The organism is Stenotrophomonas sp. 93052_Sma (assembly GCF_056481145.1).
The window spans coordinates 3,930,989-4,046,331 of the sequence record NZ_CM151134.1 but is presented as its reverse complement, the minus strand read 5'-3'; the positions used below and the strand labels follow the sequence as shown (position 1 = coordinate 4,046,331).

Sequence of the window (115,343 nt, the reverse complement as noted above, 5' to 3'; positions counted from 1 at the left end):
GCACGGCGGGGTCGGCACGCAGGGTGTCGTCCAATTGCACGGCATCCACATCGATGCGCTTGCCGCTGGCGTCGACCAGGCGGGTGCCTTCGTTGGTGTTGGCGCGGAACGGATACTCGACCGTGGCAATGCCCAGTCCTTCGTTCTCGTGCCAGGCGGTTACATAGGCCAGCTCACCGCCGCTGGACAACTGCTCGGCGGCGGTAACGGCATCGGTACTGGCGCCACCGGCGCGCATCGCATCACGCAGGCAATCGCGGGTCGCAGCATTCTCGCCCTGGCGGCAGGCATTGAGATCGCCATCCCAGACCACCGCCTCGCTCCAGCGCAGCTTGCCGTCGGCGGCGGCCTTCTCCGCGCTGGGCGCGTCACCGGCGGGCGGCTCCTTTCCGGGTTCCGGCGAACGGCCCTGGCAGGCGGTCAGCAGGGCAAGCCCCAGGGCAGGCAGCAACAGGCGGGAACGGCGCATGGCGTGGACCTCGTGCGTTGTCTGGAGGCCCGAGTATCGTCAAGGACAGGTGAACTCCGCGTCGGCGCGGCATACTAGCGGCTCATTGCATACGCTGGAGTGTGGAACGTGGGCAGTCTGCAGGGCAAAACGCTTTTCATCACCGGTGCCTCGCGCGGCATCGGCCTGGCCATCGCACTGCGCGCTGCGCGCGACGGCGCCAATGTGGCCATTGCGGCCAAGTCGTCGGTGCCGAACCCGAAGCTGCCGGGCACCATCCATACCGCGGCCGAAGCGGTAACGGCGGCTGGCGGCCAGGGCCTGGCCCTGAAGTGCGACATCCGCGAGGAAGAGCAGGTGCAGGCGGCGGTGGCGGCCACGGTCGATACCTTCGGTGGCATCGACATCCTGATCAACAACGCCAGCGCGATCTGGTTGCGCGGCACGCTGGATACGCCGATGAAGCGCTTCGACCTGATGCAGCAGGTCAATTCGCGTGGCAGCTTCCTGTGTGCGCAGGCCTGCCTGCCGTACCTGCTGCAGGCGCCGAACCCGCACATCCTCACCCTGGCGCCGCCGCCGAGCCTGGAGCCGAAGTGGTGGGCACCGCACACCGGCTACACGCTGGCGAAGATGGGCATGAGCTTCGTCACCCTGGGCCTGGCCGCCGAATTCGGTCCGCAGGGCGTGGCGGTGAATGCGCTGTGGCCGCGCACGGTGATCGCCACCGATGCGATCAACATGATTCCGGGCGTGGATGCGGCTGGCTGCCGCACGCCGCAGATCATGGCCGATGCCGCACATGCGGTGCTGGTGCGTGAAGCGGCCGGCTTCCACGGCCAGTTCCTGATCGACGATGAAGTGCTGGCACAGGCCGGTATCACCGATCTTTCCGGATACGCGGTGGATCCGTCGCGGCCGTTGTTGCCGGATCTGTTCCTGGATTGACCGCGCGTCGCTGGAAGAGGCCGAGGGCTGCGACCCTCGGCCTGCTGCGCTAGAATGCGTGGCTGTAATCGTTTTCAACAAGGATGTGAGCACATGTCACGCACTCTTTCCGTCGCGGCGCTGGCCGCTTCGCTGTCGTTGATCCTGACCGCCTGCGGTGGCAAGGCACCCGTAGCTGCGTGCGGCGCCGCTGCCTCCGGCACGCCGGACGCCAGCACGGCCCCGTCCGATACACAGCAGCAGCTGACCGCCAAGCTCAACGCCTACATCGGCTGCTTCAACGCGCTGGATTCGAAAACCCACGGCAGCATCCAGTCCTACACGCGCTGGATCAAGGATGTCGACGCTGGCCCGACCGGACGCGAGACGCACGTGTACGGCCCGTTCGAGATCAGCGACTACGACATGAAGCAGTGCGACGCCCCGGTGACCGAGGCGATTGCTGCCAAGCCGGCGCTGGCCGAACTCGATGCGGCTGCAGGTCACTACCAGCAGGCGCTGAAGGCGCTGGTGCCGGTCAGCAAGGACGCGCATGACTACTACGATCGCCAGGACTACGAAGACGACCAGTTCGCCAAGGGCAAGCAGCTGCACGCGCCCTTGATGGCTGCCTTCAAGGATTTCGTGGCTGCCAGCGAAACGTTCAATGCCGAGCTGGAGCGCCAGAACGACGCCGCCCAGCGCGAGCAGCTCAAGGCGCTGGAACAGGCCGAGGGGCGCACGCGCGAGTACTACCGTCTGGCGATGATGCTGGAAGCGAAGGCCATCATGGATCTGATGAGCGAGGATGATTTCGATCAGGCCAAGGCCCGCGAACGCCTGGATGCCTTCAACCGCATTTCCGATGAAGCGCACGCCAAGGTTGCCGACCAGGAACCGGGCAAGTCGGACTGGGAAGGCTTCGAGCGTGGGGCCGAGAATTTCCGGCGCGAAGGCAAGGAGCGGCTGCAGCGCGTCAGCGAGAAGAAGCCTTACACCGATTTCGAACGACGCATGCTTGATTCGCCGTCGATGGCGCCGCGTGGCTCTGCCAACAAGCTGATGCAGGAATACAACACGCTCGTTTTCCAGAGCAACCGCCAGTGACCGGCGCGCCAGCACCCATGCGAGAGACCATGATGACTTCCTGTCTGCGTATCGTGCCGCTGCTGCTGATCGGCGCTGTGGCTGGCCTGAGCGGCTGCAACAAGTCGGCAGGGTTGTCGCTGGCCGACCCCAGCCTGGAGAAGGTGAACGCCTACATCGAGTGCTACAACGGCGTTGAACAACCCATTCACGAGGGTTTCCAGACCTACACCAGCTGGATGAAGGACCCTGAAGCCGGCCCGACCGGCAAGGAAGCGCAACCGCGTTCGCCCGGGAAGGTGCTGTCGCACCGCGTCGAGTACTGCGGCCAGCCACTGACCGACGCGCTGGCGAAGACCCCGGCCTTGCAGATGGATGGCCCCGCGCGTGACTATCAGCAGGCCTTCCAGGCATTGAACACCCTGGTCGAGCGCGCCGATGGATACTTCACCCGCGAGGATTATCGTCGTGATGGCGGTGAAGGGATGCGCAGCCAGCATGCCCCGCTGATGCAGGCCTATGCTGATTTCTTCAAGGCCAGCGAAGCGATGGATGTGGCGCTGGAAAAGAACGAGAACGATCGCCGTGCCGCGCAGCTGAAGCAGATCGAGGAGAGCGAAGGGCGCTCGCTGGCCTACTATCACCTTCGCCTGCTGGGCGACGGCAAGCTACTGGCCACGGCGTTCCAGGACGACGCACCGGATGTTGCGGCGCTGCGCGTGCAGCTGGCTGACTATCAGGCACTGGTGACGGAAATCCAGAACGGCGGCGTCGGCAAGGACGACCCGATGTGGGGCCACGTGCAGCGTTCGGCGGACAAGCTGGTGCGTACTGCGGGACGTGGCGTCGAGCGCCTGGAGCAGCACAAACCGATCACCGCCGAAGCGCTGGCGGCAGAGCGGAAGGCGTCGGGCAGTTGGCTCACCACCGACCCGGAAGGAGCGCAGTCAACGATCCTCGCCGCATACAATGATCTGGTGACCACCAGCAACCGCATGCGGTGAGCAACGGCACACGCATCCATGCGTAACCGCCGAGAGGTAGTGCCGGCCGCTGGCCGGCATGTGTCTCAATGGTTGAACGCATCCGGCAGCTTGCCGCCGCACTTGCGGCAGTGCAGTGCATCCGGTTCATGGCCTTCCAGTCCGCAGTCCGGGCAGCCACGCGCATCGCGGCGCGCGGCCTGCTCGGCTTCACGCATGGTGCTGGCCAGCTCGGCGGTATAGATGCCGGTGGGCACGGCGATGATGCTGTAGCCGATCAGGATCAGCACCGAGGTGACGAAGCGGCCGAGCACGGTCTGCGGCACGATGTCGCCGAAGCCGACCGTGGCCATGGTCACCACTGCCCAGTACATGCTGGCCGGGATGTTGGTGAAGCCGTGTTCGGGGCCCTCGATCACGTACATCAGCGCACCGGCGATGATGGTGATGGTGATCACCGTGAACAGGAACACCAGCACCTTGCGCCGGCTGCGCCACAGTGACGTCATCAATACGCCGCTTTCCTCGATGTAGCGGGTCAGCTTGAGGATGCGGAACACGCGCAGGATGCGCAGCGCACGCACCACCAGCAGGCTCTGCGCGCCGGGGATGAACATCGACAGGTAGGCGGGCAGGATCGACAGCAGGTCGATGATGCCCCAGATGCTCACCGCGTAGCGCAGCGGGCGCTTGACCACCGCCAGCCGCAGCAGGTACTCGGCGGTGAAGATGATCGTGAAGCCCCATTCCAGGATGTACAGGCCGGTGGACCATTCGGCATGCAGGTGCTGCACGCTGTCGATCATCACCACCAGGATGCTGGCGATGATCGCCACCACCAGGATCAGGTCGAAATTGCGCGAAGGCCGGGTGTCGTGGCGGTAGATGATGTCGAACCACCGACGGCGCCAGCCGGTCTCGGTGGCGGGGTTCAGCTGGGGGGCGGAAAACGGTCGCATGGGCGCATTGTGCCGCAGGGGTTCCGGCGCGAGAATGGGGATTCCTGAACCCTGCCGACTGCCATGACCGCCGCTACCGATCCGCTGATCTCCCTTTCGCACTATTACCTGCCGGTCTACAAGCCCCGCCAGGTGGTACTGGAACGAGGCCAGGGCGCCCGCGTGTGGGACAGCCAGGGCCGTGAGTTCATCGACCTGGCCGCCGGCATCGCCGTGTGTGGCCTGGGCCACAACGACCCGGACCTGGTCGCCGCGCTGGTCGAGCAGGCCGGCAAGCTCTGGCACACCAGCAACGTGTTCTACAGCGCGCCGCCGTTGCACCTGGCCGAGGAGCTGGTGAAGGCCAGTCGCTTCGCCGAGCGCGTGTTCCTGTGCAACTCCGGCGCCGAAGCCAACGAAGTGGCGATCAAGATGGTCCGCAAGTGGGCCTCCAGCCAGGGCCGCCCGGCCGACAAGCGCGTCATCATCACCTTCCGCGGCAGCTTCCACGGCCGCACCATGGGCGCGGTGACCGCCACCGCTCAGCCGAAGTACCAGGAAGGCTACGAGCCGCTGCCCGGTGGCTTCCGCTACATCGATTTCAACGATGAGGTGCAGCTGGAAACCGCGATGGCCGCCGGCGACGTGGCCGCAGTGATGCTGGAGCCGATCCAGGGCGAGGGCGGGGTGATGCCGGCCAAGTCCGGTTTCCTCAAGCGCGTGCGCGAACTGTGCGACCAGCACAACGCACTGCTGGTGCTGGACGAGATCCAGGCCGGCATGGGCCGCACCGGTACTCTGTTCGCGCACTGGCAGGACGATGTGGTGCCGGACATGGTCACCCTGGCCAAGGCGCTCGGCGGCGGCTTCCCGATCGGCGCGATGCTGGCCGGCCCGAAGGTGGCCGAAACCATGCAGTTCGGCGCACACGGCACTACCTTCGGCGGCAACCCGCTGGCTGCTGCGGTGGCCCGCGTGGCACTGCGCAAGCTGGCCTCGGCGGAGATCGCCGCCAACGTCAGCCGCCAGTCGAAGGCGCTGCGCGATGGCTTCGCCCGCATCAACGACGAGTTCGGTGTGTTCAGCGACGTGCGTGGCCGTGGCCTGATGCTGGGCGCGGTGCTGAGCAAGGACTTCGCCGGCCAGGCCGGTGCGATCCTCGACCATGCCGCCGAGCAGGGCCTGCTGACCCTGCAGGCCGGTCCGGACGTGCTGCGCTTCGTGCCGTCGCTGAACATCACCGACGAAGAAGTGGCCGAAGGCCTCAAGCGCCTGCGCGCAGCGATTGCTGCTTTCATCGCCGCGCGCTGACGCCGCGGCGCTGGGGTCGGATCCCTCTCCTGCGGAGAGGGCTCTGACCCCGATCAGCTCACCGCGTAACGCTTCAACACCTTGCCCAATCCCCGGCCATCGCGCACGGTTTCCGCGTGCAGGCCGGCGGCGCGTGCGCCGCGCACGTTGGCGAACAGGTCATCGACGAACAGCGTGCGCGCAGGCGCCACGCCGAGTACCTCAAGCGTGCGCAGGAAGACTTCCGGCGCCGGTTTGCGCAGGCCGAAATCGGCGCTGCAGAACACGCGGTCCTGCAGGGCAGGGAACAGTTCCGGTAGCAGGGTGGGCAAGGCCTGTTGCATCAGCGCGCCGTTGTTGGTCAGCACTGCCATCGGCAACTGCAGGGCCTGCAGCCGCTGCAACACGGCAGCCTGCGGATGGCTGGCGGCCCGCCGCGCCGCGGTCCAAGCAGTCACATCGACCGTCGTGCCTAGAAGCTCTCCCAGCTGCGCCAGATAGGCCGGGCCATCCAGCGTGCCATTGTCATGTGCCGCTTCCAGCCCGCTGTCGTACAGCGCGGCCTGCACGGTTTCCGGCACGACATCCAGCGCCTGCGCAAGGTACAGCACGCGCTGCGCGCGCTGGTAGTGCACCAGCACGCCATCCACATCCAGCAGCAACAGGTCGATCCGCATTGGTCGAGCATGCCATTGCAGTGAACACGCGGGAAACCCTGGAGCAGCCATGCGACAGACGGTCGCAGACGCGGCCGCAGGGGCCTGCCTAGAATGGCGCTTGAATCCGCAGGAGATGCAACGATGAAGGCTTGGATGGTGGCAGTGGGACTGGGCGCGCTGATGCTGGCGCCGTCGGCGATGGCGCGGGTGTGTGCGGTGAGCATCGACAGCACCGACCAGATGAGCTTCAGCAGCCGCGAGATCAAGGTGGCCGCTGATTGCACCGCCGTGGATCTGACCCTGCGCCACACCGGCAAGCTGGCCGCTACCGCGATGGGCCACAACTGGGTGCTGACCCGCAGCGCGGATTACCAGCCGGTGGCGATGGCTGGCATGCGTATGACCCTGGCCGACAGCTACCTGCCGAAGGCCGACAAGCGCGTGCTGGCGCAAACCAAGGTGATCGGCGGTGGTGAAACCGCGCGCGTGCGCTTCTCTACCCAGGGCCTGCAGAAGGGCGGTGACTACACCTTCTTCTGCTCGTTCCCCGGCCACTTCGCGATGATGAAGGGCAAGTTCGTCTTCGGTTGAGCAGCCACGCATGGCGTGGCTCTACCAGGAGAAAAAGGGGACGGAGGGGATTAAGTCGTTTGTGCACAAACGACTTAATCCCCTCCGTCCCCTTTTTTCGTGCAGAGCGGGCTCAGCCCTTGGCGGCCTTGAACGCCACGCGTGCAGCGGCGAGGGTGGCCTCGATCACCGCGTCATCGTGAGCGCTGGACAGGAAGCCGGCCTCGTACGCCGACGGTGCCAGGAACACGCCCTGGTCCAGCATCGCGTGGAAGAAGCGGTTGAACGCCGGGATGTCACAGGCGGTGGCCTGCGCATAGGTCTCCACTTTTTCACTGGTGAAGAACAGCCCGAACATCGCGCCCACGCAGGTGGTGGTCACGACCACGCCGGCGTCGGCGGCGGCCGCTTCCAGGCCGGCACACAGGCGCGCGGTGCGCTCGGCCAGGTCGGCGTGGAAACCCGGCTGCTGGATCAGTTCCAGCATCGCCAGGCCGGCGGCCATCGCCACCGGATTGCCGCTCAGCGTGCCGGCCTGGTAGATCGGGCCGGCCGGGGCGATCTGCTGCATCAGTTCGCGGCGGCCGCCGTAGGCACCCACCGGCATGCCGCCGCCGATGATCTTGCCGAAGGTGGTCAGGTCCGGGGTGATGCCGTAGTGCGCCTGCGCTCCGCCGAGGGCGACGCGGAAGCCCGTCATCACCTCGTCGAAGATCAGCAGCGCGCCATGCTTCGTGCACAGGTCGCGCAGGTGCTGCAGGTAGCCTTCGCGTGGCGGAATGCAGTTGGCGTTGCCGACCACCGGTTCGATGATCAGGCCGGCGATGTCGTCACCCTGCTGTTCGAACAGGGCAGTAGCCGCTTCGAAGTCGTTGTAGGGCAGGGTCAGGGTCAGTTCGCTCAGGCCGGCCGGCACGCCCGGCGAGGTCGGCACGCCCAGCGTCAGCATGCCGCTGCCGGCCTTGACCAGGAACGAGTCGCCATGGCCGTGGTAGCAGCCTTCGAACTTGACGATGCGGTTGCGGCCGGTGGCGCCACGCGCGAGGCGGATCGCCGACAGCGTGGCTTCAGTGCCGGAGTTGACCATGCGCACCATCTCGCACGACGGCACCAGTCGGGTGATGGTCTCGGCCATGGTCACTTCGGCCGCGCAAGGCGCGCCGAAGGACAGGCCATTGTCGATCGCCTTCTTCACCGCCTGGCGGACGGCCGGATGGTTGTGGCCGACGATCATCGGGCCCCAGGAACCGACATAGTCGATGTAGCGGTTGCCGTCGACGTCGTACAGGTAGGCGCCGTCGGCACGCTCGACGAAGAACGGTTCGCCGCCGACCGATTTGAACGCGCGCACCGGCGAATTGACGCCGCCCGGCAGCAGCTGCTGGGCGCGGGAGAACAGGGCGTGGGACTGGTCGTGGTTCATGCGGATTTCCTGGGCATTACGCGAACTGGGCGAGGTAGGCGCGCTGGATCGCAACCGGGTCTTCGGCGGCGAACACGCTGCTGACCACGGCGACCAGATCGGCGCCGGCGTCGATGATGGGACCGACATTGTCCGGCGTCAGGCCGCCGATCGCCACCCGCGGCACGCCCAGTGCGGCGCTTTGCCGCAGCAGGTCGGTATGGGCGCGGCTGCTGGTGATCTTGGTGGTGGTCGGGAAGAACGCGCCGAAGGCCACGTAGCTGGCGCCGGCGGCCACGGCCTGCTCGGCATTGGCCAGCTGGTCGTAGCAGGAGGCGCCGATGATGGCCTCGGCACCAAGCAGCGGCGCGCGCTGGGGATGTCACCGTCGGTGCCGCCCAGATGCACGCCGGCGGCGCCGACCGCCTTGGCCAGCGCCGGGTCGTCGTTGACGATCAGCGGCACGCCGTGTTCCGCGCACAGCGCCTGCAGGGCGGTGGCCTGCTCCCGCCGCAGCGCGTCACTGGCGGTCTTGTTGCGGTACTGCAGCCAGGTGACGCCCGCGGCCAGCAGTGGCGCGGTGCGGGCCAGCAGGCGCGCGGTATCGGGCTCGTCCGGGGTGATCAGGTAGACGCCGCGGGGCGCCGGGGAAGCAGAAGTCATCGATGGCTACCGGTGAGTGGACCGCGATGGGACAATGGCGGCCCGTGAATCCAGCCCTGATTATCCGATGAGCGATGCCACCCCCACCACCTTGCGCACCTGGATGTGCGTGGTCTGCGGCTTCCTTTACAGCGAAGCGGAAGGCTTGCCGGAGGAGGGCATCGCGCCGGGGACGCGCTGGGAGGACATTCCCGAGACCTGGACCTGCCCGGACTGCGGCGTGACCAAGGCCGATTTCGAGATGGTCGAGGTCGATTGAGGGAGGGGCCTGCAGGCCCTTCTGTGGGTGCGGACCGTTGGGGTGGGTGCGGACCGTTGGTCCGCACACCTGAAAGAATCAATGCAGCCGCGGCATCGGCCCGCCGAGGTCGATCAGCTTCTCGCGCAGCCACTGCGCATCGCTGGCCTCGGGATTGCGCTTCAGGTACTGCCCCAGGTCATGGCGGGCACCGGCCAGGTACTCCAGTTGCAGGTAGGCCAGGCCGCGGTCACGCAGCGCATCGTCCTGCTCCGGGGCCAGCTTCAGCAGCCGGTCGGCACTGCGCGCAGCGCGGTCCCACTCGCCGGCCTCGGCGTAGACGCCGTGCAGGTTGCGCAGCATGCGCATCAGGATCGCACGTGCCGGCGCCGGGTCGAGGATCTGCGCCAGCACCTGGTCGTCGGGCATCTGCCCGCCCAGGTGTGACTTGGCCCGCTCGCGCAGTTCGTCCACGTCAAGCGGGCGGCCGCCATTGAACGGGTCCATCACCAGCACACCGTCGTCCACCGGCAGGCGCACCAGGAAGTGGCCGGGGAAGGACACGCCGTCGAGCGGGATTCCCAGTCGGCGCGCGACTTCCATCTGCACCAGTGCCAGCGAGATCGGGTTGCCCAGGCGGCGCTCGAATACCTGGTTGAGGTAGCTGTTGCGCGGGTCGTAATACTCGTCGTGGTCGCCGCTGTAGCCCAGCTCGTCGAACAGGTGGCGGTTGATCGCCGCCATCTTCAGCGGGCTGTTGTCGATGCTGTCCACTTCCGAGCGGAGGTGGTCGACGTGGCTCTGGATCAGCGCGTCGTAGGTGGACGGCTGCAGATCGGGGTATTCATCGCGCGATCAGCAGCGCGGTCGGCAACAGTGGCAGCGCCTCGTCTTCGAGGTCGGCCAGTGCATCCCAGTCGGGGAGTGAGATCTGGTCCTGCATGACCACAGACTGGCGGCAATTGCAGGCGGTTTCAAGCGGTGTCGCGTGAAAAATCCGGGGGTCAGATCCCTTTCGCGTGCGAAAGGGATCTGACCCCTGCAGGGTTGCCGGCCAGCGGCCGGCACTACCGCGGGCAGAACCCTGTTACTCGATGCCCGGGCCGAATTTCAGCTCCGTGCCGTCCTTCAGCTTGAGCTTCTCGGCCTGACCGGCGTTGAGCTCCAGCACATAGCGCGCCGGTCCACCGCTGGGGTAGGGCGGGCACATGTCGCCGGCCGAGCACGGCGGCACATCGCGCTGCTGGCTGACCAGCTTGCGCTGGCTGTCGAAGTACAGGATGTCCAGCGCAAGCTTGGTGTTCTTCATCCAGTACGCCTGCATTTCCTCGCGGTCGTGGATGAACAGCATGCCGTGATCGGCGGCCATCTGGTCGCGGAACATCAACCCGCGCGCGCGGGTTTCATCGTTGGTGGCCAGCTCCACCTGGTAGCGGGCGCCATCCAGCTCGACCCAATGGCGGGCCGCGTCGGTAGCACAGCCGGCCAGGGCCAGCAGCGGAAGCATCAGCAGCGAACGCAACAGCGACATCGTCAGGATCCTTCGAAAGGGTCAGAGCACGACCGGCGGCTCACCACCGACGATCACCACATCGGCGCGGCGGCGCGCGAACAGGCCCACGCAGACCACGCCGGGCAGCTGGTTGAGCTCGCGCTCCAGCTTTTCCGGATCGGTGATCTGCAGGTTGTGGATGTCCAGGATCTGGTTGCCGTTGTCGGTGACCACGCCTTCGCGCCAGGTCGGCTGGCCGCCGGTCATGTCGCGGATCTGGCGGGCGACCAGGCTGCGCGCCATCGGGATCACTTCCACCGGCAGCGGGAACTTGCCCAGCACCGGCACCTGCTTGCTCGGGTCGACGATGCAGATGAAGCGCTCGCTGGCCTCGGCGATGATCTTCTCGCGGGTCAGTGCGGCGCCGCCCCCTTGATCAGGCACTTGTTGGCATCGCACTCATCGGCGCCGTCCACGTACAGCGACAGGTTGCCGCTGTGGTTCAGCTCGATCACCTCGATGCCGTGCTGCTTCAGGCGCGCGGTGCTCTGTTCGGAGCTGGACACGGCGCCCTTGATACGGTGCTGGATGCGGGCCAGGGCATCGATGAAATAGGCCACGGTGGAACCGGTGCCGACACCGACGATCATGCCGTCTTCTACGTACTCGATGGCTTTCTCGGCGGCCAGGCGCTTGGCTTCGGACATGGGAGAACTCTCAGGCAGGGAATCAGGATTTCTTTTCCAGCGACAGCAGCAGCTTCCACTGCGCGGCGGTCACCGGGAACACCGACAGGCGGTTGCCCTTGGCAACCAGCGGGAAGCCCTCGCCGAGTTCTTCGGCGTGCAGCTTGATCTCGTCCAGCGCGATCACCTGCTTGAGCTTGCGGTCGAAGGCCACGTCCACCAGCATCCAGCGCGGGTTCTCGCGCGTGCTCCTGGGGTCGTGGTAGTCGGATTTCGGGTCGAACTGGGTGTCGTCCGGATAGGCCGGGCTGGCCACCGTGGCCAGGCCGACGATGCCGGGCACCTTGGTATTGGAGTGGTAGAACAGGATGCCGTCGCCGACCTGCATGCCATCGCGCATGAAATTGCGCGCCTGGTAGTTGCGCACCCCGTTCCAGGGTTCGACCTTGACCTTGGCCAGGTCATCGATGGAGAAGGCGTCCGGTTCGGACTTCATCAGCCAGTAGCGCTTGCGGGCGGTCATGCGTTCACGGGGGCAGCGGAGGGGAACAGGGTGCCGTCTTCGGTGCAGATCGCATCCACCGGCACGTCCCACGACGCCACCGGCAAGGACTCGACCTGCTGCACCGCGAATGCAGCACCGACCAGCCAGGGCGGCGCCGGCCGGTCGTGGCGGAAGGCGAAGCTGCGATCATACCAGCCGCCCCCCATGCCCAGCCGCCGGCACTGCGTGTCGAAACCCACCAGCGGGGCCACCACCAGCGCCATCTGTGCTGGTTCCAGGGTGTCTTCCATCGCCACGTCCGGCTCGGGAATGCCGTAGCGGTTGCTGGTCAGCGGCTGCCCCGGCCGCCACGGCGCGAAGCGCAGCACGTCGCCGGCCAGCACCGGCAGGCAGTAGGTGAGGCCTTCGGGCAACTGCAACTGCCAGCGGTGCAGGGCGATCTCGCCATCCAGCGCCCAGTAGCCGGCCACGGCGCCTTCGCGCGGGGCGAACGGCAGGGTCAGCAGGGCATCGGCAAGCGATTCGGCGGCGGCGATGCGCTCAGCAGCGGAAAGGTCGCGGCGGCGTTGCCGCAGGTCGTGGCGCAGGGCCTGGCGCGGGTCGGTCATGGCAGCGTGCGGCAAGGATCAGCCGTCATTGTGCCGGAAAGAACAAGGGCGACGCCCGAAGACGCCGCCCTTGCTGGAATATTGCATTCTCCGCAATGTCGATGCATGCGAAACGACCTTGAACCCGGGGGCTCAAGTGGGAACGCTGGAGAACCATCGGGCTTCCCGCTACAAGGCGGACCTGCACTCCCGGCGCTGTCGCGCTCCCGGTGTCGTTCTTAAGGGACAAGGCGAATGTTTGCACATGCCGTCGAGTACCGCAGAGAACGCGTGGCCATTATAGCCAGCACGCAGGATCTGGATAGGCCGTTCGTCGGCAACAGTCCGTGCCAATTCAGATATGAGAAAAGGGGACGGAGGGGATTAAGACGTTTCCAGCACGGAAGGGGCGAATGCGCCTTGATTCCCTCCGTCCCCTCTTCTACGGGGTGCCGTCGATCGCGCGGTCCAGGCGCCGGTTCAGGTCGGCCAGCGTCTGCTGCAGCGCCACCGCCTGGCGGGCGTTCTCATCGCGCAGCAACTGCAGTTCGTGGGCCAGGTTCAACGCCGCCAGCACGGCGACGCGGTCGACCGCAGCCATGCGGTTGCTGCCGCGGATTTCGCGCATGCGCGCATCGAGCAGGCGCGCGGCCGCCATCAGGCTGTCGCGTTCATCGCCGCCGACACCCACGGTGTATTCACGATCGAGGATGCGGACACTGACCGGTTCGGCGCTCATGTGTGCTGCTCCAGGGATTTGAGCCGGCTGATCATTGCTTCCACCCGCGAGCGTGCCTGCTCGTTCTTGGCCAGCAGCGTGGAACGCTCGGCCACCAGCTGTTCCTGCTGGTGGCGCAGGCTGCGGTTCTCCTCGGCCAGGCGCTGGTTGCGTTCAAGCAACGCTTCCACGCGGGCAGCGAAGTCCTGCAGCTGGGCAAGGGGATCGGCGGGTTCCATGCGGGCACGATAGGCAAGCCGGGTAAGGGCGGTCAAGCGTTGTCGCAGCAAGGCCTGACGGTCGCAGAGAGGATGCCGTCGGGTTGCTACACTACGGGGTCTCACGGGCGGCGCGTGCGCGCCCCGGGTTTCCTTTCCGAACGAGCCGCACGATGACCGAACTTCCCTCCGTCGACGACGTTACCCGCGCCAGCCAGGAACTGGGCCTGGGCGCCACCGCTGCCGAGCTGCACGGCGCACTGTGCGGCTGGCTGGCCGCCGGTGGTGCCCCCGGCAATGATTGGCCGGCGCGTGTGCTGGCCGACGACAACCTGCCGCCGGTGGCCGCCGACAGCGTGCTGGGGCAGCTGCTGCAGGTCACCATCAAGCAACTGGAAGACCGCGATTTCGCCTTCGAACTGCTGCTGACCGATGGCGACGACGTGTCCGCGCAGGCTGATGCCATGTTCAGCTGGACCCGTTCCTTCCTGGGCGGCTTCGGCCTGGGCAGCGGCGGCCGCCGCCCGACCCTGTCCGAAGAGGGCGAAGAAGCGCTGACCGACATGGCCAGCCTGGCGCGTGCCTCCAGCGAGGATTTCGAGGCCGGTGGCGATGACGATGACGAAGCCCTGTCCGAGATCGAGGAATTCATCCGCGTGGCGGTGTTGCTGCTGCACGGTGACGTGGTGCTGGCCTCGCGCCATCGGCAGCGCCTGAACTGATGGACATCAAGCAGCGCACCGGCATCGCGGCCGGCGAATACAAGCGTCGGCGCCGCCAGCTGATGGACATGGCCGGCGAGGATGCGATCCTGGTGCTTCCCGCCGCGGCCGAGAAGGTGCGCAGCCTCGATACCCATTACCCGTTCCGGCAGGATTCGGACTTCCAGTACCTGAGCGGCTTCCCGGAGCCGGAAGCGGTGCTGGTGTTGATCCCGGGCCGCCGTCACGGCGAGGCCATCCTGTTCTGCCGTGAGCGCGACGCCGAGCGCGAGGCCTGGGACGGCAGCCGCGCCGGCCAGGAAGGCGCGGTGGCGCAGTACGGGATGGACGATGCGTACCCGATCGACGATCTGGACGACATCCTGCCAGGCCTGCTGGAAGGGCGTTCGCGCGTCTATTACCACTTCGGCCGCGACGCCGATTTCGACCTGAAGCTGATCGGCTGGGTCAACCGCGTGCGTTCGCAGGTGCGCCACGGCGCGCAGCCGCCGCATGAGTTCCTGGAGCTGGGCCACCTGCTGCATGAGCAGCGCCTGTTCAAGTCCGGCGCCGAAGTGGCGCTGATGCACCACGCCGCGCAGATCAGTGTACGTGCGCATCTGGCAGCAATGAAGGCGGCCAGGGCAGGCATCCACGAGTACGAACTGCAGGCGGAGCTGGAACGCGTGTTCCGCGCCAACGACGCGGTGCCGGCCTATTGCAGCATCGTCGGTGCAGGTCGCAACGGCTGCATCCTGCACTACCGCGACAACAACGCACGTTCGCGCGATGGTGAGCTGGTGCTGATCGACGCCGGTGCCGAATACCGCGGCTATGCCAGCGACATCACCCGCACGTTCCCGGTGAACGGCCGCTTCAGCGCCGAGCAGCGCGCTGCACGATCTGGTCGGTGACGCGCAGGCCGCGGCACTGGCCCAGGCCAAGCCGGGCGTGGCCTACGAGATGGGTCACCTGGCGGCGGTGCAGACCCTGACCGAAGGCCTGCTGCGGCTGGGCCTGCTGAAGGGCACGCTGGAAAAGAACCTGTCCGAGGGCCTGTACCAGCGTTTCTACCGGCACAAGACCGGGCACTGGATCGGCATGGACGTACACGACGTGGGTGACTATCGCCTGGCCGGCGATTCGCGCCTGCTGGAGCCGGGCATGGCATTCACCATCGAGCCGGGGCTGTACATCGGCGTGGACGATACGACGGTGGAACCGCGCTGGCGCGGTATCGGCATCCGTACTGAGGATGACGTGCTGATCACCGATGACGGGCATCGCGTGCTGACCGAAGGCCTGGCGCGCAGCGCCGACGAGATTGAAGCGGTGATGGCGGGGTAAGGGGTTTCGGCAGGGCTTGCAGCCCTGCACCTGCTGCAATCAACGGCAACGTCAAAAGCCGAAGCGGCATTCCGTGGGAGGGCGGGGTACTGTGGGTTTGCGGGGACGCCGCAAGTACGTCCCTGTAGGCTTGGTCGCCGCATCCATGCGGCTCACACCCCGCAAACCCACAGTGCCCCGCCTTTGACAGGTTCAGGCGGCTGTTGGTGGGTGCCGACCGTTGGTCGGCACATCTGTCAGATATCGAATGAATCATCCACGCATGGCGTGGATCTACTGGCCACTGCGGCCGTTGGAACGCGCGGCTGTTGGTAGGTGTCGACCTTGGTCGACACAGAGCGAGCGCAGCGAGCGACCCGCTTCTGCTTTTCTTTTTCTTTTCCGTGGTTGAACGCGGCAGGAAACTGTCAGAGGTGGGGCGGGTGGGCCATGCAGGGGCGTTGGCGCCATGGATGGCGCCATCGAGCTTACAGGGACGTACTTGCAGCGTCCCCTGCATGGCCCACCCGCCCCGCCAAACCCATGAACCGCTTTCCGCGACCAACCACGAGGGGCTCAGCCGTTCGCCGCCGCAAACTCCGGCCGCGTCAGGTTGTCCGCCTCGCCTTCAGTGCACAGCACTTCGTCTTCGATGCGGATGCCACCATACGGACGGAAGAAGTCCACGCGGTCCCAGTTGATCGCATCGCCATGGCCGGCATCCTTCACTTCATTCAACAGCATGTCGATGAAGTACAGGCCCGGTTCGATGGTCACCACCATGCCCGGTTCCAGCACGCGGGTCAGGCGCAGGTACGGGTGGCCCGCCGGGCGCTCGATGCGGCCGCCTTCATCGCTGGCCGCGAAGCCGGCCACGTCGTGCACCTGCAGACCGATCAGGTGGCCGATGCCGTGCGGGAAGAACGCGGCGCTGACGCCGGTTTCCACTGCGGTCTGCGGCGAGACCTTGATCACGCCGAAGTCCTTCAGCACGCCCATCAGCGAAAGATGTGCGTCCACGTGCAGCTGCTTGTAGTCGAAGCCCGGGCGCACCGCTGCGCACATCTGCTGCTGGGCAGCGTCGACGGCGGCGATCATCGCGGCGAACTCGTCGTGGCCCTGCGCGGCGTAGGTGCGGGTGATGTCGCTGGCGTAGCCGTGCGCGCTGGCACCAGCATCGATCAGGAAGCTGCGCAGCGGCTGCGGCGCCTTGCGGCCCAGCTCGGTGTAATGCAGCACGGCGGCATGTTCGTTCAACGCCACGATGTTGCCGTAGGGCAGCTCGTTGGCGTCCTGGCCGACGGCCTGGCAGTACGCCATGTGGATGCTGAACTCGTCGGCGCCGTTGCGGAACGCGGCTTCGGCGGCACGGTGGCCGCGCACGCCCAGCACCTGCGCCTGGCGCATCAGCGCGATTTCATACGGCGTCTTGCTGCCGCGGTGCCATTCCAGGTAGTTCACCACCGGCGCCGGGTTGTTCGGCACGTAGTTGCCCAGCGTGCTCTGCGGCTCGCCGAGGATCGCGCAGCGCGACGGGTCGGCCGGCAGCAGGGCCAGTGCCTCTTCGGGCTTGCGGATGATGTGGATGTCGAAGTGCTCCACCCACCAGCCGCTGGGGGCGTCCGGTACCACGTGCCAGTAATCGAACGGCTGGTGGAAGATCACCGCCGGACGCTTGCCGGGGGTGTACACGATCCAGCTGTTGGGCACGCGGGTCAGCGGCAGCCAGGCCTTGAACTGCGGATTCACCGCATACGGGTAGTCGCGGTCGTCGAACACCTGGTAGTGCAGGGTGCCGCTGGGCACCACCAGGTAATCGAAGCCGCCGCGGGCCAGCGCCTGTTCGGCGCGTCGGCACAGCACGGCCAGGTGGTCGGAATACAGGGCGCCGGGGTCTTGCTGGATCATTGCGGTGGCTCGACACGGAAAACGGCCCTAGATTCTGCCGCATACCGCGAAAAACCGCTGTGCCGGAACCGGCACTCAGACCGTCGAAACCGGTCCCTCGTCGCTGTCCTCGCCCACCCACTGGCGCAGCAGCTGCCGATGTTCGCGTGACAGGGTGAGGAATCGGAAGCCGGTCCAGCTCTGGCCGGGTGCATGTGCGGGCTCGCTCCACAGCAGGTGCACGCCCACGTCGATGTCCTGCTGACGGCCATCACCCAGTGGCAACGGGAAGCGCAGCTGGTACAACGCATCCTCGCGCAGCGGCACGCTGGCCAGCATCAGCATGCCGGTTTCGGAGACATTGCCGAGGCGTCCGACCACGCACTCGCGCATCTGGTCGGTGACCGGCACCAGGTCCGAGACCTGGCGGCGCGGCGCGCGGCGGGTGTCCTGCGGCGGTACGGCTTTCATGCGGGGGTCTCCTGTGCGCGGCCCGTGGCCAGTGCGCGCAGCGCACCAAGGCTGGCTTCCCAGGCACGGTCGACCAGCCGGCCCTTGTCTTCGGTGACCAGTTGCGCGTGCCCGGCACTGATCTGCCGTGCCAGCGTATCCAGGTCGGTATCGGTGATCTTCTGCCCGCGTGGATTGACGAACAGGGCGTGGCCGGTCAGCAGGCTGTACCAGGACAGGCGCTGGCGGCGCAGCGTGCCATCACCGGTATCGATGTCGAACCAGCTGCCGAACGGCAGCGTGGACAGTTGCTGGTATGCAGCTTCTTCGGCACTGCTGCGGGGCGTTGCAGGCGCCGTGCCGGTGGGCGCGCCGGCGTGTTCGCCCAGGCGCGCACGTGCCTTCAGGCGGGCACTGAGTTCGGTACGCGAGGTGCTTTCATCCTCGCCGCCGGGCGTGGCCAGCCTGCGCGCGACGGCGGCGGCTTCCTCGGCGTGGTAGCCGACCTGCAGCAGTGCGGCCTCCACGTCCGCTGCCAACGCGGTATCGGTGCCGCCGGGGGCGTCGATGGCCTGTGCGGTGATGGCAGCGATGCGCTCGGTCTGTTGCAGGCGTTCCTGCCACTGTGGCGAATCATCGCCATGGCGCAGGCGGGTGAGGGTCAGTGCATCGGCCCAGGCCTGGCGCAACAGGGTCTGCACGAAGCGCGGTGGCGACTGCGTGTCGCAGCACTGGTCGATCTGTGCGGTGGCCTGGCGACGGGCCAGTTCCAATCGTTCCTTGCCGCGCGCGGCTTCCACGTGGCGGCGCTCGGCCAGTTCGGCACGATGGGCCGCCGCGCGCTGGTGCTGCTGCACGTCTTCGTTGGCGGCGGCAAAGGCCTCCGGTGCGCGCGCATCCTGCCCCAGCAGGCCCTGCACGCTCTGCGCCATGCGCTGCAGCAGCTGTGGGTCGACGTCATCGTCGCCCAGCCAGTTGGCGCCGACTTCGGCAATCTGGTTGAGCAGCTCGCGCGCCGGGTGCTCGTCACGTACGAAGAAGCCCGGATCGGCCATTGCCGCACGTGCCAGGGGCACCTGCAGGCGGGCCAGCAGGGCGGCCGGCACCGGATCGGGACGCTGCTGCTGTTGCACCTGCTGCATCAGCATGCGCAGCAGGTCCAGGTTGTCCCGGTCGTGACTGCCCAGCTGGGCCTGCGCACCATGCTCGCTGCGCAGCTGCGCGACCACGGCGGCCTGCAGGTCGGCCACGCCGGTTGCCGCACTGGACTGAGCCTGCAGGCGCGCGAGTACCGCGTCGACTGCCGCACTGGGCACTGCGCCACTGTTCGCCGGGGAAGGGTTGGCGTGCCGGGCCTGCTGCAGCAGCTCATGCAAAGCACTGCCGGTGGATGTGGTCACGCCCGGCGTGGCGGGGCCGGCTGCGCCACCCTCGTGGAAGGCGTCCTGTACCAGGCTGGACCAGGAGCCGGCCGGTGCCGAACCGTTCCAGCCGGTCAGTGGGGCCGCGCTGCGCTTGGCCGGCTGCGTGGTGCGGCCGCCACCCACCGACTGGGTGATGATCCGCCGCGTGCTCGACGAGCGTGCCAGGTAGGGGGTGTAGACCAGCCCCGGCAGTACGCCGGACTGGGCCAGCAGCGCATTGGCACGGTCAAGGATATCGCCCAACCGTTCCAGCACCTGTCGTTCGAAACTGCGATACAGCGCCAGCTGTACCTCGACGCTCAGCGCGTCCTGTTCGGCAATCCGGCGCACCATCGCGCACAGTGCCTGCGGTGCCAGCGGCAGGGTGTCGGCCTCGAAGGCCGGCGCCGCCGCCAGTACCCCCAGGCGTTGGCCCAGCAGGTTCAGTGTGTTGGTTGAACGCAGGGTCTCGCGCCGCACCATCTCGGTCAGCAGCAGGTCGCGATCCACTTCGTGCTCATCAACCAGCGACAGCCCGAGCATGCCCGGCAGCGCTGGCGGCCCAGCACTGGTACTGACACCGCTGACCGGTTCGCGCAACCGCGCGAGGGCGTCGGCCACGGCATCGAGCATGCGATCGGCGAAATGGCCGGCGAAGGCGTGCAGCTGTCCACGCTGGGCCATCAGCTCGGCCTGCTGCTGCGGATTGCGTGCGCGGTCGGCGTCGTGCAGCAGGGTCTGCTCCAGCGCTTCGACAGTCAGGATCAGGGGCGCGGCCAGCGTCTGCCGGCACAGGCCGATCAGCGCGCCCAGCAGCTCACGTACCCGCGGTGGCAGGTCGCTGGCGGCCAGGCGGTTCTTGTCGGCAGGAGTGATGGAAAAGACAGCTGACATCGGCAGGCGGTATCCGGATTCCCGCGGATCGATCTGGTGAATCTACCGTGTCGGCCGCTGTCGGCGCTACTTTAGGGCGAATGTGCATCCCGTTCGCCAGGCATGGCCCGACCGATGAACGGTAGTGCCGGCCGCTGGCCGGCGATCCGCGCCGATCGAGCTGCCGACCAGCGGCCGGCACTACCCCCTGTCAGGCGAGGATCACTCCTCCAGGAACAGGCTCACCACATCATTGGTGAAGCGGCGGCCCAGTTCGGTCGGCTGCACATGGCCATCGGTCACGTCCAGCCAGCCGTGCCGCACGGCCTCGGCCAGCGGTGCATCCAGCACGCTGCGCGACAGCCCGGTACGCGACTCGAAATCGCGCAGGCCGAAGCCTTCGTGCAGGCGCAGCAGATTCAGCATGTACTCGAAGGGCAGGCGCTCAGGCGCGATCACATCGTCACCCCCGAACGAGGCCGGGGTGCCCGCGCTGTCCAGATAAGCCTGCGGATGCTTCAGCTTCCAGCGTCGCAGCACGTGTTCCTCGGCGCCCGAGCTGATCTTGCCGTGCGCGCCGGCACCGATGCCCAGGTAATCGCCGAAGCGCCAGTAGTTCAGGTTGTGCGCGCTTTGCCGGCCAGGGCGTGCGTAGGCGCTCACCTCGTACTGGCCGAAGCCGGCCTGCGCCAGCAGCGCCTGGCAGTGTTCCTGCATGTCCCAGGCGTTGTCTTCATCGGGAATGCCCTGCGGCGGCCGCGCGAAGAACATCGTGTTCGGTTCCAGGGTCAGCTGGTAGTGCGAGATGTGTGCCGGCTGCAGCGCGAACGCGCGTTCCAGATCGGCCTCGGCACCGGCCAGGGTCTGTTCCGGCAGCGCGTACATCAGGTCGATGTTGAAGTTGTCGTAACCCGCGTCCTGCGCCATCTTCACCGCGCGCTCGGCTTCGCCACTGTCGTGGATGCGGCCCAGGCGCTTGAGCATCGCATCGTCGAAACTCTGGATACCGAAGCTGAGGCGATTGACGCCGGCCGCGCGATAGCGGTCGAAGCGGCCATGCTCGGCGGTGCCCGGGTTGGTTTCCAGGGTGATTTCGGCATTGGGCGCGAAACGCAGGCGTGCGCTGGCCTGTTGCAGGAAACGGTCGATTGCTTCCGGCGGGAACAGGCTGGGCGTGCCGCCACCGAAGAACACGCTGTGCACCACCCGGCCCCAGACCAGCGGCAGGTCCTGGTCGAGGTCGCGCAGCAGCGCATCGATGTAGGCATCGAACGGCAGCTCGCCCTTGGCCTGGTGCGAATTGAAATCGCAGTACGGGCATTTGCGCACGCACCACGGCAGGTGCACGTACAGCGACAGCGGGGGCGGCACCAGTCGCGGCGCGGCGTTGTGATCCGCCGAGCAGGCTTCGCCGGGCAGGTGGTTGCAGTGGTCGTGGGCGTGCGGCATGGGCTTCTTCGGTAGTGCCGGCCGCTGGCCGGCTTCCCTGGTTCGATCGGGTGGCGTCAGTACAGCGTCGCCAGCTGCTGCTTGAGCTGCTGCAGGGCAATGGCGCGGTGGCTGATGGCGTTCTTCAGTGCCGGCTCCATCTCCGCGGCGGTCAGGCCGTGGGTGGTGTCCAGGAACACCGGGTTGTAGCCGAACCCATTCGTGCCGCGCAGTTCACGGATGATCTGGCCCTCCCAGCGACCTTCGCAGATCAGCGGCTGCGGATCGGTGGCGTGGCGCAGCAGCACGATCACCGCATAGAAGCGGGCACCGCGCTGGCCATCGGGGATGTCGGCCATCGCCTCCAGCAGCTTGGCGTTGTTGGCCGCGGCATTGGTCGGGTGGCCGGCATAGGCGCGCTGTACAGGCCCGGTGCACCGCCGAGGGCATCGACGATCAGGCCCGAATCATCGGCCAGCGCCGGCAGGCCGGTCGCTTCGCAGGCCGCGGCGCCTTCAGCAGCGCGTTCTCTACGAAGGTCAGGCCGGTTTCTTCCACGTCGCCCAGGCCAAGCTCGGCGGCCGAGGTGATCTGCAGCGGCAGGTCGGCGAGGATCTCCTGCATCTCCACCAGCTTGCCGGCGTTGTGGCTGGCCAGTACCAGTTTCTTCATTGACGCGGCTCCAGCAGGTCCCAGGTGTTGCCATACAGATCGCGGAACACCGCGACCGTTGCATAGGGTTCTTCGCGCGGCGCTTCCAGGAATTCGACCCCGGCGGCCAGCATCGCCGTGTGGTCGCGGTGGAAGTCGTCGGTGTTGAGGAAGAAGGCGACGCGGCCACCGGTCTGGTTGCCGATGCGGCTGCGCTGTTCCTCGTCGCTGGCGCGGGCCAGCAGCAGGGCGGCAGCGCTGCCGTCGGTCGGCCCCACCACCACCCAGCGCTTGTGGCCCTGGTCGATGTCCTCCAGCAGTGCGAAGCCGAGCTTGCCGGTGTACCAGGCAATGGCTTCGTCATAGTCGGCCACCACCAGGGTGGTCAGGGCGATGCGCCGGTTCATGCCGACAGCGCCGCCTGCTGTGCGGCCAGCAGTTCGGCCACGCCCTTCTCGGCCAGGCCCAGCAGCGCATCCAGTTCGTCGCGACGGAAGGCATGGCCTTCGGCGGTGCCCTGCAGTTCGATGAAGCCACCGCCGTCGTTCATCACCACGTTCATGTCGGTGTCGCAGTCGCTGTCTTCGGCGTAGTCCAGGTCCAGCACCGGGGTGCCGCGGTAGACGCCCACCGACACCGCTGCCACGGCGCCCAGGATCGGGTTGCGCTTGATGTCGCCGCGCTTCATCAGCACGTTCACCGCATCGACCAGGGCCACGTAGGCACCGGTGATGGCGGCGGTGCGGGTGCCACCGTCGGCCTGCAGCACGTCGCAGTCCAGGGTGATGGTGCGTTCGCCCAGCGCGTTGCGGTCCACGCAGGCGCGCAGGCTGCGGCCGATCAGGCGCTGGATCTCCAGGGTGCGGCCGCCCTGCTTGCCACGGGCGGCTTCACGGTCGCTGCGGGTGTGGGTGGCGCGCGGCAGCATGCCGTACTCGGCGGTCACCCAGCCTTCGCCCTTGCCGCGCAGGAAGCCCGGCACGCGGTTCTCGACGCTGGCGGTGCACAGCACACGGGTTTCACCGAAGCACACCAGCACCGAACCTTCGGCGTGGCGGGTGAAGCCGCGTTGGATGACGACCGGGCGGAGCTGGTCGGGCTGGCGGCCGCTGGGGCGGGAATCGGACATGGTGCGGGTTCCGTAATGGCGAGGGAGTACGCCGCCACGCCCGCGGCCTTCACGGGGCGGGCAAGGGGGCTCTGGTGAGGGCGCTAGGGTACCATTCCCCCTTTGCACGCACCGGACACAATCCATGATTCGAAGCATGACCGCCTATGCCGGCGGCGAGCGGGTCACCCCGTGGGGCACGCTGGGCTGCGAGCTGCGCTCGGTCAACCACCGCTTCCTGGAGGTCGGCACCCGCCTGCCCGAGGAACTGCGGGCGCTGGAGCCGCAGCTGCGCGAGCGTATCGCCGCGCGCCTGAGCCGCGGCAAGCTGGATCTGGTGATGCGCCTGCGCGCCGGAAGCGGCCGCCAACCTGCAGGTGGACGAGGCCCTGCTGGGCCAGCTGGGCCGCCTGGCGCACCGCCTGACCTCCGATTTCCCCAATCTGCAGGTCAGCTTCACCGATCTGCTGCAGCTGCCGGGCGTCACCCGTGGCGAGGCCACCGATGCCGCCGCCCTGCAGGTCGAGGCACTGGCCCTGCTGGACCAGGTGCTGGATGGCTTCGTCGAGGCCCGTGAGCGCGAAGGCGGCAAGTTGTCCGCGGCCATCAGCGAGCGCGTGGACGGCATCGAACGCATCGCTACCGAAGTGCGCACCTTGATTCCGGCCATTCGCGACGGCCAGCGCGCCAAGCTGGCCGCCCGCCTGGCTGACCTGCCGCACCCGGTCGACCCCGGCCGCGCCGAGCAGGAGCTGGTGCTGTGGCTGCAGAAGCTGGACGTGGATGAAGAGCTGGACCGCCTCGGCAGCCACATCGTCGAGATCCGCCGCGTGCTCAAGCAGCGCGAGCCGGTCGGTCGCCGCCTGGACTTCCTGCTGCAGGAGTTCAACCGCGAAGCCAACACGCTGGGCTCGAAGTCGGTGGACAGCCGTACGTCCAATGCTGCGGTGGAGCTGAAGGTGCTGATCGACCAGATCCGCGAACAGGTGCAGAACATCGAGTGATGTTGCATCCAGCCGTACAGCAGGGGCGCCTTCGGGTGCCCTTGTTGTTTCAGCGCATCAGTGCATCAGTGCACCCTGACGGCCGGCGCTCCCCCGCTCAAGCGCCCCACCACGGCCGCCTGGCCGAATCCGGCGTCGTGGAAGCAGGCCAGCACCGCATCCAACGCTTCCGGCGCACAGGACACCAGCAGGCCGCCGCTGGTCTGCGGGTCGGTCAGCAGTGGCTGCCAGTGGGCGGCCAAGCCCTCGGCGAAGCGCACCTCGGCGCCATACGAGGCCCAGTTGCGGTTGGAGGCGCCGGTTACGCAGCCACGCTGCAGCAGGTCCAGGGTCTGCGGCAGCAGCGGCACCTGTGCACTGTCCACCTCGGCGGCCACGCCACTGGCGCGGCACACTTCCAGCAGGTGGCCGAGCAGGCCGAAGCCGGTGACGTCGGTCATGGCATGCACGCCGTCCAGCGCGGCAAGGGGCAGGCCCACGCTGTTCAGGCGGGTGGTCGACTCGATCATCTGACGGTAGCCCTCGGCATCCAGCACTTCTTTCTTCAGCGCCGACGAATACACACCCACGCCCAACGGCTTGCCCAGCACCAGCACATCGCCGGCGCGGGCATCGGCATTGCGCTTGAGCCGCTGCGGATCGAGCACGCCGATCGCGGCCAGGCCGTAGATGGGTTCCACCGAATCGATGCTGTGGCCACCAGCCACCACGATGCCGGCATCAGCACAGGCGCGTTCGCCACCCTGCAGGATGCCGCGGATGGTGTCCTGCGGCAGGCTGTTGATCGGCATGCCGACGATGGCCAGTGCGAACAGCGGGCGCGCCCATCGCGTACAGGTCCGACAGCGCATTGGTGGCGGCGATGCGGCCGAAGTCGAACGGGTCGTCGACAATCGGCATGAAGAAGTCGGTGGTGGCGACGATTGCCTGCCGGTCATCGAGGCGATACACCGCGGCGTCGTCGCTGGTCTCGCGGCCGACCAGCAGCTCGGCCGGTGCCGGAAGCGCTGGAACCCCGCGCAGCAGTTCGGTCAGCACGCCGGGCGCGATCTTGCAGCCGCAGCCACCGCCATGCGCGAGAGACGTCAGTCGTTGCGGGGCATCGGCCGTTGAAGGAGCGGGGGACTGCGCGTGCGTGGCCATGCCGACATCTCCTGCGGGAACGCGAATGGCGGAAGGCAGCAGGAGTCGAACCTACCAGGGAACGATCGACGCCCCCTACTGGGTTTGAAGCCCAGCCGCATGCCCGGATGCGCATGCCTTCCGAAAGTACGGCGGTACCGGTGGGCTCAGTCGCGGGCTGCGTTCCACTGCAGGTCGCCGCGCGGCCGATGCTGGTCACCGACGCGTCGAGTGTAGCCAACGCGATTGAAGAACTCCAAGATCTGGATGCTGCGTTTGCGGCCCAGGCCGATGGCATCGCGGAACGCCGCCGCATCCACCGTGCCGCTGGCCTGTGACAGCTGCGCGACGATCGTGGCCAACTCGGCGATGCGGGCCGGCGCATAGAACAGGTCGGGCACCACCTGGAACAGATCGCCACGCGCGGCGGCGCGACGCAGGACGGCGCGGACCTCGTCTTCGGCCAGTCCGATGTCGGCGGCCAGGGTGCGCACCCACGGTGGATCGAAGCCACCGGCGTGCAGTTGCGGCAGCACGCGTTCCAGCAGAAGGCGTTCGCGTTCCGGTGGCGCATGGTGATGGCCGGGCAGGCGCCACCACGCGCCCACGCGCTGCAGCGTGCCATCAGCCAGCAGGTCCTGCAGCAGCGCATTCCAGAGGCTCGCTGCAAGCGAGGGCAGGGTACTGCGCTGCAGGCGCCCGCTGTCGACGCCGGGTTCGTCGGGGCGTCGCTCGTGCCAGCCGCGCAGCGAGGTGATCACCTGCTCGCGCAGTGCTTGCCAGTGCGGTGCGAGGATGATCACCGCGTCATCGCGGGTCGCGATGCGTCGCGCGTCCTCGGGCAGGTCGATGCGGTCGGCGGCGCGTCGGCAATAGCGTTGCAGCGCGGTGAGGGGAATGCCGGCAGGTGCCTGCTGCAGCAGCGGGACAACACCGGCACCGGCCGCCAGCTGCTCCAGTGCCCCCAGCCAGGCCAGCCGCGCAGGACTGCGCCGACGCCGCTGCGGAGGATCCGGATCGAGCACGACGCCACCGCCCAGTGTGTGGGTGGCTGCTGAATCACGGGCGATGAAACGATCGCCACACATCGCGCAGACTGGTGCATCGAACACCAGCTGCACCAACTGACCATCGCCGTGATCGTGGTCTTCCAGCAGCACCACATGGGCCTGCCGGTGCATCGTGCCCCAGTGGATGTGCAGCGGTGACCAGTCGCGCAGTGGCGGCGCCAGTGCGGAAAGTCGCAGGCGCACGTCGACGCGGGTAGTGGCCAGCAGCGCGCGTGGATCGGCAATCCAGTCGCCACGGCGGATGTCGTCGCGGGCGATGGCGGCCAGGTTCAGCGCGCAGCGTTGCCCAGCCATCGCGTGCTCGCTGGCCTGGTTCTGCGCATGGATGCTGCGCACGCGCACGTCGGTGGCGGCTGGCATCAGCTGCAGATGCTCACCCACCGCGGCGATGCCGCCATGTACCGCGCCGGTCACCAGCGTGCCGTGGCCGGCCAGCGAGAACACGCGGTCCACCGGCATGCGGAACAGTTCGCTGCGCAGTTCGGCCTGGCGTGTACTGGCATCGTCCGCCGCCCATGCGTGCAGCTGGGTACGCAGTGCGCTGATGCCGGCATCGTCGGGTGCGGTGCTGTTGCAGGCGAACAGAGGAGATTCCTGCAGCGGTGTCGCGGCCAGCAGCGCAGCAATCTCGATCTCGACCCGGGCGAGGCGCGCCGCATCCACACGGTCGATCTTGGTCAGCGCCACCGCGCCGCGATCCACGCCCAGCAGCTGCAGGATGGCCAGATGCTCGCGGGTCTGTGGCATCACGCCGTCGTCGGCAGCGATCACCAGCAGGGCGACATCGATACCCGTGGCGCCGGCCACCATCGTGTGCACGAAGCGCTCATGGCCTGGCACGTCGACGAAACCCAGCGTCGCAGCCGGGCCTTCGGCGTCCCTGCTTTCCACCGGGACATAGGCGTAGCCCAGTTCGATCGATATACCGCGCGTTCGCTCTTCCTGCAGGCGATCGGTTTCGATGCCGGTCAGTGCGCGTACCAGGCTGGTTTTGCCATGGTCGATATGCCCGGCGGTGCCGACGATCATGCCTGCAGCGTGCTCCACTGGGCGAGGAAGTCGGCTTCGTCGGCCGGTTCCAGGCAGCGCAGGTCCAGCCACAGCGCGTCATCGGCAATGCGGCCCAGCACGGGTCGCGGCAGCTGACGCAAGCGCTTGGCCAGGCGATCCAGTCCGCCACGGCGCGCTGGTAATGCGCAGTCCGGCGCTGGCCAGCTGCGCCTGTGGCTGGGCGCCGCTGCCGATCTGGCTCTGCATTGGTGACCGTTCAAGATCGTAGTCGGCCGCGAGCACGGAACGCATCGGCTGCAGCAGGCGCTGGGCCTGCACATCGATGTCCTCCTGCGTGCGTGACAGGGTGCGCAGGGTCGGCAGTCGCTGTGCCAGCAGCTCCGGCTCGCGGTACAGGGCCAGCACTGCTTCCAGTGCGGCCAGGCCCATCTTGTCCATGCGCAGTGCCCGCTTCAGCGGGTTGCGGTTGATCCGCGCGATCAGGTCGGCGCGGCCGGCGATGATGCCGGCCTGCGGCCCGCCCAGCAGCTTGTCGCCACTGAACGACACCAGGTCGGCGCCGGCCGCCAGCGTTTCCTGCACGGTGGGCTCGTGCGGCAGGCCGAAGGCCGCCAGAACGCACAGGCTGCCACTGCCCAGATCCACCACAAGCGGCAGGCCGTGCTCGTGCGCGATGGCTGCCATCGCCGCGGTGTCGACCTTGGCGGTGAAGCCGGTGATCGCATAGTTGCTGGCGTGCACCTCCATCAGCAGCGCGGTGCGCGTGCCGATGACATTGGCGAAGTCGGCCGGGTGAGTGCGGTTGGTGGTGCCGACTTCCAGCAGCCGCGCGCCGGCACTGCGCATCACATCGGGAATGCGGAAGGCGCCACCGATCTCCACCAGCTCGCCGCGTGACACCACCACGTCGCGGCGGTTGGCCAGGCTGTTGAGCAGCAGCAGGACCGCCGCCGCATTGTTGTTGACCACGGTGGCGGCTTCTGCGCCGGTCAGTTCGCAGATCAATGCCTGCACCCGTGCATCGCGGTCGCCGCGACGGCCGCGGCTGATGTCGAACTCCAGATCCACCGGTGCGGTCATCGCGCGGGTGACCGCGTGCACGGCGGCATCCGGCAGCAAGGCGCGGCCGAGATTGGTGTGCAGCACGGTGCCGGTCAGATTGAACATCGGCTGCAGATCCTGCCGTGCGTCAGCAGCCAGTGCGGCCTCGACTGCTGCCACCAGCGCCGGGCCGTTAACCGCTTCCTGCAGCTGCGTGGCCGAGAGCTGGCCGGCGCTGATACGGTCGCGCAGCACCTGCAGGTGCGAACGCAGCAGCTGGGTGATACGGCTGCGGCCGTGGCCCTCGATCAGTGCTGCCAGGGCAGGCAGACGCAGCAACCGGTCCAGCGAGGGCAGGGCGGAAACCGATGCCGGGGTGGGGGGCGTGGCTGTCATCGCCTCACTCGCCGTCGGATTGCCACAGCAGCGGATTCTGGCTGGCGCGCATACCCTTCCTCGCCCAGCAGCAGGTCCAGCGCCAGCGTGCCGAGGTCGTCGGCCACCGGCTCCAGCGACGGGTCTTTTTCCAGATACAGGATCTTGCGGTAGCTGTGGCAGTGGTCGCAGGTCTCGGCACGGACCGCGCTCTCGCGCACCGCCTCGCCGCTGTCGCCGTCCACATCGGCCAGGGCGCGATAGGCGATGTCCTTGCCGGCGGCACCACACTGGCTGCACTGCACGCGTACGTAGTGCCACTGGCAGGCACACAGCGAGCACGACAGGTAGCGGTAGGAGGCATAGGGCGGCCGCGCCTGTACCACGCTGACCACCGGCAGGGTGCCGCACAGCGGGCACAGCCCCGGTGCATCGGCCAGTGGCTTCAGCTCGGTGGGGCGGAAGCTGTCCGCCAGCACCGCCCAGTAGACCTGCAGCGCGTTCATCACCAGCAGCGCAGCCACCGCATCCACCGACGGCGCGTCATCACGCTCCAGCACCGCATGCGCCTGCGCATCCAGCCACCCGTCATCGGCAGCAGCAACGCGCTGCAGTTCCTGGCGGGTTTCCGCCGGCAGCCCGGCTTCTTCAGCGCAGTGCTGGCATAGCGTGCGCAGCCAGCCGCGCCAGCGTCCATCCAGCTGAAGTGTGTTGGCGGGCCGCAACGGCATCCCAGCGCCGGCTGCCGCACTCGACTGCTGTGCACGCGCCTGTGCCTGAAGTTCCTCGCGTTGCTGCGGTGTCAGATCCTCCAGCAGCGCCTGCTGCGCATCGGCCAACGCCGCCAGCAGCTGCAGGTAACCACCGATGGCACTGTGTGCAGCCAGACTGCGCAGGCGGTCCGCACGTCCGGCAAACAGCGACGCGGTATCGGGCAGGATGATGCGCGGAACATCGCGCGAGGCCAGCGTCTCGATCTCACCGGGTTCAAGGATGCGTTGCGCCATGCAGGGCTAGCCAGAAGAACCAGGCTCCATCCTCGCCGTTGTCGACGCCGGCGTCCAGCGTGTTCCAGGCAAAGCAGTCGAGCATGGCTCGACTCTACAAAAGCCGGTTTCGATCATTGCCATGTTCATCGTGTCGACCAAGGTCGACACCCACCAAAAGCACCGCGGACCTGTCGAGGGCGACCGGACCCACCCCGCCATCCCTCAGGAAACCCGCTCTTGACGTTGATGTTGACGTTGATCCAGCGGGTGCAGGGCCGCAGGCCCTGCCGCTACCCCTCTTCCCGCCGTCCGCGCAGGATGTCCCGGAACCACTGCCGGTGGTGCTTGTACGCCCACCCGTAGGTCACCTTGCCCTGGGTCATCGCCCGCACCGAGCCCTTGATCCAGATCGCTGCATAGATGTGCACCACGATCGCGCACACCAGCACCCAGCCGAACAGCGCATGGGCGAGCACCGAGAAGCGGATCACCCCGATCGGGAAGAAGTGGCTGAAGTACTGCCGCCAGATCACGAAGCCGGTCAGCAGCAGCGCCGACAGGCAACCGATGATGGCCCAGAACAGCAGCTTCTGGCCGGCATTGAAGCGGCCCACCGGCGGCAGCCTCTCGTCCTCGTTGCGCAGCACATCGCGCATGCCGCGCATCCACTTGCCATCATCGGCGGTCGGCAGGTTGTCGCGCCACATGCGGAACGCCAGCAACGTAAAGCCGATCACCATGGCCAGGCCAATGAACGGGTGCAGGATGCGCGTCCACGGTCCGCCACCGAACAGCTGGGTCAACGGGAACAGGGCAGGGTGGAACAACGCCAGCCCGGACAGCGCGGTCAACACGAAGCAGATCGCCACAATCCAGTGATTGATGCGGGTCGGCGCGCGGTAGCGGATGATCTGCCGCGGGTGCGGGGCGTACTTCATGGCCGCTGCTCCTCTTCGATCTTCTTCGCCTCGTGCTCGGCTTCCTCTTCTTCCTCGTCATTGACCGTGTTGCGGCCGATGCCGATGTAATGCAGGAAGCCGGCGAAGGCGGTAGCGGCAATCGCCAGCACGCCCAGCGGCTTGGCCACGCCCTTCCACACCTCCACCATCGGGCTGATGCGCGGGTCCTTCGGCAGGTCGGCATACAGTTCCGGCTTGTCCACGTGCTGCAGCACGTACATCACGTGGGTGCCGCCCACACCCTGCGGGTCGTACAGGCCGGCGTTCTCGTAGCCGCGCGATTTCAGGTCTTCCACGCGGCCGGCGGCATGCTCGGTCATCGCCTCCTTGCTGCCGAAGGTGATCGCACCGGTCGGGCAGGTCTTCACGCAGGCCGGTTCCTGGCCTACCGCCACCCGGTCCGAACATAGCGTGCACTTGTAGGCCTTGTGGTCCTTCTTGGAGATGCGCGGCACGTCGAACGGGCAACCGGTCACGCAGTAGCCGCAGCCGATGCAGTTCTCTTCCTGGAAGTCGACGATGCCGTTGGCGTACTGGATGATCGCGCCCGGCGACGGGCAGGCCTTCAGGCAGCCCGGGTCGCTGCAGTGCATGCAGCCTTCCTTGCGGATCAGCCATTCCAGCTTGCCCTTCTCGTCCTCGTACTCGCGGAACTTCATCACCGTCCACGACTGTTCGCTCAGGTCGGGAGGGTTGTCATAGCTGCCGACGCAGCTGCCGACCTCGTCGCGCAGGTCGTTCCATTCCATGCAGGCGACCTGGCAGGCCTTGCAGCCGATGCACTTGCTCACATCGATCAGCTTGGCGACCTGGCCCGTGTGCGCACCGCGCGCCTCCGGCGAGGGCGTGGTGGTGGCCGAGCGGCGGATGATGTCCAGCGATTGCAGTGACATGGCGTGTCTCCTACACCTTCTCGACCTTGACCAGGATGCACTTCGATTCGGGCGTCTGCGAGTTGCCGTCACCGATGGCGTTGGTCAGCGTATTGGCGATGTATCCGGGCTTGGCCGCACCGAGGAAGCCCCAGTGGATCGGCACGCCCACCTGGTGCACGGTTTTGCCATCAATCTGCAGGGCCTTGATGCGCTTGGTCACCATCGCCACCGCTTCGATATGTCCGCGCTTGGAACTGACCCGCACGCGGCTGCCATTGTTGATGCCCAGTTCGTCGGCCAGGGCCGCGCCGATCTCGACGAACTGCTCGGGCTGGATGATGGCGTTCAACTTGCCGTGCTTGGTCCAGAAGTGGAAATGCTCGGTCAGGCGGTAGGTGGTGGCTACATGCGGGAACTCGTCCGGCGAACCGATCTGTGCGCGATCGCTGGCGAACACGCGCGCCGCCGGGTTGTTCAACGTCAGTGCCTGACCGGGGCTGAGCGGGTTGCTGCGCAGCGGTGTATCGAACGGTTCGTAGTGCTCCGGGAACGGCCCTTCGGCCATGCCGGCCTTGGCGAAGAAGCGGGCGATGCCTTCCGGATTCATGATGAACGGGCCCATGCCCCCGGCGGGATCTTCATCGGCCTTGAAGTCCGGCACGTCCACGCTGCCCCAGTTCTTGCCGTTCCAGGCCAGCAGCGTGCGCCGCGGATCGAACGGCTGGCCGGCCACGTCACACGAGGCGCGGTTGTACATCACCCGGCGATTGGCCGGCCACGCCCAGGCCCAGCCCAGCGTGTTGCCGATGCCGGTGGGGTCGCTGTTGTCACGTCGCGCCATCATGTTGCCGGTCGGGCCCCAGGCGCCGATGTAGATCCAGCAGCCGGAGGACGTGCTGCCGTCGTCGCGCAGGTCGCCGAATGCCGCCAGCTGCTCGCCGGCCTTGCGCACCAGCTTGGTCGGGTCCTTCGGATCGAACACGTCGGCCAGTGCCTTGCCGTTGTATTCCATCGCCAGTTCTTCCGGCGTCGGCAGTTCCGGGTTGGAGTACTTCCAGGCCAGGTCGCGCACCGGCTCCCACCACGCACCGCCGTCCTTCTCGTACATCGCTTTGATGCGATGGAACAGCTCGGACATGATCTCGATGTCGCTGCGCGCTTCGCCCGGCGGATTGGCCCCCTTCCAGTGCCATTGCAGCCAGCGCGAGGAGTTCACCACCGCGCCGTTTTCCTCGGCGAAGGAAGTGGTCGGCAGGCGGAATACTTCGGTCTGGATCGTGCTCGGGTCAACGTCGTTCAGCGCGCCATGGTTCTGCCAGAACGCGATGGTCTCGGTTTCCAGCGGGTCCATGCTGACCATGAACTTCAGCTTGGAGAACGCGCTGATCAGCTTGCCCTTGTTCGGCGCCGAGGCCAGCGGGTTGAAGCCCTGGCAGATGTAGCCGTGGATCTTGCCCTCGTTCATCAGCTCGTACGCCTGCAGCATGTCGTACGGCTTGTCGAGCTTGGGCAGATGGTCGAAGCACCAGTTGTTGTCGGCGGTAGCGGCGTCGCCCCACCACGACTTCATCAGGCTGACATGGAACTTCGGGTAGTTCTGCCAGAACGACATCTGGTTGGCGCGCAGCGGCTTCTGCGTGCGCTTGGCGATGTAGGCGTCGTAGTCCTGCTCGTCCTGTTTCGGCAGCGTCAGGTAGCCGGGCAGCAGGTCGGACATCAGGCCGATGTCGGTCAGGCCCTGGATGTTGGAATGCCCGCGCAAGGCGTTCATGCCACCACCGGCCACGCCGATGTTGCCCAGCAGCAGCTGCACCATGGTGCCGGCGCGCACGTTCTGCGCACCGATTGAATGCTGCGTCCAGCCCAGCGCGTACAGGATGGTCATCGCCTTGTCCTTGCCGGCGGTGGACGCGATCATGTCCCAGACCTGGCGGATGCTGTCGGCGGGCGTGCCGCAGATGCGTTCGACCATCTCCACGGTGTAGCGCGCGTAGTGCTGCTTGAGCAGGTTGTAGACGCAGCGCGGGTCCTTCAGCGTCGGGTCGCTGCGCACGAAGCCATCGTCACCGTAGGCGTAGTCCCAGCTGGAGCGGTCGTAGCTGCGCTTCTCTTCGTTGTAGCCCGAATACAGGCCGTCCTTGAAGGCGAATTCATCCTTCACCAGGAACGACATGTCGGTGTAATTCAGCACGTACTCGTGCTGGATGCGGTCCTCGGTCAACAGGTAGTTGATCAGACCGCCCAGGAACACGATGTCGGTGCCGGTACGGATCGGCGCATACACGTCGGCCACCGCGGCCGAGCGGTTGAAGCGCGGATCGACCACGATCAGCCGGGCCTTGTTGTGTGCCTTGGCCTCGGTCACCCATTTGAACCCACACGGATGCGCCTCGGCGGCATTGCCACCCATGATCAGGATCAGGTCGGCATTCTTGATGTCGACCCAGTGATTCGTCATCGCACCACGGCCTAGCGTCGGGGCAAGACCTGCCACCGTCGGGCCGTGTCAGACACGTGCCTGGTTGTCGAATGCAAGCATGCCAAGGGAGCGCACGACCTTGTGGGTCAGCACCGCGGTTTCATTGCTGGTCGCCGAGGCGGCGAGCATGCCGGTGGTCAGCCAGCGGTTGACCGTCTGCCCGGCCTCGTTCTTCTGCACGAAGTTGGCATCGCGGTCTTCCTTCATCAGCCGCGCGATGCGGTCCAGCGCATCGTCCCAGCTCAGCCGCTTCCACTCGTTCGAGCCCGGCGCGCGGTACTCGGGGTAGAGCAGGCGCGACTTGCTGTGGATGATGTCGGCCAGGCCGGCACCCTTCGGGCACAGCGTGCCGCGGTTGACCGGATGGTCCGGGTCACCCTCGATATGGAAGATGCTCGGCTCGGCGTTCTTGGCGCCATCGCCGAGGCTGTACATCAGGATGCCGCAGGCCACCGAACAATACGTACAGGTGTTGCGGGTCTCGGTCGCGCGGGTCAGCTTGTACTGCCTGACCTCCGCGAGCGCGATGCCGGGCGCGAAGCCCATCAATGCCAGGCTGGAGCCGACCAGGGTTGTCCCGGTCACTTTCAGGAACTGGCGGCGGCTCATCGATGGCATGCCGTTCTCCTGGGATGGCGGGGAGGCGCAGGCCTCCGGGCTGTCGTTGGGTACGGCCCGGTTATAGCACAGGCCCCCGCACGCCCATGTGGCACAAGGCCCGGCGCCTGCCGGACGGGCGCGCAACGCGGCCGCTCTGGTAAAGTTGCGTGCCCGCCCCCCGGGGAAGCGTCTGCCGGGCCTGGTTCCAGGATGTTCCGCGCAGCCCCCGCCGTCCTGGCGCGATCCTCCGCGCCGGATCTGGAACACCGAGGAAAAATTTTGCGAAATCAACCCGTTGGACTCCGCGCATGAGCGCCCCGTCGAAGCCGTCGGACGCCGTTGCGCGCGGCACGCTGTACATCGTTGCCGCCCCTTCCGGCGCCGGCAAGAGCAGCATCGTCAATGCCACCCTGGCGCGTGACCCGCAGATCGCCCTGTCGATCTCCTTCACCTCCGCGCGATGCGCCCGGGTGAAGTGAATGGCCAGCACTACCATTTCGTCTCTGCGGAGAAGTTCGAGGAAATGATCGCCGCCGGCGACTTCTTCGAGCATGCCTGGGTGCACGGCGACTGGAAGGGCACCGCCCGCCAGTCGGTGGAGCCGCAGCTGGCCGCCGGCCAGGACGTGCTGCTGGAAATCGACTGGCAGGGCGCGCAGCAGGTACGCCAGCTGGTGCCGGGCACGGTCACCGTGTTCATCCTGCCGCCGTCCAAGCAGGCCCTGCAGGACCGCATGCGCAAGCGCGGCCAGGACAGCGAGGCGGTCATCGCCCAGCGCCTGGGCGCCGCCCGTGACGAGATGCTGCACTTCAACGAGTTCGACTACGTCATCGTCAACGAGGTGTTCGACACCGCCGTGGACGAACTGTGCGCCATCTTCACCGCCAGCCGCCTGCGCCGGGAGGCCCAGAAGGTCCGCCACGCAGGCCTGATCCAAGCCTTGTTGACCCCCGATCCGGGCGCAACTGACTGATTCCAAAAGAATCGGGTAGGGGTTGGCTTGATTTTGTCCAGCCCCTGCCAGTACACTCCGTCCCCTTTCCCTCATTCGACTGAGCGGCCGACCGGTCGCCGGGAGCCCGTATGGCCCGCATCACCGTAGAAGATTGCCTGGAAGTCGTTAACAACCGTTTCGAACTGGTCATGATGGCTTCCAAGCGTGCCCGCCAGCTCGCCAACGGCGTGCAGGCCACGCTGGACAACAGCGAGACCGAGGACAAGCCGACCGTGCTGGCGCTGCGCGAAATCGCTGCCCGCAAGATCGACAACGCGCTGATCGACGAAGTCGAGAAGGCCGAGCGTGAGCGCGCCGAGCGCGAAGCGCTGGAGTGGGCTGCCGCGGAAGTGGTCGCCGACGAAGACATGTCCAAGAACGACGATTGATCGCATCGATCAACGTAATCGTTGGATGTGCCGAACAGCCCGCCCCGTGCGGGCTGTTTCGCATTCAGGATTTGCCGTAAACGTCGCGCTGGAATAGGCTTCGGGCATGAACCCAGGCCCCACTGCCAAGGTCGCCGCAGCCCCCGCTGCCGCCGTACCCGACTACGTCCTCCAGCTTGAACGCGCTGCCCATTACCTGCCGCCGGAACAGCTGCCGCTGTTGCGCCGTGCCTGGGAAGTCGGAGCCGCCGCACACGCCGGGCAGACGCGCAAGTCGGGCGAGCCCTATATCACCCATCCGGTGGCCGTGGCCCAGGTGCTGGCCGAGCTCGGCCTGGACGTGGAAGCGCTGATCGCCGCGATCCTGCACGACACCATCGAAGACACCCCGCTGACCCGTGAGGCGCTGGCCGCCGAGTTCGGCGAAGCCGTGGCCGAACTGGTCGACGGCGTGACCAAGCTGGACAAGCTGAAGTTCCGCGACCGCCAGGAAGCGGCCGCCGAGAGCTTCCGCAAGATGCTGCTGGCGATGTCGCGCGACCTGCGCGTGATCATGATCAAGCTGGCCGACCGTCTGCACAACATGCGCACGCTGGGCGCGCAGAGCCGCGAAGCGCGCGGCCGCATCGCCCGCGAGACGCTGGAGATCTACGCGCCCATCGCCCAGCGCCTGGGCATGAGCCTGGTCAAGAGCGAGCTGCAGAACCTCGGTTTCAAGGCGCTGTATCCGTGGCGCCACGCGATCCTGGAAAAGCACATCCGCAGCCAGCCGGTGGTCCGCCGCGAAGCGCTGGCGCAGGTGGAAGTGCAGCTGTCGCAGCGGTTGGCGAAGGAAGGCATCGAGCACCGCCTGGTCAGCCGCATCAAGACCCCGTGGAGCATCTACAACAAGATGCGCGACGAGAACAAAACCTTCGACCAGGTGATGGACGTGTTCGGCTTCCGCCTGGTGGTGCGCAGCGTGCCCAGCTGCTACCACGCGCTGGGTTCGGTGCATGCCACGTTCAAGCCGCTGGATGGGCGTTTCCGCGATTTCATCGCCATTCCCAAGGCCAACGGTTACCAGTCGCTGCATACGGTGCTGTTCGGCCCGTATGGTTCGCCCATCGAAGTGCAGATCCGCACCGAGGAAATGGACCTGATTGCCGAACGTGGCGTGGCCGCGCACTGGACCTACAAGTTCGGCGGCGATTCACCGAACAGCGCGCAGAGCCGCGCACACGCCTGGATCGTTGAACTGATCGACTCGCAGCGTGCCGCCGGTTCCTCGCTGGAGTTCCTCGACAACGTCAAGGTCGACCTGTTCCCGGACGAGGTCTACCTGTTCACCCCGAAGGGCAAGATCCTGGCCCTGCCGCGCAACTCCACCGCGCTGGACTTCGCCTACGCCGTGCATACCGACGTCGGCAACATGGCCGTGGCTTCGCGCGTGGACAAGAAACTGGTGCCACTGCGCACCAAGCTGGTGTCAGGCCAGTCGGTGGAGATCATCACCGCGCGCTCGGCCACGCCGAAACCGCAGTGGCTGGAATTCGTGGTTACCAGCAAGGCGCGCACCGCCATCCGCCACCAGCTCAAGCAGCTGGAGCACGAAGACGCCGTGCAGCTCGGCCACCGCATGCTCGACCGTGCGCTGGAAGCGATGGATTCGTCGCTGGAGCGGCTGCCGAAGGGGCGCCTGGATGCGTTCCTGGCCGAGCACCGCTTCCCGCGCCTGGAGGCGCTGCTGGCCGAGGTCGCACTGGGCAACTGGATGCCGACGCAGGCTGCACAGGCGCTGATGGCCTACGCCGAACTGCGTGGCGGCCCGCATTCGCGCCACCACTCGCAGGAAAAGATCCTGATCAACGGCAGCGAGCGCGGCGTGGTCACCTTCGCGGGCTGCTGCCAGCCGATTCCCGGCGACGAGATCATGGGCTACCACACCGCTGGCAAGGGCATCGTGGTGCACCGCATGGACTGCCCGAACCTGGCCGAGCTGCGCAAGTCGCCCGAGCGCTGGGTGCCGATCGGCTGGGACACCACTGTTTCCGGCGACTACGACACCTCGCTGGTGGTGGAAGTGGAGAACGGCACCGGCGTGCTGGCGCAGCTGGCCGCCGCCATCGCGCAGAGCCATTCCAACATCGAGCGCGTGGACTACCTGGACCGTGATTTCAACGCCGCCGTGCTGGCGTTCAACATCCAGGTGCGCGACCGCAACCATCTGGCCGAAGTGATGCGCCGCCTGCGCCGGCTGTCGGTCGTGCAGTCGGTACGCCGCCAGTAATGCGAACCCGGTAGTGCCGGCCGCTGGCCGGCAACTTCGCGGTGCTTCCGACATTCATGGGTTTGCCGGCCAGCGGCCGGCACTACCGAAGCGGCGCGGTGGATCCACGCCATGCGTGGATGCGCCCCCACCCGGTACAATCACCGCTCTGTTTTCCCCCAAGCACCGGAGCGACCCATGTCCCGCCAGATCATCAACACCGAAAAGGCTCCCGCCGCCATCGGCCCGTACTCGCAGGCCGTGCGCGCCGGCAACACCGTGTATTTCTCCGGCCAGATCCCGCTCGATCCGGCTACCGGTGACATCGTCGGCGCCGGTGACGTCGAAGCACAGGCCCGCCGCGCCTTCGACAACCTCAAGGCCGTGGCCGAAGCCGCTGGCGGCTCGCTGGACAAGGTCGTGCGCCTGGGCCTGTACCTGACCGACCTGGGCGAGTTCGCCAAGGTCAATGCGGTCATGCAGGACTACTTCCAGGCCCCGTACCCGGCCCGTTCCACCATCGAAGTCTCCGGCCTGCCGAAGGGCGCCAACTTCGAGGTCGACGCGGTGATGGTCATCGACTGACCGCCACGTGGCACGCAAGGCGGCGGTCACCCCGGTCCTGTCACCGTCCGGCGAAGCATCCCTGGCGATGCTCGCTGGCGTCGGTCCGGCCGTGGCCGCCAAACTGCAGGCGCGTGGCCTGGCCACCCTGCAGGATCTCTGGCTTCATCTGCCGCTGCGCTATGAAGACCGGACCCGGCTGACCCGCATCGAAGACCTGCGCAACGGCGTACCGGCGCAGGTGGAAGGGCGGGTGGTCGCGGTCGAGCGCGGCATGCGCTACCGGCCGATGCTGAAGGTCGCCGTGGAGGATGAAGGGCAGGGCACCCTGGTGCTGCGCTTCTTCCATTTCCGCCAGCAGCAGGTCGGCCAGTTCGCGGTCGGCAACCGGCTGCGCTGCTTCGGCACCCCCAAACCCGGCCACCTCGGCCTGGAAATCGTCCACCCCAGCTACCAGGTGCTGGGCCGCAATGACGATCCCGAACTCGGCGACCGCCTCGACCCGGTGTATCCCACCGTGGAAGGCGTTGGCCCGATGACGATGCGCAAGCTGATCGGCCAGGCGCTGGACCGCCTGCCCGAGGAAAGCACGCTGGAACTGCTGCCCAGCGGCTGGCTGGATGGCCTCGGCCTGCCGTCACTGCGCAGCGCGCTGCTCACTGTGCACCGGCCGCCGCCGGATGCCGATCTGGCCGCGCTGGCCGCAGGCACCCATCCAGCGCAGCGTCGTCTGGCAATGGAAGAGCTGCTGGCCCATCACCTCAGCCTGCGCCGCCAGCGTATTGCCTTGCAGGCGCACCATGCGCCGCCGCTGGCCGGTCCCGGCAAGCTGGCCAAGGCGCTGCTGAAGCAGCTGCCGTTCGCGCTGACCGGCGCCCAGGCGCGCGTGTTCAAGCAGATCCGCGAAGACCTCGCGCGGCCCAGCCCGATGCTGCGGCTTGTGCAGGGCGACGTCGGCTCCGGCAAGACCGTGGTCGCCGCGCTGGCGGCGATGCTGGCGGTCGAGCAGGGTAAGCAGGTCGCATTGGCAGCGCCCACTGAGCTGCTGGCCGAGCAGCATCTCAACAACCTGCGCGGCTGGCTGGAACCGCTGGGCGTGCGTATCGCCTGGCTGGCCGGCAAGGTCACCGGCAAGGCGCGCCAAGGTGATGGAGCAGGTCGCCAACGGCGAGGCGCAGGTGGTGGTCGGCACCCACGCGCTGATGCAGGAGGCGGTGGTATTCCAGGATCTGGCTCTGGCCATCGTCGACGAACAGCACCGCTTCGGCGTGCACCAGCGCTTGGCCCTGCGCGACAAGGGCGCGGGTGGCAACAGCGTGCCGCACCAGCTGGTGATGACCGCCACGCCGATTCCACGCACGCTGGCGATGTCCGAATACGCGGATCTGGATGTGTCGGCCATTGACGAACTGCCGCCGGGCCGCACCCCGGTGCAGACCGTGGCACTCAGCAACGACCGCCGTCCCGAACTGATCGAGCGCATCGCGCTGGCCTGCCAGGAAGGGCGGCAGGTGTACTGGGTGTGCACGCTCATCGAGGAAAGCGAAGAGCTCGACGCCACGCCGGCGCAGGCCACTTACGAATCGCTGCAGGCGCTGCTGCCGGGCGTGCGCGTGGGGCTGGTGCATGGCCGCCTGAAGGCCGCCGAGAAGCTGGCGACGATGGTGGCGTTCAAGGCCGGTGAGATCGATCTGCTGGTGGCGACCACGGTCATCGAAGTGGGCGTGGACGTACCGAATGCCTCGCTGATGGTGATCGAGAATGCCGAGCGCCTCGGCCTGGCCCAGCTGCACCAGTTGCGCGGCCGCGTGGGCCGCGGTTCGGCGGTGTCGCGCTGCGTGCTGCTGTACCAGGCGCCGCTTTCGCAGATGGCGCGCGAGCGTTTGCAGACCATGCGCGAAACCAACGATGGCTTCGTCATCGCCGAGAAGGATCTGGAGCTGCGTGGCCCGGGCGAACTGCTCGGTACCCGCCAGACCGGCCTGGCTGGCTTCCGCATCGCCGATCTCGCGCGCGATGCCGGCCTGCTGCCCGGCGTGCATGACCTGGCCGAGCGCCTGCTGGACCAGCAGCCCGCGCTGGCCGATCGCGTGGTGCAACGCTGGATCGGCACCGCCGTGCGTTACGCCTCGGCGTAATGCCGCATTGGTGGGTGTGGACCCTGGTCCACACATCCCCGCATGGCGTGGATCTACTGCGCGCCGCGCGCGTGAGTCGAGCATGGCTCGACTCTACAGACAGCGCTTTCGATCACCTTCCCGTCATCCCCGCATGGCGTAGATCTACAGCGCCAAACGTTCCGACAGACCGGGTAGCACGAGATACTCGGACGCCTTCCCGACGCGCTCTTTGCTGACAAGCCCGGAAGCCACCAATCCGTTCAGATCCTTCAACGCGGTCGGATAGGTAATGGTGTGTGCCGCCTGGTGGCTGGCGACGGTGTAGGTCCGGTCAGGATCCTTCAGCGCGTTGGCCAGCAACGCGCGCTGACGATGATTGAGAGGCACACCGCCAAGCCGGGCGGTTCGCAGCACGCGTCGCGCTGCCTGATCCTCCGCATGCTTCCTGGCGATGTAGGCATGCAAACCCTGGATCGATTGCTCAATCGCCTCCAGTTGTTGCGCCACGAAGTAGCCAAGATCCCGGTTGTCGCTTTCGGTGTAGAGGTAGGCCCGCATGTACTTGCCTGGGGACTTCTTCAAGACGCTGGAAATGGAGAAGTACTCGGTCATCCAATATCCGGCATTCATCATCGCCCAGTAGAACAGTGCGCGTGCCGTACGGCCATTGCCATCCACGAAAGGATGGTCGTAGCCAATCTGGAAATGCAGTGCGATGGCTTTGGCGACAGGATGGATGAACGGTGTGCTTTCCTCATTGATGAACGTGCACAGCCGCTCGATCCGCGCAGGCACTTCCTCGGCCGGAGGAGGGATGTGCAGCAGCGTAGGTGGTGAGCCGCGATCGAAGATCGCAACGTTGTCTTCGGCGGTTCTGAAACGCCCGCTGTCGGTGGGTAGCTCCAGTGTGCCGTCGGTGAGGATGCTGTGCAGCTCCAGAATCTCGCCGGGAGTGATCGGGCGTATGCCGCGCTCGCGGATCACGTTCATTGCCACGTAGTTGTTGTAGATCATGCGCTCGGACTGGTCGCGCGGCGCACGGCCCGTGCTGAGCATTTCCTTCGCCACGGCCCGTGTGGTCGAGGCGCCCTCCAACTGCGATGAGGTCATCGCTTCCTCAATCAGCGAGCGGATCAGGAACCGTCCTTGGCCGCTGGCGGCATCCACACCCTTCACCGAGCCTGCGGCCTCCCGGTCGATGTAATGCAGGTGCCGCTGCATCGAATCGGTGAGTGCGAGCTTGAAGGGTTGCTGCGTCTTGTCCAGCAACAGCGGTAGCGGCTTCAGCAATGCTGCGCGCGTCCACGTGATGCCCAGCCACCACTGCTCCGCGTTCAGGCCCGCCGGTGGCGCTCTGTGGCGGACTTTGTCCCAATGCTCATAGGCGCCGTTCACCTCGGGCCCGATCCGGGCGTCCAGGATGGTACCGAGGGTCTCCATGTACTTCCGGGTGAGGGTTGCCAGATCGGGAGCTGGCGCGGGCAGCTTCATGGTTGTTTTCTATGAAATGTGCATAACTTTTTATAGCAAATGATGTTGGGCGCTCCAAGCGACCCGGAACTAAAATCTGTTCATGTTCGTGAGTGCGCTGGCCAGGGCGTTGGTGGGGGCAACGGATCCAACCCTCTCCCCCACATCTTTGCCGCTGGGGCAGGCCGGTATTGCAACGGTCATCATCCCGGTCCACACTTCGTTGCCGATCTGAAGACGGCAACGATGACCCACAAGATCCCCCTGTTGATCGACACCGACCCCGGTGTGGACGACGCCCTGGCCCTGCTGATGGCCTTTGCCGATGAACGGCACGATGTGGTCGCCCTGACCATCGCCGCCGGCAATGTCGGCCTGCAGTACACCGTCCGCAACGCCCTCAAGCTCTGCGATATCGTTGGCCGCGCCGACGTGCCGGTGTTTGCCGGAAGCCCGGATCCGCTGCTGCATCCCTCCGTCGACGCTGCCCACGTGCATGGCAGTGATGGCTATGGCGACGTGGACCTGCCGCCGCCGAGCCGCCAGGCTGAAGCCGAGCACGCTGCGCTGGCCATCCTGCGCCTGTCGCACGAGCATGCCGGCGAACTGATGCTGGTGATGCTTGGCCCGCTGACCAACCTGGCGCTGGCACTGAAGCTGGACCCGACCCTGCCCCAGCGCATCAAGCGCATCGTGGTGATGGGCGGGGCGGTCACCTGCCACGGCAACATCACCCCGGCGGCCGAATTCAACATCGCCTTCGATCCGGAAGCGGCGCACGTGGTGTTCACCTCGTTCAAGCACCTGCTCGTGTCGGACTGGGAGGCTACCGTCGCCCACGGCCTGCCGCTGGAAGAAGCCGAGAAGTGGCTGCAGGCCGACTCCGATCGCGCCCGCTTCTATGAGCTGATCTCGCGCAAGACCCGTGCCCTGTCCGAAGACAGCAAGGGCGGCCGCTGGTACACCGCCGATGCGGTTGCCATGGCCTGGGCGCTGAACCCGGAAGGGCAGTTGCAGGTCGAATCGCGGCCGCTGAACGTGGAGCTGAACGGCACGTTCAGCCGCGGCGCCACCATCGTCGACTGGAACCGCCAGACCGGCCAGCCGGACAACTGCGATCTGCTGATGGCCTACGACCAGCAGCGTTTCGAGGCCCTGGTACGCCAGGCCCTGGGCGCGGACTGAAGCCGATCGACCGGCACCGGTTGCCCCGGGCGGCAACCGGTGCTTATAATGCCGCTCTTGACCACCAGCCCATTTACGGTGTGAGCCCATGAAGGCCGATATCCATCCGAACTACCGCGACGTCGTCTTCCATGACGTCACCTCCGATTTCAAGTTCCTGACCCGCTCGACCATGGGCACGAAGGAAACCATCCAGTGGGAAGACGGCAACGAATACCCGCTGGTCAAGGTTGAAATTTCCTCTGCTTCGCACCCGTTCTACACGGGCAAGCACAAGGTCATCGACACCTCGGGCCGTATCGACAAGTTCCAGAAGCGCTACGCGCGCTGATCTGTCGATCCCGCTTCGAACCGACGGCCGCGCTCTGCGCGGCCGTTTGTTTTTCCCCAACGCCTACCCAACGGGCGTTTGGATGGGCGGAACACTGCGTTCGTATGACAACGCTTTTGCCGATCCGGGCCGCTTGCTGGCCGGGTTCTGGCCGCCTGCCGTCTACGACTTCTGTCTAGCGCCGGGCAAATGCTGCTGTGCGATAATGGCGTGATCCACGACACAGGTCGTGGACGTCATTCACGTGCCTGACCAATGCGCTTGGGCAGGCGCCTTCCCATGAAGGAGCGCACACAGTGTCCGATCTTGATCAGGTCACGCTCAACGCCGGCGATAAGTCGGTCGTTCTGCCCGTCATCAAACCCACCCTTGGCAACGACTGCGTCGACATCGCGAAGCTGACCAAGGAAACGGGGTTCTTCACCTACGATTCCGGCTTCACCGCGACGGCCAGCTGCAAGTCCGCCATCACCTACATCGACGGCGACAAGGGCGTGCTGCTGTACCGCGGCTACCCGATCGAACAGCTGTCGGAAAAGTCGAGCTACGTCGAAGTGGCCTACCTGCTGATCAACGGCGAGCGCCCGAGCGCCGAGCAGCTGAAGGCCTTCACCGACGAGCTGGCGGCTGAAGCCAACGTCGATGAGTCGATCAACACCCTGATCGGCAGCTTCGCCAAGGATGCACATCCGATGGCCATCCTGACCGCCGCCATCGCGCAGCTGTCGGGCATCTACCACGCCTCGCTGGACCTGTCCGACGCCGAACAGCGCCGCCAGGCCGCTGTGCGCCTGATCGCCAAGGTGCCGACCCTGTCGGCGCTGATCTACCGCCACGGCAAGGGCCTGCCGGCCAACAAGCCGGACACCTCGCTGGACTACGTCAGCCGCTTCCTGAAGCAGACCTTCGAGTCGGCTGATGGCCAGTACGATCTGAACCCGGACGTGGTCAAGGCGCTGGACCTGCTGTTCATCCTGCACGCCGACCACGAGCAGAACGCCTCGACCTCGACCGTGCGCCTGGTCGGCTCGACCGGTGCCAACCCGTACGCGTCGGTTGCCGCTGGCGTCACCGCGCTGTGGGGTCCGGCCCACGGCGGTGCCAACGAAGCCGTGCTGAAGATGCTGGAAGAGATCGGCAGCGCCGACAACGTCGAATCCGCCGTGGTCAAGGCCAAGGACAAGACCTCCGGCTTCCGCCTGATGGGCTTCGGCCACCGCGTCTACAAGAACTTCGACCCGCGCGCCAAGGTCATCGGCGAGATGACCAGCAAGGTGCTCAAGCAGCTGGGCGTGCAGGATCCGCTGCTGGACGTGGCCGTGAAGCTGGAACAGGCCGCGCTGCAGGACGAGTACTTCGTCGCCCGCAAGCTGTACCCGAACGTCGATTTCTACAGCGGCATCATCTACAAGGCGCTGCAGATCCCGACCGAAATGTTCACCGTCATGTTCGCCCTGGGCCGCACCTCCGGCTGGGTCTCGCATTGGCTGGAACAGCAGGTTGACCCGGAAATGAAGATCGGCCGCCCGCGCCAGGTCTACACCGGCAGCGACGTGCGCGACTACCAGGGCTGATCGCCCGCGTAGGTTGTGCCGAGAACGCCCCGCATCCGCGGGGCGTTTTTTTTGCTTCGGCTCTGGTAGCTGCCAACCTTGGTTGGCACGCTTTCGACACTCGTGAAAAATCATCCACGCATGGCGTGGATCTACTTTGTCCTCGCCCTTGGCTGGCACGCTTCCCCATCCACGCATGGCGTGGATCTACCACCGCATCCGCCTTCGGTAGGTGCCAACCTTGGTTGGCACGCTCTTCACCGCGCCAAGACCGCGTGATTCACGGGTCTCGCCAGCTTCACAAGCGCTCGCGCAGCCTCAGGACGCCAGCTGCATCCGCAGCATCTGATCCGGAGCGTCCGTCCCATGAGTACCCGATTCGACCCACCCGAGCGCGGCCCGCTCGGCCCTGACGTCGGCACTGTCGTCGCCGCCCCCATCGTTGCCCCGCCAAGCGAAAGCGCCGTGTCCTGGGGTGCAATCTTCGCCGGTGCCGCCGCCGCCGCCGCGTTGTCCCTCATCCTGCTGATTCTCGGCGTGGGCCTGGGGCTGTCCTCGGTGTCGCCGTGGTCGTTTGAAGGCGTCAGCAAGGAAACCTTCGGTTGGTCCAGCATCATCTGGCTCACCTTCACCGCGCTGGCGGCTTCGGGTCTGGGTGGCTATCTGGCAGGACGCCTGCGTACCAAGTGGACGCAGATCCACGGCGACGAAACCTACTTCCGCGACACCGCGCATGGCTTCGTGTCGTGGGCGGTGGCCACGCTGCTCACCGCCGGTCTGCTCACCTCGGCCATCGGCGGCGTACTCGGCACGGGCGCGAAAGTGGCCGGTGCCACTGCAGGCGCCGCTGCCTCCACGGCAGGCGTTGCCGCCGCGAGTGCCGGTAGCGCCGCCGCGGCTGCGCCGGAAGGCGACCTCAACTACTGGGTGGACTCGCTGTTCCGAAGTGCCACCAGCGCAGGGCCGTCTGATCCTGCAACGCCGCCTCCGCCGGGTGCGCCGATGGATCCGAATGCGGCCCCGCCGCCGCCGGTCGCAAGCGTCGGCCCGCGCGACGCGCGCATGGCCGCACCGCCGCGTCCGATGCCAGGCAATGGCCCGGTGGCTGACCGCCGTGAAGTGCGTGCCGAGGTGAATCGCATCATCGTCAACAGTCTGCAGGGAGATGGCCTGGATCCGGCCGACACCCAGTACCTGTCCCAGCTGATCGCGCGCGAGACCGGCATGAGTCAGGCCGAAGCGCAGGCGCGCGTGACCGATGTGCAGACGCGCATGCGTGCTGCGCTGGAGAAGGCCAAGAACACTGCCAAGCAGGCGGCCGACGATGCCCGCAAGGCAGCAGCGTATGCCGCGCTGTGGCTGTTCATCACGCTGCTGATCGGCGCGTTCTTCGCCAGCCTCAGCGCCACCTGGGGCGGCCGCCGTCGCGACCTGTAACCCCGTTCCATGCAAGGAGACCTGCCATGAAAATGATTCTGCTCTGGTTGTTGGGCGTACCGATTCCGCTGCTGATCCTGTACGCGATCTTCTTCTGATCACGCGCCAGCGCGAGGTCCACGCATGCGTGGATGGGTCTTTGTAGAGTCGAGCCGTGCTCGACTCTACAAAACCTTGCTTCAGGATCTGAACGAATTCTGACACTGAGTGTCGCTTTCACATCTTTTCGGATCTATTGCATAGGCATCACATCCGGGGCGATAGAACCTGAGGACACTTACTCAGCCATGGAGACCACCATGAACCGACTGCTTGCCATTGCCCTCATCGCCACGCCGCTCACCCTGTTGAGCCCGCAGGGGTTCGCGCAGTACACCGGCCCAGGCGCAGGAACCGCTGTCAGCACCGTGGCCGATGCGCGCGCCCAGCGCGATGACCACCCGGTGGTGCTGCGTGGTACCCTGGTCGCCAAGCTTGGCCACGAGCGTTACCAGTTCCGCGACGCCAGTGGCCAGATCGAAGTGGAGATCGATGACGACGACCTGCCGCAGCAGGCCATTGGTGCGGACACCGTGGTGGAACTGCATGGCAAGGTCGACACGCATCGGTTCAAGCCGACCGACATCGATGTTGATCGCGTCAGCGTGGTGCCTGCCGGTTGAAGCGAACGGCAGCCGAGCATGGGCTCGGCTCTACAGTAGAGCCACGCCATGCGTGGATCACGTGGAAATGACCGGAGAAGCTGTGTCTACAAAGGCGAAGCAATGAGATTCGTTGCATTTACCGAATGAGGGAAATTGCATAAGCCTGGAACGTTGAACTAATTCAAAGATTCTTCTTAACGTTCAACGTTTTAGGAATGCTTGAATGGCCTGCAGGACAATGGGTTCCTAACATTCTCTCCGTCGCCCGTAACCACCTCTGCGGGCGGCGCCTCCCTCCCTTTCTCCTTAGGGGAGAGGGGGCTTTCTCATTCCCCCTTGTCCGAGAGAGACAACCCATGAACGCCATTCTCAAGAAGGCCGCGCTCGCTGCAGCGCTGGCCACGGCTTCGCTGTCCGCGCACGCCGTGGAAACCAAGATCTCCGTCTACGCCGACGTCGACCCGACCCTGGCCCTGCTGCGTGATGACGGTACTCCGCTGCCGGATATGGTCACCCTGACCCACGACCCGCTGCGCGGGCTGATCCCGGATACCCAGCGTGTGCGTATCCATTCCAATGATGAGAAGGCCGACATCGAGGCCCGTATCGACGGCCCATTCGTCCTGGCCAACGAGACCGGCACCGTCACCATCCCGATGACCGTCAGCCTGAACAATCGCACGCTGGATGCCACTGCGATTGAGTACAAGGCGGCTGATCTGTTCACGGGTGCTGGCTCTACCCCGGGCGCCTCGATTTCGATGCCGTTGACCATCGCCCAGACTACCCCGGCGCCGATCACCACCAAGGGCCGCTACGGCGGCATCGTCAGCGTCGTGCTGAACCAGAAGGCCACCACGCCTTAATTCCCGCGCCGGCCCGCACGCCGGGCCGGCTGCTTTTCCAGCGGTACCCCCATGACATCACACGCCCCCGCCATCACCCGGCTGGCGGTCGCGCTCGCCCTGGCGTTGTCCACTCCACTGGTGGCCGCACGCGGCGTCCCGCCCGGCTTCGAGGATCTGGTCGAAGGCCAGACCGAACAACTCGACATCCAGCTGTTCGGCCGCTCGGCCGGGCTGTCGCCGGTGCGCGTAACCCTGGAGCACGTACTACTGGAAGATCCAGCAAGCGTGCTGCAGGCGCTCGACCTGCCCGCCGAGGCGCAGGCCGCGCTGTTGCCCGCGTTGTCACAGCCCATGCCGCGCAACAGCCACCTGGCCTGCCGCTTCGGTGGGGCCACCGCCGGCTGCGGCTATCTCGATCCACCGGAAGACCCCGCCGCCGTGCGCGCTGTACGACGAGGGCGAGGGCGCAGTGCGCCTGTTCGTCGCCCGCCAGTGGATTCCCGGCAAGCCGGCTGCCGAGCGCTTCCACCGCGTCAGCGCCAACGCCGAGAACGCCTTCCTGCACCAGCAGGTGATCAATGTGAGTGGCAGCCGCGACTACCAGACGCTGTCCGCGCGAGGCACCGGCGTGCTGGGCCTGTTTGATCGCGGGCATGTCTCCGCCGAATGGAACTTCAACCAGCAGCGCTACCGCAGCCGCGGCAGTGACAGCGCGTTCGAGTTCGACAACGTCTATTACCGCCACGACCTGGGGCAGGCGCACTACCTGCAGGCCGGGCGCATGGATCGCCGCAACCTGTCCAGCCCACAGGGCGGCACCTTCAGTTTCAGCATGCTGCCGCTGGACCGCTTCCAGGGCCTGCGCGTGGGCACCACCCAGGCCTACGTGGACGCTGATGCTGCCGTGCAGGCCACGCCGCTGACCGTACTGCTGGCGCGCGACGCACGTGTGGATGCCTACGACGGCACGCGCCTGCTGCAGACCTTCTACCTGCAGGCCGGCATCAACCAGATCGACACCCGCAACTTCCCGTTCGGCAACTACAACGTCACCCTGCGCATCCACGAAGATGGCGTGCTGGTGCGCAGCGAAGACGCGCCGTTCGACAAGGGCGGCGACTGGACCAACAGCCAGTGGCAGTGGTTCGTGCAGGGCGGCAAGCGCAGCGAGCGCCGCAGTGATCGCTTCGATGGCGAACGCGTGGCGGTGGCTGGCATGCGTGTGCCGCTGGGCCGCGACGTGGCGGTGGTGGCCGGTGCCGCCGACCTCGGCGGCTTCCGCTACGGCGAACTGCGCGTGGACCTGCGCCGCCTGTACGCCACCCAGGAACTGCGCGCCAGCTTTGGCGGCATGCGCGGCAGCGATGGCAGCACCGGCCAGCAGCACCAGCTGTCGTACCGCCGCACCGCATCCTGGAACATCTACCATCAGCGCATGCGCGGCAAGGCCTGCCAGTTCGAGGCCGACGCCCGCGACCAGCTGGGCTGCACCAGTTCGCTCAGCGCCTCGATGGCGCTGCCACTGGCCGGTGGCAGCGCCTATGTGGGCTACACGCGGCGCCAGACCTGGCGCGCCGGGCGCGAGCTTCCCGGTGCGGAGGGCGACCCTCTGGCCGGGCTGGACCCGCTGCTGCCACTGCCACCGCCGTGGCAACCGCGCCGCGAGCCGCAGCTCAGCCGCACCTGGCAGGCCAGCTTCAGCCGCAGCCATCGCTGGCAGGATTTCAGCGTCTCCACGCGCGTGGGCGTGTGGCAGCAGCGTGCCAGCGACAGCCTGCGCGGCAGTGACCAACGCGACCGCGGCATCTACTTCAACCTGAGCCTGACCCGCCTGCTGCGCGGCACCGCCGGCAGCGGCCAGCGCCGCTACAGCGTGGACGTGCGCCAGCCGCAGCACCAGCGCCCGGACATCAACTACAGCATTGGCCACAGCCTGCGCCAGGACGTCGATGCGCAGTACCGCGAGCTGTCGGCCGAACTGCGCGCCAACAACAGCGACCGCTACAGCGCCACGCTCAGCGGCCAGCTGCAGAACAGCCTCGGCCAGAGCGGCGCCACGCTGGCGCACTACCAGCAGCGCGGCCGCAGCGAGACCGCCTACAGCGGCATGCACAGCTCCGGCTTCGCGCTGGGCAAGCGCGGCTTCTACTGGAGCGGCAGCAATGGCGCCGATGCCGGCCTGGCCGTGCAGGTGGCCGACACCGATGACGTCGACCTGCGCGGTGTGGCGGCCGAACTGCAGGTGGGCGGCCTGCGCAGGCAACGCCTGCAGATTGGCGAGCGCCGGTTGCTGCCGTTGTCGTCGTACCAGTCGCATCGCGCCGAAGTGCAGGATGCCAGCACGCTGGACAGCATCGCCGCCATCCGCGTGACCGGCGTGGGTGGCGCGCGGCCGATGTTCCTCAGCCCCGGCCGCCTGATGCGCATGCCGGTGCCGATCGAGGTGACCTACACCTTCATCGGCAACGCCAAGGATCTTGCCGGAGCGCCGCTGGGCGGCGCCCGCATCCTCAACGCGCCGGTGCCCGGCACCAGCGCCAACGGTGGCTTCGTCGCCGACTTCCCGCGTCGCGAGACAACGCTGTACCTGCTGCAGGACGACCGCCTGCTGCACTGCCCGCTGCAGGTGCGCGAGCGCCGCCAGGTGGTGCTGCTGGTCGGTGCCGTGCACTGCGAGCCGCTGGCCGTGGCCCAGCTGCCGGCGGAGATCCGCCAGCAGGCCCGCGTGACCCGCCTGCTGCAGGAACGCGCACTGATTGCCGCCACGCCCCAGACCGCTGCTGCAGGAGGAACGCCATGAACCGGCGTGTGTTGTTGGTGTTGATGCTGGTGTGTTCGCTGGTGGTGCTGGCGCCCAGGGCGTGGGCGCAGTGGCCGCCGGAGACGCATCCGACGGATCAGAGCCGGGACATCGTGATGTCGTGGGATCGCTCGGCGGTGCCGGGCGATGTGGAGCTGTGGGCACCGCGGACGGTGCTGGGGTTCAGCCACGACCTGGCGATGAAGTATGGGCAGATCCATGTGGTTTGTGGGTCTGCGTCTGACAGTGAGTTTGGGAGGTGTCAGACGGAAAGTGAGCCGAAAATGTCAGTGGGAACAACTGAGATAGTGTTGCGTCTCGTTGATCTTAGGACCGGCCTGCGTACGGAAGTTCGTGCGGTAGGAAGCCTGTTGCGGGTTATGTCGGGTCCTCGCTGCAATATCGATTACTGGGACCGTCAGAAGCGCATTCTGAATGAAGCGTTCTGGTACCAATGTGTATCGGACGAACCAGTCGGCACAGGTGCTGCTCTGACTATTCCAGCATATGAGCTTGCGAGGCTCGTTGCCGGCCACTGGAAGGCCACCATGCGTCTGAACATCAAAGCCGATCCAGCCGCCGCACCGGTTGCAACAGCCACCTTCAATTTCGACTTCACCGTCACCGACTACGACGCCGTCACGATCTACTTCCCCGGCTTCGATGGCGTTGCACCCCTGGTCAACATGGACCTGCGCTACGACCCCATTCGCAAGGTCGTCGCCGGGCGCAAGGACGTGGACATGTGCCTCTACGACGGCGTGGGTTCGCAGAGCGAATTCCTCGGCGTCACCGTGCGCGACAGCGGGCCGCGCCCACCGCCGGGGCGCGACTTTGCGGTCTGGCATCAGGACGGCGGCAGCGACGATACCCAGCGCCTCGACTACCAGGTCGGGCTGAACTACGGCGGCAACCTGCTGGCGATGAAGCACGGCGAGGAACAGTTGCTGCGCGGCATCGACAGCGCACAACTGCGCATGGTGCGGCTGCCGGGCATCAGCCAGCCCGTGTACTGCGTGCCCACGCCACTGACGCTGGAAACACCGCCCACGTCCATCGCCAGCAAACGCCCCGGTCTCTATGAGGGCGAGCTGACGGTGGAGCTGCGCGTACCGACCGCCAAACCCTGATCCCTCCGGAGGCTCATCATGAAGAAGCTGCTGTTCTGCCTGCTGCCGCTGAGCGCACTGCTGGCCCCGCCGGCACAGGCCAATCTGTCCATTCATCCGATGCGCGCTGCGGTGGATGCCATGCACGGCACGAAGATCCGCGTGTACTCGCAGTCCACCCAGCCGCAGTACGTGCAGGCACGCCTGCTGCGCATCACCAACCCGGCACAGGTGGGTGAGGAAGAGATCGAAGTGGAAGCGGCCGATGCGGCGATTGCCATCACGCCCGGCAAGTTCGCACTCAGTGGCGGTGGCAATCGCCTGATCCGGGTGATTCCACTGCAGACCGTCGAGAAGGAGGCGGCCTACCGCATCTACTTCGAGGGGGTGAAAGGTCCCGACGGCACGATCCTGGAAGGCGATGAACAGGCGGCGCAGGCCAACGTCGGCGTCAGCCTGGTCTGGGGCGCGCTGGTGAACGTGGTGCCTGCCAAAGGCCACGTGGATCTGAAACTACAAGGCAACACCCTGCGCAATACCGGCACGCTGCGGGTGGGCATTACCGGTGCCGCCGAATGCAACGCAGGCGGCGCGTGCACGCCGCGCGAGCTGTCCACAAGTCTCTACCCCGATGCTGCGCTGACCTTGCCCTTCCAGCTCCGGCCGGGCAACACCCTGCAGTTGCAGTACCGCCTGTCGAACGACGGCTATCGCGATCACGTGACGACCCTGGCGCCAAGCGCCTGACCTTCCATTGCCCCGCGCACGCGCGGGGCTTCATTTCCCTTTGTTGTTAAGGAGAAAAAGCATGAATCGAATCTATCGACGTATCTGGAGTGTGGCCAAACAGTGCTGGGTGGTGGGCAGTGAATTCAGCAGGGCGCATGGGAAGTCGTCACGAACACTAAGTAAGGGGCTTGCGCTGGCAGTGCTTTCAGCCTCGCCGTTGCTGGCCACCGCCGACGAGAACCAGACCGAAGAAGCCGAGCATGAAGTCTCTCATGAGGATAGTGCTGGCCTTGGTTTGAACGTGCCGGGGATTGATCCCTCTTACTCCTTGATGCGGTCAGCCAATGGCATAGAATTCCCCCCCGATCTTGTCTGGACCGACTATGTGCATCTGACAGACGGGGCACAGAAGGGGCCTACCGTTTCTGGCGAGCTCCTGATCGCTGTCGGGTCCAGGTCGGCTGTAAAGGGGCGGAACTCTGTACTCTTCGGGACGGGGTCTTCGCTGTCGGGTGTCGGAAGTGTTCTGATAGGGAACGATGCTGCGGGCGACGGCGATAGCAATGTGGTCATTGGCTACAGGGCGGATGCCAGAAACGGCTATTCGGTTGCTGTTGGGGCCAGCTCCGTGGCTCTGGGCATTGGGGCGACAGCGTTGGGCAACAATGCCAAGGCATATAGCCAGAACTCAATCGCTCTGGGTAGCGGGGCGAACACCGTCGCTAGCAGTGCGGGGGTCTCCCATATTGCAATCGGCGGCAATGCATTCGCGGGCACCAACGGCTACTCGGGAGCAATCGCCCTGGGCGGAAACTCGCGTGCGGAGTACAGCGGTATTGCTCTCGGTCATCATGCGAAGGCGCTGGCTAATGGGTCGGCCGCCATTGGCGCCAACTCAGAAGCGACCGAGGCAAACTCGGTCTCCGTTGGCAACGCGTCTACCAAGCGACGAATTGTAAACGTGGCCGATGCGCGCTTGAGTGCGGCAAGCACGGATGCCGTTACCGGCAAGCAGCTGTTTGCAACGCAAACCCTTGCGCAATCGGTCAACAATCGGGTGGATGCGACGGCACTGGCGCTTGGCAAGGGAGCATTGGCAGAGTCGAATACCACCTATGGCGCAAGCACGGCAGTCGGCAACAACGCCAAAGGCTACAACGGCGCGAGCGTTGCGCTCGGCGATGACGCGCGCCGGCGTCGATGTGGCGGGAAACAAGGTCAATGGCAGGGCGGGCGGCGTCTCGGTGGGGTCCGGTACCCGGAGTGCGCACGGTGCCGTGGCCATGGGTCACAAGGCCGTTGCGGGTGGCAATTTCTCTGTTGCGATCGGTTCGGATGCCGTCGCCAATGAAGAGCTGAGTACCGCTTTCGGGAAAGCCAGTATCGCCGGGGCCCAGCAGACGACGGCCCTGGGGCGAGGAACGCAGGCAACGGCGAAGTTCGCCACCGCAGTGGGCAATCTTGCGAGGGCAACGGGCGTCAGTTCACTGGCCCTTGGAAACGGTGCACATGCAGGGCACGAGAACGCAGTTGCGCTGGGGGCTGGTTCGGTCACCGCCTCGGCCAATTCCGTGTCCGTGGGCAACGCAAAGTCCACGCGGAGGATCCAGTACGTCGCCGATGGTGTGGTGGGTGCCGGCAGCACCGATGCCATTACCGGCAATCAGTTGTTCCAGACCAATACCCGGCTCTCGGCCGTGGAGAAGACCGCCGGCGATGTCACGGGTGAGCTGGTCGCGGTAAAGTCAATTGCGCAGGCCGCGACGAATCGTATCGACGCGGCCACCTTGGCCTTGGGCAAGGGCGCCAGCGCGGAGAACGGCAGCTTCGGTATCAGCACTGCACTCGGCAACAACGCCAAAGCGTACAACGGCCGCAGCGTAGCGCTGGGCGATGACGCACGCGCTGGTGTGGATGCGGATGGTAACAAGGTGGCGAACCAGAATGCGGGTGTCTCGGTTGGCGCCGGAACCCGTAGCGCCAACGGTGCCGTAGCAACCGGCTTCCGTGCAAATGCAAGCGGCAACTTCTCTATTGCTGTGGGCGGCGACGCCAAGGCCGAGGCAGAGCATGGCACTGCGGTTGGCTATCTGAGCAAAGCCAGCGCCAGCCAGGCAACGGCACTGGGGCGGGGTAGCGAGGCGACGGCAAAGTTCGCCAGTGCGCTGGGCAATCTGGCCAAGGCTTCGAACACCAGCTCCGTGGCGCTGGGTGACCGCGCTCAGGCTTCACATGAGAATGCCGTTGCGCTGGGTGCAGGTGCAGTGACCGCTTCGGCCAATTCGGTATCGGTTGGCAGCGCCAGCAGGAAGCGGAAGATCCAGTACATTGCCGATGGTGCGGTGGGTGCCGGCAGCACGGATGCCATCACCGGCAACCAGCTTCATGCCACCAACCAGGCCGTGACCAAGGCCCAGACAGCAGCTGACGGCGCGACGACCACCGCCAATGCCGCAAAGGTGGAATCGGGCAAGGCACTGGCCGAGACAGTGGTGCTGGGTGGCCTGGTCAACCAGTCCGCTGCCAATGGCAGTGTTCGTCTGGGTGAGAGGAACAGTGGCACGCAGCTGGATGTGCGCAACAGCGCCAATGCGAACCGCAGGATTCTGGGCGTTGCCGACGGGGCCATCAGCGCGACCAGCAACGAGGCCGTGACCGGCAAGCAGCTCCATGAAACCAACGTGAACGTGAACTCGGCACAGACGACAGCCAGCGCAGCGAAGAACAGCGCGGACACGGCACTGGCTGATACTGGAGTCTTGAAGGGCCTTGTCGGTCAAGTCGCTGTCAACGGCAACGTTCGTGTTGGCGAGAAGAACAGCGGCGCCGTGCTGGATGTACGCAACAGCGCGAACGCGAATCGGAGGCTGACCGGCGTGGCCGATGGAGTAGTCAGCGCCAGCAGCTATGAGGCCGTCAACGGCAGGCAGCTCAATGCCACCAATGACAAGGTGGCTACGGTGGAGGGTATTGCCAAGTCTGCGGGCACGGAAGCTGCCGTGGCAAAGGGGGATGCGGCCAAGGCGCTGGCCGAGACTGCGGCGCTGGGTGGGTTGGTGGCGCAGGTATCCGCGACTGGCAATGTGCGCTTGGGTGAGAAGAATAGCGGTACGACGTTGGATGTTCGCAACAGCGCCAATGCCAATCGGAAGATCATAGGAGTTGCAGATGGGCACTTGAGCGCAAGCAGTTCCGAGGCTGTGTCTGGTAAGCAGCTGCATTCAACCAATTCACGCGTCTCAGATCTTGAGGATGTCGCGCAGTTTGTGAGTATAGGCTCAGCGCCCATCAGTGAGCGCGCAGCAGCCGGTGTGGCAGGCGTTGCGGTCGGAAATTCAGCAAAGACTGGACTAGAAGGAGGAACCGCGGTGGGCACGTTTGCGGAGGCGATGGGGAGGAACTCCACCGCAATCGGTAGAGCGGCGAGTGTCTCTGTGGATTCCGAGAATGGATTCGCAATGGGAGTCGGTGCACAGGTCGGTGGAGGCGCGGGCGGCGCGAATGAAGGTATCGCGATTGGTGCTGGCGCAAGAGTTGGAAGCGGGGCTCACGGCTCGCTAGCACTTGGGAATGGCTCCCAAGCAGATGAAGAGGGAGTTGCGTCATTTGGTGGTGTTGGCATTCAGCGCCGCCTTGTAAACATCGCGCGCGGCACTGCCGACCACAACGCCAGCACCGTCTCCCAGCTCAAGGATTCCCTCGCCACGCTCGGCGGCGGCGCAGGCATGGACGGCAACGGCAACATCATCGCTCCGACCTACACGGTGCAGGGCGGAACGCAGAACACTGTCGAAGATGCGCTGTCGGCACTCGATGGCTCGGTCATCACCGTAGGCCGTCGCGCGGACAAGGTGGAAGGCCAGCTTAGCTCGATCTTCCAGGATTCACCTTCGGCCCACGCTGACGGCGTCAGCCAGATCGCGCTGAATGGCGTGAACGGCATGGTGCTGACCAATCTTGCCGACGGCCGAGTGGCCCCAGGAAGCCGTGATGCCGTAACCGGCAACCAGCTGTACGCCGCAGAGCAGAAGATCTCGCAGAATCGGAATGATCTGGAGGAGATGCGCAAGGAGCGGGAGATGGGGCAGCAGGCAATGCGTGGGTTGGATGCGAGCGTCATCGACTACGGTGGTGCGCGTTTGACTGGTGTGGCCGATGGTTCAGTCTCTGGGGATAGTCACGACGTGGTGACCGGTCGCCAGTTGTTTGGCGTCAGTGATCGGGTATCCAAGATTGAGCATCAAGGGCGCTTCCTGAAGATCAATACAGATGAGCTAAGTGAAGATGCCTTTGCTGGCTTCTTGGGCGTGGCAATCGGCGATTCTGCAATGACTGGGGTCGACGGTGGTACGGCGCTTGGAGCCTATGCAGCGGCGCTTGGCGTTAATTCTGTGGCGCTGGGAAGAGGTTCATATGTTGAGGAACGAGCAGTTGGCGGCTTTGCCGTGGGCGCGGGATCTCAAGTGAGCGCACAGCACGGAATCGCTATGGGCTCCGGTGCCAAGGTGGATGCTGGCGCGGCTTGGTCGGTGGCAGTGGGTGCAGGTTCTGAGGCAACCGAGGCGAACACTGTATCGTTCGGTAGTCTGGCCGCAGGGCGCCGCTTGGTAAACATCGCCAACGGCACTGCCAACCACAACGCCGCCACAGTCGGTCAGCTGCGTGGTGCACTCTCCCCCTCGGCGGTGAGGTCGATGCCAACGGCAACATCGTTGGCCCGAGCTTCAACGTGCAGGGCCACGTGCAGTCCACGTTGAATGGCGCACTTGAAGCGCTGGATGGCGCGGTCGTCACCAGCACCTCGCGCGTGGACAAGGTCGAAACCCAACTTCGCTCCGTGTTCCAGGAAACCCCCTCGGTCCGCGCCGACGGCGTCAACCAGCTCACCCTCGCCGGCGCCAACGGCATGGTCATCTCCAACGTGGCCAACGGCCTGATCGCGGCCGGCAGCCGCGATGCAGTCAACGGTGGCCAGCTGCATTCGATGCAGCAGCAGCTCAACGGCCGCATGGATGGTCTGGAGCAGCGCATCGACGATGCCCCGGCACCGCGCGCACTGGCGTCGTCCTCGGTGCCGAAGCCGCAGGCCGAGGAAACTTCGGTGGTACCGGAGGGCAAGGATTCCCAGCAGGTCGCTTCGGTAGGCGAGGGTGACAAGCCCACGCCGCAGCCGAAGGCCAACAAGGACGAATCGCCGAAGCCGCAGGTCGACACCGCCGAGCTGGAGAAGATGCTGGCCCGCGCCAACGAGTACACCGATGGGGCGATCAGCAACTTCGAGCGCCGCCTGGACAAGATGGACAAGCGCTTCAACCGCATGGCGGCGATGAGCAGTGCGCAGACGGCGATGGCGATGAACACCGCCGGCCTGGCCACCTACAACCGCCTCGGTGCGGGTGTGGGCTACAGCGAGGGAGAGTCGGCCATGGCGGTGGGCTACCAGCGCGTGCTCAACGAGAAGGGCTCGGCCACCTTCAGCCTCAATGGCGCGTTCACCAACAGCGGTGAGCGCAGCATGGGCGTCGGCGTAGGCATCGGCTGGTAAGCCATGGAGCCCCGGCGTGACGCGCGTAATCCACCCCGCCGCGCCGGGGTCCTCGCCCAGGAGATGGCGATGTACAGATGGGTAAAGGGAATCATCAGCTATCGCACGTTCTACATCTGGCGGGCGCGCTATCGCTACTACACGCGGAACCTGGATCTGTGGACGCTGATGAGCGGGCTGTGCATCGCCGGTCTGTTGCTGGTGCTGTGGTACATGTGGCGGATGCTGAGCGTGCCGACGCCGCGCGTGCATCCGGAGACAGCGGCGCTGCGCATCGAGGGTGTCACCAGGGAGGCGATCCATCGCATCGTGCTGGTGCGCCACGCGGGCAGCACGCCGGGTGCTCCGTTCACTACGCCGGAGGAGGTGCGGGCGAGCACGCTGCGCACGATGCGGGTACGGCAGGTGATGGACAGCGAAGTGGTGTGGCGGCTGAAAGCCGACATGCTGGCGGACATCGCTGACTACATCATGGCCACAGGTGGGTGCTTTCCCTACGATTGCCGGCGGGTGCTGGATCGGTTGGACTACGTGCGCCAGGCCGGTGCGGAGAATGCGCAGATCAACGCGGCGCTGGCGACGATCCTGGAGGTGTCGTTGGACCAGATGCCGTCGTTGGAGGCAGACGAGCATGAGCGGGTGAAGAGTGGTTGGTCGGATGGGTTCAACGACATCTACTACCAGTCCTGGGTGTTGCGGGACCTGCAGGCCATGCACGCACAGATGATGCGGGAATATCCGCAGCGTGCCCCCGCACCGTGGTTGCCGCGGCTGCTCAGCGACCCGCTGCGCGATACCCGTTTTGTCTGGTAGCGGGAGCAAGATGGGCATCATCTGCCAGAGCAGGTAACACCGCTTTTGTAGAGTCGAGCTTGCTCGACTGCTCTCCGCTCAGCCATCGAAATGCCCGAAGCACAGTGCGGACCAGCGGTCCGCACCTACCAAACACGGGTGCAGCGCCCCTGTAGAGTCGAGCCATGCTCGACTGCTCTCCGGCCAGCCATCGAAATGCCCGAAGCACAGTGCGGACCAACGGTCCGCACCCACCCAAGGCAGGCGCCGCTGCGCTCGCCGGCCATGGACCGGCGCTACCGTTACCCGCCGATATACGCGGTGATCTCCGCTTCGGCCAGCACCTGCCGCAACTGTGCCACCGACGCGCGTCGCATCGGCTTCTCATCCACCGGTGACAGTGGTGCCTGGCGCAGGGCGTCGTAGGGCAGCACGGCCAGGTCGAAGGTCAGCTCTTCGGCACTGAACACCCACACCGGCACGTCCAGGCAGCGTTCGCGGTCCATGCGCAGGCGGCGTGTGCGCGATTCGGCGGGAATGCCGTGTTCGTCCAGGAAGCGATGCACGGCTTCCGGGTCGTCACTGTGCAGGTGCAGCTGCACGGGGCTGTTGGCGTCGGCGGTGCCGTCCAGTACCGGACCGGCCAGGCGCGGGGCGAAGCCGTGCAGGAACTCCAGCGCACGCATGGCGGCTTCACGGCGGCGCTGCAGTTCGTTGCCGTGCTGGGGCCCGGAGAACAGCCGCTGGTACTCGCGCAGGGCGTCTTCGATCTCGGTATTGCGGGGCAGGGAGGCATCGTCGTGGATGCCGAGCCGGCTGGCGGCCTTCAACTTGGCCTGGTGGTAGTCGCGGATGCCGCCTTCGGCCATCAGGCGGGCGGCTTCGTGGGCGAGGCGGTGGCGCCGCTCGCGGGTCTGGCTGGCAGCATGCTGACGGGCGCGATGCATGCGATGACTCCTTGTTGCGACCTGGCTACAGACTAGCGCACGGATGTGACATCTGCGTGGGTATGGCGGATGCAACCGCTTTGGTGGGTGCCGACCTTGGTCGGCACGGGGCGCCAACCAAGGTTGGCGGCTACCAGGGCAGCATCGGTGCCAACCAAGGTTGGCAGCTACCGGGGCGGCATCGGTGCCGACCAAGGTTGGCCCCACCCACGCTTTGGTAGATGCCGACCTTGGTCGGCACGAGGCGCCAACCAAGGTTGGCAACTACCGGGGCGGCATCGGCGCCAACCAAGGTTGGCAGCTACCAGAGCCGCATCGGCGCCAACCAAGGTTGGCATCTACCAGAGCGGCACCCGCCGAACCCTTCCTCAGAAGATATCGAACGCGGCGGCGTCGGCCTGCGGGGTATTGAGGTTCAGGTCGTAGTCGGTCAGGCGGTCCATGTCTTCCACCTTCACCCACTCGGTGGCGCCGTTGAGGGTGGCCTGGACCATGCCGCTGGGCGGTTCGTTCTGCGCGATCGGGGTGTCCTTCAGCGCGGTGCGCATGTAGTCGATCCAGATCGGCAGGGCGGCCTTGCCACCGTATTCGCGGTAACCCAGCGAGCGGAAGTCGTCGCGGCCCACCCACACGGTGGTCACGTACGGGCCGCCGAAGCCGGAGAACCAGGCGTCACGGTGGTCGTTGGTGGAGCCGGTCTTGCCACCCACGTCCTCGCGGCCGAGCACCTTGGCCTGGGCACCGGTACCGCGCTGGACCACGTCGCGCATCATCGACACCAGCTGGTAGGCGGTGCGGGCGTCGATCGCGCGCGGGGCGGTGCGGGCATCCGGGTTGGCCGGTGCCGCCGGGGTTTCGACCTTGGCTTCGGCCTTGGCCGCGGCGGCCGGGTCCACCTTCGGGGCCGGGGCGCCGAAGTTGAAGCCGTCCACCACCTGGTTGACCGGCTGGTCGCTGCTGCCGGCGCAGTCGCGGCAGGCCAGTGCCGGGTTTTCCTTGAACACCAGGTTGCCGTCGCGGTCATTGACCTGGTCGATCAGCCACGTATCCACGCGCGAGCCGCCGTTGGCGAACACGGCGTAGCCACGGGCCACCGACAGCGGGGTCAGCGAGGCGGTACCCAGCGACATCGACAGGTTCGGCGGCAGTTCCGATTCGGCAAAGCCAAACTCGCTGATGTACTTGCGCGCGTAGTCCACGCCCATGCCATCGAGCAGGCGCACCGAGACCAGGTTGCGCGACTGCACCAGCGCTTCACGCAGGCGCATCGGGCCGCGGAAGCCGCCACCGTCGTTCTGCGGGGCCCAGGTCTTGCCGCGGCGGTCGCGGAACACGACCGGGGCGTCGAGCACGATCGAGGCCGGGTTGTAACCCTTGTCGAAGGCGGCGGCGTAGACGAACGGCTTGAAGCTCGAACCCGGCTGTCGACGGGCCTGGGTGGCGCGGTTGAACTTGTTGCCGGAGAAGCTGAAGCCACCGACCAGCGCCTTCAACGCGCCGTTGTGGGCATCCAGCGAGACCAGTGCGGACTGGCCGCGCGGGATCTGATCCAGCAGCCACTCACCTTCCTTGGCCCCGGCGCGCACGCGCACAATGTCGCCACGCTGCACCAGCTTGCCCGGGGTCTTGTTGGTCCACTTGGCGGCGCCGGCCGGCAGCACGATCTCGCTGCGGTTTGCCAGCACCACCGTTGCGCTGCCATCGGCACCGGTGCTGGCGACGATGGCCGGCAGCAGGCCGGCCTGGCCGTACATGCCACGCAGGTGCTCGGCCAGGGCAGCGGCGTCTTCGCCGGCACCCACCTGCACCTGCTTCTCCACGCCGTGCCAGCCGTGGCGGTGGTCGTACAGCAGCAGGCCGTCGCGCACCGACTGGTTGGCGGCGGTTTGCAGGGTGGCATCGATGGTGGTGGTGACGTGGTAACCCTTGTTGACCACATCGCCGCCGAAGCGGGCGATCATTTCCTGGCGCACCAGCTCGGCCACGTAGGGGGCATCGACCTGCACCGGCGGTTCATGCGCGGTGGCGTGCATCGGCACGGCCTTGGCCGCGTCGGCCTCGGCCTGGCTGACGAACTTCAGGTCGGCCATGCGCTGCAGCACATAGTTGTCGCGGCGCTGGCGGGCACGTTCCGGGTTGGAGATCGGGTTGCCCGAAGACGGGAACTTGGGGATGCCGGCCAGCGAGGCCATTTCATCCAGGTCCAGCTCGTTCAGCTTCTTGCCGTAGTAGAACTCGGCGGCGGCGGCCACGCCGTAGGCGCGGTTGCCGAAGAAACTCTTGTTCAGGTACAGCTCGAAGATCTCGTCCTTGCTCAGCTCGGACTCGATCTTCCGCGCCAGCAGGATCTCGGCCAGCTTGCGGGTGTAGCTGTACTCGGAGCTGAGGAAGAACTGGCGGGCCACCTGCTGGGTGATGGTGGAGCCACCCGGCACGCGCTTGTCGTTGGTGGTGGCCAGCAGCCACACCGCACGGCCGATGCCCATGTAGTCCACACCGCCATGCTCGTAGAAGCGGGCATCCTCGGTGGCCAGGAACGCCTGCTTCAGGCGCTCGGGCACGTCCTTCATGGTGATGGGGGTACGGCGGGTCTCGCCGAACACCGCCATCAGCTTGCCGTCGGCAGCATAGACGTACATGGGCTCCTGCATTTCCACGTCGCGCAGGGTCTGCACGTCGGGAAGCTTGGAGGACACGGCGTAGTACAGACCGCCCACGGCGGCCGCGCCGATCAGCGCCAGGACCAGGACAATCAGGAAGATCCAGCGCAGCCAGCGGCGGAGTCGAGTCATCGGGTTCAGATTCCGATTGCGAATTTCGTGGTCGCAGAGTATAGATTACGCAAGGTGGCGGCTGGGGTCGGCACCGGGGAGCGCAAGGGGAACAGTCAGGGGCTGCATGGTGAATCCGTGAGGGACTTCACAGCAGGGCCGTTGCCATTTGCTAAGAATACGTTATTAATGCTCGGGCGCAGGTCTTGCGTCCAAGTGCCCGTCGGCAGGGGAGAAACCGTGGGGCTCATCCCAAAAAGTCAGTCGCCGCTTGTAGGCGTCGACATCAGTTCGACTGCGGTAAAGCTTTTGCAGCTGTCCCGCAGTGGCAATCGTTTTCGTGTGGAACATTACGCTGTGGAACCTCTTCCGCCGAATGCGGTGGTGGAGAAGAACATCGTGGAAGTGGAGGCCGTGGGTGAGGCCATCCGCCGCGCGATGAACCGCTCGGGGAGCAAGGCCAAGCTGGCCGCTGCCGCCGTCGCTGGGTCGGCGGTGATCACCAAGGTGATCCCGATGCCGGCCGAGCTCGACGAGAACGACATGGAAGCCCAGATCGAGCTGGAAGCGGTCAACTACATTCCGTACCCGATCGAGGAAGTGAACCTGGACTTCGAGGTGATCGGGGCGATCCCGAACAACCCGGAGATGGTCCAGGTGCTGCTGGCCGCGTCGCGTTCGGAGAACGTGGAACTGCGCCAGTCGGCGCTGGAGCTGGGTGGCCTGCAGGCCAAGGTGATGGACGTGGAGGCCTTCGCGGTCGAGAACGCCTATGCCCTGGTCGCCAGCGAGCTGCCGGTATCCATCGAGGGTGTGGTCGCGCTGGTCGACATCGGTGCCACCATGACCACCCTCAATGTCCTGCGCGGCGGCCGCAGCCTGTACAGCCGCGAACAGGTGTTCGGTGGCAAGCAGCTGACCGACGAGATCATGCGCCGCTACGGCCTGAGCTACGAGGAAGCCGGACTGGCCAAGCGCCAGGGCGGGCTGCCGGAAAGCTACGAGATGGAAGTGCTGGAGCCGTTCAAGGAAGCCACGGTCCAGCAGATCAGCCGCCTGCTGCAGTTCTTCTACGCAGGCAGCGAGTTCAACCGCGTTGATCACATCGTGCTGGCCGGTGGCTGCGCCGTGCTGGGCGGTCTGCCGGAAATGGTCGAGGAACAGCTGGGCGTGCCGACCGTGGTCGCCAACCCGCTGGCGCAGATGACCCTGGGGCCGAAGGTGAACGCGCATGCGCTGGCCCAGGATGCCCCCGCGCTGATGATCGCAACCGGTCTGGCGCTGAGGAGCTTCGACTGATGGCACGCATCAATCTATTGCCCTGGCGCGCCGAACGGCGCAAGCAACGCCAGCGCGAGTTCTACGCAATGCTGGGCATGGCCGCGATCGGTGGCCTGCTGCTGTCGCTGGTGATCTGGTTCTACTACGACCGCCAGGTGAGCGGCCAGATGGACCGCAACGCCTATCTGGAAGCCGAGATCGAGAAGGTCAAGGAACAGAACAAGGAGATCGACCGCCTCGACGCGCAGAAGGAACGCCTGCTGGCCCGCAAGAAGGTGATCGAGGAACTGCAGGCCAAGCGCTCGCAGATGGTGCACCTGTTCGATGCGCTGGTGCGCACGATTCCCGATGGCCTGGTGCTGACCGCGCTGAAGCAGGAAGGCGACGTGCTGACCCTGGAAGGCCGTACCCAGTCCAATGCCCGTGTTTCGGCCTACATGCGCAACCTGGAGACCTCCGGTTGGATGACCAACCCGGAACTGTCGATCATCGAAGCGCGTGATCCCGAGAAGGACAAGGACGGCAAGGTGGGCCCGCTGGCCGACATCAAGGCGCTGCCCTATGTGTTCGTGGTCAAGGTGAAGCTGCCGGCACAGAGTGAGGAAGTGGCCGGTACGCCAGGCCTCAACGCCGATGGTTCGGTGGCAACGCCGGCTCCGCCCGCAGTGGCACCGCTTGCAGCCGGCCCGGATGCAGCGGCACCTGCTGCACCGGCCGCCGGCCAGCCTGCTGCTGCACCGGCTGCACCCGCTCCCGCCGCCGCGCCGGTCAACGCACCTGCTGCCACCCCGGCCCCGGCTACGCCGAACCAGCCGGCAGCCCCGGCTGCAAAGCCTGCGCCGAAGTCCGAGGGCAGCCGCCTGGCGCAGCCGCCGCAGGCCTTCAACGCCCCGCTGCAGGGGGATCGCGCATGAGCCAGAAAATCGATCTGAAGAACCTGGATTTCAACGACATCGGCAACTGGCCGCAGAAGGCCAAGATCGTCTTCTGCTCGCTGTTGGCGCTGGTGATCATGTTCGTGGCGTGGATGCTGCTGATCAGTGGCAAGCGCGAGGAACTGGCCGGCCTGGAATCGAAGGAAGTCGAGCTGCGTTCGGAGTTCACCAAGCAGCAGGAGCGTGCGGTGAACCTGGCGCCGCTGAAGCAGCAGCTGGCACAGATGGAACAGGTGCTGCAGCAGATGCTGCGGCAGCTGCCCAGCAAGACCGAAATGCCGGACCTGATCATCGACATCTCGCAGACTGCGCTGTCCAGCGGCCTGACCAACGAGCTGTTCGAGCCGGAGCAGGAGCAGGTCAAGGAGTTCTACGCCGAGAAGCCGATCAAGCTGCGCATGGTGGGCAGTTACCACCAGTTCGGTGCCTTCGTCAGTGGCGTGGCGTCGCTGCCGCGCGTGGTCATCCTGACCATGCACGACATCAACCTCAAGCCCAAGGACAAGACCAGCGGCAACGCCCGCAGTGGTGCGCTGGAGCTGTCCGGCACGGTCAAGACCTATCGCTATCTGGATGAGACCGAAGTGCAGGCACAGCAGGCGGCTGACGCCGGCAAGGAGGAGAAGAAGTGATCCGTTTCCTCTTTGCGCGTTGTGGGATGGCTGCCGTCGTGCTGATGCTGGCCGCATGCGGCCGCGATGTGACCAGCACGCCGGGTGATGCGCCGAATCTTGAAAAGTGGGTGGAAGGCGAGCGTGCGCGACCGGCACAGCCGCTGGAGCCGCTGCCGGTGATGCAGCAGTTCGAAACCTTCGAATACTCCGCACAGGGTCTGCGCGACCCGTTCACCGATGCCTGGACCAATCCGCAGCAGGGGAATGGCGGATTGCGTCCGGATCCGAACCGGCGCAAGGAGCCGCTGGAAGGCTTCCCGCTGGACGCACTGGACATGGTCGGCACCATCGGCACCGGAGCCGCCACCGTGGCGCTGGTGATGGGGCCGGACAAGGTGACCTACCGGGTACGCCCGGGCGGCTACCTGGGGCAGAGCGACGGGCGGGTCACGGCGGTCTTCGAAGACCACGTGGAGCTGATCGAACTGGTGCCGGATGGCGCGGGTGGCTGGCTGGAACGGCCGGCAACGCTCTCGCTTGAAGATCAATGATCGTTTACTGGGGATAGCACGATGACCTTTCACCAAGCCAAGGGGCTGCGTCCCATCCGGCGCTTTACCTTGAACCGTGTCAGCGCGTTGGGAGTCGCGCTGATGCTGGCCTGCGCTCCGGCGCTGGCCGCCGCACCGGCGGAAAAGCCGGTGGGCGCCACCGTGGCACCGGCGGCAGCGCCGGCCGGCCTGTCGGTGGCCAAGATCGATTTCAAGCGCGGCGATGATGGCGCCGGGCGCCTGATCGTCCAGTTCGACGGCCAGGGCGCGGTTCCGGACCTGCGTACGCAGGGCAACAGCGTGGTGGTCGATGTCGGTAACGCCCGACTGCCGGCCAACCTGCAGAAGCCGATGAACGTCATCGACTTCGCCACGCCGGTGCAGCGCATCGACGCCAAGCCGTCCGGTGCCGGTACCCAGCTGGTGCTGAGCACCGGCGGTGCGGTCGAATCACTGGCCTACCAGAGCGGCAACGAATACGTGGTCGAGATCAGCCCGCGGCAGGCGCCGGCCGCTGTCGGTGCAGTCACCGCCGGCAGCGTCACCCAGGCTGCCAAGGCTGTTGGTCAGCGCGGTTTCACCGGCAAGCCGGTGACCTTCAACTTCCAGGACGTGCCGGTGCGCACCGTGCTGCAGTTGATCGCCGAGGAATCCAATCTCAACGTGGTGGCTTCCGATTCGGTACAGGGCAATGTGACCCTGCGCCTGGTCAACGTGCCGTGGGACCAGGCGCTGGACATCGTGCTGCGTGCCAAGGGCCTGGACAAGCGTCGCGATGGCAGCGTGATCTGGGTCGCTCCGCAGGCTGAGCTGGCCAAGTTCGAGCAGGAGAAGGAAGACGCGCGCATCGCCATCGAGAACCGCGAAGACCTGGTCACCGATTACGTCCAGATCAACTACCACAGCGCCACGCAGATCTTCAAAGCGCTGACCGAGGCCAAGGGCATCGGTGGCGGCAGTGGTGGTGGCAATGGCGGTGGTGGCGGCTCGTCGCAGGAGGAGAGTGGCTTCCTGTCCGGGCGTGGCCGCATCGTCGCCGACGAGCGCACCAACACGCTGATGATCAGCGACATTCCGAAGAAAATCGCGCGCATGCGCGAGCTGATCAGTGTGATCGACCGCCCGGTCGACCAGGTGCTGATCGAAAGCCGCATCGTCATCGCGACCGACACCTTCGCCCGCGAGCTGGGTGCGAAGTTCGGCATCAGCGGCAGCCGCGACAACGTGTACTTCAGCGGCAGCCTCGCTGCCAACGAGGAAACCCGCAAGTCGCAGGTCGATACCGCACTGGCCAACGCCAAGGCGGTCCGTGAGTGGCAGGCCGGTGGCAGCGTCGGCCCGGCGCCGATTCCCAGCGGCCCGACCATCAAGCGTGGCCTGAACTGGAACCTGCCGGTGGCTACGGCCAGCAATCCGGGTTCGCTGGCGCTGTCGATCCTCAACGCAGGCTACCTGCTGGACGTGGAGCTGTCGGCCATGCAGGAAGAATCGCGGGGTGAGGTGATCTCCAACCCGCGTGTGGTCACCACCAATCAGCGCGAGGCGATGATCAAGCAGGGCAAGGAAATCGGCTACGTCACCATCAGTGGCACCGGTGCTGCCGGTGGCGCCGGTTCCACCCCGAACGTGCAGTTCAAGGAAGTGGTGCTGGAACTGCGGGTGACCCCGACCATCACCAACGACAACCGCGTGTTCCTCAACATGCAGGTGAAGAAGGACGAAGTTGACCGCCTGATCGAACTGCAGGGCTACGGCACGGTACCGTCGATCAACCGCCGTGAGGTCAACACCGCGGTGCTGGTCGAGGATGGGCAGACCGTGGTCATCGGTGGTGTGTACGAGTTCACCGACCGCAGCAGCATCAGCAAGGTGCCGTTCCTGGGCGACGTGCCGTTCCTGGGCAACCTGTTCAAGAAGCGCGGCCGCAACAAGGACAAGGCCGAGCTGCTGGTGTTCGTGACCCCGAAGGTGCTGCGCGTGGCCAAGCAGAACTGAGCCCGCGCCTCAGCGAAACGCAGAAGGGCCGCCCTGCGCGGCCCTTCTCGTTTCCGCCCGTAGATCCACGCCATGCGTGGATGGGCCGTTCAGCCGTTCTTGATGCCATTCGCAGGGCACCCTGCGATGATGTCGGGAACCCGTGCCGTCCCGCGCCGGTCAAAGGCCCCCATGAACCTGCCACCGCCGATGCCCGAAACCGTCTCGCCGCCGTCCGCGCCGGCCACCTCCCGCCTGCATGCCGCTTTCAGCCAGCTGCGCGACGCATTGTCGGCCGAGATCGTCGGCCAGGCCGCGCTGGTCGAACGCCTGCTGATCGCGCTGCTGGCCGATGGCCACCTGCTGGTGGAAGGTGCCCCGGGCCTGGCCAAGACCACGGCGATCCGCGCGCTGGCCTCGCGCCTGGAGGCCGACTTCGCCCGCGTGCAGTTCACCCCGGACCTGCTGCCGGCCGACCTGACCGGCACCGAGATCTGGCGCCCGCAGGAAGGCCGCTTCGAATTTGTACCCGGCCCGATCTTCCATCCGATCCTGCTGGCCGATGAAATCAACCGAGCGCCAGCCAAGGTGCAGTCGGCACTGCTGGAAGCGATGGGCGAGCGCCAGGTCACCGTGGGCCGCCACACCTACGCGCTGCCGCCGCTGTTCCTGGTGATGGCCACGCAGAACCCGATCGAGCAGGAAGGCACCTTCCCGCTGCCGGAAGCGCAGTTGGACCGTTTCCTGATGCATGTGCGCATCGGCTACCCGGACCAGGCCGCCGAATCGGAGATCCTGCGCCTGGCCCGCGAGCGCGCCCGTGGTGCGTTGGGCGAAGCCGCACAAGCGCCGGAAAAGCTGCCGATGCAGGATGTGTTCGATGCCCGCCGCGAAGTGCTGGACCTGCACATGGCGCCGGCGCTGGAACGCTACCTGATCGAGCTGGTGCTGGCCTCGCGTGATCCGTCGCGCTATGACGCTGGCCTTGGCCGCCGCATTGCCTGGGGCGCCAGCCCGCGCGGTTCCATCGCGCTGGAGCGCTGCGCGCGTGCGCGCCTGGCTGGCCGGCCGCGATTTCGTCACCCCCGATGACGTGCGAGCGGTTGCTGCCGACGTGCTGCGCCATCGCGTGCTGCCCAGCTACGAAGCCACCGCTGAAGGCTGGGATGGCGAACGCCTGGTGCAGGAGCTGCTGGCCCGGGTGCCGGCACCCTGAGCCTGCGCATGACCGATCCATCCCTGCACCACGCCTCCTCCGTCAGTGACGGTGACGGGCTGCGCCCGCAACTGTCCGAACTGGTGGCGCTGCGCCGCCTTGCACAGCGACCGCCGCCGCCACGCCGTGGCCGCGCCGGCAACGCCGGGCAGGCGCCGTCGCCGCTGCGCGGGCGTGGCATGGAATATGCCGAGTCACGCGAGTACGTGGCCGGTGATGATGCACGGCATATCGACTGGCGGGTGACCGCGCGGACCGGTCGTGCCCACACCAAGCTGTTCCAGGCCGAACGCGAGCGGGTCAGCCTGATCGTGGCCGATACCTCGCCGGCCCTGTACTTCGGCACCCGCGTGCGCTTCAAATCGGTGCAGGCTGCACGCGCGGGCGCCGTCGCCGCGTGGTCGGCGCAGCGTCGTGGCGATCGCATCGGCGCCCTGCGTGGCAGCGACCGTGAACCACCGATTGCACCGGCAGGCGGCCCGCGTGGCGTATTGCGCGTGCTGGACGCGCTCACCCGCTGGTATGCGCAGCCCCCGGCCGATGACCTTGGCCTGGAACGTGCGCTGGACCATGCCGGTCGCGTCCTGCGCCCGGGTGCACGTGTGCTGGTGCTGGCCGATCCGCAGCAGGCCATCCGTATTCCGCCGGCGCGCTGGAGTGCGCTGGCCCAGCACCACGACCTCAGCCTGGTGCTGCTGGTGGATCCATTGGAACTGCAGCCTCCGTCAGCCGCGCTGCAGTTCCAGACCCTGCAGCAGCGCATCGGCCTCGACCTGCGCCGCAGCGAGGTCCAGGCCCATTGGCAGGCGCATTTCGTTGAACCGCTGCAGGACCTGCGGCGCCAGCTGGAGCGCGCCGCGTCGATGTGCAGGTGCTGTCCACCGACGCGCCCAGTGATGCCTGGCTGGCGCCATCCCCGACCGAGGTGCCGGCATGAGCGCGAACCTGCCGCTGCGCGATGTGCAGGTGCCACCCGCTCCATCGTGGTGGCCGCCGGCACCGGGCTATCTGATGATCGGCGGCGTGGTGCTGCTGTTGCTGGCGGTGGCTGCATTCTTCTGGTGGCAGCGTCGCCGTCGCCGCCAACGCTGGTTGCAGCTGTTCGATCAGGAGCTGGCATCTACCGCCGATGCTGCTGCGGAACTGGCAGCCATCGCCGGACTGCTGCGTCGCGCCGCACGCCAGGCGCAGCCCGGCAGTGAATCCCTGCGCGATGACGCCTGGTGGCAGCGCGTGGATCCGCAGGGCACATTGCCGGAAGCACGCCGAAGCCTGTTGGCCGAAGGTGCCTATCGCCCACGCGTGGACGTCAACGAGGTGGCCGCACTACGCCGCTGGGCGCGCGAGCGCTATCTGGCCATGGTGCTGGAGCGGCACCGATGAATCTGCTGGCAAGTTACTGGCCATGGCCGGACCTGCAGCTGGCGTGGCCGTTGGCCCTGCTGGCGCTGCCGTTGCCGTTGCTGATGCGCTGGTGGAAGCGTCGTGCCGATCCCGGCGCTGCGCTGCGGGTGCCCTATGCGGCGACGGAACTGGAAGCGCTGTCCGGTGGCGGCCGCGTTGACGTGTCGTGGCTGCGCACGCTGCTGTTGTGGCTGGGTTGGTGCGCGCTGTGCGTCGCACTGGCTCGCCCGCAACAGCTGGGTGAAGCGATCACGCCGCCGCAGGAGGGCCGGCAGATGATGCTGGCGATGGACGTGTCCGGCAGCATGGGCGAGGGCGACATGGTGCTGGGCGGGCAGGCGGTGGATCGCCTGACCGCGGCCAAGGCCGTGCTGGCCGATTTCCTTGATCGTCGTGCCGGTGATCGCATCGGCCTGCTGATCTTCGGCGACCGCGCCTACACGTTGACGCCGCTTACGGCCGATCTGGCCAGCGTGCGCGACCAGCTGCGCGACAGCGTGGTCGGCCTGGCCGGGCGCGAGACCGCCATCGGTGATGCCATCGGCCTGGCGGTGAAGCGCCTGCGCAGCCAGCCTGAAGGCCAGCGCGTGCTGATTCTGCTGACCGACGGCGTCAGCAATGCCGGCGTGCTGGAACCGCTGCGTGCCGCCGAAGTCGCGCGTGCCGAGGGCGTGCGTATCCACACCGTCGCCTTTGGCGGTGATGGCAGCATGCGCCTGTTCGGTATTCCCATTTCCGCCGACCAGGATCCGGTCGACGAGGCTACCTTGAAGAAGATCGCAAGCATGACCGGCGGCCAGTTCTTCCGCGCCCGCGACACTGCACAGCTGGCCGGCATCTACGCCGAACTGGACCGGCTGGAGCCGATCGCCGCGAAGGGACCAAGCCTGCGACCGCGAGAGGAACGCTATGCTTGGCCGCTGGGCCTGGCCTTGCTGCTGGGCGCATTGGCCTGGCTGTGGCCGGAGCGTCGCCGATGATCGCGCTTGCTTCGAATCTTCCTGACTGGAACGTGCTGCACTTCCTGCGTCCGGAATGGCTGTGGGCGTTGCTGGCGCTGCCGTTGATCATCGCTGTGGCGTTGTATCGGCAGCGGCGCAGCGACGTGTGGCGAACAGCGGTGGATGCCCACCTGTTGCCGCATCTGCTGGCTGCGGGCACGCGCCGCCGTGCACGCCTGCCCTGGGCCGTGCTGCTGGGCTGGACCCTGGCAGCGCTGGCCATGGCCGGGCCGAGTTGGCGGCAGCAGGCGCAACCGATGTTCCAGGCCAGCGCACCGCTGCTGGTCGTGCTGGATCTGTCCAGCCGGATCAATGCCACCGATCTGCCGCCGTCGCGCCTGCTGCAGGCTCGGGCGAAAGTGGGCGAGCTGCTGCGTGCCCGCCAGGGTGGCCAGGTGGGGCTGGTGGTCTATGCCGAGGATGCCTACACCGTGGCACCGCTGACCGACGACGGCAGCAACGTCGCGCTGTATCTGGACGCGCTGTCGCCGGATGCGATGCCGCGCGACGGACAACGCGCCGACCGTGGCATCGACTGGGCGACGCGGTTGATGCGCCAGATCGGGGCATTGCGGGGGCAGATCCTGCTGGTCAGCGATCAGGCGGATGATGAAGCGGCACTGGCCGCAGCGCAGGCGCGCAGCCTCGGCATGCAGGTGTCGGTACTGGGGCTGGGCACATCTGCTGGTGCGGCGTACCGGGATGGCACTGGGCAGATCCGCCAGGCCGCGCTGGATGAAGGCAGCCTGCGTGCGGTGGCGACCGCAGGCGGAGGCCGCTATGCCCGCATCGCCACCGATGACAGTGACCTGCGTGCGCTGGGCGTACTTGATGCACGCGAAGGTACTGCAGCGCAGCGGCCCGGCGAGGGCAAGCAATGGCGTGATGAAGGGTTCTGGCTGCTGCCACCGGTGATGCTGCTGGCGCTGCTCGCTTTCCGTCGCCGCGCGCTGCTGGCGGCGATGCTGGCGGTGGGCCTGCTGCCATGGATGAGTGATGTGCAGGCGCAGGCGCCTGCGGTGCCGGCTGCACCGCCGGCGCAGGGCACGCTGTGGAAGCGCGCCGACCAGATGCAGCACCAGCGTCTGGCCGAAGGTGTGCAGGCTTACCGCAACGGTGATTTCGCCAGTGCCCGCAAGCAGTTCGAGGGCATCGACAGCGATGCGGGCTGGTACAACCTGGCCAATACGCTGGCCCGCCAGGGCAACTACGACGAAGCCATTGCCGCCTACGACCGCGCGCTGGCACTGCATCCCGGCATGGCAGATGCGGTCGCCAACCGTGCCGTGGTCGATGCCGCGCGCAAGCGCAAGCCGTCGGGTGGCAAAGGCCAGGATCAGCAGAAGCCTCCGCAGAACGGGCAGCAAAAACAACCGCAGAATGGTCAGGGCCAGCAGAATCCGCAGGGCCAGCAGCCGCAGCAGGGCCAGCAGAATCCCGGTCAGGGACAGCCACAGTCGGGCCAGCAGGGCCAGCCCAATCCCGGTGACGACAAGAACCAGTCGAGCCCGCAGCCCGGCGAGCGCGGCCGCGATGGACAGCAGGCGCCGCCACAGGTCGAGGATGCCAAGGCGCAGGCCCAGGCTGATAAGCAGCAACGCCAGCGCATGCAGCAGGCCATGCAGCAGGCACGTGAGGGCAAAGGCGATCAGGATGGCAAGCCCGTTCCAGGCAGCGACGGCACCACCCCACGCCAACGCGAGGAGCAGCAGGCGGTGGAGGCGTGGATGCGGCGCGTGCCGGATGATCCGGGCGCATTGCTGCGGGCCAAGTTCCAGCTGGAAAACGAACGCAGGAAGAGGGAAGGGCGATGACGCGGGCGATCAACATGCACGGGCACTGGCCCCGACAGGTACTGGCGGCACTGCTGCTGTGGCTGCCGCTGCTGGCCTGGGCGCAGCCGCGTGCGTGGCTGGACCGCGACCGCATCGCGATGGGCGACACGGTCACGCTCAATGTCGAGAGCGACCAGGGCGCCCCTGACTTCACACCGTTGCGCACCGACTTCGACCTCAGCGGGCAGACCAGCAGCCGCCAGGTAGCGTGGAGCAATGGCAGCATGCAGCAGCGCAATCTGTATGGCGTGGCACTCACGCCACGGCGTAGCGGTGCACTGGTGGTGCCGGGCCTGCAGGTGGGCAGCGTACGCACCGCACCGTTGACCCTGCAGGTGGATGCCGCTGCCGTGGCCGGTCCCGACAGTAATGCGGTGGCGTTCATCGAAACCGTTGTCGATGACGAGACACCGTATGTGCAGCAGAGCGTAGGCGTGGTGGTGCGGTTGTATTTCGCCTCGCAGCTGGCCTCCGGCGAACTGGTGCTGGATACACCGGCCGGTGCGTCGTTGCAGCGGGTGGGCGATGACCGCACCGATGTGAGACAGGTCAACGGCCGCCGCTACAACGTGGTCGAGCGGCGCTTCCTGCTGATCCCCGAGCGCAGCGGTGCGCTTCGGCTGGCCGGTGCGCGCTTCAGCGGGCGCAGTGCCGGTGGCTTCTTTGACGACTTCTTCGGCGGCGGCGACGGGCGCATGAATGCCACCGGCGCCGATCGCACGTTGCAGGTGCAGGCGCAACCGGCACAGGCGCCGCAGCCATGGCTGCCGCTGCAGGGCCTGCAGCTGCGCTACACCAGTGCACCGACCAGCGCCCGTACCGGCGAGGCGGCCAACGTGGTGGTGGAGGCGATTGCCGAAGGCGCTACCCGCGCGCAGTTCACCGATCTGCCGGTGCCCGACGTCGGCAGCGCCGCGCAGGTGTTCGCAGAACCTGCGCAGTACGAAGAGACCTTCAATGGCAGTACGCCGCGGCTGAAGATCACCCGCCGCTATTCGATCGTGCCGCGCCAGCCGGGTTCGCTGGTGGTGCCGGGGCCGCGCCTGCCGTGGTGGGACGTGCGCAATGGCAAGGCACAGGAAGCGAAGCTGCCGGACCTGACGCTGGCCGTGGTGGCCGGTAACGGGGCTGGCAGTGCGCCACCTGCACCGCTGCCGCCGATCGACACCGATGCGGCGCTGCCGGATGGCGATGGCCAGGACAGCCGTATCGCGGCGACCGATCCGCGCGCCAGTGGTTTGTCCGAGCGTCCGTGGCCGTGGATGGGCGCCGCCATCGGCCTGGCGTTGCTGTGGCTGTTGACGCTGTTGTGGGGCTGGCAGCGAGGCCGTCGCCCGCGCGTGGCGGCACCCGTGGCGGCCAAGGGCGCTGTGCCGGCTGTGGCGACTGGACGTGCCGGCGTGGCCGAACTGCGCCGCGCGCTGGATGGTGAAGGGTTTGATCAGGTGGAAGCGCAGCTGTGTGCGATGGCCGGTGTCGAACGTATCGAGCAGGTCATCGCGCGGCTTGAGGATGCCGCCCAGCGCCAGGTGCTGCAGGAACTGCAGCAGGCCCGATGGGGCGGTCAGGGTGATCTTGCGCCGCTGCGCACGCGCCTGCGCGAGGTCTTCCGTGACGGACCGCACTGGTCGGCGGCAGCAAAGACCGCTGACACTGGCCTGGCGCCGCTGTATCCGCCGCGGCGAACCTGAACCGGCGCCGCTTGCGCGCTTTGTTAGAGTGCATTCATTTTTCGAGGAAACCCGCGCATGACAGCAGCTGCTGCCGACAAGAAGAAGTTGCCCCTGCATTGGAAGATGGGCATCGGCTTTGCGATCGGCCTGATCCTGGGACTGATCGTGCATGCCCTGGGCGGCAGCGTCGATGGTCTGCAGGCCGGTGCCAAGTGGGTAATGGACTACATCACCACCCCGGCGTCGGGCCTGTTCCTCAACCTGATCTTCATGCTGATCGTGCCGCTGATCTTCTCGGCGCTGATCATGGGTGTGTCGGAGATGGGCGACATCCGCGCCCTTGGCCGCATCGGCTGGAAGACCCTGGCCTATACCGTGCTGCTGTCCGGCATTGCCGTGGGCATCGGGCTGGTGCTGGTGAACCTGCTCAAGCCGGGTGTGGGCGTCGACCCGCAGGTCGCTGCGATGATGCTGTCGGAGAACGCCGAGCGCAGCAAGGAGATTGTCGCGGGCATCCACGGCACGCCGAAGGGCATGGACATGCTGCTGTCGATCGTGCCGAGCAACGTGCTGCAGGCCGCGTCTGACAACGGCGCGATCCTGTCGCTGATGTTCTTCGCGCTGATGTTCGGCATCGGCATGGTGCTGACCGACAACGAGAAGGTCGCGCCGCTGCGCCGCGCCATCGAAGGCGTGTTCGAAATTTCGATGACCCTGATCAACCTGGTCATCCGCCTGGCCCCGTATGCGGTGGCCTGCTTCATGTTCAACCTGGCCGCGCTGTTCGGCTTCGAGCTGATCGTCCGCCTCGGTGCCTACGTGGGCGTGGTGGTGTTGGCACTCGGCCTGCACATGGTGGTGAGCTACGGTACGGCCGTATGGCTGTCCGGTCGTTCGCCGCTGTCGTTCTTCCGCGATACCCAGGAAGCGACGGTGATGGCGTTCTCCACCGCTTCCAGCAACGCTACCCTACCGACCGCGCTGCGCGTGGCCGACCAGATGGGCCTGCCGCAGCGCGTGTCGCGCTTCGTGCTGACCGTGGGCGCCACCGCCAACCAGAACGGCACCGCGCTGTTCGAGGGCGTGACGGTGATCTTCCTGGCCCAGTTCTTCGGCGTGGACCTGAGCATCGGCCAGCAGATCATGGTGATGGCGGTCTGCATCCTCGGTGGCATCGGCACGGCCGGCGTGCCGTCAGGCTCGCTGCCGGTGGTGGCGATGATCTGCGCGATGGTGGGCGTGAACCCGTTGGGCATCGGCCTGATCCTGGGCGTGAACCACTTCCTGGACATGTGCCGGACCGCGCTGAACGTGACCGGCGACCTGGCCCTGACCACCCTGGTGGCCAAGGGCGAATCGCACGATGGCCCGGCGCTGGGCCCGCAGCAGGACTGAGTCCGGATTCCCGCCCCCGGACTCCGGGGGCGGTAGTGCCGGCCGCTGGCCGGGTACGCGTCATCGCATGCGCGCTGCCGCTCCCACGTTTCGCGATGCGAATCGCGGGCCCCCCTTACCGGCCTCCACACCCCGGCGCCTATGGCGCAGCCCCCGGACTCCGGGGGCGGGTAGTGCCGGCCGCTGGCCGGGTACGCGTCATCGCATGCGCGCTGCCGCTCCCACGTTTCGCGATGCGAATCGTGGGCCCCCCTTACCGGCTTCCACACCCCCGCGCCTATGGCGCAGCTCCCGGACTCCGGGGGCGGTAGTGCCGGCCGCTGGCCGGCAACTTCATGATCTTCATTGGATTCTGCGCAACTGCCGGCCAGCGGCCGGCACGACCGGGCAAGGTGAACCGACCCCCTGCCCGGCGACTATGGGACAATAGGCCGCCCGCACGTCCGCGGCCGCCTCCCGATTCCGACAGAACCATGACGCAGCCTACCCGTCGCCAGTTGGCCAACGCCATCCGCTTCCTTGCCGCCGATGCGGTTGAAACCGCAAAGTCCGGCCACCCCGGCATGCCCATGGGCATGGCCGACATCGCCGAAGTCCTCTGGAACGACTATCTCCGCCATAACCCGAGCAACCCGCACTGGTTCAACCGCGACCGTTTCGTGCTGTCCAACGGCCACGGTTCGATGCTGCAGTACGCGCTGCTGCACCTGAGCGGTTACGACCTGCCGATCGAGCAGCTGAAGCTGTTCCGCCAGCTGGGCAGCCACACCGCCGGCCACCCGGAACGCCACGAGACCCCGGGCGTGGAAACCACCACCGGCCCGCTGGGCCAGGGTTTCGCCAATGCCGTGGGCTTCGCCCTGGCCGAGAAGCTGCTGGCACAGCGCTTCAACCGCCCGGAACTGGAAGTGGTCGACCACCGCACCTGGGTGTTCATGGGCGATGGCTGCCTGATGGAAGGCGTGTCGCATGAAGCCGCTTCGCTGGCCGGTACCTGGGGCCTGCACAAGCTGGTCTGCTTCTGGGACAACAACCACATCTCCATCGACGGCAACGTCGAGGGCTGGTTCACCGACAATACCCCGGAGCGTTTCGAGGCCTATGGCTGGAACGTCGTGCGCGATGTCGATGGCCACGACCCGGAAAGCATCAAGGCCGGCATCGAGGCCGCGCTGTCGCAGAGCGACAAGCCGACCCTGATCTGCTGCCGCACCACCATTGGTTTCGGTTCGCCGAACAAGGCGGGCAAGGAATCCAGCCACGGCGCTCCGCTGGGCAAGGACGAGCTGGAAGCCACCCGCAAGCAGCTGGGCTGGGAATACGGTCCGTTCGAGATTCCGCAGGCGATCTACGACGGCTGGCGCGCCAATGGCGCCGGCACCCTGCGCCAGGCCGAGTGGGAACAGCTGTTCGACAAGTACGCCAGCCAGTACCCGGCTGAAGCGTCCGAGCTGACCCGCCGTTCGCACGGCGAGCTGCCGGCCGACTTCGTTGCCAAGGCCGATGCCTACATCGCCCAGGTGGCCGCTGAAGGCCCGACGATCGCTTCGCGCAAGGCCTCGCAGCTGGCCATCGAAGCCTACGCCCCGCTGCTGCCGGAAATCGTCGGTGGCTCGGCCGACCTGGCGCACTCCAACCTGACCCTGTGGAAGGGCAGCAAGTCGGTTGCCAGCGACGACGCCAACGCCAACTACGTGTACTACGGCGTGCGCGAGTTCGGCATGACCGCCATTGCCAACGGCCTGGCCCTGCACGGCGGCTTCATTCCGTTCGACGCCACCTTCCTGGTGTTCAGCGACTACGCCCGCAACGGCGTGCGCATGAGCGCACTGATTCCGGCGCACGCCATCCACGTCTACACCCACGACTCGATCGGCCTGGGCGAAGACGGCCCGACCCACCAGCCGGTGGAGCACCTGGCTTCACTGCGTTACATCCCGAACAACGACGTGTGGCGTCCGTGCGATGCGGTCGAGTCGGCGGTGAGCTGGAAGGCTGCGATCACCCGCCAGGACGGCCCGAGCTGCCTGGTGTTCAGCCGCCAGAACCTGCCGCACCAGCCGCGCAGCGCCGAGCAGATCGCCCAGATCGAGCGCGGTGGCTACGTGCTGGCCGATGCCGCCGGCACCCCGGACGTGATCCTGATCGCCACCGGTTCGGAAGTTTCGCTGGCCACCGAAGCCAAGGCCCAGCTGGATGCGGCCGGCCTCAAGACCCGCGTGGTCTCGATGCCGTCCACCGACGTGTTCCTGCGCCAGGATGCGGCCTACCGTGAATCGGTGCTGCCGAACGCCGTGCGCAAGCGCGTGGCGGTGGAAGCCGGTGTCACCGGCTTCTGGCGCCAGTTTGTCGGCCTGGACGGTGCGGTGATCGGTATCGACACCTTCGGTGCCTCGGCCCCCGCCGACCAGCTGTACAAGCACTTCGGCATCACCACCGCCCACGTGGTGGAAGCGGCCAAGGCGCTGTAAGCAGCCTCGCGAAGCAGGAAGGGAAAGGCCGGCGCACGCCGGCCTTTTCTTTGCTCGAGAGAAAAGGGGACGGAGGGGATTAAGTCGTTTGTGCACAACCGACTTGATCCCCTCCGTCCCTTTTTCGTCCGGCATGTTGCGCCCTGCGGCACCAGTGTCGCGTTGGCCTCTTCATCTAGCCTGCATTCCTTGCGAAAAGGAGGGCCTGCCGAGGTACCCCCGGAAGTAGTCATGGACAAGAAGAGCGGCGCAGAAACCCATGGTGGATTTGCGGGGTGTAAGGTGATGCCTTACAATGGCGCCGCATGATCGTCAGCTTCAGGCACAAGGGCCTGAAGGCGCTCTATGAGCGGGGCGACATGTCCGGAGTCCGTGCCGATCATGTGGCTCGGTTGCGGCGTTTGCTTCTGCAGCTGGATCAAGCCCGGCTGCCTGGAGACATGGGGCTGCCCGGAAATCGCCTGCACCCCCTGTGCGGGAGCTATAGCGGCTACTGGGCTGTAAGTGTCTCGGCGAGTTGGCGATTGGTGTTCCGCTTTCGTGGGCTGGACGTCGAACTGGTCGATTACCTTGATTACCACTAGGAGTCTGCTCGATGCCGTTGCATGATCCACCGCATCCCGGAGAGTCGCTGCGCGAAGACATCCTGCCGGCGATAAGCATGTCGATCAGTGCGCTGGCGCAGCATCTTGGCTATTCGCGCGGACAGCTGTCGACCATCATCAACGGGCACGCTGGCATCTCCGCGGAACTTGCATTCCGCCTTGAGCTTGCAGGTCTGGGCAATGCCCGCATGTGGCTGGCGATGCAGGCGGCATACGACCTGTGGCAGGTCGAGCATCGAGCGCATCCACCGATTGCCCATCTGTATCTTGAGGATGCAGTGAGGATAGAGCGGTAGATCTACGCCATGCGTGGATGAGAAAAAGGGGACGGAGGGGATTAAGTCGTTTATGCACAAACGACTTAATCCCCTCCGTCCCCTTTTTTCAGGCGGTGCGTGCCAGTGCGAGGCGCAGCAGTCGCGCGTCCAGGCGTTCGGCGAAATCCTTGGGTGCCTGCAGGCCCATGCGCTGCAGGTACACCGCATCGCCGTCGCCAGCCGGTTGCCGCAGCGCTGCCCAGACGGTACGCAGTTTGTCGCCGCGGGTCTGCGTGTTGGCCTTCAGCCAGCCCAGCGCTTTCACCAGCACCTGCTCGATCTCGTTGAAGTCGCTGCCCAACGGATAGTCGGGCAGGCTGCCATCGACGCGGAACGGTGCCAGTGCCGCGGACAGTGCCTGCGGCGTGTTGCGCTGCTGGCGCTCCGGATCCGGTTGCGTGGCCGCCAGCAGCTTGCGCGCGGCGTGTGCCTGCTGCAGCAGGCCGCCCTGGAACGGGGCCTCGGTGATTGCGGTCATCGCATGCACGCAGTCCTCGTCGGTCAGGCCGCGCAGGTCGGCGATGCCGTATTCGTTGAGGTAGATGTCGCGCAGGTGGCGTGGGATGGTGGTGTGCCCGTAGTTCCAGCGCACGTTGGATTCGCGCTGGCCCTTGTCATCGCGCGCGGCGCGGAACATCAGCACGCTGCGCGCTTCCGGCAGCGCATGTGCCATCGCCACGAAGTTGTACTGACCACCCACGCCGGACACCACACGTCCATCATCCAGCGCATCCGACACCGCCGCGCCCAGCGCGGTGGCCATCATGCAGGAGTTGAAGAAGCGCGCGTGGCGGCGCTGCAGGCGTTCCAGTGTCTCGTTGCCACCGTACAGCTGGTTGATCTCGCTGATGCGGCGCATGCCGATCGCACGGCATTCGTCTTCCGGCAGCGTGCGCAACCACTCGTAGAACTCCGGCGAACCCAGGTAGAACGCGCCGTGCAGGTACTCGCCCTCGGCGGCCAGGGTGGCGTGATCGATGGACAGCGTGCTGCCATTTTCAATACGCTGCATAAGCGCCAGGTCGTCGTGCACCTTGCGTTTGATCACCCCGGTCTGCACCAGCCGGCGGAAGCCCTCGTTGAGCATTTCGCTGCAGCCATACAGGCCGACCTCGAACGGATCCAGTCCGCCGATTTCCTGCACCAGCGGGTGGCTGGCCAGCTGCGGATCCAGCGCGTGCAGCACGCGGCGGTAGCGCGCGTTGTCGGTGTGGCGCAGCACCAGCGCATGGCTGAGCGCGTCGGCCAGCGTGCCGATGCCGATCTGCAGGGTGCCGCCGTCGCGCACCAGCGTGCTGGCATACAGGCCAATGGCGTAGTCGGCATCGCCGACCGGCTGCCGCGGCAGGCCGAACAACGCCGGGTACGGTGGTGGCGGGGTGATCACCAGATCGAAGAACGACACATCGACCGTGGCCGAGCCACCCAGGTAGGGTAGCTGCGGATCGATCTCGGCGATCAGCAGCGGGCGAGGCAGCCCGCGAGCGGTCATCGCATCCAGCGTGTCCTGGGTGATGTCGTTGTTGCACGACAGCGAGAGCCGGCGGTCGTTCGGTCGCATCGCCACCTTCTGCACGATCACCTGCGGCGCGCTGCGCCACCGCATCGGCAGCGTGGGTGTAGTTCAGGCTGGTATAGCTGGACTGCGCCTGCCGCGAGCCGAGCAGGGCGCCGGACTGCATGTAGAACTCTTCCACCTGCACATGCGCCGGCAACGCGTCGCGCGCGATCGCATCGGCATAGGCCAGGCGCGGGAAATCGTCGCCGAAATGGCGCTGCGCGAACGGCGCCATGAAGCGCGCTTCCAGGCCGTTGCCGCGCGCCTTCGGCGGGTTCAGCGACAGCGCGGTATACAGCTGCAGCGGCCGCGACGGATCGTGCTCGACGCGTGCGTAAAGGGCATTGAGCAGCCGATGCGGCTTGCCCAGTGCCAGCGGTGCCCCGATCCGCAGCGGCCCGTCCACGCGCGCAAACAACCAATCGACGGCGGCGTCCAGGTCGGTGAGGTGTTCGGTCATGCGCGGCGGTCCTGCGTGTGGGGGAGTGCGGGCATTACAGCATGTCGGGCTTGAACCGCCGTCGACGCGAGACTTCGGCGCCGGACACCATGAACTGCCCATCGCCGCGGTAATGCATCGTGCGCGGTAGTTTCGGCCGGGGCGCAACATGGGCGCGTACGATTTCCCAGATGAACAGGTTGTTCGACGCCACCTGGCTGTCGTCGTACAAGCGGCATTCGAAGCACGAATGGCATTGCCCGACCAGCGGTGCACCGACCTCGCGCGCCGGCAGCGCATCAAGCTCGAAACGGGCGAACTTGTCGACCTCGCGGCCGCTGCAGTTGCCGATGTCCACCACGGTATCGAGCAGTTCCACCCCCGGCACATTGATCACGCACTCGCCGCTGCCACGCGCCAGCGCATGGCTGTGGTTTGCGTCCCACAGGTAGGTGGCGACCAGCGAGGGCGAGAAGCCCATCACCATGTGCCAGCCCATCGTCATCAGGTTGCGCTGGCCGCGCCAGGCGGTGCTGACCAGCACGATCGGCCCGGGTTCGAGGAAGCGGCGGGCCTGCTCGACCGGGAATTCCTTCTTGGGCAGCGCTTTCATCCGGGGCCTGGGGCGGGAGGAATCGATGCTGGCGCAGCCGGGATGAACCTGGAGTCGAGGGGCTTGACAGACGATTCGATTACGCGCGTAATCGGGTCGTCGATTACGGATGTAAACCATGACCCCGATCAGCGAAGCCGAAGCCGTTGTGATGGAGGTGCTATGGCAGCAGGCACCGCGTAGCGCCGATGACGTGGTCGCCGCACTGGCCCACCGTGACTGGGCCGAGCCGACCATCAAGACCCTGCTCAACCGCCTGCTGACCAAGGGCGCGATTGCTGCCGAGCGCGATGGCCGGCGCTACCTGTACCGGCCGCTGCTGCAGCGGCCGGCCTGGGTGGAGGCGCAGAGCCAGGACTTCATCGGCCGTGTCTTCGAAGGGCGCGTTGCGCCGCTGGTTGCGCACTTCAGCGAACGCGGCCAGTTGAGTGCGCAGGACATCGCCGAACTGAAGAAACTGATCCAGGAGCTGGACCATGACTGAGCTGCTCGATGGGCTGTGGCAGGCCAGCCTGTGGCTGGCGGTGGGCGTGGTCGTGCTGGCGGTGCTGCGACCCTTGCTGGTGCGGCTGGGGGGCGTGGCGTTGGCCTACCGCAGCTGGTGGCTGCTGCCGTTGCTGCTGCTGGCACTGATGCTGCCGTTGCCGCAGGTGGCACTTCTGGAGCATGTGCCGACGCTGCCGCTGAAAGTGGTACCCGGCGCCGTCGAAGGCATGGCAGGGCAGTCGTTGCCGTGGGCCGGGCTGTTGCTGCTGGCATGGATGATGGGGGCGGTCCTTTGTCTGCTACGCGATCTACGTGCGCAGCGGCGCTTTGAACGTGGCATGGGCCAACTGTGTGCACGCGCCGATGGCAGCTGGCAGGCCAGCGCCGACCCGGGCCTGCCCGCGCTGGTCGGCCTGTGGCGTCCGCGCATCGTGGTAGGCCCGGATTTCGACCAGCAGTTCACCGCACAGGAGCAGGGCCTGATCCTGCAGCACGAGCGCAGCCACCGTCGCAATGGCGATCACTGGGCCAATGGGGCGCTGCTGATGGCACGCGCGGTGTTCTGGTTCCATCCGCTTCTGCCGTGGGCCTCCCGCCGACTCCTGCGTGACCAGGAGCTGGCCTGCGATGCCCGCACCATTGCCCCGCAGCCTGCGCTGCGCGGTCTCTACGCCAGCACGCTGCTGAAGGCGCAGCTGGTCCATCCGGTTGCGCCAGCGGTCTGCCATTGGCGCAGCCAACCCGTGTTGAAGGAGCGTATCGCCATGTTGAAGCAGTCCAAGCGGAAGGCATTGCCGTGGGTGTCGGGGCAGGTGCTGGTGGTCGGGTTGTGTCTGGGAATGGGCGCGGTGGCGTGGGCCAGCCAGGGCGGTGCAGCCGCAGACGGCCAGACAGGGGCCGCCATGGATCGGGAGATAGAGGTCGACAAGATGCCGCCGCCGTCCTATCCGAAGTCCGCGTTCGAACAGCGTCAGGTGGGCGTGGTGAACCTGCGCGTGGAAGTGGATGCCAAGGGCCATCCGACTGACGTCCAAGTGCTCAGCGCAACCAATCCGGGTGTGTTCGATGCGGTGTCGATCGCCGCTGCGCGGAGCTGGACCTATCGTCCGGCGATAAAGAACGGAAAGCCCGTTGCAGGGGCTGTGAAGATTCCGATCACCTATGCCATGGACAACACCGAGGACTCCCAGTGAAGACCGCGCCGCTGTTGATGATGGCGGCGCTGTTGGCAGGATGCGCGACCCAGGATCGCCTGACCACCGTTGATACCCGCAGCGAGAATGTCGGCCATCAGCGCCTGCAGCCGCAGGCCGGTGGCGGCAGCGGGCAAGTGCAGACGTACTCGCTGGGCGCGAGCGAGGGCTACCGGATGCCGCAGTTGTACGCGGCGCCGGATCCGGAGGTCGGTGATCGTGACCCGCGTGCGGAGCTGGCACCGACCACCATCTGCCTGCAGGTGGTGGTTGATGCACAGGGCAGTGTCGAACGCAGCGTGCCGCTGACCGATCGCCCTGAGTGCGCGGCAGGTGCTGCAGGCGAGAATGCGCCCCTGCTGCAGGCGGCGCAGGAAGCCGTGGCGATGTGGAAGTACTCGTCCGCAGCGGTCTGCCACTTCGCGGCTGGCAAGGTGCCTGCCGACCGTGGCGACTGTCGCGGCGCCGAGCGCGTCGAGCCGGTGGCGGTCACCCTGCAGTATGCCTTCACCTTCGAGATCGTGAAGGGACAGCACGTGGTGCGTACGCAGGGAAAATGACCGCTTGCGATGACCGGGGCAGCGCCGGGCCATGCCCGGCGAGCGCAGCGGCGTGGATCAGGCCCCGCCCTGGATGTTGGCCTTCACCGCGGGCTGCATCAGCTTGGGTTCTTCCAGCGTCGCATCGCGTGCCTGGCGCACGCTGACGAACTCCGCCTCGGCCACGCCGTCATGCACGTGGATGTTGTGCGCGCTGTTCGCCGATGGTGGTTTCGTTGGCGAATGCACGACCACCCGGACCGTAGTCGTGGCAGACGAACACGCGCGTCGCATCGGGCAGCGCCAGCAGGCGCTGGATCGAACGGTACAGCTGCGCGGCATCGCCACCCGGGAAATCGCAGCGGGCGGTACCGCCGTCGGGCATGAACAGCGAGTCACCGGTGAACAGCGCATCGTCGATCAGGTAGGCGATGCTGTCGCTGGTATGGCCGGGCACGGCGATCACCTGACAGCGCAGTTCGCCCACAGCAAAGGTTTCGCCATCGCTGAACAGGTGATCGAAGATGTCATCGGCCGCAGGAAGCTGCAGGCCGTAGCGCGGCGCGAAGGTGGCCTGCACCGCGCGGATGCCTTCGCCGATGGCCAGCGTGGCCTGCGGGAAGCGCTCCTTCAGGCGGCGCCCGGCCGACACATGGTCGGCGTGGGCGTGGGTTTCCAGCAGCCAGCGCAGCTGCAGGCCCTGTTGTTCGATGGCCTGCAACGCGGCATGCAGCGGCGCTTCACTGCTGGCGTCGGTATCCGGGTCGTAGTCCAGGACCGGGTCGATCAGCGCTGCCTCGCCGCTGGCCGGGTCGCTGGCCAGATAGCTGAAGGTGTTGCTGTCACGGTGGAAGAACGACTGCACCTGGACCGGCATCGGAACTCTCCTCAGCGCGTGCCGAGCACGCGGTTCAGCAACTGCGCCAGGTTCTCACCGGCCAGTCGCAGCTGCGCTTCGGCCAGCGGCCGGTAGCGCTCGGTGTATTCGTCACCGATTTTACGCGTGGCCGGATAAACGCCAGCTTGCATGGAAATGCGGCAGCTGGCCTCGGCCCACGTCTGCGGGTCGCGCTGCGGGTTGGACTGGCGCGCCAGCTTCGGCGCGCTGGCTCTGCAGCAGCGGGAGATAGCCGGCGTCGTCCAGCTTGCGGGTGTTGAGCATGCCGCTGTCCCACAGCGAGTGCAGGTTGGTACCGCGGTTGCCGAACTGCAGCTGGAAGTCGTTGCCGCCCTTGTCGTGGGCGTAACCGGCGTGCATCGGCTGGTGGATGTCGCCGACCAGGTGCACGACGAACTTCAGCGCCTGCAGGCGCTCGCCGTCGGTCAGGCTGCGGTCGCCGAGGATGGCGCTCTGTGCCTTCAGGGCCTCGACGATGCAGTTGCCGTTCTTGCAGTGCTTCGGTGCTTCGTAGTGGCAGTTGTCTTCGGCGATGTTGACGTAGTGCCAGCCGGCCGAGCGACGGCCCAGGCCCGGATCCTTGGCGCGCAGCTGGTCGGCCCAGGGGGCGATGCTGGCCAGCGTGGCATCCGGTTCGGTGGCCAGCAGGCGGTCCACTTCGGCGCGGGCGGTGGGGTTGAGGCGGGCGTCGGCGACTTCGGCGACCAGACGGTGGCCTTGCGCGCCCCAGGCATGGGCGGGGGCGGAGACGGACAGCAGGGCCGGCGCCAGGGCGGCGGCGAGGAACAGGGAGTGCAGGGCTTTCATGCGCACATTCTAGCGGGGCGCGAAGAGGAGGGGGCTGGCATGACGACCCATGGAGAGACAGTCACGTCCTCAGTGGCCTGTCTGGTCGAATTTGAGACTGGCACGGTCATCACTCTGTAAGCCGGGAGAGCGCTCCCACATGGCAAAGTTGACCATGCGGAAGGCGACGTTGAGGGATCAGTGCGTTAGTCGATAGAGCTCGAGAGGTATTGTGGTTATTTCGACGTCGACTTTGTTGGTCACGTTGCCAACGCGCTGCCATTTGCCCGTGTCAAAGTTCAGTTTCTCCACCTCCCGCCACCACTTGTTGAGGCCAATGATCCCGGATGCCGATTGCCGGGGGGCACGAGCAGTAACGACGAGATAGACCAGGGAACGATCGTCGCTGCCGTACTCGCCCACAAGGAATGATGAATTCGACAGCCAGCCTGAGACCTGGGCCGATGGAACGCCGAGATTGTTGTCGGCAAAACCCAGGTAGTTGACGTTTGCCAGTGCGGACTGGACCTGTCTCGTTACACCGAAAGTGCTTTGCTGATCCGAAGCCAGATTGCGAAGGTTGTTGCGTTTGTCGAGCAGTCCGAGCATGTCATTCCCATTCGGAACACTGGCGGCATTGCTGACATCGTGGGTAATGAAGTTCGCGAAGCCGTTGATGCCGAATGCAAAAGACCATCCGGCGAACCAACGCAGATCATGGAAGTTGGCGTACTCGAAAGGGTCCTGGGCCAGCGAGGGATGTGCGGATTGCACATTCTGGAGGTAAGCGACGGCAGTTTGCCCCCTGGATCTGGCGAGATTCGAAATGATCGACATGTTCTCGGACATCAGAAGGTCCTTCGCCGTTGGACACTTCCTGAATGACGGGGTAAATGGATAAATGTCGAAGGCGAGGTAGTCAGGGCGCACCTCGTCAGATACCCGGCGCGCAAACGTCGAGTAGCGTGCCACCATCTGTGCGGTTCTTTCAGGTTGCGAAATACTCGCTTCCATGCAATCCACACCATAGTCAGTGGGTGACATGGCGCCGGCATGTTCAGTGCCCGCATAGGAGCCCGCGTTGGCATGCAATGGGAACAGGTTGATGAACACCTTCATGCCTGCGAGACGGTGGTCGCCTTTGACGCATCGGTTCATCTCTGCGAGTGGAGAAATGTCTTTTTCTGGTGGTTCATCCTTGAAATGAAGACCAGCAAAGCTCTTGCCAAACTCGGCACGGAGTTTGACTAGAACTGGATCAATCCGTTCCTGAGTGTAAGTCTGGCAGTTGAACTTCCCGGCTTGGGTTGCAGATTCGAACGTCCAACGTTCATACGTAAAGAACTCAAGCCCTCGCGTGCTGATCGGGGTCGCAATGGTACGCAGCTGACTCAACGTTGCCGATGGTACGAGAAAACGCGTGACGCCGATTGCCGCAAGTTGATCGACTACTTTCTCCGCGATGGCGGGATTGTCCAGATAGCAGTCCTGGGCAAAGTCATCGCAGGATCCTCCAGACATCATTGCGAACGTTCCATCTGCAACGCCAGTGGCATGCGCCGTCGGAGCTCCTAGAAGGAACGCGATTGTTAGCCAAGCCAACTTCATGGTTGAGCTCCTTCTCTTGTCGGTGGAGGCCTGAAGATTCTAGTCGTATCTGCGCTAGTGGTTTCTTAGCATGGCATGGTCGGGGTAGGGAAATTCAGAACAAAAAAGCCCCGGCAATCACCGGGGCAACATGCTGCGAGGGTTTTGCGTGTATTGGGGGAGCGGGGGCGAAGCCCCCGCGCTCAACACACCGCTTTAGAACTTGAAGACGTACGAAGCGCCGTAGACCAGCGGATCGATGTTGACCGTGCCGATTTTCTCGCCGTTCAACTTCACCTTGCTGTCGATGTCGATCCAGCGCATGTCCACGCGCAGTGCGCCCTTCTCGCCGATCGCGAAGTCCACGCCCGCATGCGCGGCCAGGCCCCACGAATCCTGCAGCTTCAGGCGGCTGTCCTTCAGCGCACCGGTGGTGTCTTCGCTGAAGAAGGTCGTGTAGTTCACGCCCGCACCGATGAACGGCGACACCTTGCCCTTGCTGTTGAAGTGGTACTGCACGGTCACCACCGGCGGCAGCTGCTTGGTGCTGCCCACGCGGCCCAGGCCGTTGATGTTGATGTCGTGCTTGAACGGCAGCGCGGCCAGCACTTCGATGCCCAGGTTGTCGGCAATGAAGTACTCACCGGTGATGGTCGGCTTGACGTCGTTGTCGACGTCGACCTTCAGGGTGTGGTTGGCCAGCCAGCCGTTGTTCGACTTCGGGGCCACTTGGTGCACGCCGGCGGAGAGGGTCCAGTCGCCCTTGGACTGGGCCATGGCCGGGGCGGCGGCGAGGGACAGGGCGGCGGCCAGGCTGGCCACGATCAGGGGGGAGGTCTTGCGCATGGGGGTGATCTCGTTGCTGGGTGGATGCAGCCAGTCTCGGCCTCACATCGCGCTAACGCTTTGATCCGGATCAAATCCTGTCCGCCGGCCTGCTGCCTGCCGGGGCTGGCCGGCGGTGGCCAGCCCCGGTTTGCTAGACTTGTGGGCCCTATCCATCCCGCCGCACCCGTCGCGGCCGCAGGAGCTTGAGAACATGGCAATCAAGGTTGGTATCAACGGTTTCGGTCGCATCGGGCGTAACGTCCTGCGCTCGGCGGTGCTGAACTTCGGCGACGACATCGAAATCGTGGCCATCAACGATCTGCTGGAGCCGGACTATCTGGCGTACATGCTCAAGTACGACTCCGTGCACGGTCGTTTCAAGGCTGACGTGGCGGTGCAGGGCAACGACCTGCTGGTCAACGGCAAGAAGATCCGCCTGACCCAGGAACGCGACCCGGCCAACCTGAAGTGGAACGAAGTGGACGTGGACGTGGTGATTGAATCCACCGGCCTGTTCCTGACCAAGGAAACCGCGCAGAAGCACATCGATGCCGGCGCCAGGAAGGTCATCATGTCGGCTCCGTCGAAGGACGACACGCCGATGTTCGTCTACGGCGTGAACGACAAGACCTACGCCGGCCAGGCGATCGTCTCCAACGCGTCGTGCACCACCAACTGCCTGGCCCCGCTGGCCAAGGTCATCAACGACAAGTGGGGCATCAAGCGTGGCCTGATGACCACTGTGCATGCGGCTACCGCTACCCAGAAGACCGTCGATGGCCCGTCCAACAAGGACTGGCGTGGTGGCCGCGGTATCCTGGAGAACATCATTCCGTCGTCCACCGGTGCGGCCAAGGCCGTCGGCGTGGTCATCCCGGAACTGAACAAGAAGCTGACCGGCATGAGCTTCCGTGTCCCGACCTCGGACGTGTCGGTGGTCGACCTGACCGTCGAGCTGGAAAAGGAAGCCACCTACGCTGAGATCTGCGCTGAAGTGAAGGCACAGAGCGAAGGCCCGCTGAAGGGCATCCTGGGCTACACCGAAGACAAGGTCGTGGCCACCGATTTCCGCGGCGAGACCTGCACCTCGGTGTTCGACGCCGAAGCCGGCATCGCCCTGGACGGCACCTTCGTCAAGCTGGTCACCTGGTACGACAACGAGTGGGGCTACTCGAACAAGTGCCTGGAAATGGCCAAGGTCGTCGCCGCCAAGTAAGGCTGGCCAAGATCGCACGCGGACCCCGGCCTGGCCGGGGTTCGTCGTTTATGGGGCCAGCCCTGTCGTAGCATGGGGCGGTCGACCGCTGCCGCTGGGGCGCGGGATTGCAATGGAAGCATGCAATGGAAGCATTGATAGCCCTGGTGGTACTGGTTCTGCTGGCCATCCCGCTGCTGCTGGTGGTGGCGCTGGTGATGATTGCCGGCCTGCGCCGCCGTGTGGCCGCGCTGGAAGGTGCCTTGGCCGCCGCGCCGGCCGCCCGTCCGGTTGCAGCCGAGCCTGCACCAGAACGGGCTGCGCCCATGCCTGCGGCCAGTGCCGATCCACCGTTCCTGCGGCCGGTCGCCGTTGCTGCACCGCCCCAGCCAACGCCGCCGCCGGTGCACGAACCGGTGCCTGCGGCAGCGGAGGCGCTGCGCCCGGTCGCACCACCGCCGGTGCCTTCCGTGCCAGTCCAGCCGCCGTTGCCTTCCGAACCGACGCTGCCGAACTTCATCGAGCGCGGCGTCGGAGCGGTCAAGCGCTGGTTCACCGAGGGCAACGTGCCGGTCAAGATCGGCATGCTGGTGCTGCTGGCCGGTGTTGCCGCGCTGTTGAAGTACGTCAGTGACCAGGGCTGGCTGGTGCTGCCGATCGAGCTGCGCCTGGCCGGTGTCACCGTGGGTGCGCTGGGCCTGCTGGCGTTCGGTTGGCATCAGCGCGAGCGCCGGCGCTTGTTCGCACTGGCGCTGCAGGGCGGTGCCATCGGCGTGCTGCTGCTGACCATCTTCGCCGCGTTCAAGCGGTTCGAGCTGCTCAACCCCGGGTTTGCCTTCGCCAGTTCGATCGCGCTGGTGGCCGGGCTGTGTGTGCTGGCGGTGGTGCAGAACTCGCGCACGCTGGCGGTGCTGGGCATCCTCGCAGGCTTCATGGCACCGCTGTGGCTGTCCACCGGCAGCGGCAACCACGTGGGGTTGTTCAGCTACTACGCGGTGCTCAACGCCGGCATCTTCGCCATTGCCTGGTTCCGGCCGTGGCGCGCGCTGAACCTGCTGGGCTTCGCCTTCACCTTCGGCATCGGTACGTTCTGGGGCGTGCTGCAGTACGCGCCGGACAAGTTCAGCAGCACCGAGCCGTTCCTGCTGCTGTTCTTCGCCTTCTACCTGCTGATCCCGCTGCTGTACGCACGCCGGCAGCCCGCCGGGCGGCGTGACCTGGTCGACGGCAGCCTGGTGTTCGGTACGCCCTTGGTCGCCTTCTCGCTGCAGGCCGGCATGCTGCACGAGCAGCCGATGACGCTGGCGCTGTGCGCACTGGGCCTGGCGGCGATCTACGCCGTACTGGCGCGGGCACTGATTGCGCGCGTCGTACACCGTGCTGGCGCAGTCGCATGCGGTGCTGGCGGTGGGCTTCGCCACGCTGGCGGTACCGCTGGCCTTGTCGGCGCGTGCCACCGGCGCGGTGTTCGCGCTGGAAGGTGCAGGCCTGGCCTGGCTGGGCCTGCGCCAGAAACGCTGGCTGCCGCAGGTGTCCGGTGCGTTGTTGCAGATGGGCGCGGCGTTCGCTTTCGTGGCCGGTGGCGATCACTGGCATGAGGACCTGCGCTTCCTGCTCAACCCGACCGCGATCGGTGCACTGCTGCTGGCCGTTGCCGGCTTCGCGTCGGCCTGGAGCTACCAGCGCAGGCAGCGCCACGAGATTGCCCTGGTCTACTACCTGTGGGGCCTGCTGTGGTGGCTGGGTGGCCTGGTGCACGAGATCACCCGGTTCTTCCCGTACCGCACCGAAGTGGATGCACTGCTGGTGCTGGCTGCCGTTACCGCATGGCTGGCCGCCGAAGTACAGCGGCGCCAGCCGGCGCGCGCTGGGGATGACCGCGCTCGCGATGCTGGCGCTGGGCTTCCCACTGGCGCTGATACAGAGCGACGCGCACCATCAGCCGTTCGCCGGCTACGGCGCGCTGGCCTGGGCGGTGTTCGCGGTGCTGGGCGTGCGCACGCTGCTGTGCCTGCGCCAGGGCGGCAATACCGTGGCACGCATCGCGCAGTTCCTGTGGTGGCTGCTTTGGCCGTCGCTGCTTTCGCTGCTGGCCCTGTGGGGCGGTGGCGAGGCCGGGCTGGCACAGGGCTGGACCACGTTGCTGGTGACGCTGCCGTGGCTGTTGATGGCGGCGCTGTCGCTGTGGCGCTGGAATGCGCTGCGCTGGCCGCTGGGTGCAGCGTTCGACCGCGTGCGCCAGCCGCTGCAGTGCGTGCTGTTCGGCCTGTTGTCGATCGGCTGGCTGTCCGGCCAGCTGTTGCCGGGCGATGCTGCGCCGCTGCTGTGGCTGCCGGTGCTGAATCCGGCGGAGATCGGGCAGTGGCTGAGCCTGCTGCTGCTGGCGCGTTGGCTGTACAGCGATCAGGCGCCGCAGGCGCTGCTGGGTATTCGCATGCCGCTGCTGTCACTGGCAACTTTCGTCGCGCTGACCAGCGTTGTGCTGCATGGCGTGCATCAGTGGGGCGGCCTGTCGTGGAACGCGTCGATGATGCGCTTCAGCCTGGCGCAGACCAGCCTGACCGTGCTGTGGAGCATGCTCGGCGTGATTGCCTGGGTGTGGGGCTCGCGCCGTGGCCAGCGCGTGTTGTGGATGGTGGGTGCGGTGCTGATGGGCGTGGTGCTGGCCAAGCTGGTCATCGTCGATCGCCAGCACCTGGGCAACCTGCTGGGCATCGCATCGTTCATCGCTTACGGCCTGCTGTGCACGGTCGTGGGTTATCTGGCACCGGCACCGCCGAGCGCGGCGCCGACCGTGGAGGAAAAACAATGAAGACGTGGAGCAGGGCGCTGCTGCCGGCGATGTTCGGCATGCTGGCCGCCGTCACCGCACAGGCCGCCGATTACCGTACCCAGTACGCCGAGCAGTGGCCGCTGACGTTGTCCAGCGCACAATCGGGTGCCTACCGTGTTGTGCTGGAACCGGCGATCTACCGTCGCGCCGGTAGTGCGGACCTGGGCGATGTGCAGGTGTTCAATGCCGCCGGCCAATCGTTGCCGTCGGCATTGCTGGCGCCGGACCAGCCGCTGGCACAGCCGCCGGTGCAGCGTGAGCTGCCGTGGTTCGCGTTGCCGCCGCTGGCCGAAGCGCAGCGCAACGACCTGCAGTTGCTGACCGAGCGCGATACCGATGGCCGCGTACGCCGGGTCGAGGCGCGCGTGAGTGGTGGTGCGGTAGCGAACGGGCAGGGCGGTTGGCTGATCGATGCCAGCGTGCTCGGCCAGCAACCATTGGCGGCACTGGTGCTGGATTGGGCGGACAGTGGCCAGCCGTTGCAGGCACAGGTGCAGCTGGACGTCAGCGACGACCTGCAGCACTGGCGTGCGATTGGCCGCGACATTCCGCTGGTGGATCTGCAGCGCGCCGGCAAGCGCCTGCTGCAGCGCCGTCTGCAGGTGGATGGTGAAGCGCGCTATCTGCGCGTGCTGGCGCAGGGTGATGCCCGTCTGCCAACGCTGCGCAGCGTGCTGGCCGAGCTGCCGCCGGCACCGGCCACACTGCCGTGGGAGTGGTTGTCGCTGGAACCGACCTCGAAGCGCAAGGGCGAATACACCTTCGAGATGGATGGCCGCTTCCCGGCGGCGCGTGCTGACGTGGCCAGCACCGACAACAGCCTGGTGCAGTGGACATTGTTCAGCCGCGATGACGAGAGCGCGGAATGGCAGCGCCGTAGTGCACCGTGGATTGCCTATCAGCTGCAGCAGGGCGCGCAGGGCCAGCGTCAGCAATCGGCCGCGCAGCCGCTGGGCGGCGTGCATCGGGATCGTTACTGGAAGCTGGTAGCAAATCCGGCTGAAACGGCGACGGCTCCAACCCTGCGTCTGGGTTATCAGCCGGAAGTGCTGGTGTTCCTGAGCCAGGGCGCGGCGCCGTATGCGCTGGCGGTGGGCAGCTCGACTGCGCGCCGGATGGAGGCGCCGATCGGTGTGCTGATCGAGGAGCTGCGACAGCGCAATGATCCGTCGTGGCAGCCGACGCTGGCACGCCTGGAAGGCAGACCGGAGCCACTGGCAGGTGAGTCGGCACTGAAGCCGCAGCACGACTGGAAGTCGTGGCTGCTGTGGGCGTTGCTGGGGCTGGGTGTGTTGGTTGTTGGCGGCCTGGCGGTCAGTCTGCTTCGGCAGAAGCCGGCGCCTTCGGCGTAGGTTCCGGCGAACGGCGCAGCCCCTCGTGGGTGGGGTTGGTCGTGTAAAGCAACAGCCGTGCTTGGCCGGGCGGGTGGGCTGGGAAGGGGACGCCGTGAATCCGTCCTTGGGGGCTTAGCCGCGCCATCCATGGCGCGGATACCCCTGCCCAGCCCACCCGCCCGGCCTCTGACGGTTTCCGTGTGCGTCCACCCACGGAAGAAAAAAATGAAGAGCAAAAGCAAAAGCAGCTTGGCTGCGCGCTCTTTGTAGAGCCGAGCCCACGCTCGGCTGCTGTTCGCGGAGACGGCCATCGGGGTCAGATCCGTTTTCCGCAGGAAAACGGATCTGACCCCTTCTTTCTCCATCCGACATCAGAAACTGCTTTTGCCTTTGCCATCCGCATCACCTCATGAACCTGTCGAGGCCGGGGTGGTGTGGGCTGGCAGGGGTATCCGCGCCATGGATGGCGCGGCTAAGCCCCCAAGGACGGGTTTACGGCGTCCCCTGCCAGCCCACACCACCCCGGCCCAGCCCCAGCATCACAAGGCGCCAGCGCTTTGGCTTCGGCCGTTGCTGTTGCCGTGCGCCTCTGCCTGCCGCAGGCATCGGCCCTCCCACCACCCGCACCCGATACAATGGCCGTCTGCCGTAGCCCGGCATCCCGTCCCTGAGCCAAAGAGTTGCCCATGTCCATCGTCCGCATGACCGACCTCGACCTCTCCGGCAAGCGCGTGCTGATCCGCCAGGATCTGAACGTGCCGATCGAGAATGGCCGCATCACCTCCGAACAGCGCATCACCGCTTCGCTGCCGACGCTCAAGCGCGCTGGAGCAGGGCGCGGCGGTGATGGTCACCTCACACCTGGGGCGCCCGAAGGAAGGCGTATGGAGCGAAGCCGATTCGCTGGCGCCGGTGGCCCAGCGCCTGTCCGAGCTGCTCGGTCGCGAGGTTCCGCTGGTGCGCGACTGGGTCGACGGTGTCGACGTGCAGCCGGGCCAGCTGGTGCTGCTGGAAAACTGCCGCATGAATGTCGGCGAGGGCAAGGACGATGAAGCCCTGTCGAAGAAGTACGCCGCCCTGTGCGATGTGTTCGTGATGGATGCCTTCGGCACCGCGCACCGTGCGCAGGCCTCGACCCATGGCGTCATCCGCTTCGCCCCGGTCGCTGCGGGTGGCCCGCTGCTGATGGCCGAACTGGATGCGCTGGCGCAGGCGCTGGATGCACCGGCCAAGCCGCTGCTGGCCATCGTCGCCGGCAGCAAGGTCAGCACCAAGCTGGAACTGCTGGCCAACCTGGTCGGCAAGGTCGATCAGCTGATCGTCGGTGGTGGCATCGCCAACACCTTCATCGCTGCCGCCGGCTACAACGTCGGCAAGTCGCTGTACGAGCCGGACCTGCTGGACACCGCGAAGAAGATCGTGGCCGATGCCAAGGCGCGTGGCGCCGATATCCCGCTGCCGGTGGACGTGGTCACCGCCAAGCAGTTCATGCCGGACGCGCTTGCCGAAGTGAAGGCGGTCGACGCCGTTGCCGAAGACGACCTGATCCTGGACATCGGCCCGCAGACCGCGGCGCAGTACGCGCAGCTGATCGGGAAGGCCGGTACCGTGGTCTGGAACGGTCCGGTCGGTGTGTTCGAATTCGAGGCCTTCAGCAAGGGCACCGAAGCGCTGGCCCGTGCCATCGCCAGTTCGCCGGCGTTCTCCATCGCCGGTGGCGGCGACACCCTGGCCGCGGTCGACAAGTTCGATATCGCCCAGCAGGTCAGCTACATCTCCACCGGTGGCGGTGCGTTCCTGGAGTTCCTGGAAGGCAAGACCCTGCCTGCGGTGGCCGCACTCGACGCGCGCGGCGCATGAGTGCCGATCGCAGCAAGGATGTCCTGTTCTTCGACCTGGACGGCACGCTGATCGATTCGCAGGTGGGTATCACCGCCTGCATCGCCTATGCGCTGCAGAAGATGGACCATCCGGTGCCACCGCAGGAGACCCTGCTGGGCTGGATCGGTCCGTCGCTACGCACCACCTTCGCGCCGCTGTTCGGTGAACCGGCGCGGGTGGAACAGGCGGTGGGCTACTACCGTGAGCGCTTCGACGTCGAGGGCTGGCGCGAGCACACGGTGTACCCGCAGGTGGAAGACACCCTTCGCACGCTGCATGGTCGTGGCCATCGCCTGGCGGTGGTCACTGCCAAGAACGAGCCGCACGCGCGCCGCATCCTTGCCCACCTGCCGTTCGGTGGGCTGTTCGAGGAGATCGTCGGTTCAACCCTGGATGGCTCGCGCAGCCACAAGCCGGAACTGGTCGGCGAGGCGCTGCGTCGGCTGCAGGTGCAGCCCGCGCAGTGCTGGATGATCGGCGACCGCCGCATGGACATTGAAGGCGCGCGTCACCATGGCCTGCGCAGCGTCGGTGTGTTGTGGGGCTTTGGCGGTGAGGCCGAACTCACCGAAGCCGGTGCCGGGCAGCTGGCCCGTGAACCGGCGCAGTTGGAAGCGCTGCTGGCGTGATGCGCCGTTGATCGGTAACGCCGGGCCATGCCCGGCGCTACCTCCACCCTGCGCCAGCGTATGTCCGGCCGATGTCCGTTCGATGACCCGCGAAGTCAGGCAGCACAAGGCTGTAACCGTATACATGCGGCGTGAAGGATGTGCTAATTTCCGTTCTTTATCGGGAGAGGCCCATTCACCATGTTCGAGCGTCAGCGTCGCACCAAGATCCTTGCCACCCTCGGTCCGGCCACTGATCCGCCGGGCGTGCTGGAGGATCTGTTCCGCGCCGGCGTCAACGTGGTGCGCCTGAACTTCAGCCATGGCGATCCCTCCGGCCAGGCCAAGCGTGCTGCCGAAGTGCGCGCTGCCGCGGCCCGCGTGGGCGTGGAAGTCGGCATCCTGGCCGACCTGCCGGGCCCGAAGATCCGCATCGAGCGCTTCGCCGAAGGCAAGGTACAGCTGAAGGCGGGCAACCGCTTCGACCTGATCGCCAGCACCAGCGCCGGCCCGGGTGACGCCACCCAGGTGGGCGTGAGCTACCTCGGCCTGCCGCAGGACGTGGGTCCGGGCGATGTGCTGCTGCTCGACGACGGCCTGATGCAGCTGCAGGTGGTGGAAGTGCAGGGCGAACGCATCATCAACACCGTACTGAACGACGGTGTGCTGTCCGACCGCAAGGGCCTGAACAAGCAGGGCGGCGGCCTGTCGCTGGGCGCGCTGACCGAGCGCGACAAGGAACTGATCGGCATCGTCGCCAAGATCGGTGTCGACTTCATCGCCGTGTCGTTCTGCCGCAATGCGCAGGACATGAACGACGCGCGTGAGATCGCCCGCTCGCACGGCTGCGATGCCGCGCTGGTGTCGAAGATCGAGCGCACCGAGGCGATCGAGAACCTGGAAGAGATCGTCGAGGCCAGCGACGTGGTGATGGTGGCCCGTGGCGACCTCGGCGTGGAAATCGGCGATGCCGAACTGCCGGGCCTGCAGAAGAAGATCATCAAGGCCTCGCTGGCGCAGAACAAGGTGGTCATCACCGCTACGCAGATGCTGCAGTCGATGGTCGAAAGCCCGATTCCGACCCGCGCCGAAGTGCTGGACGTGGCCAACTCGGTCATCGACGGCACGGACGCGGTGATGCTGTCGGCCGAGACCGCTGCCGGTGCCTGGCCGGTCAAGGCCGTGGAAGCGATGGCGCGCATCTGCCTGGGGGCCGAGCGCCAGTTCCAGACCGAGACCGACTTCAACGCTTCGCCGCGCAACCTGGAACGTGCCGACCAGGCCATTGCCATGGCCACCATGTTCCTGTCGCAGCATGTGGGCGTGCGCGCGATCGTGGCGATGACCGAATCCGGTGGCACTGCTCGCTACCTGTCGCGTTTCCGCGCCAAGGCGCCGGTGTTCGCGGTCACCCGCCACGACGGTGCACGCCGCCAGATGGCGCTGATGCGCGATGTCTACCCGATCAACTTCGACAGCCGTGGCCTGACTCCGCGTGAAGCCGCACGCGGCAGCATCCGCCTGCTGGTGGAAGCCGAACTGCTGCAGGCCGGTGACCGCGTCGTGTTCACCAGCGGTGAGCACATGGAAACCCTGGGCGCGACCAACACCCTGCGCCTGCTGGAAGTGGGCGAAGACGGCCGCGCCAGCGGCCTGGGCGATCTGTAAACCCAGGCGGCCCTGGGTCGGAGCCGCTGCGCGGGTCCGACCCGGGCTCAGATCCCCGAAGGGGTCGTGACCCGGCGCAACAGGACATCGCCTGTCCGGTGCGGACATTGGAATCGTTTCCAGACTGCCCTGCACGTCGGTGCAACGGGCGGCGGGGCTATACTTACGTTTTTCCCGCACCCGCCACAGGAAGTACATGAGCATCGAACAGCTGGCTGAAACCGCCCAGGCCATGGTTGCCCCGGGCAAGGGCATCATCGCGATCGACGAATCCACCGCTACCATCGCCAAGCGTTTCGCTGGCGTCGGTATCGAGAACACCGAGGAGAACCGTCGTGCCTACCGCGAACTGCTGCTGACCACGCCGAAGCTCAACGAGCACATTTCCGGCGCCATCCTGTTTGACGAAACCATCCGTCAGTCGACCAAGGACGGCGTGCCGTTCGCCAAGTACATGGCCGACCACGGCATGATTCCGGGCATCAAGGTGGACAAGGGTGCGCACCCGCTGGCCGGCTGCCCGGGCGAGCTGGTGACCGAAGGCCTGGACGGCCTGCGCGAGCGCCTGCAGGAGTACTACAAGCTGGGTGCGCGCTTCGCCAAGTGGCGTGCGGTGATCAACATCGGCGAAAGCATTCCGTCGGGCACCTGCATCGAGTCCAACGCCCACGCGCTGGCCCGCTATGCCGCCCTGTGCCAGGAATGCGGCCTGGTGCCGATGGTCGAGCCGGAAGTGATCATGGACGGCGACCACGACATCGAGACCTGCTACGAAGTCACCGAAGCCACCCTGCGTTCGCTGTTCGATGCCCTGTACCAGCAGAACGTGCTGCTGGAAGGCACCATCCTGAAGGCCTCGATGGTCATCTCCGGCAAGGGCTGCGATGAGCAGGCCGACGTCGAGGAAGTGGCCGAGTCGACCGTGATGTGCCTGAAGAGCACCGTGCCGGCCATCCTGCCGGGCGTGGTGTTCCTGTCCGGTGGCCAGAGCGACGAGCAGTCCACCGAGCATCTGAACGCGATGAACCAGCTGGGCAACCTGCCGTGGCCGCTGAGCTTCTCCTACGGCCGCGCCATGCAGCAGGCCGCGCTGAAGCTGTGGGCCAAGGACATGAAGGGCAACTACGCTGCCGCCCAGAAGACCGTGTACGAGCGCGCCAAGGACAACGGCCTGGCCGCGCTGGGCAAGTGGAACGGTTGATCCGTCCCATCGCAGGATGAACAGGGCAACGCCGGCATCACGCCGGCGTTTGCTTTTGCGGGTATCTTTTCCGCCCCCACGCACCGGGCCGGTGTGCGGGACATACATGGAAGGCCAAGGAGAAAAAACATGCGTTTGGCAGCAATCACACTGGCCGTCGCCACGGTCCTGATCGCCGGCGGTTGCAACCGCATCAGTGGCGGTGGTGACGCAGGCAAGGCCGCGTCACTCGATTTCGACAAGCCGGTGTCCGGCGAGATCACCTCGCGCAGCGGCATCAACTTCAACGACGGCAGCCATCACCAGCTGTACCAGATCAAGCTGGAAGACAGGGAACTGGTCGGCCTGAAGCTCACCGGCGCACTGACCGGTTCGATCGCCGTGTTCAACAACGGCAGCCTGGTGTCCACCAGCAATACCGGTTACGAACGCGAAGGCGATGTCTCGCTGGCCTTCCGTGCCAACGGTGGCGGCACCTACCAGGTGGCGGTCAACGCCAACGGTCCGAGCGCCTTTGGTCCGTACCGCCTGCGCGCCGAGAAGCTGAAGCCGTACGACGGCAAGCCGCTGGTGGGCAGTGGTGAGATCGTCGATATGCTGGCCAGCAACTCGCAGGACTACACCCTGCAGGTGGAGAAGGCGGGCCTGTACGAGATCCGCCTCGTCTCGGATGTCTTCGATCCGGTGCTGAAGCTGTCCGGCCAGGGCGTGGATGCCGAGAACGATGACGGCGGCGACAGCACCAACTCGCGCCTGAACCTCTCGCTGAAGCCGGGCAAGTACACCCTGACTGCACGCGGCCTCGGCGACGGCGTCAATGGCATGTTCACCCTGTCGGCCACCCGCATCGAACTGCCAGGCAACCTGGTGGATCGCGATGGCACGGCACTGCCGAAGTCGGGCAGCGCGTACACCATGCTCGACAACGAAGGCCGCCGCCGCTTCCTGCTGACCCTGGATCGTCCGGCCGACGTGCGCCTGGACGCGATTTCCAGCCAGGTCGATACCGTGCTGCGCGTGGTCGGCGGCGACGTCGAGCTGACCGACGACGACGGTGGCAATGGCACCAATGCACGCCTGGAAGAGACGCTGCCGGCAGGTCACTACACCGTCGACGTGTCCAGCCTGAACAACGGTGCGGGCCTGGTGGAAGTGCGCGTGCAGGTCGAAGGTGCCAGCGCCGACGGTGCTGCCGCCTCGGCCGCACGCGCCGCTGCGGATGCAGCTGCTGCCGTGGCCGATGACGCCGCTGCTGCGGTGGAAGCAGCCAGCCGTTGAGGTGATCCACACGTAGCGTGGATGACCTCAAGGCCGCAACGGGAAAGGCCGGGCAATGCCCGGCCTTTCCTTTTACCGGAAGCGCTGCGGTTCAGTGCGCAGCGGCGAAGCCCGCATCGCCCAGAGGCGGCAGCATCGATCCACGCGGTTCGTTGTCCGTGCTTTGTCCCGCGGCGCTCAATGCCTGCTGGTAGGCCTTCGCCGTAGCAGTGTTGAACGCCACCAGCACGATGCGCATCGGCTGTGCATGGCTGCGCTGCCACGCCAGTGTTTCCGTCACTGCGATCTGCGCGGCCTGGTACAGCGGATAGCCATACACACCGCAGCTGATCGCCGGGAACGCGATCGACTTCACGCCCAGCGACTCGGCCAACTGCAGCGATTTCCAGTAGCAGTTGGCCAGCAATGCCGGTTCGTCGCGCTGGCCGTCGTGCCAGACCGGGCCCACCGTGTGCAGTACATGCCGCGCAGGCAATGCGTAAGCGTCGGTGGCGCGCACTTCGCCGGTTGGGCAACGCACGCCCGGACGCAGCTCCGGCAACTGCTCGCACTCGGCCAGCAATGCCGGCCCGGCCGCGCGATGGATCGCGCCGTCGACGCCGCCGCCGCCGAGCAGTGTTTCATTGGCCGCGTTGACGATCGCATCCACCGCCAGGGTCGTGATATCGCCCTGCCAAACTTCGATCTTCATGCGTCCGTCTCCTGCCTGTGAGGTGTTCCGCGCAGCATCTGCGCCGGCTGTTCCCACGGTAGGGGACAGGGCATCGATACTGCGTCATGACCGTCTCACGCGCTGCGATCCGACGGCCTTCACGCACGATGGTGGGCGACGTCTTCACGCAGGCTGAAGCAGAAAGGGCTCAGAGCTTTTTTCCGCACGGAAAAGGCTCTGACCCCTGCGATCCATGGTTCTGGCGAACCGGGTCAGAGCCCTTTCCCTGCAGGAAAGGGATCCGACCCAATGCATCACGGCAGGCCGGCCAGCCAGTCGTCGTCGGAACCCTCATTCACATCGGCGAACAGCGGTGTGGAGAAATAGCGCTCGCCGGTATCGGGCAGCATTGCCAGGATCACAGAGCCCGGTTCAGCGCGGGCGGCCACGTCCAGCGCGCTGGCCACGGTGGCGCCGGCGGAAATGCCGACGAAGATGCCTTCCTCCGCAGCCAGGCGACGCGCGGTGGCGATCGCGCGGTCATCTTCGACCGAGACCAGTTCGTCCACCACATCGCGGTTGAGCACGTCCGGCACGAAGTCCGGGGTCCAGCCCTGGATCTTGTGCGGCTTCCAGTCATCGCCCTTCAGCAGCGCGGCGCCGGCCGGTTCGGTGGCGATGATGCGGGTCTGCGGGCGCGCGACCTTCAGCACTTCGCCCACGCCGGTAAGCGTGCCACCAGTGCCCCAGCCACTGACGAAGTAGTCCAGCCGCTTGCCGGCGAAGTCGCGCAGGATCTCGGCGGCGGTGGTGTTGCGGTGGTAGGCCGGGTTGGCCGGGTTGGCGAACTGGCTGGCCAGGAACCAGCCGTGCTGCTCGGCCAGTTCGGCCGCCTTGCGCACCATGCCGCTGCCGCGCTCGGCGGCCGGGGTCAGGATCACCTTGGCACCGTAAGCGCGCATCAGCTTGCGGCGCTCCACCGAGAAGGTCTCGACCATGGTGGCCACGAACTTGTAGCCGCGCGCGGCGGCGACCATCGCCAGTGCCACGCCAGTGTTGCCTGAAGTGGCTTCGACAATGGTGTCGCCCGGCTTGAGCAGGCCGCGTGCCTCGGCGTCGAGGATGATCGCCAGCGCCAGACGGTCCTTCACCGAACCGCCCGGGTTGAACGACTCGACCTTGGCGTAGACGCTGACCTGCGCGGGCGCCAGGCGCTGCAGCCTGACGATGGGGGTGTTGCCGACGGTATCGAGGATGGAGTCGTACAGGGCCATGGAAGCGCTCCGGAAACGGGGCCGCGCCGGGCTTCGGCGGGCGAAGGGGGAGGGCTGGCTGTTCAGGCCAGCGGCTGCCGGCTGACCGTAGCGCCGGCATATGACGCCCGGAAATGACCAGATACCTTTCTTAAACAACCTTTGGTTATAAGCTGGTGACGGCAATTGACCCTAGAGTGGACCTCCGCCCCACGCCGCCTGCCTCCCATGACGCTGACCCAGCTGCGCTACCTGGTTGCCATCGCCGACGCCGAGCTGAACATCACGCTGGCCGCCTCGCGCGTGCACGCCACCCAGCCCGGTCTGTCCAAGCAGCTCAAGCAGCTGGAGGACGAGCTGGGTTTCCTGTTGTTCGTGCGCAAGGGCCGCAGCCTGGAGTCGGTCACCCCGGCCGGCACCGAGGTCATCGCCCGCGCTCGTGCGGTGCTGGCCGAGGCCAACAACATCCGCACCTACGCGGCCAACCAGCGCCGCGAGAGCCAGGGCCAGCTGATCCTGACCACCACCCACACCCAGGCGCTCTCGTGCTGCCGCCGGCGGTGGCAGCGATCAAGCAGGCCTACCCCCAGGTGAGCGTGCACCTGCAGCAGGCCGGCGAAGCCGACGCGCTGGACCGCTTGAATCAGGGTGATGCCGATATTGCGATCATCAGCACCGCTGGCGGTGAGCCCACCGATGGCATCGCGGTGCCGCTGTTCCGCTGGCGGCGCCTGGTGGTGGTACCGAAGGGCCACCCGCTGGACCGCGCCGGCCGCGCCCCAGACCTGGCCGCGCTGGCCCGGCAGCCATTGATCAGCTACGAATCCTCGACCCGGCCGAATTCCTCGTTGCAGCGCGCCTTCGCTGCGAACGGCCTGGTGCCGGATCTGGCGCTGACCGCGCTCGATGCCGACCTGATCAAAACCTACGTGCGTACCGGTCTGGGCGTGGGCCTGCTGGCGGAGATGGCGGTCAGTTCCAACGACGAAGACCTGAGGTCGTGGCCGGCCCCGGAGCCGATCACTGAGTGCATTGCCTGGGCGGTGCTGCCTCGCGATCGCGTGCTGCGTGATTACGCGCTGGAGCTGGTGCACGTGCTGGCACCGCAGATCGATCCGCGTGATCTGCGCAGGGTGCTGGATGGCAACCAGGCGGCGGCGTGGCCGGTGCCACCGACGTGGGAGTCACTGACCCAGACCATCACGGTGTGAGGGGTTGGTCGAGCAGGGCTTGCAGCCCTGCACCTGCTGCGGACAAAGGCAACAGCAACAGCAGAAGCGGCATTCCGTGGGTTGGCGGGGCGGTGTCGGAGTGCGGGGACGCTGCAAGTACGTCCCTGTAAGCTTGGCAGCCGCATCCATGCGGCTGACACCCCGCACTCCGACACCGCCCCACCTCTGACAGATTCCGGCGGCTGTTGGTAGGTGTCGACCTTGGTCGACACGGTAGATCCACGCCATGCGTGGATGCATTTCGATTCCAATTCGAAATATTCGATTCCGATGGAGATTCATCCACGCATGGCGTGGATCTACTGCAGATCGCAGAAATCTGTCGAAGGCGGGGTGGGTCCGGTTGCGGGGGCGTGAGCCGCATGGATGCGGCGACCGAGCTTACATGGACGTACTTGCAGCGGCCCCCGCAACCGGACCCACCCCGCCTACCCACAGGAAGCCAGCTTTTGATGTTGCTTCGGCTCTTGCCGTGGACGTGGCCTCTGCGGGTGCAGGGCGCAGCCCTGCCGAAAACCCCTCCTGCGACGGTTCGTCGCACGGGCAACCCTGGACCCGGCTCTACACTAGCGGGGTGACCCGCCTGTCCCGCCCGCAGCGCCTCCTGCTCCAGCTCGCCGTCCTGGCGACGCTGCTGATGGTGCTTGCGCCACTGGTCAGCCGCGCGCTGCAGGCGCAGCCGATGGAGCATGCCGCGATGGCAGGCATGGACCACGCCGCCATGGGCCATGACATGCACGACATGGCCATGGCCGGGCACGATCAGCACAGCGCCGCGCCGGCCGCGCCCAGCCGTCCGCCCGACCCCCACGCCATGCACGGCGAAGCCTGCGAATACTGCGTGCTGGCCATGCGCCTGCTGCCGTGGCTGGCGGTGCTGGTGCTGCTGTTGCCGCTGCTGTGGCGGCCGCGGCTGGTGTTCCCGTGGTCGCAGCAGGTGCTGCCGGCGCTGCGTTGGCCGGCGCATGCCGCGCGCGGGCCGCCGCACCTCTCCTTCGTCCGCTGATATCCCTATCGAATCTGCCGCACGACGCCTGACCGGGCGCCGTGCGCGCGTGCGTACTTTGGAGCTGTTCCGATGAAAATGACTTCCCGCCCCGCGGGCGCCTGCGCGCCTGCCGGTTGCCCTTGGCCTGGCCGTGGCCGCGTCACTGGCCCACGCTGCGCCTGCCGAAGAGGCACGTACCCTCGACACGATGGTGGTCACCGCCGCCGCACCGTCGTCCCCGCTGCACTGGGTGACCGACCCGCGCCTGCCGCGGCAGCCGGTGCCGGCCAGCGACGGTGCCGATTACCTGAAGACCGTTCCCGGTTTCTCCGCCATCCGCAACGGCGGCACCAACGGTGACCCGGTGCTGCGCGGCATGTTCGGTTCGCGCCTGAACATCCTCAGCAACGATGGCAACCTGATCGGTGCCTGCCCGTCGCGCATGGACAATCCGCTGTCCTACATCGCGCCGGAAAGCTTCGACCGGCTGACCATCATCAAGGGCCCGCAGAGCGTGCGCTGGGGGGCGGGCGCGTCGGCCGGCACCGTGCTTTTCGAGCGCGATACGCCGCGCTTCGAGGAGCCGGGCCTGCGTGCCGATGCCAGTGCGCTGGTCGGTTCGCGCAACCGCAACGACCAGGTGCTGGACCTGACCCTGGGTAACCCGACAGGCTACGTACGCGCCAGCGGCAACCGTTCCGAAGCCGATGACTACAAGGACGGCCACGGTGACGTGGTGCCATCGAAGTGGCGCAAGTGGAACGGCGACGTGGCCATCGGCTGGACGCCGGATGCCGACACGCTGCTGGAAATTTCCGCCGGTGCCGGTGATGCGATCGCGCGTTACGCGGGCCGTGGCATGGACGGTGCCGCGTTCGAACGCACCAGCTACGCGGCGCGTTTCGAGAAGCGCAACCTGCCGGGGGCATGGGACACGTTGCAGGCCAACGTGTACTACAACAACGCCGACCATGTGATGGACAACTACACGCTGCGCACGCCGAACCCGAACAGCATGATGCCGATGCCGATGGCGTCGAACGTGGATCGCCGTACCCAGGGCGGCCGGGTCAGTTCCGAGTGGCGCTGGCAGGATGTGCAGCTGGTGGCGGGTATGGATGGCGAAGACAGCCGCCATCGTGGCCGCATGGGCATGGGCCGCGACACCTACCGCCAGGCCGCCTGGGAAACCGATGCCAACTTCCGCCGCTATGGCGTGTTCACCGAGTTGACCCTGGGTGCGGGCACCGACCAGCGCTGGATCAGCGGCCTGCGCATCGACCGCGCCAGCGTCCGCGATGAGCGGCAGTCGGTGCGCGGGATGATGGGCAACCGACCCAATCCCACGGCCGGGCAAACGCGCAAGGAATGGCTTGGCAGCGGCTTCCTGCGCTACGAGCAGGACCTGGCCGATGGCCTGACCTGGTACGCCGGCCTCGGCCACAGTGAACGCATGCCCGACTACTGGGAGCTGTTCTCGCCCAACCACGGCCCGGCCGGTGCGGTGAACGCGTTCACCGGCGTGCAGCCCGAGCGCACCACCCAGCTTGATGTGGGCATGCAATACAAGGGGCCCCGTGTGCAGGCCTGGGTCTCGGCGTACGCCGGGCAGATCCAGGACTACATTCTGTTCACCTACCACGGCAGCGGCATGATGGGCATGAGCCAGGCCCGCAACGTTGATGCACGTATCGCTGGTGCCGAGGCGGGCCTGGAAGTGAGCGTGGCCGAGCAGTGGAAGCTGGGCGGCACGCTGGCCTATGCCTGGGGCGAGAACCGCGACCAGCATCGCCCGTTGCCGCAGATGCCACCACTGGAAGCACGCCTGAGCGCGAACTGGGAAGGCCAGCGCTGGAGTGCCGGTGCGCTGCTGCGCGCGGTGACCCACCAGCATCGTGTCGCAAATGGCCAAGGCAATGTGGTCGCGCAGGACCTGGGGCCGAGTGCCGGCTTCGCCACCTTCGCGCTCAACGCTGCTTACCGCTTCAGTTCGCAGCTGCAGCTCAGCGCGGGCGTCGACAACCTGTTCGACCGTGCCTACAGCGAGCACCTGAATCTGGCCGGCAGCGCCGACTTCGGTTTTCCGGCTGACCCGGTGCGCATCAACGAGCCGGGCCGCAGCCTGTGGATGAAGGTGAACTACCGGTACTGATCCGCCGGGTGTAAAAAAAAAACCGGGGCCGGATCCCCGCCAGGATCCGCCCCCGCCCGACGCCCTCAGCCGGGCAGCTTCGACTCTACGATGGCAACGCCTGCGGTGCACGGCTGGATACACCTCGACACATGCCGACACCGCTGCGGTCAGCCTTGCACGGAACGGGTTCACGGCGCTATCGCGACGCCGGTTCCACGCCAGTAAACGCTTGGCACATATCGCTTCTGTGGGCGCTTGCCTACACTCGGCGGCCGTGGATCACTCAGGACCGTTCATGTTGGCTCGCATCGCTTCGACCCTGGCCCTTGGCCTCAGCCTGGCCGTGCTGGCCGGGTGCGCGGGCAAACAGGAGGCCGCCGCCCGTCGGCAGGGAGAAGCGGTGCCGGTCACCGCGCAGGTCGTGCAGTCCACGCAGTGGAATGACACGCTGCAGGCACTGGGTACGGCCAAGGCGCGCGAATCGATCAGCGTCACCGCCAAGGTCAGCGAGATCGTCGAGAAGGTGCACTTCGAAAGCGGCCAGCATGTTGCCGCTGGTGCGCCGATCGTGACGCTGCGCGGGCAGGCCCAGGAAGCGGCGCTGGTGCAGGCGCAGGCCACCTTCCACGAGGCCGACCAGTTGTACAAGCGCCAGCGCGAGCTGGCCTCCCAGCGGCTGGTGTCCAGCGCCACGCTGGATACGCAGAAGTCGATCCGTGATGCCGCCGAGGCGCGCGTGATGCAGATGCAGGCCGACATCGGTGATCGCCGTGTACGCGCACCGTTCGCCGGCGTGCTCGGCATCCGCCAGGTCAGCCCCGGCTCGCTGGTGACTCCGACCACGGTCATCGCCACGCTCGACGACATCGAGCACATGCACATCGATTTCCAGGTGCCGGAAGTGGAACTGGCCGCACTGGGCGTCGGTGACAAGGTCAGCGCCACCAGCGTGGCGTGGCCGGGCCGCAGCTTCGAGGGCGTGGTCAGTACCATCGACGCACGCATCGACCCGGCGACCCGTGCGGTGACCGTACGTGCCGATTTCGCCAATGGTGACCATGCCCTGCGCCCGGGCATGCTGCTGGACGTGCGCCTGTTCCACCCCGAGCGCCCGGCGCTGGTGATTCCGGAAATCGCCGTGGTGCAGGTCGGTCGCGATACCTTCGTGTACCGCATCACCGCCGACGACAGCGTCGAGCGCGTGGATGTGGTCACCGGGCGCGCCGTGCCGGCGTGGTCGAGATCAGGCAGGGCTTGGAAGCGGGCCAGCGCATCGTGGTCGATGGCACCGGCAAGCTGCGCCCGGGCCTGAAGGTCGCGGCCAAGGATGCGGCGCCGGCCAGCGGTGCCAAGCCGGCGGATGCACCGGCGCCGGTCGCGGCCGAGGGCCACGGCGGATGAAGCTGTCCGACATCTCCATCCAGCGGCCGGTGTTCGCCGTGGTGATGAGCCTGTTGCTGCTGGTGCTGGGCGTGATGTCCTTCACCCGCCTGACCCTGCGCGAACTGCCCGCCATCGATCCGCCGATCGTGTCGGTGTCGGTGGACTACACCGGCGCCTCGGCGGCGGTCATCGAAAGCCGCATCACCCAGGTGCTGGAAGATGCGCTGGCCGGCATCGAAGGCATCGATACGATCAACGCGCGCAGCACCAACGGCCGCTCGCAGGTCAGCATCGAGTTCACCTCCAACCGCGATATCGAAGCGGCGGCCAATGACGTGCGCGATGCGGTCAGCCGCGTCGCCGACCGCATGCCCGAAGAAGCGCGTCCGCCGGAGATCGCCAAGGTCGAGAGCGATGCCGACCCGATCATCTGGTTCAACATGGTCTCCTCGACCATGGACACGCTGGAGCTGAGCGACTACGCCGACCGCTACGTGGTCGATCGTTTCTCCAGCCTCGATGGCGTGGCCCAGGTCCGCATCGGCGGCCGCCAGCGCTATGCGATGCGGATCTGGCTGGACCGTGACCAGCTGGCGGGGCGCGGGCTGACCACCGGCGACGTGGAAACCGCGCTGCGCAACGAGAACGTGGAACTGCCGGCCGGCCGCATCGAATCGACCGACCGCGATTTCACCCTGCGCGTGGAGCGCAACTACATCAAGCCCGAAGACTTCGCGACCATCCCGCTGGGCAAGGGTCGTGACGGTTACGTGGTGCGCATGGGCGATGTGGCGAAGATCGAGCTGGCCTCGGCCGAGCGACGCGCGTACTACCGCAGCAACGGCGAGCCGGGCATCGGCCTGGGCATCGTCAAGACCTCCACCGCCAACTCGCTGGACGTGGCGCGTACTGCGCGCTGAAGCCGAACGGGTCGCGCTGACCCTGCCCAAGGGCACGCAGATCTTCGTTGCCTTCGACAACACCACCTTCATCGAAGCCGCGGTGGACCGCGTCTACGCCACGCTGGTGGAGGCGATGATCCTGGTGCTGGCAGTGATCTGGCTGTTCCTCGGCAGCTTCCGCGCTGCGTTGATTCCGGCGGTGACGGTGCCGGTCTGCCTGGTCGCAGCGTTCATCGCACTGTACGCGTTCGACTTCTCGATCAACCTGCTGACCCTGCTTGCCCTGGTGCTGTGCATCGGCCTGGTGGTGGACGATGCGATCGTGGTGGTGGAGAACGTGCAGCGCCGCATCGACCTGGGCGAACCCCCGCTGGTGGCGTCCAAGCGCGGTACTGCGCAGGTCGCCTTCGCAGTGATCGCCACCACCGCGGTGCTGGTGGCGGTGTTCCTGCCGGTCGGGTTCCTGGAAGGCAATACCGGGCGCCTGTTCCGCGAACTGGCAGTGGCGCTGGCGGCGGCGGTGGCGTTGTCCGCCTTTGTGGCGCTGACGCTGACGCCGATGATGGCCTCCAAATTGCTCAAGCCGCATACCGGGCAGGCACCGCGTGGCCTGCATGGGTTCATCAACCGCAACCTGGAACGCCTGGCCGGGGCCTATGGGCGGGTGCTCGACCACCACGTGGACCGCACCTGGATCTACCTGCTGGTGATGGTGGCCGCACTGGCCGCCAGCTGGGGCCTGCTCAAGCTGCTGCCGTCGGAACTGGCGCCGGCCGAAGACCGCGGTTCGTTCCAGATCATGATCGACGGCCCGGAAGGCGCCGGCTACGACTACACCGTGCAGCAGGTGCAGCAGGTGGAATCGATGCTGGCACCGCATGTTGGCCCGGACAAACCGATCGTGCGCGCCAATCCACGCGTGCCCGGTGGTTGGGGTGCCAGCGAGGAAATGCACACCGGCCGCGTCAGCATCTTCCTGCAGCCGTGGCGCCAGCGCAGCGAAGGCACGCCGGAAGTGGCCAACGAACTGCAGAAGGAACTGGACACCATCCGCGGCGTGCGCGTGCGTACGCAGGTGGGCGGTGGCCTGGTGCGCAGCGGCGGGCAGCCGTTCCAGATCGTGCTGGGCGGCCCGGAATATGCCGAGATCGCGCAGTGGCGCGACCGTATCCTGCTGCGCATGGCCGACAACCCCGGCCTGGTCGGCCCGGACTCGGATTACAAGGAAACGCGGCCGCAGATGCGGGTCAACATCGACCGCCAGCGTGCGGCCGACCTCGGCGTGCCGGTCACCGCGATCGGTTCGGCACTGGAAACCATGATGGGCTCGCGCCGCGTCACCACCTTTGTCGACAACGGCGAAGAGTACGACGTGCTGGTGCAGGCCGGTCGCGATGGCCGTGCCAGCCCGGCCGACCTGGCCGCCATCCGCGTGCGCGCGACGTCCGGCGAACTGGTGCCGCTGTCCAACCTGGTCACGCTGAGTGAGGTGGCCGAGGCCGGCACCCTGAACCGCTTCAACCGCCTGCGCTCGATCACCATCAACGCGGGCCTGGCGCCGGGCTATCCGCTGGGTGAGGCCATTGCCTGGGCGCAGCAGGTCACGCGCGAGGAGCTGCCGCAGTACGCACAGGTGAACTGGAAGGGCGAATCGCGCGAATACCAGAGTGCCGGTGGCGCGGTGCTGCTGACCTTCGCCATGGCGCTGCTGGTGGTCTACCTGGTGCTGGCCGCGCAGTTCGAGAGCTTCATCCACCCGCTCACCATCATGCTGACCGTGCCGCTGGGCGTGCTCGGCGCGCTGGTCGGGTTGTGGGTGAGTGGCGGTACCGTGAACCTGTTCAGCCAGATCGGCATCGTCATGCTGGTCGGCCTGGCCGCGAAGAACGGCATCCTCATTGTTGAATTCGCCAACCAGCTGCGTGACGACGGAAGAACCGTGCGCGAGGCGATCATCGAATCGGCGATGGTGCGCCTGCGCCCGATCCTGATGACCTCGATCGCCACCGTGGTCGGTGCGATTCCGCTGGTGGTGGCCGGTGGCCCCGGTTCGGCCAGCCGTGGCACCATCGGCATCGTGATCATCTTCGGTGTGACCCTCTCGACGTTCCTGTCGCTGTTCGTGGTGCCGGCATTCTACGCGCGGCTGGCGCCCTACACCCGCTCGCCGGAAGCGGTGAAGCGTGAACTGGAGAAGCAGGAAGCGGAATCGCCCTCGGTGGGTGGTCATGCCTGATCCGACCACCGTGCTGCGAGGCGACGGCTTCCAACTGCGCCCTTGGCGCCCGGATGATCTGGAATCGCTGCTGCGCCATGCCAACGACGGCGAGGTATCGCGGGGCCTGCGCGATCGCTTCCCGTACCCGTACACGCGCGAGGATGGCGAGGCCTTCCTCGCCGGTCGCGTGCTGGCCCCTGGCACCCTGAACCTGGCCATCGAGATCGACGGCCAGGCCTGCGGCAGCGTCGGGGCCCAGCAGGGCAGTGCCGAGCGCGGGCACATGGCGGAACTGGGCTATTGGCTGGGCCAGGCCTACTGGGGCCAGGGCCTGATGACCCGGGTGGTCGGCCTGTTCGCACCGTGGGTGATGGACGAGCTGCGCCTGTTCAGGCTGCAGGCCGGGGTGGTCGATTTCAACCTCGGCTCGGCCCGGGTGCTGGAAAAGAACGGCTTCCAGGAAGAAGGCGTGGACCGCTGCGCGGTCTACAAGCGCGGGGTGCTGCACGACCTGCGCCGCTTCGCCCGGGTGCGCACGCAGCTGCCCTGAACACGCGGGCCGGCCGCGGTAGAGCCGAGGCCGTGCCCGGCCGCCGTCATCACCACGCCGAGCATGGGCTCGGCTCTACAACACAGCGCTACCGCAGCGGCCTTCGATCAGGGAGAATCGACCGGTCCCCTCCAGCCGACGGGACGTCCTCACAACCCGCCGACTGGAGAGAGCGCGTGGAAGCTACCGTACATTTCATCAACAGCATCATCTGGAGCAAGGCACTGATCTTCGTGTGCCTGGGCGCCGGCCTGTTCTTCAGCCTGCGCACGCGCTTCATGCAGATCCGCGGCTTCCTCGAGATGTGCCGCCTCACCGTCAAGGGTGAGAAATCCGACGCCGGTGTGTCGTCCTTCCAGGCCCTGGCCATGTCGATGGCCGGGCGCATGGGTATCGGCAACATCGCCGGCGTGGCCACCGCCATCGCCTTCGGCGGCCCCGGTGCGATCTTCTGGATGTGGGTGATGGGCTTCCTCGGCGCCTCCACCTCGTACGTGGAATGTACGCTGGCGCAGATCTACAAGACCAAGGATGCCGAAGGCCGTTACCGTGGCGGCCCGGCGTACTACATCGAAAAGGCCATGGGCCTGAAGTGGTACGCGCTGGTCTTCGCCATTGCCACGATCATTGCCGCCGGTTTCCTGATGCCGGGCGTGCAGGCCAACGCCATCGCCGACAGCATCATCAACGCCTGCCGTGGCACCGCGCTGTGTGGTCCGCTGGATGGCCAGACGATGGGCATGGAGTCGGTGCAGGCGCTGAAGCTGGGCATCGGCATCGTGGTGGCGCTGCTGCTGGGCGTGGTGATCTTCGGCGGCGTCAAGCGCATCGCCAACTTCGCCGAAGTGGTGGTGCCGTTCATGGCGGCAGCCTTCATCCTGACCGCCATCGTCATCATGATCATCAACTACGATCGCGTGCCGGAGATGTTCGGCATCATCTTCAGCAGCGCCTTCGGCACCCACGCCGCGTTCGGCGCGATGATGGGCCTGGCGGTGGAGTGGGGCATCAAGCGAGGCATTTATGCCAACGAAGCCGGCCAGGGCTCGGGCCCGCACGCGGCAGCCGCCTCGGAAGTCTCGCACCCGGCCAAGCAGGGCTACGTGCAGGCCTTCGCCATCTACTTCGACACCATGATGGTGTGCACCGCCACCGCGTTCCTGATCCTGGCCAGCGGCACCTACAACGTGTACTCGCCGGTGCCGGGTGCCGCGCCGATCTTCCAGGGCCTGGCCGGTATTCCGGAAGGCGCGGGCTACGCCCAGGCGGGTGTGGAAGCCGTGCTGCCGGGCTGGGGCTCGGCGTTCGTGTCCATCGCCATCTTCTTCTTCGCCTTCACCACCATCATGGCCTATTACTACATGGCCGAAACCAACCTGACCTACGTCAACCACAACAAGAAGCGCCCGCTGACCGTGCTGGTGCTGCGCCTGGGCATCATCGGCATGGTGGTGTTCGGCGCGTTCCATAATGCAACCCTGGCCTGGGCGCTGGGTGACATCGGCGTGGGCCTGATGGCCTGGCTGAACATCATTGCCATCCTCATCATCCAGAAGCCGGCCATGCTGGCCCTGCGTGATTACGAACGACAGAAGAAGCTCGGCCTCGATCCGATCTTCGACCCCGATGCCCTGGGCATCAAGAACGCCGATTTCTGGCGTCAACGCAAGCTGGAGTTGTCCCGTAGTGAATGATCCCTGGAAGAACGCCCGCCGTCCGTCGTCGCGACCGCCGCGGGCCACCCCGCTGCCACCGCGTGAGGGCGGCACCCCGCCACCGCCGGGGCGTGGCAATGACGAACTGCGCCTGTATGGCTGGAACGCCGTGCAGGCCCTGTTCGCCAAGCGCCCGCAGGCGCTGCGCAAGCTGTACCTGGTGGACGCGCTGATTCCGCGCATGCAGCCGGTGTTGAAGTGGTGCGTGGCCAACCGTGTGGGCTACCGCGTGGTGGAGGAGGGCGACCTCAACAAGCTGGCCGCCACTACCCATCACGAAGGCCTGGTGGCCGACGTGCTGCGCGCCCGTCGTGCCGCTGGCGCAGTGGCTGGAGGATCTGGGCGAAGGCCCGGCGCTGGCGTTGTGGCTGGACGGTGTCGGTAATCCGCACAACTTCGGTGCGATCCTGCGCTCGGCCGCGCACTTCGGTGTCAAGGCGCTGCTGCTGCCGTCCGGCAGCACGCTGGCGCTGTCCGGTGCCGCTGCGCGCGTGGCCGAAGGTGGTGCGGAGTCGGTGCCGCTGGTGCAGTTGCCGGAGACCGCCCAGGCGATGGCGCAGCTGCGTGCAGCCGGCTTCGGGCTGGCTGCGACCCTCGTTGATGGTGGCGACGACGTGTTCCGTGCGTCGCTGCCGGAACGGTTGGTGTACGTGATGGGCGCCGAAGGCGAGGGCATGGACCGCGGCCTGGCCAGTCAGTGTGACCAGCAGCTGTCGATTCCCGGCAGCGGCGCGGTGGAAAGCCTGAACGTGGCCTCGGCCACCGCCGTGCTGCTCGCGCAGTGGGCGAGCCGCCGCCACGGATGATCCCGTCGTGCTGATGCTGTGTTGATTTCCTGACCCGGCCCTTGCGGCCGGGTTTTCTTTTGCGCGGCGCAAGAG

At 66.4% G+C, this 115,343-nt stretch carries 76 protein-coding genes, 1 tRNA gene, 1 other RNA gene and 24 pseudogenes (1 of these 102 cut by a window edge); 62 read left to right on the top strand and 40 right to left on the bottom strand.

All coding sequences use genetic code 11. From position 1 onward, the window contains the following. Positions 1 to 469, bottom strand: the 5' portion of a protein-coding gene (locus ACZK2V_RS18950) for a hypothetical protein (protein WP_049421699.1). It extends 215 nt beyond the left edge of the window; only the first 469 of its 684 coding nucleotides appear in the window; its start codon is at positions 467 to 469; its stop codon lies off the left edge, out of view. 108 nt (positions 470 to 577) lie between these two features. On the opposite strand from ACZK2V_RS18950, the gene ACZK2V_RS18945 reads away from it, so the two are divergent. From ACZK2V_RS18945 to ACZK2V_RS18935, 3 genes are all read left to right on the top strand, one after another. Then, on the top strand, positions 578 to 1,396 hold the full coding sequence (locus tag ACZK2V_RS18945; protein WP_071228178.1) for an SDR family oxidoreductase: 819 nt from the start codon (positions 578 to 580) through the stop codon (positions 1,394 to 1,396). A gap of 93 nt (positions 1,397 to 1,489) precedes the next feature. Further along, positions 1,490 to 2,482, top strand: coding sequence for a YiiG family protein (locus ACZK2V_RS18940; RefSeq protein ID WP_486322675.1), 993 nt, complete (start codon positions 1,490 to 1,492; stop codon positions 2,480 to 2,482). 32 nt (positions 2,483 to 2,514) lie between these two features. Continuing rightward, positions 2,515 to 3,465: a YiiG family protein gene (locus tag ACZK2V_RS18935; protein ID WP_201117245.1), complete on the top strand. Its 951-nt coding sequence runs from the start codon at positions 2,515 to 2,517 to the stop codon at positions 3,463 to 3,465. A 65-nt stretch (positions 3,466 to 3,530) separates the two neighbouring features. On the opposite strand, the gene ACZK2V_RS18930 is transcribed toward ACZK2V_RS18935, so the two are convergent. After that, complete coding sequence (locus ACZK2V_RS18930) at positions 3,531 to 4,403, bottom strand: ion transporter (RefSeq protein WP_032128376.1); 873 nt, start codon at positions 4,401 to 4,403, stop codon at positions 3,531 to 3,533. A 63-nt stretch (positions 4,404 to 4,466) separates the two neighbouring features. Here ACZK2V_RS18930 and ACZK2V_RS18925 point away from each other — a divergent pair, with 63 nt between their 5' ends. Beyond that, positions 4,467 to 5,693 carry an acetylornithine transaminase gene (locus ACZK2V_RS18925; RefSeq protein ID WP_006467246.1) on the top strand — a complete coding sequence of 409 codons (1,227 nt, stop codon included), beginning with the start codon at positions 4,467 to 4,469 and terminating at the stop codon, positions 5,691 to 5,693. 53 nt (positions 5,694 to 5,746) lie between these two features. Here ACZK2V_RS18925 and ACZK2V_RS18920 read toward each other — a convergent pair whose 3' ends face one another. Continuing rightward, positions 5,747 to 6,349, bottom strand: coding sequence for an HAD-IA family hydrolase (locus ACZK2V_RS18920; protein WP_149908744.1), 603 nt, complete (start codon positions 6,347 to 6,349; stop codon positions 5,747 to 5,749). Positions 6,350 to 6,472: 123 nt separating this feature from the next. Here ACZK2V_RS18920 and azu point away from each other — a divergent pair, with 123 nt between their 5' ends. After that, positions 6,473 to 6,922 carry an azurin gene (azu, locus tag ACZK2V_RS18915; protein WP_486322674.1) on the top strand — a complete coding sequence of 150 codons (450 nt, stop codon included), beginning with the start codon at positions 6,473 to 6,475 and terminating at the stop codon, positions 6,920 to 6,922. 112 nt (positions 6,923 to 7,034) lie between these two features. Here azu and hemL read toward each other — a convergent pair whose 3' ends face one another. Together hemL and thiE are read right to left on the bottom strand one after the other, a co-directional pair. Then, entirely contained in the window at positions 7,035 to 8,324 is a 1,290-nt protein-coding gene (gene hemL / locus ACZK2V_RS18910) for a glutamate-1-semialdehyde 2,1-aminomutase (protein WP_478468400.1), read from the bottom strand. A 16-nt stretch (positions 8,325 to 8,340) separates the two neighbouring features. Further along, positions 8,341 to 8,966: pseudogene (thiE, locus tag ACZK2V_RS18905) on the bottom strand (thiamine phosphate synthase). Between the two features lie 34 nt (positions 8,967 to 9,000). Between thiE and ACZK2V_RS18900 the strand changes: the two are divergent. Next, positions 9,001 to 9,225 carry a rubredoxin gene (locus ACZK2V_RS18900; RefSeq protein ID WP_014038358.1) on the top strand — a complete coding sequence of 75 codons (225 nt, stop codon included), beginning with the start codon at positions 9,001 to 9,003 and terminating at the stop codon, positions 9,223 to 9,225. Between the two features lie 78 nt (positions 9,226 to 9,303). On the opposite strand, the pseudogene ACZK2V_RS18895 reads toward ACZK2V_RS18900, so the two are convergent. From ACZK2V_RS18895 to ACZK2V_RS18860, 8 genes and pseudogenes are all read right to left on the bottom strand, one after another. Continuing rightward, positions 9,304 to 10,147 (bottom strand): annotated as a pseudogene (locus tag ACZK2V_RS18895) (SirB1 family protein). A gap of 144 nt (positions 10,148 to 10,291) precedes the next feature. Beyond that, positions 10,292 to 10,735 (bottom strand): DUF192 domain-containing protein, encoded by a 444-nt coding sequence (locus ACZK2V_RS18890; protein WP_049421686.1) that lies wholly within the window; start codon positions 10,733 to 10,735, stop codon positions 10,292 to 10,294. Positions 10,736 to 10,756: 21 nt separating this feature from the next. Next, a pseudogene (rpiA, locus tag ACZK2V_RS18885) lies at positions 10,757 to 11,403 on the bottom strand (ribose-5-phosphate isomerase RpiA). Between the two features lie 22 nt (positions 11,404 to 11,425). Continuing rightward, positions 11,426 to 11,905, bottom strand: coding sequence for an EVE domain-containing protein (locus tag ACZK2V_RS18880; RefSeq protein ID WP_049421683.1), 480 nt, complete (start codon positions 11,903 to 11,905; stop codon positions 11,426 to 11,428). Beyond that, complete coding sequence (locus ACZK2V_RS18875) at positions 11,902 to 12,495, bottom strand: 5-formyltetrahydrofolate cyclo-ligase (protein WP_486322673.1); 594 nt, start codon at positions 12,493 to 12,495, stop codon at positions 11,902 to 11,904. Before ACZK2V_RS18875 ends, ACZK2V_RS18880 begins: the two co-directional genes overlap by 4 nt. Before the next feature lie 83 nt (positions 12,496 to 12,578). Beyond that, positions 12,579 to 12,764: non-coding RNA, 6S RNA (gene ssrS, locus ACZK2V_RS18870), on the bottom strand. Positions 12,765 to 12,916: 152 nt separating this feature from the next. Next, entirely contained in the window at positions 12,917 to 13,213 is a 297-nt protein-coding gene (locus ACZK2V_RS18865; RefSeq protein ID WP_005410899.1) for a cell division protein ZapA, read from the bottom strand. Next, positions 13,210 to 13,431, bottom strand: coding sequence for a TIGR02449 family protein (locus tag ACZK2V_RS18860; protein WP_005410898.1), 222 nt, complete (start codon positions 13,429 to 13,431; stop codon positions 13,210 to 13,212). The genes ACZK2V_RS18865 and ACZK2V_RS18860 overlap by 4 nt, the downstream gene beginning before the upstream one ends. Before the next feature lie 152 nt (positions 13,432 to 13,583). Between ACZK2V_RS18860 and ACZK2V_RS18855 the strand changes: the two genes are divergently transcribed. Together ACZK2V_RS18855 and ACZK2V_RS18850 are read left to right on the top strand one after the other, a co-directional pair. After that, positions 13,584 to 14,132, top strand: coding sequence for a YecA/YgfB family protein (locus tag ACZK2V_RS18855; protein ID WP_032128368.1), 549 nt, complete (start codon positions 13,584 to 13,586; stop codon positions 14,130 to 14,132). A gap of 5 nt (positions 14,133 to 14,137) precedes the next feature. Continuing rightward, a pseudogene (locus tag ACZK2V_RS18850) lies at positions 14,138 to 15,458 on the top strand (aminopeptidase P N-terminal domain-containing protein). Between the two features lie 555 nt (positions 15,459 to 16,013). Here the strand turns inward: ACZK2V_RS18850 and pepQ are convergent. From pepQ to rph, 8 genes and pseudogenes are all read right to left on the bottom strand, one after another. Next, complete coding sequence (pepQ, locus tag ACZK2V_RS18845) at positions 16,014 to 17,345, bottom strand: Xaa-Pro dipeptidase (protein WP_201117237.1); 1,332 nt, start codon at positions 17,343 to 17,345, stop codon at positions 16,014 to 16,016. A 75-nt stretch (positions 17,346 to 17,420) separates the two neighbouring features. Beyond that, positions 17,421 to 17,795: a PilZ domain-containing protein gene (locus ACZK2V_RS18840; protein ID WP_201117236.1), complete on the bottom strand. Its 375-nt coding sequence runs from the start codon at positions 17,793 to 17,795 to the stop codon at positions 17,421 to 17,423. Further along, the gene (locus tag ACZK2V_RS18835; RefSeq protein WP_201117234.1) at positions 17,792 to 20,071 is read right to left on the bottom strand and encodes a DUF1631 family protein; all 2,280 of its coding nucleotides are present in this window, start codon (positions 20,069 to 20,071) and stop codon (positions 17,792 to 17,794) included. The genes ACZK2V_RS18840 and ACZK2V_RS18835 overlap by 4 nt, the downstream gene beginning before the upstream one ends. Before the next feature lie 201 nt (positions 20,072 to 20,272). Then, positions 20,273 to 21,499: a radical SAM family heme chaperone HemW gene (gene hemW, locus ACZK2V_RS18830; protein WP_486322672.1), complete on the bottom strand. Its 1,227-nt coding sequence runs from the start codon at positions 21,497 to 21,499 to the stop codon at positions 20,273 to 20,275. Positions 21,500 to 21,555: 56 nt separating this feature from the next. Next, a pseudogene (locus ACZK2V_RS18825) lies at positions 21,556 to 21,956 on the bottom strand (non-canonical purine NTP pyrophosphatase). Further along, positions 21,935 to 22,150 (bottom strand): non-canonical purine NTP pyrophosphatase, encoded by a 216-nt coding sequence (locus tag ACZK2V_RS18820; RefSeq protein WP_486323341.1) that lies wholly within the window; start codon positions 22,148 to 22,150, stop codon positions 21,935 to 21,937. The pseudogene ACZK2V_RS18825 and the gene ACZK2V_RS18820 overlap by 22 nt, the downstream one beginning before the upstream one ends. Next, positions 22,147 to 22,536 carry a VOC family protein gene (locus ACZK2V_RS18815; RefSeq protein WP_049400723.1) on the bottom strand — a complete coding sequence of 130 codons (390 nt, stop codon included), beginning with the start codon at positions 22,534 to 22,536 and terminating at the stop codon, positions 22,147 to 22,149. Before ACZK2V_RS18815 ends, ACZK2V_RS18820 begins: the two co-directional genes overlap by 4 nt. Beyond that, complete coding sequence (gene rph / locus ACZK2V_RS18810; RefSeq protein WP_049426699.1) at positions 22,533 to 23,258, bottom strand: ribonuclease PH; 726 nt, start codon at positions 23,256 to 23,258, stop codon at positions 22,533 to 22,535. The genes ACZK2V_RS18815 and rph overlap by 4 nt, the downstream gene beginning before the upstream one ends. 124 nt (positions 23,259 to 23,382) lie before the next feature. Here rph and ACZK2V_RS18805 point away from each other — a divergent pair. Then, a pseudogene (locus ACZK2V_RS18805) lies at positions 23,383 to 24,241 on the top strand (YicC/YloC family endoribonuclease). Positions 24,242 to 24,306: 65 nt separating this feature from the next. Here ACZK2V_RS18805 and selD read toward each other — a convergent pair. From selD to fdnG, 8 genes and pseudogenes are all read right to left on the bottom strand, one after another. Beyond that, a pseudogene (gene selD, locus ACZK2V_RS18800) lies at positions 24,307 to 25,384 on the bottom strand (selenide, water dikinase SelD). 26 nt (positions 25,385 to 25,410) lie between these two features. Next, positions 25,411 to 25,506 (bottom strand) — tRNA-Sec (locus ACZK2V_RS18795). A 24-nt stretch (positions 25,507 to 25,530) separates the two neighbouring features. Beyond that, a complete protein-coding gene (gene selB, locus ACZK2V_RS18790) occupies positions 25,531 to 27,462 on the bottom strand; it encodes a selenocysteine-specific translation elongation factor (RefSeq protein WP_201117232.1) in 1,932 nt (643 codons plus the stop codon). Next, a pseudogene (selA, locus tag ACZK2V_RS18785) lies at positions 27,459 to 28,881 on the bottom strand (L-seryl-tRNA(Sec) selenium transferase). The gene selB and the pseudogene selA overlap by 4 nt, the downstream one beginning before the upstream one ends. A gap of 4 nt (positions 28,882 to 28,885) precedes the next feature. Next, positions 28,886 to 29,867 (bottom strand): annotated as a pseudogene (gene fdhE, locus ACZK2V_RS18780) (formate dehydrogenase accessory protein FdhE). Between the two features lie 272 nt (positions 29,868 to 30,139). Then, entirely contained in the window at positions 30,140 to 30,787 is a 648-nt protein-coding gene (locus ACZK2V_RS18775; protein ID WP_486322671.1) for a formate dehydrogenase subunit gamma, read from the bottom strand. Further along, the gene (gene fdxH, locus ACZK2V_RS18770; RefSeq protein WP_201117226.1) at positions 30,784 to 31,701 is read right to left on the bottom strand and encodes a formate dehydrogenase subunit beta; all 918 of its coding nucleotides are present in this window, start codon (positions 31,699 to 31,701) and stop codon (positions 30,784 to 30,786) included. The genes ACZK2V_RS18775 and fdxH overlap by 4 nt, the downstream gene beginning before the upstream one ends. A gap of 10 nt (positions 31,702 to 31,711) precedes the next feature. Continuing rightward, the gene (gene fdnG, locus ACZK2V_RS18765; protein WP_201117224.1) at positions 31,712 to 34,780 is read right to left on the bottom strand and encodes a formate dehydrogenase-N subunit alpha; all 3,069 of its coding nucleotides are present in this window, start codon (positions 34,778 to 34,780) and stop codon (positions 31,712 to 31,714) included. A gap of 290 nt (positions 34,781 to 35,070) precedes the next feature. On the opposite strand from fdnG, the pseudogene gmk reads away from it, so the two are divergent. The 5 genes and pseudogenes from gmk to recG all read left to right on the top strand — a co-directional run bounded on the left by gmk (position 35,071) and on the right by recG (position 41,095). Continuing rightward, a pseudogene (gmk, locus tag ACZK2V_RS18760) lies at positions 35,071 to 35,735 on the top strand (guanylate kinase). 110 nt (positions 35,736 to 35,845) lie between these two features. Next, positions 35,846 to 36,145, top strand: coding sequence for a DNA-directed RNA polymerase subunit omega (gene rpoZ, locus ACZK2V_RS18755; RefSeq protein ID WP_005410877.1), 300 nt, complete (start codon positions 35,846 to 35,848; stop codon positions 36,143 to 36,145). A gap of 106 nt (positions 36,146 to 36,251) precedes the next feature. After that, entirely contained in the window at positions 36,252 to 38,414 is a 2,163-nt protein-coding gene (locus ACZK2V_RS18750) for a RelA/SpoT family protein (protein WP_019661980.1), read from the top strand. Positions 38,415 to 38,591: 177 nt separating this feature from the next. Further along, positions 38,592 to 38,978, top strand: coding sequence for a RidA family protein (locus ACZK2V_RS18745; RefSeq protein ID WP_005410875.1), 387 nt, complete (start codon positions 38,592 to 38,594; stop codon positions 38,976 to 38,978). A gap of 67 nt (positions 38,979 to 39,045) precedes the next feature. Beyond that, a pseudogene (gene recG / locus ACZK2V_RS18740) lies at positions 39,046 to 41,095 on the top strand (ATP-dependent DNA helicase RecG). Between the two features lie 144 nt (positions 41,096 to 41,239). Here recG and ACZK2V_RS18735 read toward each other — a convergent pair. Continuing rightward, the gene (locus ACZK2V_RS18735; RefSeq protein ID WP_065427838.1) at positions 41,240 to 42,568 is read right to left on the bottom strand and encodes a Fic family protein; all 1,329 of its coding nucleotides are present in this window, start codon (positions 42,566 to 42,568) and stop codon (positions 41,240 to 41,242) included. Between the two features lie 225 nt (positions 42,569 to 42,793). Here ACZK2V_RS18735 and ACZK2V_RS18730 point away from each other — a divergent pair, with 225 nt between their 5' ends. The 12 genes and pseudogenes from ACZK2V_RS18730 to ACZK2V_RS18675 all read left to right on the top strand — a co-directional run bounded on the left by ACZK2V_RS18730 (position 42,794) and on the right by ACZK2V_RS18675 (position 59,541). After that, the gene (locus tag ACZK2V_RS18730; RefSeq protein WP_478470995.1) at positions 42,794 to 43,732 is read left to right on the top strand and encodes a nucleoside hydrolase; all 939 of its coding nucleotides are present in this window, start codon (positions 42,794 to 42,796) and stop codon (positions 43,730 to 43,732) included. 88 nt (positions 43,733 to 43,820) lie between these two features. Next, positions 43,821 to 44,063: a type B 50S ribosomal protein L31 gene (locus ACZK2V_RS18725; protein ID WP_005418951.1), complete on the top strand. Its 243-nt coding sequence runs from the start codon at positions 43,821 to 43,823 to the stop codon at positions 44,061 to 44,063. Between the two features lie 296 nt (positions 44,064 to 44,359). Continuing rightward, a complete protein-coding gene (locus ACZK2V_RS18720; protein WP_486322670.1) occupies positions 44,360 to 45,637 on the top strand; it encodes a citrate synthase in 1,278 nt (425 codons plus the stop codon). Positions 45,638 to 45,982: 345 nt separating this feature from the next. After that, a complete protein-coding gene (locus tag ACZK2V_RS18715) occupies positions 45,983 to 47,053 on the top strand; it encodes a hypothetical protein (RefSeq protein WP_486322669.1) in 1,071 nt (356 codons plus the stop codon). 299 nt (positions 47,054 to 47,352) lie between these two features. Next, positions 47,353 to 47,715, top strand: coding sequence for a NirD/YgiW/YdeI family stress tolerance protein (locus ACZK2V_RS18710; RefSeq protein WP_201117212.1), 363 nt, complete (start codon positions 47,353 to 47,355; stop codon positions 47,713 to 47,715). A gap of 338 nt (positions 47,716 to 48,053) precedes the next feature. Continuing rightward, complete coding sequence (locus tag ACZK2V_RS18705; protein WP_154353297.1) at positions 48,054 to 48,563, top strand: CS1 type fimbrial major subunit; 510 nt, start codon at positions 48,054 to 48,056, stop codon at positions 48,561 to 48,563. A 51-nt stretch (positions 48,564 to 48,614) separates the two neighbouring features. After that, positions 48,615 to 51,345, top strand: a pseudogene (locus ACZK2V_RS18700) (TcfC E-set like domain-containing protein). Then, positions 51,342 to 52,475, top strand: coding sequence for a CfaE/CblD family pilus tip adhesin (locus ACZK2V_RS18695; RefSeq protein WP_154353295.1), 1,134 nt, complete (start codon positions 51,342 to 51,344; stop codon positions 52,473 to 52,475). The pseudogene ACZK2V_RS18700 and the gene ACZK2V_RS18695 overlap by 4 nt, the downstream one beginning before the upstream one ends. 18 nt (positions 52,476 to 52,493) lie before the next feature. Further along, positions 52,494 to 53,201, top strand: a complete 708-nt coding sequence (locus ACZK2V_RS18690) for a pilus assembly protein (RefSeq protein ID WP_486322668.1) — start codon at positions 52,494 to 52,496, stop codon at positions 53,199 to 53,201. A gap of 61 nt (positions 53,202 to 53,262) precedes the next feature. Then, a pseudogene (locus tag ACZK2V_RS18685) lies at positions 53,263 to 53,343 on the top strand (ESPR-type extended signal peptide-containing protein); the annotation flags it as partial. A 285-nt stretch (positions 53,344 to 53,628) separates the two neighbouring features. Beyond that, positions 53,629 to 58,728, top strand: a pseudogene (locus ACZK2V_RS18680) (YadA-like family protein); the annotation flags it as partial. A gap of 69 nt (positions 58,729 to 58,797) precedes the next feature. After that, entirely contained in the window at positions 58,798 to 59,541 is a 744-nt protein-coding gene (locus ACZK2V_RS18675; RefSeq protein ID WP_486322667.1) for a hypothetical protein, read from the top strand. A 281-nt stretch (positions 59,542 to 59,822) separates the two neighbouring features. Here ACZK2V_RS18675 and ACZK2V_RS18670 read toward each other — a convergent pair whose 3' ends face one another. Together ACZK2V_RS18670 and ACZK2V_RS18665 are read right to left on the bottom strand one after the other, a co-directional pair. Next, entirely contained in the window at positions 59,823 to 60,467 is a 645-nt protein-coding gene (locus tag ACZK2V_RS18670; RefSeq protein ID WP_012511978.1) for a hypothetical protein, read from the bottom strand. Positions 60,468 to 60,835: 368 nt separating this feature from the next. Continuing rightward, positions 60,836 to 63,259 carry a penicillin-binding protein 1A gene (locus tag ACZK2V_RS18665; protein ID WP_486322666.1) on the bottom strand — a complete coding sequence of 808 codons (2,424 nt, stop codon included), beginning with the start codon at positions 63,257 to 63,259 and terminating at the stop codon, positions 60,836 to 60,838. A 219-nt stretch (positions 63,260 to 63,478) separates the two neighbouring features. Between ACZK2V_RS18665 and ACZK2V_RS18660 the strand changes: the two genes are divergently transcribed. The 16 genes and pseudogenes from ACZK2V_RS18660 (at position 63,479) to ACZK2V_RS18585 (ending at position 80,489) form a co-directional block, all read left to right on the top strand. Continuing rightward, positions 63,479 to 64,537, top strand: coding sequence for a pilus assembly protein PilM (locus ACZK2V_RS18660; RefSeq protein ID WP_010484061.1), 1,059 nt, complete (start codon positions 63,479 to 63,481; stop codon positions 64,535 to 64,537). Then, complete coding sequence (locus ACZK2V_RS18655) at positions 64,537 to 65,433, top strand: PilN domain-containing protein (RefSeq protein WP_197616963.1); 897 nt, start codon at positions 64,537 to 64,539, stop codon at positions 65,431 to 65,433. Before ACZK2V_RS18660 ends, ACZK2V_RS18655 begins: the two co-directional genes overlap by 1 nt. Then, the gene (locus ACZK2V_RS18650) at positions 65,430 to 66,086 is read left to right on the top strand and encodes a type IV pilus inner membrane component PilO (RefSeq protein ID WP_049400744.1); all 657 of its coding nucleotides are present in this window, start codon (positions 65,430 to 65,432) and stop codon (positions 66,084 to 66,086) included. Before ACZK2V_RS18655 ends, ACZK2V_RS18650 begins: the two co-directional genes overlap by 4 nt. Positions 66,087 to 66,112: 26 nt before the next feature. Beyond that, positions 66,113 to 66,619, top strand: a complete 507-nt coding sequence (locus tag ACZK2V_RS18645) for a pilus assembly protein PilP (RefSeq protein WP_010484064.1) — start codon at positions 66,113 to 66,115, stop codon at positions 66,617 to 66,619. 21 nt (positions 66,620 to 66,640) lie between these two features. Beyond that, positions 66,641 to 68,614: a type IV pilus secretin PilQ gene (locus ACZK2V_RS18640; protein WP_049422631.1), complete on the top strand. Its 1,974-nt coding sequence runs from the start codon at positions 66,641 to 66,643 to the stop codon at positions 68,612 to 68,614. Between the two features lie 171 nt (positions 68,615 to 68,785). Next, positions 68,786 to 69,685, top strand: a complete 900-nt coding sequence (locus tag ACZK2V_RS18635) for an AAA family ATPase (protein ID WP_486322665.1) — start codon at positions 68,786 to 68,788, stop codon at positions 69,683 to 69,685. Continuing rightward, positions 69,567 to 69,809, top strand: coding sequence for a hypothetical protein (locus ACZK2V_RS18630; RefSeq protein WP_486322664.1), 243 nt, complete (start codon positions 69,567 to 69,569; stop codon positions 69,807 to 69,809). Before ACZK2V_RS18635 ends, ACZK2V_RS18630 begins: the two co-directional genes overlap by 119 nt. Before the next feature lie 8 nt (positions 69,810 to 69,817). After that, positions 69,818 to 70,746 (top strand): annotated as a pseudogene (locus ACZK2V_RS18625) (DUF58 domain-containing protein). Next, positions 70,743 to 71,192, top strand: a complete 450-nt coding sequence (locus ACZK2V_RS18620; RefSeq protein WP_486322663.1) for a DUF4381 family protein — start codon at positions 70,743 to 70,745, stop codon at positions 71,190 to 71,192. The pseudogene ACZK2V_RS18625 and the gene ACZK2V_RS18620 overlap by 4 nt, the downstream one beginning before the upstream one ends. Continuing rightward, positions 71,189 to 72,193: a vWA domain-containing protein gene (locus tag ACZK2V_RS18615; protein ID WP_049422627.1), complete on the top strand. Its 1,005-nt coding sequence runs from the start codon at positions 71,189 to 71,191 to the stop codon at positions 72,191 to 72,193. The genes ACZK2V_RS18620 and ACZK2V_RS18615 overlap by 4 nt, the downstream gene beginning before the upstream one ends. After that, the gene (locus ACZK2V_RS18610; RefSeq protein ID WP_486322662.1) at positions 72,190 to 74,028 is read left to right on the top strand and encodes a tetratricopeptide repeat protein; all 1,839 of its coding nucleotides are present in this window, start codon (positions 72,190 to 72,192) and stop codon (positions 74,026 to 74,028) included. The genes ACZK2V_RS18615 and ACZK2V_RS18610 overlap by 4 nt, the downstream gene beginning before the upstream one ends. Continuing rightward, a complete protein-coding gene (locus ACZK2V_RS18605) occupies positions 74,025 to 75,740 on the top strand; it encodes a BatD family protein (protein WP_329811392.1) in 1,716 nt (571 codons plus the stop codon). The genes ACZK2V_RS18610 and ACZK2V_RS18605 overlap by 4 nt, the downstream gene beginning before the upstream one ends. 57 nt (positions 75,741 to 75,797) lie before the next feature. Then, positions 75,798 to 77,117, top strand: a complete 1,320-nt coding sequence (locus ACZK2V_RS18600; RefSeq protein WP_049400752.1) for a dicarboxylate/amino acid:cation symporter — start codon at positions 75,798 to 75,800, stop codon at positions 77,115 to 77,117. 473 nt (positions 77,118 to 77,590) lie between these two features. Further along, a complete protein-coding gene (tkt, locus tag ACZK2V_RS18595) occupies positions 77,591 to 79,588 on the top strand; it encodes a transketolase (RefSeq protein WP_132810703.1) in 1,998 nt (665 codons plus the stop codon). A gap of 305 nt (positions 79,589 to 79,893) precedes the next feature. Next, the gene (locus tag ACZK2V_RS18590) at positions 79,894 to 80,172 is read left to right on the top strand and encodes a type II toxin-antitoxin system RelE/ParE family toxin (protein ID WP_486322661.1); all 279 of its coding nucleotides are present in this window, start codon (positions 79,894 to 79,896) and stop codon (positions 80,170 to 80,172) included. An 11-nt stretch (positions 80,173 to 80,183) separates the two neighbouring features. Next, positions 80,184 to 80,489, top strand: a complete 306-nt coding sequence (locus ACZK2V_RS18585) for a HigA family addiction module antitoxin (protein ID WP_486322660.1) — start codon at positions 80,184 to 80,186, stop codon at positions 80,487 to 80,489. A gap of 88 nt (positions 80,490 to 80,577) precedes the next feature. Here ACZK2V_RS18585 and ACZK2V_RS18580 read toward each other — a convergent pair. Beyond that, a pseudogene (locus ACZK2V_RS18580) lies at positions 80,578 to 82,528 on the bottom strand (acetyl-CoA hydrolase/transferase C-terminal domain-containing protein). Between the two features lie 34 nt (positions 82,529 to 82,562). After that, entirely contained in the window at positions 82,563 to 83,120 is a 558-nt protein-coding gene (locus tag ACZK2V_RS18575; protein ID WP_154264289.1) for a flavin reductase family protein, read from the bottom strand. 118 nt (positions 83,121 to 83,238) lie between these two features. Between ACZK2V_RS18575 and ACZK2V_RS18570 the strand changes: the two genes are divergently transcribed. From ACZK2V_RS18570 to ACZK2V_RS18560, 3 genes are read left to right on the top strand one after another with little or no spacing between them, the layout of a single operon-like run. Beyond that, positions 83,239 to 83,604, top strand: coding sequence for a BlaI/MecI/CopY family transcriptional regulator (locus ACZK2V_RS18570; protein ID WP_049422658.1), 366 nt, complete (start codon positions 83,239 to 83,241; stop codon positions 83,602 to 83,604). After that, complete coding sequence (locus ACZK2V_RS18565; RefSeq protein WP_486322659.1) at positions 83,597 to 84,799, top strand: M56 family metallopeptidase; 1,203 nt, start codon at positions 83,597 to 83,599, stop codon at positions 84,797 to 84,799. The genes ACZK2V_RS18570 and ACZK2V_RS18565 overlap by 8 nt, the downstream gene beginning before the upstream one ends. After that, complete coding sequence (locus ACZK2V_RS18560; protein ID WP_032127863.1) at positions 84,796 to 85,359, top strand: hypothetical protein; 564 nt, start codon at positions 84,796 to 84,798, stop codon at positions 85,357 to 85,359. The genes ACZK2V_RS18565 and ACZK2V_RS18560 overlap by 4 nt, the downstream gene beginning before the upstream one ends. A gap of 57 nt (positions 85,360 to 85,416) precedes the next feature. Here ACZK2V_RS18560 and ACZK2V_RS18555 read toward each other — a convergent pair. The 4 genes and pseudogenes from ACZK2V_RS18555 to ACZK2V_RS18540 form a co-directional block, all read right to left on the bottom strand. Further along, a pseudogene (locus ACZK2V_RS18555) lies at positions 85,417 to 86,215 on the bottom strand (MBL fold metallo-hydrolase). A gap of 11 nt (positions 86,216 to 86,226) precedes the next feature. Beyond that, positions 86,227 to 87,043: pseudogene (locus tag ACZK2V_RS18550) on the bottom strand (S1/P1 nuclease). A 177-nt stretch (positions 87,044 to 87,220) separates the two neighbouring features. Next, positions 87,221 to 88,630, bottom strand: a complete 1,410-nt coding sequence (locus ACZK2V_RS18545) for a hypothetical protein (RefSeq protein ID WP_329811395.1) — start codon at positions 88,628 to 88,630, stop codon at positions 87,221 to 87,223. Positions 88,631 to 88,825: 195 nt separating this feature from the next. Next, positions 88,826 to 89,455 (bottom strand): OmpW/AlkL family protein, encoded by a 630-nt coding sequence (locus tag ACZK2V_RS18540; RefSeq protein ID WP_019338734.1) that lies wholly within the window; start codon positions 89,453 to 89,455, stop codon positions 88,826 to 88,828. 193 nt (positions 89,456 to 89,648) lie between these two features. Here ACZK2V_RS18540 and gap point away from each other — a divergent pair, with 193 nt between their 5' ends. From gap to ACZK2V_RS18495, 9 genes and pseudogenes are all read left to right on the top strand, one after another. After that, on the top strand, positions 89,649 to 90,653 hold the full coding sequence (gene gap / locus ACZK2V_RS18535) for a type I glyceraldehyde-3-phosphate dehydrogenase (protein ID WP_010484083.1): 1,005 nt from the start codon (positions 89,649 to 89,651) through the stop codon (positions 90,651 to 90,653). Positions 90,654 to 90,778: 125 nt separating this feature from the next. Beyond that, positions 90,779 to 92,723 (top strand): annotated as a pseudogene (locus tag ACZK2V_RS18530) (DUF2339 domain-containing protein); the annotation flags it as partial. A gap of 76 nt (positions 92,724 to 92,799) precedes the next feature. Continuing rightward, positions 92,800 to 93,444, top strand: coding sequence for a DUF2339 domain-containing protein (locus ACZK2V_RS18525; protein WP_486323340.1), 645 nt, complete (start codon positions 92,800 to 92,802; stop codon positions 93,442 to 93,444). Next, complete coding sequence (locus tag ACZK2V_RS18520; RefSeq protein ID WP_486323339.1) at positions 93,441 to 94,817, top strand: DUF3999 domain-containing protein; 1,377 nt, start codon at positions 93,441 to 93,443, stop codon at positions 94,815 to 94,817. The genes ACZK2V_RS18525 and ACZK2V_RS18520 overlap by 4 nt, the downstream gene beginning before the upstream one ends. A 668-nt stretch (positions 94,818 to 95,485) precedes the next feature. After that, positions 95,486 to 96,659: pseudogene (locus tag ACZK2V_RS18515) on the top strand (phosphoglycerate kinase). Beyond that, positions 96,656 to 97,309 carry an HAD hydrolase-like protein gene (locus ACZK2V_RS18510; protein WP_154264282.1) on the top strand — a complete coding sequence of 218 codons (654 nt, stop codon included), beginning with the start codon at positions 96,656 to 96,658 and terminating at the stop codon, positions 97,307 to 97,309. Before ACZK2V_RS18515 ends, ACZK2V_RS18510 begins: the two are co-directional and overlap by 4 nt. A gap of 180 nt (positions 97,310 to 97,489) precedes the next feature. Next, positions 97,490 to 98,956, top strand: coding sequence for a pyruvate kinase (gene pyk / locus ACZK2V_RS18505; RefSeq protein ID WP_032127871.1), 1,467 nt, complete (start codon positions 97,490 to 97,492; stop codon positions 98,954 to 98,956). A 196-nt stretch (positions 98,957 to 99,152) separates the two neighbouring features. Then, the gene (locus tag ACZK2V_RS18500) at positions 99,153 to 100,157 is read left to right on the top strand and encodes a class I fructose-bisphosphate aldolase (protein WP_010481439.1); all 1,005 of its coding nucleotides are present in this window, start codon (positions 99,153 to 99,155) and stop codon (positions 100,155 to 100,157) included. Positions 100,158 to 100,286: 129 nt separating this feature from the next. Continuing rightward, the gene (locus tag ACZK2V_RS18495) at positions 100,287 to 101,435 is read left to right on the top strand and encodes an ABC transporter substrate-binding protein (RefSeq protein WP_189719956.1); all 1,149 of its coding nucleotides are present in this window, start codon (positions 100,287 to 100,289) and stop codon (positions 101,433 to 101,435) included. Between the two features lie 91 nt (positions 101,436 to 101,526). On the opposite strand, the gene ACZK2V_RS18490 is transcribed toward ACZK2V_RS18495, so the two are convergent. Together ACZK2V_RS18490 and cysK are read right to left on the bottom strand one after the other, a co-directional pair. After that, positions 101,527 to 102,126, bottom strand: a complete 600-nt coding sequence (locus tag ACZK2V_RS18490) for an O-acetyl-ADP-ribose deacetylase (protein WP_032127873.1) — start codon at positions 102,124 to 102,126, stop codon at positions 101,527 to 101,529. A 275-nt stretch (positions 102,127 to 102,401) separates the two neighbouring features. Beyond that, positions 102,402 to 103,361, bottom strand: coding sequence for a cysteine synthase A (gene cysK, locus ACZK2V_RS18485; protein WP_032127874.1), 960 nt, complete (start codon positions 103,359 to 103,361; stop codon positions 102,402 to 102,404). Positions 103,362 to 103,568: 207 nt separating this feature from the next. Between cysK and ACZK2V_RS18480 the strand changes: the two are divergent. The 8 genes and pseudogenes from ACZK2V_RS18480 to ACZK2V_RS18445 all read left to right on the top strand — a co-directional run bounded on the left by ACZK2V_RS18480 (position 103,569) and on the right by ACZK2V_RS18445 (position 115,268). Then, positions 103,569 to 104,551: pseudogene (locus tag ACZK2V_RS18480) on the top strand (LysR family transcriptional regulator). Between the two features lie 595 nt (positions 104,552 to 105,146). Further along, positions 105,147 to 105,578, top strand: a complete 432-nt coding sequence (locus tag ACZK2V_RS18475) for a DUF2946 domain-containing protein (RefSeq protein WP_486322658.1) — start codon at positions 105,147 to 105,149, stop codon at positions 105,576 to 105,578. 190 nt (positions 105,579 to 105,768) lie between these two features. Next, positions 105,769 to 107,712, top strand: coding sequence for a TonB-dependent copper receptor (locus ACZK2V_RS18470; protein ID WP_486323338.1), 1,944 nt, complete (start codon positions 105,769 to 105,771; stop codon positions 107,710 to 107,712). 277 nt (positions 107,713 to 107,989) lie between these two features. Further along, positions 107,990 to 109,095 (top strand): annotated as a pseudogene (locus ACZK2V_RS18465) (efflux RND transporter periplasmic adaptor subunit). Then, a pseudogene (locus ACZK2V_RS18460) lies at positions 109,092 to 112,215 on the top strand (efflux RND transporter permease subunit). The pseudogenes ACZK2V_RS18465 and ACZK2V_RS18460 overlap by 4 nt, the downstream one beginning before the upstream one ends. Next, positions 112,208 to 112,747: a GNAT family N-acetyltransferase gene (locus ACZK2V_RS18455; RefSeq protein ID WP_049425134.1), complete on the top strand. Its 540-nt coding sequence runs from the start codon at positions 112,208 to 112,210 to the stop codon at positions 112,745 to 112,747. Before ACZK2V_RS18460 ends, ACZK2V_RS18455 begins: the two are co-directional and overlap by 8 nt. A gap of 176 nt (positions 112,748 to 112,923) precedes the next feature. Next, the gene (locus tag ACZK2V_RS18450) at positions 112,924 to 114,441 is read left to right on the top strand and encodes an alanine/glycine:cation symporter family protein (RefSeq protein WP_049425132.1); all 1,518 of its coding nucleotides are present in this window, start codon (positions 112,924 to 112,926) and stop codon (positions 114,439 to 114,441) included. After that, positions 114,434 to 115,268 (top strand): annotated as a pseudogene (locus ACZK2V_RS18445) (TrmH family RNA methyltransferase). Before ACZK2V_RS18450 ends, ACZK2V_RS18445 begins: the two are co-directional and overlap by 8 nt. Positions 115,269 to 115,343: the final 75 nt, after the last annotated feature.

Coding starts and splice junctions, on each gene's coding strand:
- hemL (WP_478468400.1), bottom strand. CDS start 8,324: ATGAACCACGACCAGTCCCACGCCCTGTTCTCCCGCGCCCAGCAGCTG.
- ACZK2V_RS18865 (WP_005410899.1), bottom strand. CDS start 13,213: ATGAGCGCCGAACCGGTCAGTGTCCGCATCCTCGATCGTGAATACACC.
- ACZK2V_RS18920 (WP_149908744.1), bottom strand. CDS start 6,349: ATGCGGATCGACCTGTTGCTGCTGGATGTGGATGGCGTGCTGGTGCAC.
- ACZK2V_RS18665 (WP_486322666.1), bottom strand. CDS start 63,259: ATGACTCGACTCCGCCGCTGGCTGCGCTGGATCTTCCTGATTGTCCTG.
- ACZK2V_RS18470 (WP_486323338.1), top strand. CDS start 105,769: ATGGTGGTCACCGCCGCCGCACCGTCGTCCCCGCTGCACTGGGTGACC.
- ACZK2V_RS18710 (WP_201117212.1), top strand. CDS start 47,353: ATGAACCGACTGCTTGCCATTGCCCTCATCGCCACGCCGCTCACCCTG.
- hemW (WP_486322672.1), bottom strand. CDS start 21,499: ATGCCGCACGCCCACGACCACTGCAACCACCTGCCCGGCGAAGCCTGC.
- ACZK2V_RS18590 (WP_486322661.1), top strand. CDS start 79,894: ATGATCGTCAGCTTCAGGCACAAGGGCCTGAAGGCGCTCTATGAGCGG.
- rpoZ (WP_005410877.1), top strand. CDS start 35,846: ATGGCCCGCATCACCGTAGAAGATTGCCTGGAAGTCGTTAACAACCGT.
- ACZK2V_RS18615 (WP_049422627.1), top strand. CDS start 71,189: ATGAATCTGCTGGCAAGTTACTGGCCATGGCCGGACCTGCAGCTGGCG.
- ACZK2V_RS18495 (WP_189719956.1), top strand. CDS start 100,287: ATGCGTTTGGCAGCAATCACACTGGCCGTCGCCACGGTCCTGATCGCC.
- azu (WP_486322674.1), top strand. CDS start 6,473: ATGAAGGCTTGGATGGTGGCAGTGGGACTGGGCGCGCTGATGCTGGCG.
- ACZK2V_RS18605 (WP_329811392.1), top strand. CDS start 74,025: ATGACGCGGGCGATCAACATGCACGGGCACTGGCCCCGACAGGTACTG.
- cysK (WP_032127874.1), bottom strand. CDS start 103,361: ATGGCCCTGTACGACTCCATCCTCGATACCGTCGGCAACACCCCCATC.
- ACZK2V_RS18540 (WP_019338734.1), bottom strand. CDS start 89,455: ATGCGCAAGACCTCCCCCCTGATCGTGGCCAGCCTGGCCGCCGCCCTG.
- ACZK2V_RS18925 (WP_006467246.1), top strand. CDS start 4,467: ATGACCGCCGCTACCGATCCGCTGATCTCCCTTTCGCACTATTACCTG.
- ACZK2V_RS18730 (WP_478470995.1), top strand. CDS start 42,794: ATGACCCACAAGATCCCCCTGTTGATCGACACCGACCCCGGTGTGGAC.
- rph (WP_049426699.1), bottom strand. CDS start 23,258: ATGTCCGATTCCCGCCCCAGCGGCCGCCAGCCCGACCAGCTCCGCCCG.
- ACZK2V_RS18675 (WP_486322667.1), top strand. CDS start 58,798: ATGTACAGATGGGTAAAGGGAATCATCAGCTATCGCACGTTCTACATC.
- ACZK2V_RS18715 (WP_486322669.1), top strand. CDS start 45,983: ATGAGTACCCGATTCGACCCACCCGAGCGCGGCCCGCTCGGCCCTGAC.
- ACZK2V_RS18575 (WP_154264289.1), bottom strand. CDS start 83,120: ATGAAAGCGCTGCCCAAGAAGGAATTCCCGGTCGAGCAGGCCCGCCGC.
- ACZK2V_RS18640 (WP_049422631.1), top strand. CDS start 66,641: ATGACCTTTCACCAAGCCAAGGGGCTGCGTCCCATCCGGCGCTTTACC.
- ACZK2V_RS18745 (WP_005410875.1), top strand. CDS start 38,592: ATGTCCCGCCAGATCATCAACACCGAAAAGGCTCCCGCCGCCATCGGC.
- ACZK2V_RS18930 (WP_032128376.1), bottom strand. CDS start 4,403: ATGCGACCGTTTTCCGCCCCCCAGCTGAACCCCGCCACCGAGACCGGC.
- ACZK2V_RS18750 (WP_019661980.1), top strand. CDS start 36,252: ATGAACCCAGGCCCCACTGCCAAGGTCGCCGCAGCCCCCGCTGCCGCC.
- ACZK2V_RS18735 (WP_065427838.1), bottom strand. CDS start 42,568: ATGAAGCTGCCCGCGCCAGCTCCCGATCTGGCAACCCTCACCCGGAAG.
- ACZK2V_RS18880 (WP_049421683.1), bottom strand. CDS start 11,905: ATGACCGCCCGCAAGCGCTACTGGCTGATGAAGTCCGAACCGGACGCC.
- ACZK2V_RS18520 (WP_486323339.1), top strand. CDS start 93,441: ATGAAGACGTGGAGCAGGGCGCTGCTGCCGGCGATGTTCGGCATGCTG.
- fdxH (WP_201117226.1), bottom strand. CDS start 31,701: ATGTCACTGCAATCGCTGGACATCATCCGCCGCTCGGCCACCACCACG.
- ACZK2V_RS18525 (WP_486323340.1), top strand. CDS start 92,800: ATGGCGGCGCTGTCGCTGTGGCGCTGGAATGCGCTGCGCTGGCCGCTG.
- ACZK2V_RS18860 (WP_005410898.1), bottom strand. CDS start 13,431: ATGGAACCCGCCGATCCCCTTGCCCAGCTGCAGGACTTCGCTGCCCGC.
- selB (WP_201117232.1), bottom strand. CDS start 27,462: ATGATCGTCGGCACCGCCGGGCATATCGACCATGGCAAAACCAGCCTG.
- ACZK2V_RS18835 (WP_201117234.1), bottom strand. CDS start 20,071: ATGTCAGCTGTCTTTTCCATCACTCCTGCCGACAAGAACCGCCTGGCC.
- ACZK2V_RS18635 (WP_486322665.1), top strand. CDS start 68,786: ATGAACCTGCCACCGCCGATGCCCGAAACCGTCTCGCCGCCGTCCGCG.
- ACZK2V_RS18935 (WP_201117245.1), top strand. CDS start 2,515: ATGACTTCCTGTCTGCGTATCGTGCCGCTGCTGCTGATCGGCGCTGTG.
- ACZK2V_RS18600 (WP_049400752.1), top strand. CDS start 75,798: ATGACAGCAGCTGCTGCCGACAAGAAGAAGTTGCCCCTGCATTGGAAG.
- ACZK2V_RS18900 (WP_014038358.1), top strand. CDS start 9,001: ATGGCGGCCCGTGAATCCAGCCCTGATTATCCGATGAGCGATGCCACC.
- ACZK2V_RS18565 (WP_486322659.1), top strand. CDS start 83,597: ATGACTGAGCTGCTCGATGGGCTGTGGCAGGCCAGCCTGTGGCTGGCG.
- ACZK2V_RS18890 (WP_049421686.1), bottom strand. CDS start 10,735: ATGTCGCTGTTGCGTTCGCTGCTGATGCTTCCGCTGCTGGCCCTGGCC.
- ACZK2V_RS18630 (WP_486322664.1), top strand. CDS start 69,567: ATGACGCTGGCCTTGGCCGCCGCATTGCCTGGGGCGCCAGCCCGCGCG.
- ACZK2V_RS18875 (WP_486322673.1), bottom strand. CDS start 12,495: ATGACCGACCCGCGCCAGGCCCTGCGCCACGACCTGCGGCAACGCCGC.
- ACZK2V_RS18775 (WP_486322671.1), bottom strand. CDS start 30,787: ATGAAGTACGCCCCGCACCCGCGGCAGATCATCCGCTACCGCGCGCCG.
- ACZK2V_RS18705 (WP_154353297.1), top strand. CDS start 48,054: ATGAACGCCATTCTCAAGAAGGCCGCGCTCGCTGCAGCGCTGGCCACG.
- ACZK2V_RS18655 (WP_197616963.1), top strand. CDS start 64,537: ATGGCACGCATCAATCTATTGCCCTGGCGCGCCGAACGGCGCAAGCAA.
- ACZK2V_RS18610 (WP_486322662.1), top strand. CDS start 72,190: ATGATCGCGCTTGCTTCGAATCTTCCTGACTGGAACGTGCTGCACTTC.
- tkt (WP_132810703.1), top strand. CDS start 77,591: ATGACGCAGCCTACCCGTCGCCAGTTGGCCAACGCCATCCGCTTCCTT.
- ACZK2V_RS18650 (WP_049400744.1), top strand. CDS start 65,430: ATGAGCCAGAAAATCGATCTGAAGAACCTGGATTTCAACGACATCGGC.
- ACZK2V_RS18815 (WP_049400723.1), bottom strand. CDS start 22,536: ATGAACCGGCGCATCGCCCTGACCACCCTGGTGGTGGCCGACTATGAC.
- ACZK2V_RS18645 (WP_010484064.1), top strand. CDS start 66,113: ATGGCTGCCGTCGTGCTGATGCTGGCCGCATGCGGCCGCGATGTGACC.
- gap (WP_010484083.1), top strand. CDS start 89,649: ATGGCAATCAAGGTTGGTATCAACGGTTTCGGTCGCATCGGGCGTAAC.
- ACZK2V_RS18510 (WP_154264282.1), top strand. CDS start 96,656: ATGAGTGCCGATCGCAGCAAGGATGTCCTGTTCTTCGACCTGGACGGC.
- ACZK2V_RS18940 (WP_486322675.1), top strand. CDS start 1,490: ATGTCACGCACTCTTTCCGTCGCGGCGCTGGCCGCTTCGCTGTCGTTG.
- ACZK2V_RS18455 (WP_049425134.1), top strand. CDS start 112,208: ATGCCTGATCCGACCACCGTGCTGCGAGGCGACGGCTTCCAACTGCGC.
- ACZK2V_RS18840 (WP_201117236.1), bottom strand. CDS start 17,795: ATGAAAGCCGTACCGCCGCAGGACACCCGCCGCGCGCCGCGCCGCCAG.
- ACZK2V_RS18570 (WP_049422658.1), top strand. CDS start 83,239: ATGACCCCGATCAGCGAAGCCGAAGCCGTTGTGATGGAGGTGCTATGG.
- ACZK2V_RS18820 (WP_486323341.1), bottom strand. CDS start 22,150: ATGAAGAAACTGGTACTGGCCAGCCACAACGCCGGCAAGCTGGTGGAG.
- ACZK2V_RS18545 (WP_329811395.1), bottom strand. CDS start 88,630: ATGAAGTTGGCTTGGCTAACAATCGCGTTCCTTCTAGGAGCTCCGACG.
- ACZK2V_RS18725 (WP_005418951.1), top strand. CDS start 43,821: ATGAAGGCCGATATCCATCCGAACTACCGCGACGTCGTCTTCCATGAC.
- ACZK2V_RS18490 (WP_032127873.1), bottom strand. CDS start 102,126: ATGAAGATCGAAGTTTGGCAGGGCGATATCACGACCCTGGCGGTGGAT.
- ACZK2V_RS18670 (WP_012511978.1), bottom strand. CDS start 60,467: ATGCATCGCGCCCGTCAGCATGCTGCCAGCCAGACCCGCGAGCGGCGC.
- ACZK2V_RS18855 (WP_032128368.1), top strand. CDS start 13,584: ATGACCGAACTTCCCTCCGTCGACGACGTTACCCGCGCCAGCCAGGAA.
- ACZK2V_RS18585 (WP_486322660.1), top strand. CDS start 80,184: ATGCCGTTGCATGATCCACCGCATCCCGGAGAGTCGCTGCGCGAAGAC.
- ACZK2V_RS18690 (WP_486322668.1), top strand. CDS start 52,494: ATGAAGAAGCTGCTGTTCTGCCTGCTGCCGCTGAGCGCACTGCTGGCC.
- ACZK2V_RS18500 (WP_010481439.1), top strand. CDS start 99,153: ATGAGCATCGAACAGCTGGCTGAAACCGCCCAGGCCATGGTTGCCCCG.
- ACZK2V_RS18695 (WP_154353295.1), top strand. CDS start 51,342: ATGAACCGGCGTGTGTTGTTGGTGTTGATGCTGGTGTGTTCGCTGGTG.
- ACZK2V_RS18620 (WP_486322663.1), top strand. CDS start 70,743: ATGAGCGCGAACCTGCCGCTGCGCGATGTGCAGGTGCCACCCGCTCCA.
- pepQ (WP_201117237.1), bottom strand. CDS start 17,345: ATGATCCAGCAAGACCCCGGCGCCCTGTATTCCGACCACCTGGCCGTG.
- pyk (WP_032127871.1), top strand. CDS start 97,490: ATGTTCGAGCGTCAGCGTCGCACCAAGATCCTTGCCACCCTCGGTCCG.